Source organism: Prochlorococcus marinus CUG1433 (assembly GCA_017644425.1).
Taxonomy (GTDB): Bacteria; Cyanobacteriota; Cyanobacteriia; order PCC-6307; family Cyanobiaceae; genus Prochlorococcus_A; species Prochlorococcus_A marinus_U.
Window position 1 is genome coordinate 1,257,627 of sequence record JAEPLN010000001.1, and the last position, 115,343, is coordinate 1,372,969.

A 115,343-nucleotide genomic window follows, 5' to 3' on the forward strand; every position below is an offset into this window, starting at 1 on the left:
AAGATGTAACATCACTAATGCGACATGGATTCCAAATGAACTTGTTGAGAATTACCCCAGAGGTGGAATTCAGCTCTTGGAATCATTTAATCGTTTTGCAGCTGGAGATGTATATGATTGGTTTGAGAAAAAAGGGTTAAAATTAAAAATTGAGGAAGATCTAAGAGTATTCCCTGTTTCTAATTGTTCTTCGGATGTTATTGATTGCTTGAGAAAAAGTGCCTTATCAAAAAACGTGGAGATATTAACAAAATTTTTTGTAAAAGAAATTTCAAAAACTCCAGACAATATATTCAATATTTTTAGTCTAAAAAAAACAAAGGTAACTTCAAAAAATATTATTCTTTCAACTGGAGGTAATCCTAGCGGATATAAATTAGCTCAAAACCTTGGGCACAACATTGTTAAACCTGTACCATCGCTTTTTACTTTTTCTACAAAAGAACCAAATTTGGATGAATGTAGTGGGGTATCGATAAAGGGTATAGATATTGAAATTAAATTAAACAATAAGAATTTTCAAAATAGAGGCGATTTACTAATAACTCATTGGGGTTTTAGTGGGCCAGCAGTTTTAAAACTTTCATCAATTGCAGCAAGAGAACTTTATAGCCAAAAATATAAATTTAATCTAATCATTAAATGGTCTACTTTAAATTATAAGGAGTTAAAAGAAAAAGTTAACTATTTGAGATTAAATAAAGGCAAGGTGAATTTAATTAATAGTAGACCGGTGCCACTATTAACAAAAAGATTATGGATTTTTTTATTAAATAAAATAGGTATTGATAAAGAGAAAAAGTGGGCTTATTTACTTGCGGATGAAAGAGAGAAAATGATAAATATTCTTATGAGTGACAAATATATAATTTCGGGCAAAGGACCATTTGGAGAGGAATTTGTTACTTCTGGAGGCGTAAAAATTAATGAAGTAAATTTTAAAACTATGGAGAGCTTAATTTGTCCAGGGTTATTTTTTTCTGGAGAAGTCTTAGATGTTGATGGGATAACAGGTGGATTTAATTTTCAACATTGTTGGACAAGTGGATGGATCGCTGGGATGGCAATCTCAAAGTTAAATCATTAAGGAAAAAATCAATAAGTAACAAATCAATAAGTTTATCTTTTTTTTATTAAGTATTAGAAGGAAAAAGTTTTTTGAAGAAAATTTAATTTTAAAGTTTTAATTATTGGTGAAGATCAATGCAGAATCTTGTATCAAAAAAAGAAGAAGAGGAAAGAAGATTAAAAGCTTTAGCAGAATATAGGATTTTAGGAACCAAGCCAGAATCATGTTATGACGATATTACAAAGATTGCTGCTACAACATGTAATGTGCCTATTTCTTTAATGACTTTGGTAGACAAAGATAAACAATGGTTTAAATCCAAAATAGGACTTCAAATATCAGAAACTAGAAGAGATTGGTCTTTTTGTACCCATGCAATAAGAGAAAATAGTCCGTTAATTATTCATGATGCTTTCCAAGATGAAAGATTTATAAATAATCCATTAGTAACAGGAGATCCCAAGATTCGTTTTTACGCAGGTTTTCCCCTTAGAAATAGTGATGGTAATAAACTTGGAACTCTTTGTGTAATAGACAGAAAGCCAGGAAATCTAACTACAAAACAATTCAATATTATGGAATTATTATCCAAGCAAATAGTTTCATTTTTAGAGCTTAGAAAAAAATCATTGAACTTGCTAGATGCATTATCTAACTTGCACAAACAAGAAGGTATTTTATCTGTATGTTCATATTGCAGAGAAGTAAAAAATAAGGAGGGCGATTGGATGCATTTAGAAAAATACCTTTCGAAAATTAGTGATATTAGATTCAGTCATGGGGTTTGTGATAATTGCATGGAAAAACATTTTCCAGATGTAATCGAAGTATGGAATAAAAAGGATTTTTTTGAAGATGGTCAAAAAAGGTTTTTAGAGTCCTAGATTCAATACCTAGCTTTTTATTGTTTAATCTATTTTCTAAACAAATTCTTTATTTGGTGGTTAGTATTGTATAAATTTTGACTAGAAAATGTTATTAGGAACTTTATTAACAGGTGAAATTGCTAAAAGTGCATTAGTTGCATATGTTCATTATTTAGGAATTATATTATGTTTCGGTTCTCTTTTGTTTGAAAGATTGACTCTCAAAGTAGGTCTTAATAAAAATGAGACAATCTCAATGATAATTGCAGATGTTGTTTATGGTTTAGCAGGAGTTGCAATATTAGTTACTGGTATTTTACGTGTTAAATATTTTGGTCAAGGAGGTGATTTTTATACTAGTAATCCTGTGTTTTGGATAAAGGTTTCTCTTTACATTCTGGTCGGATTACTTTCCTTATACCCAACAACAACCTATATCTTATGGGCCATTCCATTAAGTAAGAATAAATTACCTGAAATTTCAGAAAACCTAGTTAAGAGGTTTAGACTCATCATTACCACCGAATTAGTTGGCTTTGCAACAATACCTTTCTTTGCAACTCTTATGGCTAGAGGTGTAGGTTTAGGTTGAAAAATTTATTTCTAGAAAGAAATTGTTCAATAAGTGCTAACAAACTATATAGATGGAGTTTAAGTTATAAAATTTCTAAATCAACAAAGGAAATTATTTTTATTGGTTTAAACCCATCACTATCCGATGAATTTTTCTTAGATAATACAACAAAAAAGATAATCAAAATTTCGAAAAATAATAATTATGGCAAAGTAAAATTAATCAATCTATTTGCTCTAATTTCAAGCAACCCAGATAAACTTTTAAATCATAAAAACCCTGTGGGTTATCTAAACAATAATAATATTTATAAGAACTTAAAACACTGGTCTGAAAATAAAAATTGTGATTTATGGTTAGGCTGGGGTAATAAAGGGGAATTTCTAAAAAGAAATAAAAGAATATCAAAAAAAATAATGCAATATAACTCAATTAGGAAAAATAATTTTGATAATCCTCTTGGACCGCTTTTAATTAAGAAAACAATCAAAGATAATCCAATACACCCTCTATATTGTTCTGATAATTCCATCCTTCAATCCTATTTTTAGGTAGTAAAGCTCTAATACAAACCAGTATTTTTAGCTATTCTATTAAAAATGTGTTAATTTCTATTTGTTAAGTTAACCTTTTATGAAAATTTCAAAGCAATTGAATAAATTAAAAAACTTGAATGTTGAGGCAGAAAAATGTTCTACAAGAGAAGAAGCAAAAAAAATAATTAATAAAGCAAATAAAGCACAAAGTAAAATTAACAAATAAATAAAAGTAATCTACCTAATTCATAATTTATAATTTCAAAAATATTAAATTTATACAAATACACCTTATTTATTTCTTATTAATTATGTCTTTGAAAATAATTAAGATAAGGAAATCTCACGAAAGATTTAGATCGACTAGAGAATGGCTAAATTCGATGCATTCATTTTCTTTCGCAGAGCATAGAGATCCAAAATGGAATAATTTTGGGAAAATTAGAGTTATAAACGAAGATATTATTTCTCCTAATTCAGGATTTAATACACATTCTCATGCAAATATGGAAATAATTACTGTCGTAACAAAAGGAGCAATAACTCATAGAGACTCGTTAAACAATCTTGGAAAAATTCATAAAGATGAAGTACAAGTGATGTCTGCAGGTACTGGAATCTCACATAGCGAGAAGAATGAAGAAAATGAGACCTGTAAGTTGTTTCAAATTTGGATATACCCTCAAAAAGAAAATATCAAACCTCGATATGATCAAATTTCATTAAATGAAAAGTTGTGGGACAATCTTATTTTTAATTACAAAAACGGTAAAAATAATAAGCTTTTTCTAAACCAAAGTATCTCTTTATGGCGTTGTAAATATAAGTCTATTAAAGAAAAAAAATTGCCATTAAAAATCGATAAATATAATTGGATACAAATAATTGAAGGTAATCTTTTATTAAAAAGTAAAGACTCTAATTCGAATATATGTCTTGAATCTGGAGATGGCTTGGGTTTTGAAGTTAATAATTATGATGATGTATTTATAGATACTGAAAAAGACCTAGATTTCCTCTTGTTTTCGATGCCTTCTTTATAATTTATTCGATACTTTTACCCATCAACTCCTTTATTAAATGCATTTAAAGCTTGTAAAGCCATATTAAGGTGAACTTCCATAGCACCAAGAGCAATTAATGAATTTGGTGATTTATCTTTTAGTAAATTCTCTTTTCTTTTTGATAACTCATTAACTACCTTCTTAGTTGAAGCTTCCCAATTGTTTATTAACTCTTCAAATTCTCTTTTTTCGGGGCTTTCTATTTCTGCTAATTCATCAGTAAAATGAGCATCCTTCTGTGCCTTAAGCATCAAGAAACTTAATTTTTTATGACTTATTGCTTGAGGTAAATTGTTAGATTCACTCATTAGTAGTAATTAGTTTATAGTCAAAATCTAACTAATTAAGTGAATATTCGCTAGAGGGTAAACGGTTGTGATGACCGACCTGAAAATTACGAAATGATACTTGAACAAAAAATGAATTTATTAACCTTTAATTTTTCACTTATTAGTTTCTTGAAATAATCTCCACGCTCTTCATAATTTTTAAATTGATCAAAACTAGAGCATGAAGGTGAGAATAATAATGTTCCAACCCTATTATTTTGTAAATAATCAAAAACAAAATTTAAAAGCTCTTTTAGTTCTGAAAATTCAAAAATATTTTTTTTAAATCCTTCATTGATAAGCGCCATTTTTAGGACTTTTGAGCTTTCTCCAAAAAGGAAAACACATTTAACTTTTTTCTTTAAAACTTTTATCCACTCACTATATTCATTGCCTTTTAATCTACCCCCAGCAATGATTATGATTTGACCTTTAATTGAACTTATCCCCGCAATAGATGAGTCAAAATTTGTAGCTTTACTATCATTAATGATTTCCAGATCATTATTTTTATAAATTGTTTCCATCCTATGGGGTAATTGTTTGTAATTAGATAGAGAATCATTAATCTTCTTACCAGATAATCCAACTTTTCTTGCTGCTGCAATTGCCAATAATAGATTTTGGAGATTATGCATTCCTTTTAAAGAAAAATGTTCAAGTTTGAATAATTTCTTCCCTCTCTCAACAATGTATGCTTGATTATCTATCCAATAATCGCAATGAATAAGATTTGATTTATCGAATCTAGTTGTTATCCAAATCCCTCTTGATAGCGAACTGTAGTGATTTCTTAGGTTTTTATCGTCATAATTATAAATTCTAAAATCAGATTTTTCTAACAAGCTTTTTTTTATGTTGAAATAGTTTTCAAGTGTTTTATGCCTTTCAAGATGATCTTCTGTGAAGGTTGTCCATATTCCAATATTAGGTTTTACTTCTGGAGATATTTCTATTTGATAACTGCTTAATTCAGCTACAACCCAATCAATTTTTTCATGTTTTTTGGAGTGAGCATATTTACACAAAGGTGTACCAATATTTCCAGCAAAAGGAGCATATAATCCAGTATCGCAGAGTATATGGCTTAGTAGATGAGTAACAGTAGTCTTGCCATTAGTGCCAGTAATACCTATCCAATTTGTGTCTTTTAAAATTTCCCATGCAACATTAATTTCTCCAATTACATTAATTCCCTTTTTTTTTAATTTAATAATAGTTATATGGTCATAAGGTATTGATGGACTTACAACAACAGATTCGATCTCTTTCACAAAAGGTTGAATTTCTTCAAATACAAATTCTTTGTTTAGAGAAACTATTATATTAAGCTCTTCTAATGCTGTTTTTCTTTCTACGAATTCTTTCCCATCTTTACTTTCCCAAACAATTACTCTCTTATTGATGCTTCTCAAATACTTGGCAGCCCAAAATCCAGATTTACCTAATCCAATTACAAGATTAATATTTCTTTTACTTGAATGATTATCTATCATTAAATTTATAATTGCATTTATATTAATTGTGTTTAAGGGGTAATTCAATCATGAGATTTTCTTCAGTATTTATAGTATTCGCCCAACAAAAGTTAAATAATGGAAGATAATACTGCAAAATATTGGTTCTCTTGGTTTTATGAAAATTGGGAGAAAAATGCTCCAGGTGAATTAATTGAACAGGGTTTAACCCCGTCTCAGATTGCTGAGCGCTTTGTTAATGAAAACCATGATAGTTTTATTCAATTGTCAAAAAAAATTGATGAAAAAAATTATGATGCCTTAACAGAATTTATGAAACTCTCAGAGAGTGAATTACATATCTTGAAGTATTTTCTAAAGTTAGTAAAAATGAAAAATTTATAAGAAGTTATTAAGTATTTCGAGGCTTTTTTCCCATAAATTTTTTCTTTCTTTTTTATTCATGGCGAAAGGAGAAGTAGGGGATAGTTTTGGATGACCTCTGAAATTAAATCTAGGACCATAATGATCACCGCCTCTTGCGTCTGGTGAAGTGGCTGCAAAAAGTTGAGGTAATGCACCCATCTCAGCAGTTTGAAAAATAGGGCTAAATAATTCCAATGAGAATGTTTCTAATGGCCCAGGGTTAGGTTTTTGAGCAGTAAAGAGATTTGTTTTTGCAATTCCTGGGTGAGCAGCTAAAGACAGTATATTTTTGTGCTTTAAGTTCTCATTTAGTTCCAAAGCAAACATTACATTTGCCAATTTGCTATTGGAGTAAGATTCCCATTTGTTGTAATAGGTCTCGGCTTTCAGATTTTTCCAACCAACTTTGCCAAAAAATTGTGCTCCGGAAGTAACCGTCACTATTCTAGATTCTTCTTTTTTTTCAATAATTGGAAGTAGCTTTAGAGTCAAAAGCATGTGAGCTAGATGATTAACTGCAAATTGTATTTCATATCCCTGGGCACTAAGAGTTTTAGGCGGATGCATAATACCTGCATTATTGATTAATAAATCCAAATTTTCAAAATTATCAAAAATTTTGGACTGAACTTCAACAATATTATTTAAATCTGACAAATCTAATTCTAAAGGTGTAAATAATCCTTCAGGATTAAGACCTTTAAGTTTTTTGATAGTTTGATTAGCTTTTTCAAGCGATCTACAAGCTATAACAACATGAGCATCTTTTTCTGCTAAGGCCTTTGCAGTGTAGTATCCAAGACCACTATTAGCACCAGTAATTAGCGCTGTTTTGCCTGCAAGGTTTGGAATATTAGATGTTTCCCAGTTAGAGATTTTAGGTCTTGAAATAGTGGCAGTCATTTAGTAATCCTGCAAATTGCTTTGGAATTTAACCAAAATTTAATTACTTTTCCACTGTAAATACTGGAAGTCAGTATCGTGAGCTCTTTTTGAAGGTACTATTTAATATTATTTTTGAATTGCATATTGCCATTCTTTATTTTGAGATAAACTTTTCTCTCTATGTAACTGTAATTTCCTACTATTTATTTTTATAACTATCCCATTAGTTGGATATTTCGCAAATATTTTTCTCTCTAACCAATTTTTTTTATATATTTGGATTTCGCTTGTATGATTTGTGAAGTAACTTTCAGGGGTGCTGAAGCCACATTTTTTAAGATAGTTAAGGGTTTCGTATTGATTAAGTCTTCCATTAAGTATTTGGAAACAGCAAAAGCGGAGACTTTCTCTAATCCCTTTCTTATCATTGAGGTATTTTCTTGTAATTCTTTGGGAAATTCCGGCAAGTTGGTTTGTAGCGTATAGTTCACCTCTAATTTGAAGATCTCGTTTGATAGGAATACAATCGGGGACATTTTTAATTTGTTTAATTTTGCTTGAGACATCTAGTCCTTTTTTTGTAATTGCTTTATTAAAATTGCCATCTATATATCTAATTGCAATAGCACAGCCATCAATTTTTGGTTGAATGCTTAATCTTGTTTTGGTTAATAAACTTTTCAAAAATTCTTTATAGTTTTTTTTAGCTAATTTTGGCAAAAGTTTATTATTTTTTTGATTAAAGAAGTCAGGTTCTGGATCAACAGGAATAAAGAGCTTTTCAAGTTGCTCAAATGCACCATCCGAAATTATGCCTTGACCTATTCTGTATTGTTCATCAAGATACTTAACATCTCTCATTAATAAATTATTCATAATAATTTTGATAAATATTTAAAACTTTTTAGAAAAAATCATTTAAATAAAGATTTGAAAATTAAAATTAGATTAAAAAAGTAATTGACCACTAAATATCCTCCTACGCAGAGAGCGATTTAAGAGTATAAAATGAACGAATTAATAGTTTAAATTAAATACTTCAATCAAACATATTTACTTAAAGGTGAAATAGAAAGTTTTGAGGATTAATTTGCAAACAAATTTTTGAAATTTCTATCAATACAAAAAAAAATTTTTTACAGTTATCAGAAAATGTCATTTTTATTAAAAGCTCAAAATACCTGGGAAAATTTTGCGAAATACAAAATTAATGATTATGCAAAATTAAGAAATTTTGATTTTGGGCCAAATAACGAAAGCTCAGTTTCAAAATTATCGCCTTTCATTACACATAGAATTTTATCGGAATATGATCTGATTCATGATATTAAAAGTAAGTATAAAATCAAAAATTCAACTAAATTTGTTGAAGAAATATTTTGGAGAGTTTACTGGAAAGGGTGGATGGAAAATAGACCTAAAGTTTGGAGAAATTTTATTTCAGAAAACAATATCGATTTTGATTATGAGCTATATGAAAGTGCAACTAATGGCAATACAGAATTAGATTTTTTTAATTCTTGGGTCCATGAATTAAAGCAGTACAACTATTTGCATAACCATACAAGAATGTGGTTTGCGAGTACTTGGATATTTAATTTAGGCCTTCCATGGCAATTGGGAGCAAAGTTTTTCTTTAAATATCTTTTTGATGGTGATGCTGCATCTAATCTCCTTAGCTGGAGATGGGTCGGAGGATTGCAAACAAAGGGAAAACAATATCTTTTTTCATCATCAAACCTCAGAAAATTTTCAAATAATAGATTTAATACAGAAAAAATCAGTAATCAACAAATTTTTCTTGAAGAATCTAATCAAATACCATTAGAAGATGAGATTTATAAAAATGATATGCATCCTAAATCAGATAATCTGATTATGTTTGAAAATGATCTGCACCTTGCAACCCTTAAAAATTTACTTACAAGCTATAAAAAAGTATTTATTATCCTTTTAAAAAATGAACAAAGACAAATTAAATTGTCTGAATCTGTTTTGAAATTTAAACAAGATTTGGTCTCTGAATTTGTAGAGGATTTTGATAATGTTGAACAGATTGATACTTATTCACTGAAAAATACTTTTAAAAATACCAACGAAATAGACATTATTTATCCTGGAGTGGGAGAAAATTACGATTTCATAACTGATTTTAAAAATTTACACCATAAAAAAATTTTTAACCTTGTTAGAGATGAAGATTTATTTGCTTGGAAATTCGCCAAAAAAGGGTTTTTTAAATTTAAAGAAAATATTCCGAAAATCAATCATAGAATATTAGAAAATTATTCAAAAAATAATTTTTAACTTAGTTGAATTCCTAATCAGAAAAAGAATTCATTAGACAACTAAGTATAAATACTTAATTAGGCGCAACTTTTGCCGTTTAATCCACGATGGATACTGTGACTAGTTATTTTTACTTAAGGATAATTTTTTTATAGTGCTTTCAACAATTCTTACCAAGTCGTTTAGCAAAGATACTGCTTTATTAATTCTTAGAGTTATAACTGGAACTGTTCTCATTCACCACGGCTATGAAAAATTAGCAAATATAGAAAATTTCGCTGATGCTTTTGTCAGACCTTTACATCTTCCATTCCCAATATTTTTATCATACATTGCGGCATTCTCTGAAATAGGCGGTAGTTGGCTACTAATTATCGGCTTAGCTACAAGATTCGGGGCTTTGGCAATTGTGGGAACAATTTCTGTTGCTATATACCATGCACTTGTTACTTCAGGTTTTAATATTTTCTTACTAGAGCTTTTACTATTGTATTTCGCTTCTGCGACTTCAATTGCACTAACAGGCCCTGGTAATTTTTCCTTAGATGAAGTCATTATTAGAATTTTGAGATCAGAAGATGAAGAGGAAATCATTCCTTCAAAAAAATCAATAAATTCTAAGGAAGTTGAAGTTAAAGATGAAACAAGTAAAGGTGGCTTATTTCAATTTCTTCAAGCGAACATACTTTCAGATACTTCAAGCTAACTTCTTAGGATAAAGATTATTTATAAGTTCTAACCTTTTTCTATAGCTGTTTCTCTTCTCAAGCTTTATCTTAATTGTTGCTTCAGAAAGACTTATAAATAGCCCTATAGCAGTCACCCAAGATAAAAAAATAAAAGGGTTTTCTGGAATTTCTGAGATATTCATATGAATAATACTTCTTTTTTAAAACTGACTGATCACTATATGTTTTTCAACCTAAGTATACAATTTAGAAATATTTAAGGATTAATTTCAACTTTTTCCCATTTCTTTCCCTTTTCCCAAAGATATCTTTTATGAACAGGCTGTTCTAATTTAAGAAGATCTACTGAATCGATTTCAAAATTTAGAACTACAAAATTTTCTGACTTGGGAAAATTGGATGATATTTCATAAGCAGATTGGACTTTTGGTTTTATTTTCTCTCCAGGAGATCCCCAAAACCAAGAAGATTTTGATTTTTCTGATAATAAATCCCAATAATTTTTGTTATCACTTAATTCATGTATTTTTCCTTTGAATCTATATTGTGATTTGGTTTTCAAAAAGAACCATAATATTTCTGCATTAGGGTTGGATTTTAAATGTCCAATTTTTTCACTTCTTCTATCTGTAAAAATAATCATTGAACTATCTTTATGCCATCCTCTGAAAACAACTGTCCTTAATCTTGGCTCATTTTCTTTGCTCACTGTTGCAAGCTGTATCCATCTATTAGAGGGTGATTTGCCCTCTTTTTTTCTAGAAGATTTTAAATCTTGCCTCCAACTGGGTAAATTGTTATCAGGCATTTAATTTGGGCAATATAAGACCACTTTTCTTTTTGTATTCTTCGAATGAATCATATTTTGAGAGCGATTTATCTTTTTTTATCATTCTTGGCAGAAAAACTATAGAGAAAAATATTGCAAGAATTACTAATGGTATGAAACTCATTGAAAGTATGGCGAATGATAGATAAATTAGTATTTCTCCTAAATAATTTGTATTCCTTATATTTTTGAAAAATCCTTCTTTAATTAGATCTTTTTTTAATTTAAGAGAAAAATATTTTTGGGCATCACTAGCAAAGTGTAGAAACACCCCAATTATATTTATAGATACAGATGCAGCTATTACAATATTTGGAACAGATTTCTGAGATGAGATAAGAATGTAGGGAGCTACCCAGTAACTTCCAAGGAAAATAAAACCAGTAACTGAAGTTAAGAAATTGATTTTTTCTTTAAAATAAGGATCTGGGAATATCTTTTCTTTTAGAAGCCAAAGTAATCCATAAGTACCATGCAAAGCTAAATAAACGTAAGGAGCGATCGTAAAGTTATCAAAAAAAATCATAAGACCTATCACTACAAATGCTGTGAGCCCCTTATGTAGATTAATTATTTGATTAAGTTTCATCTTTTTTAATAATCTAAAAAATGAAATTATTTTCTGTGGATATAACCTAGGTCGTCAATAATTTTAATGGGCGATACTGGATTCGAACCAGTGGCCACTACCGTGTCGAGGTAGTGCTCTACCACTGAGCTAATCGCCCCAATTGAGGAATTCTAATCCCCCTAATAAGAAAATAGCAGGTTGCGTTTCATTTTCTAAGTAATTTAACTTTCCATCGTTCTCTTTTGGTTATTTCTAAATTTAGAATTTCGATAAATCCTTTATTTTCAAGTTCTAGTTTGTCGCCAATTTTTAGATTAATTGTTGGCTTATTAACTTTGTTTCCATTTAATCTGAGCATTCCATTTTCTATCCTTTCAATGATTTTGGTTCGTGACACCCTAAAACCAGCTGAAGCTATAGCATCTAATCTAGTTGAAGCTTCTACTGTATTGACAAGTTTTTTTGATCTTCCAGAAGGTATTTGTAATTCATCTAAATCTACTACATTAACTTTTACTTTTACGTCTCTTAAATAAAAAATCTTTTCATCTAGATGCTTAATATTTGAATTATCAATTATCCCTTGTGCTCCCCTATCGCCAATAGTCCATATATCTCCAACTTTTATTTGATTAACCCCATTTTCAATTAAGAGGGATCTAAAGTCGTCTTGTGTAGCATTATCAAATAAAAAATTTCCATTAATTTTTATCCCTTGAGCTGGAAAATTACTTTTTAGCGCACCCTCTTCAGGAATATTATCTCCTCTAAAGCAAGCTATCCTAGATCTTTGAGAAGAGGAGAATCCTCCATAAATAAAAAATTTGAAATCATTTAAATTTTCAAAATCTTTTAAAATCTCTTCGCAAACATAAGTTGAATTAAACCCAGTCCAATAAGTTTCCCAGTGTTTGTAGGCTAAGTTGGCCATATTTATTAATTCCTCAGTTTCTTTTTTGTAGTTTGAATTTATTAAGATCTCTTTTAAGTCAATCATTTAGCCTTCTAAAAAAATTATATCTTTTGCTTCTGATTGTTTTATCAAAGCCCATGGTAATTCAGCCCCAATTTGATTCTCAAGTAGAACAAGCCATTTACCCTCTTTATTAAAATTAATGATTGATCTTAACTCTTTATTTCTATTAATGTTGATACTTGCGGAAGAAACAATGCTTCCTAAATATCCTGAACCCATTCCTAAAAGACCTCCAATTAATGATTCCCCGATGTTATTTAAACCAAGAAAGCTGAAGGTAGATAAATTTGTCATATTAGAAAAAGCTATTCCAGCTATAAACCCAAATGGCATTAGCCATCTACTCATATCTTTTTGTCTGATCTTTCTATCAAGTTTAGGATTTAAGATTCTTATTTCTTCAAAATTTTGAGATTTGAATAAGATATTTGCTTTCGCATTGAACAATTCTGCTTCGACTGATGATATTTTCTCACTTTTTGGTGGGATCAAAATAGCTTCAGAGAGCATTACTGATTTTTCTTTGAAAACATCAAATAGCTGGATACATTTATCAATGTCTTCAAATATCACAATACTTTTAGTCAAATTTCAATCCTCAAATGTTTGTGTGTTATTCAAATTAATAAAATAAGATACATACACTATAGATTAAGTTAAAGTAAAAGATTAAAGAACCAATCTTAAATGACAAAAGTTCTCATTACAGATCCAATTGATCAAACAGGAATCGATATTCTTTCACAAGTTGCTCAGGTTGATCAGAAGATAGGAATCTCAGACTCTGAGTTGGCTTCCATTATTAAAGATTATGATGCTTTAATGATTCGCTCAGGTACTCAAGTGACTGAAGAAATTATTAACTCTTCAAGTAAACTGAGAATAATTGGAAGAGCAGGAGTTGGAGTAGACAATGTAGATGTCAAGGCTGCCACGCAAAAGGGAGTTCTAGTTGTTAATTCTCCAGGAGGTAATACGATAGCTGCTGCTGAACATACAATAGCTATGATGTTGGCCTTATCTAGAAATATTCCAGTTGCTAATAGTAGTACTTTGTTGGGTAAATGGGAAAGAAAGAAATTTGTTGGGAATGAGCTTTATAAGAAAAAATTAGGTGTAGTAGGTTTAGGGAAAATTGGTGCTCATGTAGCGAAAGTTGCTAATGCATTAGGAATGGAAGTTTACGGATATGATCCCTTTGTCTCAACTGAAAGAGCTCAACAAATACAAGTTAAGCTATCTGAACTAGAGGATTTATTTCAACAATCCGATTATGTAACTTTGCATTTACCTAGGACACCAGAGACAGAGAATTTAGTAAATATGAAGGTGCTTAAAAGTATGAAAAGTAGCGCAAAATTAATTAATTGTGCTCGAGGAGGCTTGATTGACGAAGAAGCATTAGCAGAGGCTTTAAATAAATCATTTATTGGAGGGGCTGCAATAGATGTCTTTTCAAAAGAACCTCTGGAATCTAATTCACCACTTTTGAAGGTAGAAAAGAATCTTATTCTTACCCCTCACTTAGGAGCATCTACTCGGGAAGCACAAGAAAATGTAGCTGTTGACGTTGCAGAACAAATCAGAGATGTCTTGCTTGGCTTATCAGCGAGAACTGCAGTAAACATACCAGGTTTGAGCCCTGATATTATGGATAGTCTAAAACCTCATTTGCAATTGGCTGAAACAATGGGTCTACTTATAAGCCAGCTTGCAGGTGGACAGATACAGAAACTAGAAGTAAAGCTTCAAGGTGAATTTGTTCAACACCCTTCACAGCCATTAATTATTGCAAGTCTAAAAGGTCTTCTAAGTAAAGCTTTGGGAGATAGGATCAATTATGTGAATGCTTCTCTAGAAGCAGATTCAAGAGGTATTTCAGTAGTCGAGAGTAAAGATGAGGCAAGGCCTGAATTTGCGAGTGGATCGCTTCAATTAACTACTTATGGTGATAATGGCGACCATAGTGTAGCGGGAAGCATTTTTGCTGATGGGGAATTAAGAATTATTAGTATTGATCAATATCCTGTTAATGTATCGCCCAGTAGATATATGTTGGTTACTAGGCATAGAGATATGCCTGGTATTATTGGCAAGCTTGGTTCTTTATTGGGGAGCAATAATGTAAATATTGCCTCAATGCAAGTTGGGCGCAAAATTGTTAGAGGAGAAGCTGTTATGGTTCTAAGTATTGATGATCCAATCCCTAATAAGTTGCTTGACACAATTGTTGAAGTCGAGGGAATTACTAACGCTAATCCAGTTACTTTATAAAAAGATTGAACCTATATAATGGCAACAAAAGATTGGTATAAACTTACTTTTCAGATAGGAAGTGATTCAGAAGAAATTATTATTTGGAAATTAAACGAGCTGGGAATCTTTAGTTTTTCATTTGAATATTTAGTAAAAAATGAAAACAAAAAAGACGTTAATATATGGCTTCCAATTGATGAATGGGACGATATTTCTAGATCTAGTTTTGAACAAATAATTAGCAAACTTTTAAACATTAATTCCTCTAAGAATCAATTTTTTGAATGGAGTATAATTAAAGAGGAGGATTGGTTGACAAGCTGGAAGAAATATTGGTCCCCTGAATTAGTAGGAAACCATTTTTTAATATTACCTTGTTGGATAAATCTAAATGAAAAATTTAAAGATAAACAAATCATAAAAATTGATCCTGGAGCAGCTTTTGGCACTGGAGGCCACCCTTCGACATATCTATGCTTGGAAAGAATGGAAAATATTTTATTTTCTAATAAAAAGGTTTTAGATATTGGTAGTGGTAGCGGGATTTTGAGCGTTGCCGCAAGATTGCTTGGTGCTAAGGGGGTTTGTGCAGTGGATAATGATTATCTAGCTATAAATTCAACTAACTCTAATTTTCAACTAAATTTCGGTAATTTAAGAAACTTAAATACATATTTGGGATCTTTTAATGAGGTGGTTTTAAAATATCAACTAAAAAATTTTGATTTTGTTTTATGTAATATTCTTGCTGAAGTAATAAAAGAAATGATTCCAAATATCTATAAATGTTTGAGAAACAATGGGGAAGTAATTTTCAGTGGAATTCTAAATTCACAAAAAGATGAAATTATAAAAATATTAATTCAAAATAACTTGAAATTATTGGATGTATCAACTAGAAAAGATTGGGCATGCATTTATGCTCAAAAATCCAGCTAATCAACCCAGACATAAGTTTTTCTTATAAATACTCATTAATACATTTTATTGTGTCATTTTTTACTTCAAAATCTCACATATCGACCCAATCGATGTTAAAAATGTATTTGATAGGTATTAACTACCAACAATTTTTTATTTAAATGGCTTCTTACAAAGTTACACTCATCAACGAAGGTGAAGGTCTTAATTCAACTATCGAAGTACCTGATGACCAGTACATCCTTGATGCTGCTGAAGAGCAAGGTATCGACCTTCCTTATTCCTGCAGAGCTGGAGCATGTTCAACATGTGCTGGAAAAGTTACTTCAGGTAGTGTTGATCAATCAGATCAAAGTTTCTTGGATGATGATCAACTAGAAGCTGGTTTTGTGCTTACATGTGTTGCTTATCCAACATCTGACGTAACAATTACAACTCATGCTGAGGAAGAATTGTATTAATTATAAAAAATTAACTTTTCAAAGTTGATTATTTATTATTTCTCTGCCACCCTCTATAAAGGTGGCTTTTTTTATGGATGAATAATTTTGAATTGTTTAAGACTGGCAGTGTTCAATCAAGTTATGGAGGTCAGTACAGTTATAGGGTAATTGGACCATGTTGCAGATTATATGATAGGGAAGAGTTACCCTGGCCCTGTTCAAGACTTGCTTGGAGAAGTAAGGAGCCTAGTTGGAGAAGAATAGGCTCTAGGTTCGTTGCTGATATGGCTTCACGAAAATGCCCATCTTACTCAGTTCAGATTTTGGAGCCTGGATCAAAACCTGTTGAAACTGTAATTACACTTTTTTCAAAGAAGTTTTCTTCTGATATACAAGAATGGTGGTACAGCAAAAAACCAGACTCAAAAGAGCCTGGTAATATCTTCCCATCTTAAGTTAGTTAGCTTTGAATCTTATGCTTTTGGCTTTGGTGGCATGTAACCTTTTAAGCCAGTACATTCAAGACTATCAATTGTATTAACTCCAGTTTGTGGGTTAGTTCCACTAGCTCTTTCACATAATGATTTTCTCTGAGAAAGATCAAGATTTGCATCTGTAAAATCTGCTCCATCTATAATTGCTCCATCAAAAACACTTTTCATTAGCTCACCATTTGTAAGATTCGCATCAGATAAATCAGCATTATCAAAACGTACAGCATATGCAATAAGATCTTTCATATTGGCGCTTTTGAAACTAGAATTCTTCGCAGTTGTCACGCTCATATAGGCGCCTTGAAGATTAGCCTCTCCTAAATCTTGATAAGATAAATCATATTTTACAAATTCATTATTTTGAAGATCTGCTCCATGAAGATCTTCTTTCAATCCATCCACTGATGAAGGATCACTAGGATAGAGTGCGTTTGCAGATATTGGATTAATAAGTAACCCAATAATTAATGGAAGAAAAATAAATAGTCTTTTGAAAGACTTATGTAGTGATGAAAAAATAGAGACCATTTCGATCAACATCAATATAGAAAACCTATGACTATTATTCCATGGGTTGGTCATTTACGACTCCTCTTCTAACGAACTGTTGCAGTTTATTTTATTTCTGCCGTTAGAAAATCTTTTGCAAGCTGAGTATTTGGAAAAACTTTTTGAGCTTCTTTAAGCAAATCGGTTGGTGTAATTGCGTTTTTTTTGGTATATCTTGGACTTAAATGAGTAATAATTAATTTTTTTGCGTTAGATAATAATGCTGTTTTGGCAGCCATGATTGTTGTGGAATGTAATTTTTCGTATGCCATGCTTTCATCCTCCTCTGAAAAAGTCGATTCATGTACGAGTAAATCGGCATTTTTTGATAGTGAAACAGCTGATTCGCTAAAGATTGTATCTGTGCAATAAACAAAACTTTCACCCTTTCTAGGGGGTCCACAGAATTCTTTCCCATCAAATGTCCTACCATCTGCTAATACGACTTTTTTACCTTGTTGCAGTTCTGAATAAATTGGTCCAGGTGCTATTTTTAGAGACTGTGCTTTTTTGATATCAAATATACCTGGCTTATCTTTTTCACTCACTCTATAACCATAAGCAGGTATTTTATGTTTAAGGCAGGCGCAATTTACTTTTATTTTGTTGTTTTCAAATAGAATTTTATTCTTTGATGCAAAATTTTCAACTTCCACAAAATGCAATGGGAATGATAGTTTACAAAAACTACTTTTAAGTGCTGAATTTATAAAATTCCGTAACTCTGAAGGACCGTAAATTGCAATACCATCACTATTTCCTGATAAACCTAAGGTAGCCAAAAGTCCAGGCAAACCATAAATATGATCCCCATGCATATGTGTAATAAATATTTTCTTGATTTGTGAAGATTTAATATTGCTTTTCATTATTTGATGTTGCGTTCCTTCTCCACAATCAAAAAGCCAAACTTCTGATGACTGTGATAATTTAAGCGCTAGAGAAGAAACATTTCTCGTTAAGGATGGGACTCCTGAGCTTGTTCCTAAGAAGGTGATATTCACTTATTTATGATATTTTTATTTTTATATCTGGATTAAATTTAGACTTTTAGTCAAACTTAGGCAAATTAAGCATTTGTTTTTAAACAAAGTGATACTTAAATTAAAAAATAATTATATTAAATATTGCTTTATTAGTATTTTATTTATTTGCGTTTTTCAGAGTGAGAGAGTTTTTGCTTCTAGAGAGCCAATAATTAGAGTTTTGATATCAAAGAGTAATAATTTAAGGATCAGATCAGATAAATCAATTCCTTTAACTATAGAGGGAGAAATTTTCTCAAATAAAAAAGTAAAAGGTTTAACTTTGAAAAATGAGCAAAATAGAAAAATTATATATTTTGATAAGAATAAAAAAGAACAATATGATTTAAAACATAATCAAAAATTTCAAATCAGATCTTCTGACGGGAGAGGTATTTGGGTAGGTCAGAAAAGATTTTCAGGTAAAATTAACCTCTTCATACTTGATTCTGAAATATTGGTAGTTAATGTTTTAAGAATTGAAAAATATCTTAGTAGTGTGGTTGGGGCAGAGATGCCAACAAAATGGCCTATGGAAGCATTAAAAGCACAAGCAATAGCTTCTAGAACGTATGCTTTAAAGCAAAAGGGAAATAATCTATTTGATATAGACTCAACTCAGAAAAATCAAGTTTATAATGGCTTGGAGTCAAGAACTTACAAAACCACCAGAGCTGTTAGAAGTACACGATCTTTGGTCTTAACACATAAAAATAAATTAATTAATGCTGTCTTTCATAGTAGTTCAGGAGGAATGACAGAAAATAGTCAAGATGTATGGAAGAATGAATATCATTATTTATCAAGTGTTAAAGATTTTGATAAAAAAAATCCGAAATTTAGTTGGCAAAGAAAATTTTCAAGCAAAGAATTAACAAATTTATTCCCCAATATTGGTGGATTGAAAAATATAGAGATTCTAAATATTACAAAGACAGGAAGGGTAAAAAATGTGAGGCTTTCTGGAGCTTATGGATCTTATAAAATGTCTGGGGTTGATTTAAGAAAAAGATTAGGCCTAAAAAGTAATTTGGTGAGATTTAAATTTTTTGAAGAAGATCTAAATAATGAATTATCTACAAAAAAAGGGTTAATAGTTCTTGGGCAGGGATCTGGACATGGAGTAGGAATGAGTCAATGGGGTGCAAAATATATGGCATCAAAAGGTCTAAAAGCTGAAAAAATATTAAAGCATTTTTACAGGGGTGTAGAGATTCAACCCTTCAGGAAAGACTTCCTATAAAATCATTTTGCATTAAGGACTAATTTTGGATTTATATTAGATTGCTCTTCATTTAAGAAACCTATACCAAGTAGTATTTGTTTTTTATCTATTACTTTTATAGGTTTTTTGTAGTCAAAAGATTTGTTTCCCTGGAAGTAATTAACATCAACTCTAATTGCTCTTCCTGTTTGCCAAAAATTGATTTGTTCTTCTGTACTTAAGACAAATGATGAAATGTGATTAAGAGCAGAAATTGTTGGAATAATGAAATTTTTTGAGTTTTTTTTACCTTTTTCGATATCAGATATTTTTATCGAGTTTTGTTCATCAAAGCCACAAGCTGAAATTCTTTTTAGTTGTAGAAGGCAACCCTCGGAATTAAGAATTTCACCTATATCTCTTGCAATTGCTCTTATGTATGTGCCAACTGAACATTTGATTTTTATTTCTATGATTCCGTTTATTTGGTCCCATTTCATTAAATTAAGTTCGTCTATTTTTACTTCTCTTGGGGCTAATTCAAAAACTTCATTCCTGAAGGATTTTTTATAAGCTCTCTCACCATTAACGTGCACACTAGATACTTTCGGCGGAATTTGTTTAATAATTCCTCTAAATCTATTTAAGTATTGATCTAATTTTTCATCACTGATTTTAGGCCAACTTTTTTGATTAATTATTTCTCCGTGAATATCATCAGTGTTAGTTCTTATCCCTAATTTAATTTGTCCTATGTAAGTTTTACCCTGAGGGAGATATTGAATAAATCTTGTTGCACTGCCTATCGCGATTGGTAATATCCCTGTAACTTCTGGGTCAAGAGTTCCTGTGTGACCGACCCTTTTCGTATTAAGTAACTTCCTTATTTGTTTAACACAATCATGTGAAGTACATCCTTTATCTTTATTAATTACTAAGAATCCATCTTTAGTTTCCATTTTTAATATTAAGAATACTTTGAGAAAGATTTATAACCATCCTATGATTTTGATATTGGCAATTTAGAGAAAGAAATTGAAAAACAATAATTTTATTTTAAAAGAGTTTTTAGAAAATGCTTTTAATTTGAAATCACATTTAATGGAATACTTATCTATTAGAGAATGTGATTTAGATGGATTCCTTGCAAATGCAAAGATGAATTTAGCAAATTCACATCCTGGAGATGCTTTGAATGATGTTTCAGATTTTTATACTGAAATAGTTGGAGATCGGCATGTAGCTGATTTAGCTGCTTGGCACATCACAAGCAAGGACTACATCGCTGATACGTTAAAACTTCAGCAGAGATTTTCGAGAGATTTGGTTTTAGATTTTGGAGGAGGTATTGGAACGCATGCCCTAGCTAATGCTATGTCTTCAAAAGTTGAGCATGTTTTTTTTGTAGATATTAATGAGACAAATAGAAACTTTGTTGAATACAGGGCTAAGAAATTAGGAGTCGAAAAAAAACTTACTTTTTGTAAGACAATTAAAGATACACAAATATCTAAATTTGATACGATAATTTGCCTTGATGTTTTGGAACATCTTGCTGATCCAGCTTCTCAAATTGAGATTTTCAATGAGTTTATGGATCCTAATTCTATTGCTTTATTTAATTGGTATTTTTTTAAAGGAGAAAAAAATGAATATCCGTTTCATATCGACGATATTCAAATTGTTGAAAAGTTTTTTGAGACTCTTCAATCAAATTTTTTAGAAGTATTTCATCCTATTCTTATAACTACAAGAGCTTATAAGAAAATTAGATAACTACATTAACTCTTTTTCTATTTCTTAAATTTCTTTTAATGCTTTCGAAACTTACTGTTCCTTCTTTGAGCGCAAAAAGAGTGTCATCTTTACCTTTCCCAACATTATTTCCTGGAAGGAAAGAAGTACCTCTTTGGCGAATCAAGATTGATCCAGCAGTTACTTTTTCTCCTCCATAAGCTTTCACACCAAGTCTTTTGGAATTTGAATCTCTTCCGTTTCTTGTAGAACCTGTTCCTTTTTTATGTGCCATTAGAAGTGTTTAATGTTTAATTGTTTGATTTTTCGGATTTTGGTTTAGTTTCCTTTTTTACAGTTTCCTTTTTTGAAGAAGACTTAGGAGTTGTTTTACCTATTGATATAGATTTTACCATAACTCTTGTCAGTTCTTGCCTGTGTCCCATCTTTCTTCTTGTCTTTTTTTTCGGACGCATTTTGTATACAAGAATTTTCTTATCTCTTTTATGGGAGACCACTTCTAATTCAATTTTTGCGTCTTTCACGTAAGGTTTACCTATAGTTATAGACTCTTTGTCCTTTAAAAGTAAAACTTTTTCCAGTATTATCTTGTCTTTCTCTTTTGCATTTAACCTGTCTATGTCATAGTATCTATCAACTTCGAACCAAAATTGTTGACCTGAAGTTTCTGCTATTGCATACAATTCATTACTTTCAGAAGAATTGTTTGAGGTGTTTTTAGAATTAGTCATATCTTAGAGACACCACTTGGCTCAAATTTTTAATTTGATTAAACCAAATAAGTAATCATAATGGTTTGTTTATTTTCTTATTTTGTAGTGTAATAAGTCAAGGGTTATTTAAAATCTTTTTTATCAATTGAGGAACCATATACTATGGCAGCAAGAAAAACATATATTTTGAAATTATACGTTGCTGGAAATACTCCTAATTCAATGAGAGCTTTAAATACTTTAAGAGAAATATTAGAAAATGAATTTAAAGGGGTTTATGCTTTGAAGGTTATAGATGTACTTAAGCAGCCACAACTTGCAGAGGAAGATAAAATTTTGGCTACCCCTACTTTAGCTAAAATTTTACCTCCCCCGGTACGGAAAATTATTGGTGACCTTTCTGATAGAGAGAAAGTTCTAATTGGTTTAGATCTACTTTTTGATGAATTAACAGAAACTGAATATAGTGGAGATAAATAAATTAAACCAAATCTTAAAAACAAGAAAAATGCATTTTTGTTTTTTTAAGTTTCTTTAGTACATAACTATGAAAGATAAGAAATTTGGCAAATCAAATAAGATGCAAGTACAAAAATTACCTACCGGTATAGAAGGCTTTGATGATGTTTGTAGAGGTGGGTTACCAGTATCTCGTAGTACACTCGTTAGCGGGACATCAGGGACTGGTAAAACTGTATTTTCTCTTCAATACTTACATCATGGTATTTGTAATTTCGATGAACCTGGGATCTTCGTTACATTTGAAGAATCACCTTTAGATATAATAAGAAATGCTGCTAGCTTTGGATGGGATTTACAAGAATTAATTGATCAAAATAAGTTATTTATATTGGATGCTTCTCCTGATCCTGACGGCCAAGATGTGGCGGGCAACTTTGATTTGTCAGGTCTTATTGAGAGAATTAGTTACGCAATAAGAAAATATAAAGCCAAAAGAGTTGCAATAGATTCAATTACTGCTGTTTTTCAACAATATGACGCTATTTACGTTGTTAGAAGAGAAATATTTAGGCTGATAGCAAGATTAAAAGAAATAGGTGTAACTACTGTTATGACTACAGAAAGGGTTGATGATTATGGTCCTATTGCTAGATATGGAGTAGAAGAATTTGTTTCTGATAATGTTGTCTTATTAAGAAACGTTTTAGAGTCCGAGAAGAGAAGAAGAACGTTAGAAGTTTTGAAGTTAAGAGGAACTGTTCATATGAAAGGGGAATATCCATTTACTATGGGTATGGATGGAATAAGTGTGTTTGCTCTTGGAGCAATGAGACTTACGCAAAGATCTTCAAATATTAGGATTAGTTCTGGAGTTAAAGATCTTGATGATATGTGCGGAGGCGGTTATTTTCAAGATTCGATTATCCTCGCCACGGGCGCTACTGGTACAGGTAAAACAATGCTTGTATCAAAATTTGTTGAAGACGCTTATAACAACAATGAAAGAGCAATACTTTTCGCATATGAAGAATCGAGGGCTCAATTGCTTAGAAATGCTACGAGTTGGGGAATAGACTTTGAAAAGATGGAAAGTGATGGTTTATTAAAAATTATTTGTGCATATCCTGAATCAACTGGTTTGGAGGATCACTTGCAAATTATAAAAACGCAAATTAATCAATTTAAACCAAAAAGAATGGCAATAGACTCTCTTTCTGCATTAGCCAGAGGTGTAAGTTTGAACGCATTTAGACAGTTTGTAATTGCAGTGACGGGTTATACAAAACAAGAAGAGATAGCTGGCTTTTTTACTAACACTGCAGAGGAATTTATGGGAAGCCATTCTATTACTGATTCTCATATCTCAACAATTACAGATACCATATTACTGCTCCAATATGTTGAAATAAAAGGAGAGATGGCTAGAGCTTTAAATGTTTTTAAAATGCGAGGATCATGGCATGATAAACGAATAAGAGAATTTATTATTACTAATCAAGGGCCTGAAATAAAGGATTCTTTTTCCAATTTTGAACAGATTTTTAGCGGCGCCCCTCATAGAGTTGTTCCCGATCAAAATGTTCAAAATATTTTTAAAGGATTAGATAATAATTAGATAATTTCGATAATTTATAATCCTGAAAAAGTATCTGTATTATTAATAGTTTGAGTCAATAATTCATCTTTATCAGATTGTGCCAAGGCCAAATCAAACCAAAATGTTGTTCCTACTCCTAATTCACTAGCCATACGAATCTCTCCTCCATGTTTCTCAATTATTCCTCTAACTATAGATAGACCTAAACCCGTTCCCTGCTCAGTATGAACGGAATTTTCGACCCTATAAAAACGATCAAATATCTTTTCTTGGTCCGCCTGAGATATCCCTGAACCAGTGTCAGCAATCTCAATTCTTACTTTTGGTAATGGTGAAACCAACTCACATTGTGGTGCTCCATTGTCGCTATTGCTTGGCGGGAATGCAGGACAGGAATCCGGCCAGGTATAAGCTCTAATCATTAGGTTGCTGTTTTTGGGACTAAATTTCAACCCATTACCAAGCAAATTATCAAAAACTTGCAAAAGTAAATCAAAATTCCCAAGAATTGAAGGGATAGTTTCTTCAATATCATGAGCTAATGAAACATTTTTTTCTATGGCATTAAGTTTGTAATTCCTAAGAGCCTGCTCTATTGCTGGCTTTATATCCATTTCCTCTAGTTGAATTATTTTACCTGACTCCAATCTTGATAAATCTAATACATCGTTAACGAGTCTTGTGAGCCTATCAGTCTCTGAATTTGCAATACCTAGAAATTCGAGTTGTTCTTCATTAGTGAGCTGATCTTTTAAGTCATGCAAAGTTTCTACGTAACTTTTAATATTAAAAAGGGGTGTCCTTAGTTCATGGGAAACGTTGCTAATAAATCTGTTTTGTGCCGCATTTAATTCAACCTCTCTAGTTAAATCCTGAATGGTGACAGCAATTCCCTTTAATTCTACTTTGTTTGTATCTAGAACTGATTGTAAAACAATTCTTAAAGTTCTAGCTGGCTCTCCAAGGCTAAATCTCAAATCATCTTTCTCTTTTTCTCTATTAAAAATAGATTCTATATTTGTATGTAAGTCATTTGATAAAATTTCGGGTATCTCATTTAAAAAATATTTTCCTTCTAAAAATCTTCCTTCCCAACGAAATAATCTTTTTGCTGTTGGATTAGTTAGTACAATCTTTCCCTCAGAGTCTAATAGTATTGCACCATCAGCCATAGTGGCAATTAATGATTGTTGTTTTATTTGAGCTGCTTTGAGTTCTTCGATATTTGCCTCGTCATAATTTTCTAGCTGAGTTGCCATTCTGTTAAATCCATTTAAAAGTTCTCCTAGATCTCCTGTCATAGGTAGAGAAATTCTGGATTTAAAGTTTCCTTTCGAAATTTCCCTAACGCCTCTTACTAATTCTCTTACCGGCCTTGTTATTGTTAGTGCATTAAAGACAGCACCAAGTATTACTAAAACCCAAATAGAAATAAAGACTGCTATTGTAACTTCTCTTGTTAGAGCAGCACTTGCTAAAGCTTTTTTATTTGGAGTAACTCCTAAAGCTAAAGTTCCAAGATATTTCCCTTTCCACAACATTGGTACAAAAACATCTGTTACTTGGCCTTGAGGTGTAACATGCTGCCTGACAAGAGGAAATTGGGGTCTTTTTTTTAATTCTGATGGTAATTTCAGCCTTCTAGTTAGCTGGAACTGATTATCAGAACTTGTTGGAGTAGCACTGATTGGTATACCAAGTTGAACTATGTCTTCAGCATCAGTAAAAAATATGTATCGTAGATTTCGACTTGATCTCCAAAACTTTTCAGCTACATTTGCAATCTCCTTTTTTTGGTTATTTGCAACTAATTCTGTGACATTGCCTGATAATAACAAACCAAGATCTCGAGCATATCTAGTATCGTTCATTCCTGCATCTCTCTGAATACTATTTAATGCAAAAAAAGTTATCCCTGTCATTAGTAGGCTTACGACGAGAGTTGCTATGGCTAACAATTTTGTTCTTAAGCTAAACCCACTCCACCAAGCAAGTAATCTATTAGTCCAATTGTTATTATCAAGATCTTCAGAATCAGTGATGCTATATTGTCTACCTTCTTGATTATTTGTATCTACCATATGATTAATTCCCCATAGACAAGTTTTTTCTCACTTGGTGGCCAATATCATTCCTAAAATAAATACCATCAAAATTTATTTCTTTTAAATTCTTGTAAGCTTTCTCAAAAACCATATCGAAATCTTTGTCTTGACAGACAATACTTAAGACTCTCCCTCCATCAGTTAGTAATTCCCCAGTTTTACTTAAAGAAGTACCTGAATCAAAAATTTGACAATCACTCGTGTCAATATTTCCTATTGTAATTGGTAATCCAGTTTTATATTCATGAGGATACCCTTTTGAGGTAGCTATCACACAACCACTAACTTTATTAGAAGTATCAATTCTTTCGTTGCCACTTAAATTTCCCATTGAACATTTATCTAAAAGAAATACAAAATTTTTGTCCATCAAAGGCATTATCGTCTGACATTCTGGATCACCAAATCTACAGTTATATTCTATTACTTTGGGACCGGATTTTGTGATCATTAATCCAAAATAAATTACACCTTTATAGTCAATATTTTTTTTATTTAGTTCATTTATTGTTGGTTCAATTATCTCTTTAATAATTCTATTAAGATAATCTTCTGATATTAGCGGGGCAGGTGAATAAGCCCCCATCCCACCTGTATTTGGGCCTTTATCTTTCTCATTAAGACGTTTGTGATCCTGCGCGGTTGGAAGTAATACATATCTTTCCCCATCACATAAAGCGAAAACTGATACTTCTGGGCCCTCAATCTTTTCTTCTAAAACTACTATATTCCCTGAATCTCCAAACTTGCCACTGAAGATTGTTTCTGTGGCTCTTAAACATTCATCTTTTGAATCAGGAATAAAAACACCTTTACCCGAAGCTAGACCATCCGCTTTCACTACTAGTGGAGTAGTTGATAAATCAATAATTTTTTTGGCTTGTTCTAGAGAATTTACTTTCCAAAATTTTGCGGTTGGAATATTTGCGTCTTGCATAAATTCTTTTGCCCAAGACTTGCTATATTCTAATTTGGCTCCATTTTTACAGGGTCCAAATACTTTAAATTCTTTTTTGCGAAGAAAATCTGCTAATCCATCTGCTAAAGGTATTTCTGGACCTATGACAATTAAATCTATTTTATAAATTTGAAGCTTTTTTACTAAATCTTTTTTATTGTTCACATCAATTTTTATTTTTTCACATTTATTTATTCTTGCTGATCCAGCGTTGCCTGGCATTAAATAAACTTTTTTAACTAATTCATTTTTTTGAATGGCCCAAGCCAACGAATTTTCTCTCCCACCATTACCAATAATTAAAATATTTTCTAATTTACTGAGTTTCTTAGAACTTGTTGAATTTATATTCATAAATTTATTTCATGAAGGTCATTAGGTTTCGATGAATAATCAGTTAAAATAGAACTAATTGTTTGAAAGCAGTTCTCTAATTAATATGTTAATTAAAAATAATACTTTTAGTAATTAAATGGGGTCTTAAATTTATGAATAATAAATATAAATTGATCTATGAAGGTAAAGCAAAAAAAGTTTTTTCTCATGAAGATGAAGATAAAGTAATTATTGAATTTAAAGACGATGCTACAGCTTTTAATGCTTTAAAAAAAGCTAAATTTTTGGGGAAAGGCAAATTAAATTGCCTCATAAGTGCAAGAATTTTTGAACTGCTTATAAAGAATAATATTCCAACTCATTTTCTTGAACTTAAAAGTGAAAATACAATAATTGCACAAAAAATGAAAGTAATTCCCTTGGAAATTGTTCTAAGGAATACTGCTTATGGCTCTTTGTGTAAACAAACTACTATTAAACCGGGAACGGTCTTGGCTAAACCATTAATTGATATTTATCTTAAAAATGATGAACTTAATGACCCACTAATTACAAAAGATAGAATTGAATTAATGAACATACTAAGCTCTAAAGATTTAGACCTGATAATAGATTTAACTTTAAAAGTTAATGATATTCTTAAAAGCTTCTTTAAAAAAAATCAGCTAAACCTTGTAGATTTCAAGCTGGAGTTTGGTTATGATATGAAAAATAATATTCTTTTAGGGGACGAAATAAGTCCTGATAATTGTAGATTATGGGATATGAATCAGAAAAATGATATGATAGTAAGCTTAGACAAAGATAGATTTCGAAATGATTTGGGTGGTTTAATTGAAGCTTATAGTGAAATCAACCGGAGAATAAATGATTCCAATTAACTCTGTCAATAAATAATGTTTTATTTACCTTAATACGAAATACTATGAAAAAACATTTTTTAAAATTTAGCAAGGTTTTAACAAATATTGCTTTTTCTCCTTTGATTTTGATATCTAATAATTCAGAATTAGCTGCTAAGTATTTGCAGAAAAACGTAGATCAATCATTCACAGATTTAGATTTAAAGAGTTTTAAAAAAGGTTTTTTTCAAGAGTCAGATATCAAACTGGAACAGAATATATTTGTTGTAGAAAATAAAAAAGATATTGACCAAGAAAGAGTCCTCATCTCAGAAATAATAATCGAAGGTTGGGAAAATCATCCTGAGGGTAGAAAGCTTGAATTGGCTGCATATGATTCTATGAGTATCAAGCCTGGAAGTATTGTTGACAATCAAATTTTAAATAAAGATCTAAATGCTATATACGCTAGTGGTTGGTTTTCAGGAGTTAAAATAAAGTCTCAAGATGGCCCATTAGGAGTAAGACTAATAGTGAATGTAGTACCTAATCCAATATTAAAGAAAGTTGAGCTCAAACCAAATGATTCTGTCATTTCAAGTGCATATGTGGATGAAATTTTTAGCAATTTTTATGGCACAACACTTAACTTAAATGAATTGCAAAATAAAATTGAAATTATAAAAAAGCGCTATGAAAATGAAGGTTATTCTCTTGCCAGAATAAATGGTCCAGATAGAATCTCAGAAAACGGGATAGTAACATTAAATGTTTCTGAAGGTATTATATCTGAGATAAAGTTAAGGTTTTTAGGCTCTGATGGTGAATCTATTGTCGATGGAAAACCTAGAAAAGGGAAAACAAAAGACTGGGTCATTAAAAGGGAGTTAAAAACACAACCTGGGACCATCTTTAATAGGAAAATTTTAGAAGCTGATATAAGTAGATTATATGGTACATCATTATTTGATGATGTTAAGGTATCTCTTGGACCTGATAATTCAAATCCTGGCCAAGTCATTATTTTTCTTGATTTAAGCGAGCAAAGAACAGGATCATTAACAGGTGGAATTGGTTACAGTAATAGCTCAGGTATTTTTGCCACTATTGGCTTGCAGGAAACCAATGCACTAGGGAGAGCATGGTCTACAAATATAAATCTAAATTTTGGGGAATATTCTACAACCTATAATTTTTCTTTAACAGATCCATGGATTAAGGGAGATAAACATAAAACTTCTTTTAGAACAAATGTTTTTCTAAGTAGAGATTATCCACAAGAATTTAGAAGTGAAAATAATGGTCGCATATACGCTGTAGATGATACAACTACTTCAACAACTGATACTTTTTCATCAATAGTTTTAGAAAAAACTGGTGGTGGGTTTTCTTTCTCGAGGCCTCTAAATGGTGGTGATCCATTTAAGTTGGCTAAATGGAGAGTTCTCGCAGGTATGAATTTTAAGAAGGTAAAAATGATTGATGGAAGTGGCAATAAAAAACCTTATGGCGATATGACCCCATCCACAGGCAATATTAGCGATATTATTTGCATTGGATTCACCGCAAATGATGGTTCATGTCCTGTGGAAAATACTTTAGTAAGTTTTATTGCGAGTACATCTAGAAATAATTTGAACAATTCTGTAAACCCAACTTCAGGAAATAAATTAACCTTTGGCACAGAACAGTTTGTTTCGGTAGGGAAAAACTCTCCAACTTTCAATAGAATGCGAGCTTCGTATTCATACTTTTTGCCAACAAAATTCATAAATTTAACCAAAGATTGTAAGTCTAGTAAGTCTTCAAGTGAAGACTGTCCTCAAGCCATTGGTTTTCAATTTAAGGCGGGAACTATTCTTGGGGAACTGCCTCCTTATGAAGCCTTTTGTATGGGAGGTACATCATCTGTTAGAGGTTGGGCATCCTGTGATTTAGCCGTGAGTAAAAGTTTTGTTGAGGGTACAGTAGAGTATAGATTTCCTATTTGGAGAATGTTATCGGGAGCTTTATTCGTAGATGCGGGTAGCGATCTAGGGTCACAAAAAGATGTCCCAGGAAAACCTGGTAAGTTATTGAAGAAATCTGGTTCAGGGTATTCGCTGGGAGGAGGAGTTGGAATTAAAACACCAATTGGTCCACTAAGGTTAGATGTTGCCACTAAAGAACTTAGTGGAGACTGGAGATATACACTTGGAGTTGGATGGAAGTTTTAAGTGTTTTCTTGGCCTACTAATTATGATTCTTGTTATACCTTGGCTGGGGCCTTCTCCAGAGAAGGTATAGGTCTTCATAGTGGAGAGAAAACGAGAGTTACAATTTCTTCATATGAAAAAGAAGGATATTATGTTTCTTTCAAGGATAAACCCAATGAGGTTTTTAAACTGACTCAAGATTTAATTGGAAGTACAATGCTTTGTACGGCAGTTAAATTAGGAGGGAGAAATTTATATACCATTGAGCATTTATTATCTTCAATGGCTGGGTGTGGATTAAATTATATACATATTGAAGTCGATGGTAAGGAGATTCCGCTTTTAGATGGTTCGGCAATTCATTGGGTTAAAGCTTTTGAAGAAGTAGGGATAAAAAAGGCACCTACACCAGATAATTTTTTTCGTGAGATTAATAAACCAATAATTTTAAATAAAGATGACTCAGTTATTGCATTAACTCCCTCTGATAAGACCTCAATTATATCCACTATAAGTTTTTCATATAAAGCAATTGGAAATCAAACTTTTGTGATTGATTTAAATCCAAAAAGTTTCGTTGAAATGATTGCTCCGGCACGAACATTTGGTTTTAAGGATCAATTCCAAGAATTAAGTGAACTTGGATTAATAAAAGGAGGAAGTTTGGAAAATGCTCTTGTTTGCGATGGTGATGAATGGGTTAATCCACCATTAAGATTTGATAATGAACCAATAAGACATAAAATTTTAGACCTGATTGGGGACTTGTCTTTGGTAGGGTTACCTAAGGCCCAAATTTTAGTTTATAAAGGATCACATGCTTTAAATGCTTTATTGGCCTCATCTTTGAAAAATTAACTTTATCTCTAATTGTTTTGGAAAAGAAATTATCCATTGAAAATAATCAATTGTCCTCTGAGAACATCCTTGGTTTGTTACCCCATAGATATCCTTTTGCTCTAGTTGATAAAGTCATAGAGAATATTCCTGGGGAACGTGCTATTGCAGTTAAAAATGTAACTATAAATGAACCTCAATTTCAAGGACACTTCCCTGAGAGGCCCTTAATGCCAGGAGTTCTTATAGTCGAATCAATGGCTCAAGTTGGGGGAATAATTGTAACTCAAATGCCCAATCTTCCTAAAGGACTTTTTGTCTTTGCAGGAATAAATAATGTTAAATTCAGAAAACCTGTTGTACCTGGAGATCAATTAATAATTACTTGTGAATTGCTAAGTATTAAAAGACAAAGATTTGGCAAGGTTAAAGGTGAGGCACATGTTGATGGGAATTTGGTTTGTGCTGGAGAGTTGATGTTTTCATTAGTTGATTAGAGATATGGAAAATAAAAATACTGAATTTAATTCAAGCCTTATTGGTGTAAGAGTTCACCCAAACGCTTTTGTTGATCCTAACGCTGATTTAGATGATGGGGTGCTCGTTTCTCAAGGAGCTATTGTGGGACCTAATGTAACTATCGGGAAAGGAACTGAAATAGGACCTAATGCTGTTATTACTGGAAGAACTCGAATTGGTAATAATAATAAAGTTTTTCCAAATGTTTTTATAGGTCTTGATCCCCAAGATCTTAAATATAAAGGTGCTTCTACTGAAGTGATTATTGGAGATAATAATACTTTTAGAGAATGTGTAACTATTAACAAGGCAACTGATGAAGGAGAAAAAACTATTATTGGAAATAATAATTTGTTAATGGCTTATACTCATATAGGTCATAATTGTGAACTTGGTAGTGGAATTGTTTTGTCAAATAGTGTCCAAGTCGCGGGGCATGTAAAAGTAGAAGATAAAGCAATTATTGGTGGCTGCTTAGGTATCCATCAATTTGTGCACATTGGTTATCTAGCGATGATTGGAGGAATGACTAGAGTAGATAGGGACGTTCCTCCTTTTTGTTTGGCTGAGGGACATCCAGGCAGATTGAGAGGTTTGAATCGGATTGGAATTAAAAGAAGTGGTTTGATGGAAAACAAAGATTTTGACTTAAAGATACTTCAAAATACTTGGAATCTTCTTTTTAAATCTAATGATCCGATTTCAAATTCATTAGAAAAAGCAATGAGAGGAGAATTAGATCTTTCATCTTCAAAATTATGCAGTTTCTTAAAAGAATCAATTTCTAAGCAAAGAAGAGGCCCAATGCCTTTAATTAATTTATGAATAAAAAGATATTTATAAGTACTGGAGAAGTCTCTGGGGATTTGCACGGTAGTCTTTTATCAAAAGCCTTATTTGATGAAGCCAAAAAAAAATCTATAGATTTAGAAATTTGTGGATTAGGTGGGGAAAGTATGAAGAAAGAAGGTGTAAAAATTCTTCAAGATACAACTTCAATTAGTGCAATAGGAATTTGGGAGGCTTTACCTCTTATTTTTCCGACAATTAGAATTCAAAATAGATTTTACAAGTTACTGAGAAAATATCCCCCAGATTGCTTAATTTTGATTGATTACATGGGTCCCAATATCAAAATTGGAATAAAATTAAAAAGATCCAAGATTAAAATTCCAATTTTTTACTATATTGCTCCACAAGAATGGGCATGGAGGATTGGGAATAATACCACGACAAATTTAATAAATTTTTCTGATAAAATTTTTGCGATTTTTAAGAAAGAGGCAGCTTTTTATAAAAAGAGGGGTGGAAATGTTATGTGGGTTGGACATCCAATGATTGACTTAATAAAAAATCTGCCTTTAAAGAAAGATGCTCGTAATATTCTAAGTCTTCGCCCAGATCAAAATATTCTTCTTTTAATGCCCGCATCAAGATCTCAAGAATTGAAATATATATTACCAACTTTTCTGTTGGCGGCTAGAAAATTACAGCACAAATATCCAAATTTAGTTGTTTTTATCCCTTCCTGTAGGAAAGTTTTTGATGAAAGATTAAAAAAGGCCCTCAGAAAATATCAAGTCAAAGGTCAAGTGATTTCTCAAAAAGATAATGCAAGATTAAAGCCTTATATTTATTCACTTTCAAAAATAGCTCTTTGCAAATCTGGAACAGTTAATATGGAACTAGCTTTATATGGAATCCCTCAGATTGTTGGTTATCGAGTAAGTAGAGTTACAGCTTTTATTGCTAAAAAAATTCTAAATTTCAAAGTAAGATTTATCTCCCCAGTAAATTTGTTAGTTAACAAATTAATAATCCCTGAGTATGTACAGAGAGAGTTTGACGAAAAGAAAATCTTTTATAAATCTTGTAGGATTCTTGATGGAAAGTCAGAAAAAATAAAAATAAAAAAAGGTTATGCTTTTTTAAAAAAAGAATTAGGTGAGGAGGGCGTAGTAAAGAGAGCTGCTAAAGAGATAATTAATTTTATTATTTGAACTTTATAATAAAAAGATGAAATATTTCTTACCTCTAATAATTGCTCTTTCAATATTTTTTAACCCTCTAAACACTTTTGCCGAGGAATTGATTCTTGCAGGAGGTTGTTTTTGGTGTTTAGAACATGATCTAGAGTCACTAAAGGGGGTGAATTTTGTGCAAAGTGGCTATTCTGGGGGAGATTTGCAAAATCCTAGCTACGAAAATCATGAAGGACATCAGGAAGTTGTTTTGGTGGACTATGATTCCCAACTCGTAACTTTACCCGATATACTCAGACTCTATTTCAGAAATATTGATCCTTTGGACGCCAAGGGTCAATTTTGTGATCGTGGAGATTCTTATAGGCCAGTGATTTTTTTCAAAGATGAAACTGAGGAAAGTGTTGCAAAAAATGCAATTATTTCGGCCTCTAATGAGTTACGAGTGCCGTTAGAAAAAATATCTGTAGAACTAAAACCAAAAGGTCAATTTTGGTTAGCTGAAGAATATCATCAGGATTTTGCTGAGAGAAATGAATTAAAATATAAGTTCTATAGATTCTCATGTGGGAGAGATCAGAGGTTGGATAAATTATGGGAGGATAATGCTAGATCAACAAATCTTTGGGCTGAATAATCTTAGACTAATTAATTATTTATTTTTAATCCACTCTACAAGGGTTTTAACTCCAAAACCGGTTGCACCTGCAGGATTAATCCCCTTATTCTTATCAGTCCAACAAGTTCCAGCAATATCAATATGTGCCCATTTAATTTCTTTATCAAAGAACTCTTCTAAAAACAAAGCAGCGGTTATTGACCCACCTGCTCTTGGACCGGTATTTTTCATGTCAGCTATATGAGACTTCAACCCGTCTTTATAAGATTTTTGTAAAGGCATTTGCCATAATTCTTCTCCAGCCTGAGATGATGCAGCTTTTAGATCATTTGCCAGATCGTTATTATTGCTCCAGAATCCAGCTACATCATTCCCTAATGCAACAACAATAGCTCCTGTTAAAGTGGCGAGATCTATTATTGAATCTGGTTTTAAATTGGATGCGTAAGTTAAAGCATCAGCTAATGTGAGTCTGCCTTCTGCATCAGTGTTATTTATTTCAATTGTCTTACCATTAGATGCCTTAACTACATCTCCAGGATGTACTGCAGATCCATTGATCATGTTTTCGCAAGCTGCAACAATAAAATGTATTTCTAGCCCTTTTGGTTTTATTGCTCCAAGTGCTTTTGCTGCACCTAAAACTGCAGCGCTTCCTCCCATATCATATTTCATCATTTCAATTTGAGAGGCTCCTACTTTCAGATTGTATCCTCCAGAATCAAAGGTTAAACCCTTTCCAACAAGCGCAATTTTTTCTTTTATAGGCCCCTCTGACTTCAAAGTAAGATGTATAAATTTAGGATCTAAATCTGAACCTTTTGCTACAGCTAAATATGCACCCATTCCTAAATCTTCACATTCTTTTGCCTCTAAAATTTTTACTTCCAAATCATGTTCTTTAGCTATTTGAGAAGCTTGCATAGACATTTCCTTTGGCGTAAGACTATTTGGAGGGGCAGCTACCAGTCTTCTGGCTAGTTCTACGCCTTCACATATTTTTGCTGCCTCTTCAAAACTAATATTTTCAAATTTCTTTAAATTCAAAAACTCTATTTCTTTGAGAACTTTCTCTTCACTTTTTTTCTTGTTGAATCTATTGTCCTTATAGGCAGATAATCTGACTGATTCCGCTAATTGATTTATTTCTAGTTTTGAATTTATTAATTCCCAAGGTAGCAAGAAGCTGATTTTTTCATTTTTATCAACAGTTTTCCTAATTAGATTTCCTATGGAGTTTTCTATATCAATTTTATTTAGATCTTTCGATTTACCAAGACCAATTATGATTAAATTTTCTAATTTTTGATCTAAAAATTCAAAGCTTAAAGTTTCCCCTTTTTCTCCTTTGAATTTTTTTTGATTAACTTTTTTTAGTAATAATTTTGGGTCAACAACAAATTTTATGTTTTCAAGTTGACTTGCAATTTCTTCCTCAAAAACTCCAAAAATTAACGAACTACCTTGCCAGTTATCTAGATTTTTTTGGAATGTGGAAAATTGCATTTGTAAAGTGGATTTAATTAACTTTTAGTTGTTTGTGAAAGTAGTTGCCCACCTTTCTCGGGTTTCTTTATTAAAAGGTGGTAACCATAAATATATCAGTTGCTGTTCTAATTTACGTCTTAACTTTACTTCTTTAGGTACATCTAAGAAGAAACGAATATCTTGGTTACTTGAGAGGTTGTTATGGTTTAGGGCTTCTTTGTAGTTCATGAGATAATTTTTACAGTCATGTTCTCCCTTCCATCTTTTGTTTGCTAAGTTTGTTTCTCCAATATAAAGAATGATTTTAGAACTCTCCATCGAGTCAATTACAAAATACATTGCTGGACCATTGTGTATATATTGATTGGTTCTCCAAAAGTTCAATGATAATGGCTGCAGGGAAAAGGGATCAATTTTTTTTTCTTTGGAAATTGTATTTATAGGAAGACTTGTTTGGTGCAAAGTTTTATTTTTTGCATCTTTTGAAATTTTTAATTGGTGATTATGTATTCTATTTCTCCATTCAGTTAGGATGTCCCCTTTGATTTTTAGATTGTTTGAGTGTTGAAAATTAATTGATGTATTTACATTTGAACCAAATAATTCAAATTGTCTATTTTGGCTTGAAATATTATTTACATTGAATTTTTCCAATATTTAATCTATGAAATATATTTACTAAATCTAATTCTGAAAAAATATAAATCAAAGAATTATTTATAAACTAAAATTTATTAATGTTCTAATCAATTTAAAAGATTCTTGTTATCTTGTAGTTAAGCCTCAATCTTGCGAAGTAAAAATAGAAATGGGATTCTTTGAGTCAGACATAGTTCAAGAAGAAGCTAAAAAGCTTTTTACAGATTACCAAGAACTTATGAAACTTGGTTCTGATTATGGAAAATTTGACAGAGAGGGAAAAAAGATGTTTATAAAAAGAATGGAATCTCTTATGGATCGTTATAAGGTTTTTATGAAGAGATTTGAATTGTCTGAAGATTTTCAAGCCAAAATGACAGTAGAACAATTAAAGACACAGTTAAGTCAATTTGGAATTACTCCTGATCAAATGTTCGATCAGATGAATAAAACCTTAATAAGAATGAAGGATGAACTTGATAAAACTTCTTAAATTTAACGGTTAAAGCTTCATGTCAGATAATTTAATATTGCCATCATGGCTCTCAAGAGGAATAGAAGAATATTTCCCAATTAAGGGAACAGATCAGACTTTTTCGGAGATAATTGATAATGCGAAAATAAAAAATAAAAAATTAAGGGTTAAACTCGGAATCGATCCAACTGGAACAGATATTCATCTTGGGCACAGCATATTGTTCAAAAAACTTAGGGCATTTCAAGATAATGGACATGTTGCTGTTTTAATTATTGGAGATTTTACAGCTCAAATTGGAGATCCAACTGGAAAAAACAAAACAAGAGTGCAGTTGTCGGAAAGACAAGTTAAGGAAAATGCAAAAACATACCTAACCCAGCTAGGAATGGGTAAACCAGCTAATGAATCAATTTTAGATTTTGATTCAAAAGATAGAATAGAAATTAGATATAACAGTGAATGGTTAAAAGGACTAGATCTTAATTCGATAATTGAATTAATGGGGAGTGCAACAGTTAGTCAAATGCTTGCTAAGGAGGAATTTAATAAAAGGTACACTTCACAAGTTCCAATTGCTTTGCATGAATTCTTATATCCACTATTGCAAGGTTACGATTCGGTGATTGTCCAATCAGATATTGAGCTTGGAGGGACAGATCAGAAATTTAATATTGCAATAGGAAGAGATCTTCAAAGGCATTTTAAACAAAAACCTCAATATGGTGTTCTGTTGCCAATATTGACAGGTTTAGATGGCATAAAGAAGATGAGTAAATCTGAATTTAACACCGTCGGTTTGACTGATGATCCACTTTCAATGTATTCAAAATTAGAAAAAGTACCCGACGATATAATACCTACCTATTTTGAATTACTTACTGAATTAGATTTAAGTTCTCTTGGAAACTCAAATCCTCGTCAATTACAGAGAAGAATGGCTTTAGAAGTTACTACTTTATTCCACGGGGCTGAAGAAGCATTAAAAGCGCAATCAAACTGCGAAAAATTATTTCTTGGACACAAAGAAAAAGTTGGAGAAATACCAGAGATTTCATTAAAAGAAATAGTTTTTCCAGTAAAGTTTTTTTATTTGCTAAGTGCCCTAAAACTTTTCAAATCAAGCAGCGAATCCAAAAGATCTATTAAAGGTGGGGGCGTAAAAATTGATAGCCTGAAAGTATTAAATCCTGATTTAGTTTTTGATTCAAAAAATGAATTAGAAGGTAAAATTTTACAGATTGGAAAAAAAATAATTAAGAGGTTTGAAAACTAAAAATTGATGAATTACGGATTTAACTCAGAAGATAAAATAATATTGGCAATTGATGGACTAGATGTAAACCAAGCAAAATTACTTCTAGAAAAATGTCCAGATATTAAGTGGGTAAAAGTTGGTTTAGAGCTTTTTGTTAGGGAAGGTCCAAGAGTTATTGAAATTTTAAAAAGTTTAAATAAAAAAGTTTTTTTAGACTTAAAATTCCATGATATTCCAAATACCATGAGTGCAGCATGTTTCCAAGTTTCAAAATTAGGTGTTGATATTATTTCTATTCATGCTTCAGCAGGTTTAAAAGCTCTTAAGGATTCGAAAAAAGCATCTTTAGAGGGAGCCTCCTCAGTCAGAGGAAAACCTCCATTTGTTGTTGGAATAACTGTTTTAACAAGCTTTTCTCTTAAAGATTTTCAAACTGATCTTGATAGAAATAATTCAATTGAAGAAAATGTATTGAGACTTGCAAAGTTGTCTTTTGATGCTGGATTAGATGGATGTGTCTGTTCCCCTTGGGAGGTAAAAATGTTGAGATCCATTTATAAGGACAATTTTGAACTAATTACACCAGGTATCAGGTTAAAGATTGAGAATAAAGATGATCAAAATAGAATTATGACTCCCCATGAAGCTATTGATAATGGCGCTTCTAAATTAGTCATTGGTAGATCAATATCAAAAGCTATAGATCCTAATAAAGCTCTAAAAGAAATATTTGAATCTATTAATTCTGGTTGATTTTGGATTCTTCTCCCTTGAGTAATCTTGTTATGTTTGATCTATGTTTCCAGATTACTAATAATGCCACAATTAAACTTATAAAAAAGTATGAGTGCATAAAATTGCCGAGGTAAAAAAACATAAAGATAGGAAGTAAAAATGCAGCGGAAATACTGGATAAAGAAACGAATTTAGTTTTTGTTAGGACAATTAAAAAAATCCCAAGAGACGCTAGTCCAACTTTCCAGGAAAGAGCTAAAAACATACCTAATCCAGTCGCAACAGCTTTCCCTCCTTTACCTCTGAGCCATATTGGCCAAATATGTCCTGAGATAGCTGATATGCCTGCTATAACCTCTATTAATCCTTGAGCTGTGTAATATTGTGCAATTTTTACTGCAATAAGGCCTTTCCCAACGTCAACGATAAATACAAAAAGTGCCGGCCATTTCCCAACATTTCTTAAGACATTGGTGGCACCTGTAGATCCAGAACCTATAGTCCTTAGATCTATATTTTTAAGATATTTTCCAATTAAAAAACCTGTAGGAAGTGAACCTAAAAGATAACTTGTAAAAATTATTAAGATATTCATAAAGATTAGTTTAATTCAAGATCATCGTAAATTTCACTATCTGAACCAGCAAATGCAACCCATAATGGGAACTGAAGTATTGGTATTTCAACAGAGGTTTCTGATGCATCAATGATAATAAATGGCAATTCTTCATTGGCTTCTAATCTATCAGCTCTTTCGATGACACCTTCAGGCCTTTCAAAAAGAACAATCCCACTATTAGGTCCAAAGTCATCCCTTGTTAGACCAAGTGAATCTTGAAGAATTCTTCTCCATTCACCTAATCGTTCAGGCTGTGAAGCTAAAATAAGAGTCTGAAACTGATCTCCATATAATTCGCCAAGAATAGATATTAACCCCGCTGATAGCAAAGCATTTTTTTGTCGAGATCCTCTACTTTCAAGAGAACCTCTTCCGCCCATGTTAAAGAACCAATCATCCATAATTTCTATATCTGATGAATCAAGACTCCTTCTTAATTTCCAAGGTTCAGCATAAAAATCAGGTTGTTCTGTGAAACTTGAAAAGCAACCTTTTATAAGGTTCTCATCTGGCTTAAATGTTTCAGAAAGAGCAGGGACATTAACCACATTATTTGTGCTATTGTTTTGCTTTTTCTCATCAAGGGGAGATGGTTTTACGATTATTGGTTGAGAAACTAATTCAAGTTTCTCAACGTTTTGTGAAAGATTCTGCAAAGCTCCAGTTAAGTACTCTTGAAAGCCTTTAACTCTTTTAGCAATATTATCTGACTGTCCTTTGAAATTTGAATCAATATCTTTTTCTAATTCATCTTTTTTTGTTTCTAATTCTTTTATATCTTTAACTAAAGAGTCTTTTTTTGAAACGAGTTCTCTAAAAATTTCATTAGAAATTTCATCAAAAGATTTAGTTGATTTGTCATTTTTTGACGTAATTTTTTTATTTTGCGTTGTATTTTTCTTACTAATTTGTTTGGTTTTATCATCTGAAATTGACTTGTCTATGATTAATTCCTTCTCAGGATTATTGTTAGAAATTTCTTTATTGTCCATTTAAATAGTTTTGATAATTAAGCAAATACTGAATTTTAGGAATTTTTAATTTCCAGTGAGTCAACTTTTTTTATGAGCTCATCTTTTAATTGCTTTGGATTAAATAATATCGGTAATAAATGAGGACTTGACTTTTCTCTAAAATAAAAAATACCTGGAATTATAGGGAAAAAGAATTTCCATGATATCCAGTTCTTGAATGGAAAAGTTCTAATCTCCTTTCCTAATTGTAAAACGATAAAATCATCATTTGTTATTTTTATTCTTAAGGTAAAAGACTGAAGTAATAAAAAAAAGCTAAAAGAGGCAAAAATTATTGTGGGCAAAGAACCAATATTTAAAAATAAAAGCATAAAACTTAAAATTATTAGAATGATTGGTAATTGAAAAGATGGTGATATTATGACTGGTTCCTCTTTTTTTGGTTTAGTGTTGAACATAGAATCATCCAAATAAAACTTGTGTTAGTAATACATCCATTAAAGATACAGTAACGAGAGTCATTACAACTGCACCTGTTGTACTTGTTCCAACTTCTTTTGGACCACCTTTAGTGGTGAGTCCATATCCACAAGCAATAATTGAAATAAGTAATCCAAATACTACAGCTTTTATTAACATTGAAGTTAAGTCTGTACTGGTTAAACTCACATTACCTGATCTTACAGATGTCCAAAAAACTATTGGAGGAACTTTATAAAAAATTGTGCTCCAAATTTGCCCACTCCATAAAGCAACAGATAAAAACAAAAGACACTGTATTGGAGACATTATTACCATCGCTAGTAACCTTGGGACTACCAAATATTGGACTGGTTCGGTCCTTAACATGGTTATTGCCTCAATTTGTTCTGTAACTTTCATAGTACCCAGTTGAGCAGCATAGGCAGTAGCAACCTTTCCAGTCATTAATGTAGCAGTTAGAAGAGGAGCCATTTCTCTTGCCATACCAACTGCTAATAAACCTCCAATTTCACTAGAAACACCCATACTTGTAAGTTGTGATGCAACTTGAATATTAAAAACTGTACCTGCGGCAATTCCTGTAATTAATACAATTAACAAACTTCCAGGTCCCGACTCCATCAGTTGGTCAAAGAGATCGTTTTTGGAAATTTTACCTCTAAAGATAAAATTAATTGCTTGCCCGCCAATTATTAAGCAACTGAGAAGTCTTTTTAAAAAATTAGGGTAATACATATTTTTATATTAGTTTGTAATTAATTTTCTATCCCAATTTCGCATGATTAACAGACCAATTATTACCAATATTGAGGGAATAAAACCAATACAAAATCTAATAGTTAATTGTGCTGAGTAGCATTTTTCTATAATATTAAGGCCATTTTTATCAACAAAGCATGTTTGATAACCAGATAAATACAACAAAAATCCTAATAATTGAACACTAAATGCGATGCCAATCTTCTGAATAAGTACCATCCAAGCAGTATATAGTCCTGCGGGTTTTTCTGGATCTTCGTCTATTGCATCAGGAAGCAGTGACCAAGGGATAAGAAAGGCGGTTGAAGCTCCAATGCCAATAAGACAGATTATGAAAATTAAAAGAATAAACAGAAATAAGTTGCCAGCATTTTGGAATAAACTTTCTCCTAATCCTGAAACTTTTGATAATGAAGGTAAAAATAAAGCTGCGGTACATGAAATAATCCACATAATCGCTCCATAGTTTAAAGCTGAAATCCTGTTCAATTTATTTGATACTCTGGTCCATATTTGTAACCCCACTAAAGCGCTAATTTGGAAAGGTATTGGGATCCACTTTGCAATATATGTTGGCACATTAAGTACATCCTCTACATAGATTAAAGCTACTGTTTGCATCAATTGTAAGGCGCACCAGAGAAGAATATAAAGCGTAATAACTTTTAGAAATTTTTTATTTCTGAAGATCCTTTTGAATTGAAGTGTTATGGCTTCAACTTTTCCTGAAGGCCTTCTTGCTTTTTTTGCAAATGGGGCTAATCCCCAACAAGAAATTAATGTTGCAGCAACTGCAATACAACCACTTATTTTACCCATTAAAAAATATTCATTATTTGCTGATCCTTCAGAACCTAATACAACTCCAGCAATTATTAAACCAGTTAGCCCTGCAATTATTGAGCCTGTAAATCTTGATGCGTTAAGTCTTGTTCTTATTGCCGTTTTTTCAGAAATTTCAGTAGATAGAGCTGCGAAAGGAAGATTAATACTTGTATAAGCAGTCATTACGACTATAGAAATTATGGCATAGTAAATAGTCTTGGTTAGCAGGGAACCAGTGGGTGTCCACCATATCGCAGCTAAAGAAAAACCAAGAGGAACCGATGCTGCTACCATCCAAGGGATTCTGGGCCCCCATTTTGATTTGGTACGATCACTTAACCATCCAATTAATGGATCATTTACTGCATCCCATATCTTGATCAACATTAATAATGAACCTGCAATTATTACTGGTAAACCAGCAGAAATAAAGAATTTGAACAGAAAAAAACCGAATTGCGTCGCGACTAAACCTGTGCCGGCATCTCCTAGCCCATAAGAGAACATTAATCTTGTTGTTGATCTAGTAATATTTTTTTTCGAGTGTGAATTTTCCAATCTTTTTACTTTGTTGATTGTTTGATAATGTATTATTGCAATGGTAATTCTATTACTTAATGCGGGCGTGGTTTAGTGGTAAAACCTCAGCCTTCCAAGCTGAAGATGCGGGTTCGATTCCCGCCGCCCGCTTTTAGGATTTATTATTTTTTGCCTCAAATACTTCCTCTGAAATGATTAATAAAGAGCTTCTACTCTTTATTGAAACAAATTTTTCATTAATAAGTAAGGGTTCAAAAATTTCTGGCTTGCTAGTGTCAATAACTTTTAACCAATTAAATTGACATTTCGGCAAGGGGAAATCGATACTTTTTGAATATGCATTTAAACCTATCCAGACCAGTGGATTAGTATTGCCTTTGTTAATGCTGAAGGAAACTGTGTGAGACCAACTACTCCAGTCTGGATTATCTAACTTTGTTCCATGCCAATGATATGTTGGAATATTTTCATTGGTTTGATTGTAAGGGAAGGATGATGGATTAAAAATATTTATTAGTTTTTTTCGGATTTTTATAACGTATTTAAAAAATTCTAATAATTCCAAATCTTGTTGACCATTTCCCCAATTCATCCATCCTAATAAATTATTTTGGCACCAAGAATTATTGTTACCGCCTTGTGACCTTCCTATCTCATCACCCATAAGTATCATTGGAACACCCTTAGAGATAAGTAGACTAAGAATAAGATTTTTTTGTTGTCTTTTTCTTAAATCATTGATTAATAAGTTTGTAGTTGGTCCCTCTGTACCATGATTCCAAGAATTGTTATGGTTTTCACCATCTCTATTTTGTTCTCTATTGGCAAAATTATGTTTTCTATTGAAAGTTACTAAATCTCTTAGAGTGAATCCATCATGTGAAGTAATAAAATTTATTGACTTTGGGAAAATATTATCTTCTTTATAAATCGATGGAGTACCTTTTATTTTATCGCTCATATTCCAAGCTGTATCTTTATCACCCTTCCAAAATCTCCTCAAGTCATCTCTAAAATGACCATTCCAAGTGAAAGTATTCTTGGATGGGAAATCACCTAATTTATATAAACCACCACAATCCCATGGTTCGCTTATAAACTTTATGTCAGCAAGTTCTGGTTCACATTCCATATCTTCAAAAATTGGAGGATTATCGAGTGGCAACAGATTTTCTCCTCTTGATAAGGCAATACCTAAGTCAAATCTAAAACCATCTACTCCAAATTCACTCGCCCAACACTTCAATGATTCAATTATTAGTTTTCTAACTAATCCTCTGTTGGCTGCAATAGTATTCCCACATCCAGTTACGTCCTGATAATTTTTATCTTTCCCAATAAAGTAATATAGACTTTCATCTATACCTTTCCAAGATATCGCTGGTCCTTTAGTGTCTCCTTCAGAAGTATGATTGTATACGACATCTAAAATTACTTCAATGTCTGCCTTATGACATTCCTCTACTAATTTTCTAAATTCCTCTCTGTTCTTTTCTGCTGATTCATTCGAAAGATATTCAAAATGAGGTGTAAACCAATTTATTGGACTATAACCCCAAAAATTCTCTAAACCATTTGGTGCATCAGTTGGATCAAAACAAAAAATTGGAAGTAATTCAATTGTTGTAATACCAAGTTCTTTGAGATACGGAATTTTCTTTAAAAATTTCTTGAAACAACTTTCATTTTTATCAGTTGACTCAGTGAAGGATTTGATATGGAGTTCATAAATAATTGTTTTTTCCCAAGAATGGTTAGGTCTTGGATAATCCTTAAAATTAAATAATTTTCTATCGCAAACAACGCTTTTAAGACAAGAATTAGTATTTTCTTGGGTTTTTAATGCATTTTCTCTTTTATAAATTTCCCATCCAGTAATGCCCCTTGAACATGGATCAAGTAATACTTTTTTTTCATAGTTATTATTAATTTCATTATTTTTCTGTTTTACTCTAAAAGCATAAAGACAACCTTCATTTAGATTTTTTATTTCCACATGCCAGTAGGGACCAGTATTATGATGCTGGTCTAATTTCAATATACTTTTTGGGGAAATAGAGTCCTCTTTCTCAAACAATAAGATTTCTACATATTCTGCATTTGTGGCTATTAGTGAAAAATTAACTCCTTGTGAAGTTAGAGAACTTCCTAAAGGAAATGGGTTGCCTTTATTGATATGAGTCACTTTCTTTTAAGCATTGATTACTTAAATATTGGAATAATTTATTCAAAATGCTGATATTTGAATATTAGATGCAAAATAAAAAAAAAACTCTAATTTAAGGTTTTACTAATCAACTTTCTTAAACTTTGGAGATTATTGATTTTCAATTAATCGTAAAAAATTCATCCATCTACTCAGTACATAGAACGATTTAGAGAGAAAGTTTAATAATGGGGAAACCAGGTTTTTCTTGATTTCAAAATACAAATTATGCTTTTCCATGTGATGAGAAGGAAATATATCTGAAAATTAATAAAACATAATAAATAGTTCAAATTCTTAACTTCATGACCCTTTTACATTTTTACCGTTGATTTGTTTAGTTAGATTTTTTAAGAGTAAATCTAGTGTTACCAATGGGTTTAGCTGTTTTCTAATTAAAGAGGCTGTTTTTTAAATAAGAAAAATCTGCTGTTATAAAAACAAATAATGAAGCTAAAAATGTCCCTAAGATTTGTATAAAGCTTTGCGCTGCCAGCATTTTCGGTTGCCGTATTTGTATTTGCTCCATATGATATGCAAGTTCGAGGTTTTTAGGCTTGATTAAAATTCTTGTCTCTGAATCTCTGCTTTACAAACAATTCAATGAACAAAGCTGATTTAGTAAATCTTGTTGCTGCTCGTACAGAGCTCACAAAAACGGATGTTTCTTTAGTTGTTGATGCAGCTATTGAAACTATTGTTGATTCAGTAGTGGAAGGCAAAAAAGTCTCCATACTAGGATTTGGTTCTTTTGAACCAAGAGATCGTTCTGCAAGACAGGGATTAAACCCTAAGACAGGCGAAAAAATAGCAATACCTGCTAAAAGAGTTCCGACATTTTCTGCAGGTAAACTTTTTAAGGATAGGGTTCAAGGTTAGACTTTTTAAGCCTATTTCTTCCCTTAGTATCAAGGTGCTCTTTTTGAGCATCTTTTTTTTTAATTTAAATAAATGCTATTAGCTAAATAACCAAAACTCTCAAAAAGGGATCCCTAATTTTGATGTCTTAAAAAGTAATGAAATGTTTAATTATTTTATTCCTAAAATTTTTGTTGTTATCTCATTCTGTTATTGCAGAAACGATACCAACAAAATCCAAGATTTTAAAACAAACTAGTTATTGCGCTAAAGATCATCAACCTCAAGTATGTAAAGAGCTGGTTTCTGAAATAGAAAAAATTCAATTAGTTGTATATGACCAAAATAGATTCAAATGTCAATCAAGTTTATTAGGGATGCAGTCGGCAATTATTGAAGCTTATTTCTTGAAAAATTTCTCAAATGAGAGAATTTCATTTATGATCCCATATGTGATTAAAAATTGTTAATTATCAAGAAATTTTATTTTTTTGGAATATTATAAAAATTTGGATTTTAAGTTTTAATGGTAAAAGGTTTCTCTGATAATGAATTTAAAAATGATCCTGAAATAAAAGATTTAGAAAAAGAAAAAAAAGGTTTAGCAGCTTTTCTTAAAGGAAAGAAATTTACTTACACTTTGCCAGGTAAAAAACAAATAAATATTTTTGGATCAATTGTACTAGGCTTAAATATGATTTTAATATTGCTAGTCATACTCTATTTAAAGAATCAAGAATTCCATGACTTTGTTTTTAATATGGGTCGCTAAATGTTTTTAGATCGAAAAATTTTTTTAAGTGATATATTTAAATTTTAGAAATTATTATGAAGGTAGTAAATTTAGTTTTTCAATTATTTTTTTTGTTAGTAATCCTTCTATTTTTAATATATTATCTAACAGGTTACGACTCCGCTTTTGAGGCCGACCAGAATTGTCATTCATATCTTGCAAGTTACGATAACCTATCTGGAAATTATGGTTGTGATCATGATACTGAGACTCATCAGTGGATACTTTACGAGTCAAATGAAAACAATGAACCAGCTAAAATTATTAAGAAATTTAGGTATAAATTTTTATAACTCAAATTTTTTATAAAAGAACTTTGCACTTATTACGGATATTATTGCTGTAACTATGAAAGTAAGATACTGGTATATGCTTCCTTCTATGTAAATTTTATTTTTATAAAGAGGATAATCTATAAAAGAACCTATTGTCCCCCAAATAATTACCCAAACAGAAATGTACAGGACAACTTTTATTGGTTTAGATTTTTTTTCTTCCATTTTTAATTTATACCAAAAATTGAGGAAGTCACAGGTCTGCCGCTAAAAACTAACTCGGTTAATATGAGCATTAAGAATCCAATCATAGCTGCTCTACCATTAACAAGCTCAGCGCTGCTATTAAATCCAAAAACATTTTTTACTTCATCCCCTTGATTGTCTACCCATTTTGAGTATTCACTATCAGTTGATGATGTATTAGTAAAACCGTCATTTTGATTTTCCGTTGGGGAGCCCTTTTCTTGCATAGATTTTTAAGTTTATTTTAATAACTTTAAAACTAATTTATTATTAAGTGAGACTTTAGATTATAAAAAAAATTAAAACAAAAATTATTATCCACAATAATTGTAATTTCAAAATTAATTGACAAATTAATTTGATTTTCTCTTCAGTGCAATTATCTCCAGTCGCATTTATGATTGGTTTTTCAATAATTTCATTTTTATATTTACTTTTCCCTCCCAATTTGACATCTGAAATATAGGCAAATATAGCTTCTGAAATCCCAGCATTAGGCGAATCATATTTTTTTCCATCAAGATAGCTTTTTTTTATGATTGATCCATAATCATTAACTTTGGAGCTAACTAAAGGTAATGTGATTAAAACTAATCTTGAAGGGACAAAGGTAAAAATATCTTCGATTTTTGCACTGAAAAAACCCAAATATCTAAAATAATCATATTTGTAACCAATCATTGAATCTAAAGTACTTATGGCTTTATAAGAAAAACCAAGTGATAAAGGCCCTGGTAGAAAAATTGAAATCTTTATAAAAACAATTCCTATAAAAATCCAAAATAACGGTCCAAAAATTCCGTCAACAGAATTTTCGGTAAGGCTCTCGGTACTAGATCTCAAGAGATGTTTTATAGAAGATGACCTTACATCCCTACTTACTAATCTTTGTACCTTCTCATTTATTATATTTTTGGAAATATTTTCTTTGCGTTCTATTAGCTCTGCAATTTCTTTCACACTTGAAATAAGTCCCTTTGTCGCAATACAACTTGAAAGTCCAAAGAAAATTAAAAATCCACCAAAAACATGATTTCTTGATTGAACATAAGTGAGTTCTATCAATTTTCCTAGACTAAAACTTATTCCAATAGTGGAAATAGCAACGATAAAACCGCCCCAAAACAATATGTTGTTATTTTCTCCAAAATTATTTATGAGGTAATCAGATATTTTTTTTATGTAAAAGCCAATTACTTGAACAGGGTGGATTAAGAATGTTGGATCGCCGATCAATAAATCAAAACCAATTGATCCAAGAAAAATTAAAAATAAATTTATTTCAGCCAACTGAACATCGAGCGCAGACCTTTTCCTACTTTTTCAATTTCATGTTTTGAGTTCTCTTCTCTTAATTTTGTCATTAAGGGTTTGTTTTTATTACATTCTTCCACAAAATTTCTAGCAAAAGTTCCATCTTGAATATCTTTTAGAATTTTTTGCATTTCTTTCTTTGTATCATTATTGATAAGTCTTTTGCCACTGACATAATCTCCATATTCTGCAGTATTTGAAATGGAATCTCTCATTTGAGATAAGCCTCCCTTTACCATTAAATCAACGATAAGTTTTACTTCATGTAAGCATTCGAAGTAAGCAAGTTCGGGCTGATATCCAGCCTCTACAAGAGTTTCGAAGCCCGATTTAACAAGTTCTGACAAGCCACCGCATAAAACCGCTTGCTCGCCAAATAAATCAGTTTCCGTTTCTTCTTTAAAGTTTGTTTCAAGAATCCCAGCTCGCGTTCCTCCAATTCCTTTGGCGTAAGCCATCGCTAATGATCTTGCATTCCCAGAAGAATCCTGCTCAACAGCGAATAATGCAGGAACACCTTGACCGTTCTGATATTCCCAACGAACAGTGTGTCCCGGTCCTTTTGGGGCGATCATAACGACATCCACAAAACTTGGAGGTTTGATAAGCCCGAATCTAATATTAAAGCCATGAGCAAAACTTAAAATTTTTCCTTCACTTAAGTTTGGTTCTATTTCTTTAAAGTAAACATCTTTCTGAAACTCATCTGGTAGGAGAATCATAATCCAGTCTGCTTTTGCGCAGGCTTCAGAAACACTAAACACTTGTAGGCCATCACTAATAGCTTTACTTTCAGACTTACTCCCTTTATATAATCCGACGATTACGTCCATGCCGCTGTCTTTAAGATTTAGGGCATGTGCATGACCTTGTGAACCATATCCAATAATCGCTATTGTTTTATTGTTTAAAAGACTCAGATCTGCGTCGGTGTCGTAAAAGAGTTGGGTCATTAGTTGTAGCTTCTTTGCATTTAATAATTAACATTTTAGACATTAAAGGTGTAAATAAAACAAAAAATTATTAATTTAAAAATGAAAATTAAAATATTTATTTAGAAAATTCAAGACTGATTTGCTTCACTTGGATGTGTTATTACTCTATCAATCAAACCATAGTTTTTTGCCTCCTCAGCACTTAGAAAATAATCTCTATCTGTATCCTTTTCAATTTTCTCAAATGATTGACCAGTCATATCAGCCATAGACATGTTTAACATATCTTTAATTCTTAAGATTTCTTTAGCTTCTATTTCAATGTCACTAGCTTGGCGTTGAGATGTCCCTCCAAGAGGTTGATGAATCATTATCCTGCTATGTGGCAAAGCTACTCTTTTGCCTTTTGTTCCCGCGGCCAATAGAAATGCGCCCATTGAGGCTGCGAGGCCAACACATATGGTCACTACATCACTTTTTACGTATTTAATAGTATCGTATATTGCCAAGCCTGCTGTTACTGATCCGCCTGGGCTATTTATGTATAGGTAGATAGGCTTGGAATTGTCATCAGAATCAAGATAAAGCATCTGTGCAACTAGGCTATTAGCAATTCCATCATTCACTTCTTGTCCAAGAAAAAGAATTCTTTCAACACCTAGTCTTGTATATATGTCAACCCATCGTTCGTATTGACTTCCTGGAAGTCTGTAGGGCACGCTTGGAGTTCCTATTGGCATGATTTTAAAATAATTGTTGGTGAAAGTTAAATTTTATTTGGTAAATCTTTTTGACTTGTGAGTATTCTATCTATAACTCCGTAATCTAGAGCTTCTTGAGGGTTGAGATAACTCATCCTATCTGAGTCTTTAGAAAGTTCTTCGATAGTCTTTCCAGTATTCTTGGATAAAATCTTTAGCATTGATTTTTTATTTTTCAAGACTTCCTCAGCTCTTATTTGAATATCAGTTGCTTGACCTCTCGCACCACTTATAGGTTGATGTAAAACGATAGAAGCGTGCGGAAGGGCCGCTCTTTGCCCTTTTGTCCCAGAGGAAAGAATAACTGCAGCAGTTCCCATTGCTTGTCCGATGCAGATTGTATGTACTGGGGGTTTAATGTAGCTTATGGTATCGCAGATAGCAAAAGCTTCTGTTTCAAAACCAACAGCATCACCCGTGTACCAACTTGTCCCTGTTGAATTAATGTAAAAATAAATAGGTTTTTCTGGATCTTCAAACTCTAGATAAAGAAGCTGAGCAATGATTAGCTCTGTAACATCCATTCCTAGCTGTCTTTTCGCATCATCATCTGAAAATAATGGTAAGCCGAGGTAAACAATTCTCTCTTTCAGTAAAAGAGAAGGAAGATCAGGGGGAGGAGTCCTCATAACGGTGTTTTCGCCGTAATAAGGAGCAGATACAGTCATTTGTATCATAAATAATAAAGTTGATTTGATTCTAGCTAGATTTAGCCCTGTGTCGCTGGTGATTTAAAAGATTTGTTTGACTCAGGATTATTTATAAGTTTCCCAAAGACCATTCTTCCAGTAGGAGTTTGTAGTGCTCCAGTGATAATAATATCTAGTCTACTTCCAACAAAATTCTTTGCTTCATCAATAACTACCATTGTACCGTCATCTAAATATCCAATTCCTTGCATTTTTTCTTTACCCTCTCTTACGATTTTTATATTAAGTGATTCTCCTGGTTGTACTTCTGGTCTTAAAGCAATAACTAGATCACTTAAATTCATAACTTTTAATTCTTTAACTTCAGCAATCTGAGAGAGATTATAATCTGCTGTAATTAACGTTCCTGTCATATCCTCAGTAATTTTCAGGAGTTTTTCGTCTACTCCATTACCTTCATACTTTGTTGGGTTTATTACCAGCCTTCTTCCGTAAAGATCTCTTAATTCTTTCAATAATTTTAAACCTCTTCTGCCCTTAGACCTTTTTTCATTACTGCTAGAGTCAGCTAAAGTTTGTAGTTCATCAATAACACTTTGAGCAACAATTAATTGCCCTTCCAACAATCCACAATTTAATAGCCCATTAATTCTGCCATCAATAATTACACTTGTATCTAGAATTTTTGGACTTGCAGCAGGTAGTATGCCTTCGTTAACTAGGTATGCATCAGTATTGTTCGGATTAAATAATCTCAATAATGTTCTTCCATGTGTGTCCGCTAACTTGTAACCGAGTGCACCAAAGAAGATGTTACTTAAAATAGCCGCTAATGGTTTTGCAAAAAAGACTTCTCTAGGAAAGGGAATTAGTAGAATTGGGGCAAGAAGGAGATTCGCGACTAATAATCCTAAAATTAAGCCAACTGACCTACTTAATAGTAAATCTGTAGGCATTGTCCTTATTTGATCAAGAAATGTCTTTCTAAGTTGAAGGAATACGAAACCGGCAGCTAACCCTATAAATAAACCTATTATCGCTAAAACAATTCTAAAACCCTCTACATTAGAAACCTCTTTTAGAATATCTACTGGCAATAAATCAACCCCAAGCCATCCCGAAGCGGCCCCTGACAATACAAATAAAATTAATACTAAGATATCGGTCATACCTATAATCTACTAGGATTTATTAATTGAGTAAATAAGGATTTTATTTTTTTGATCCTTAATACTTATTTGGAGCTTAAAAAATGTATTTAGATTATGAATAAGTTTCCAAGAAGTGCTTATGTCCATATCCCTTTTTGTCACAGAAGGTGTTTTTATTGTGATTTTGCTGTTGTACCAATGGGAGACAACGTAGAAACTTTACATGGTTACGGAAGTAAAACTATTAATGAATATTTGCAATTTCTATACAAAGAAATATTGTCAATTGATCATAAATCACCTCTTTCAACAATTTATATTGGTGGAGGTACACCATCGATTTTGGATCCCAAACAAATCAGAGAGATAATTGATCATTTTAAGGAAAATTACGGAGTTGACAATGGTGCAGAAATCACAATGGAAGTGGACCCAGCAAGTTTTAATCTAGATGATCTTCATGGATTCATAAATGCTGGGATAAATAGATTTAGTCTTGGAGTGCAAAGTTTTAATGATCAGATACTTCAAAAGTCTGGAAGAAGACATTCGAGACTTGATGCTGAAAATTCATGTTCATGGTTGAAGAAGGTATATAATTCTGGATTGATACACAGTTGGAGCTTAGATTTAATTCAAAACTTGCCACTTAGTGGATTTAAAGAATGGCAAGAGGATTTAAAAAAAACAATTACTTTTTCTCCACCGCATATATCTATTTACGATTTAAATATTGAAAATGGGACTGTTTTTAAAAGATTAGTTAATTTGGGGAAATTACAACTTCCAAGTGATGAAGAGGCCTTTAAAAATAGTGAATTAACTCACTCAATTTTAAAGAGCTCAGGATACTCAAGATATGAAATTTCTAACTATTGTCTTCCCAGGCATCAATCGAGACATAATAGAGTTTATTGGACCGGTTCAGGCTGGTGGAGTTTTGGTCAAGGTTCTACCAGTTCACCATGGGGAGAAAAGCTAACTAGACCAAGAATTAGCAAAGAATACAAGGACTGGGTAATTAAGCAATACGACTTAAATCTGGATTCATCTCTCATTAACAAAAATTTTGTCTATCAAGAATTGGATGAGAAAATAATGTTGGGATTGAGACTTAAAGAGGGCATAGATATTTATAAAGTTTTTAGAGGACAAAACTGGGAAAATAAAAAATTTAAAAGTAATTTGAGAAAATTGCTAAATAAGTGGGAAATATTTCTTGAAAGCGGTTTATTAGTGAGGAAAGGGAATAGATTCTTCTTAAGTGATCCAAAAGGTATGGAGCTAAGCAATCAAATTCTTATTTCCATGTTTAAGTGGTGGGATGAAATTAATTAAGTCTTTGAGAAGTTACCCATTCTTTTAGCTTATCCTTAAATATTTTTTTCCCTTGAATAATCGGTTGGCAAAATGGTGGTTGATCATCGTTAAGACCTAATAAATCTGCAGTAACTCTTACTTGCCCATCGCAATAATTACCTGCACCAATACCTATTGTTGGAATAGTTAAGTTGTTTTGTATTTCTTTAGCAAGCAACTCAGGGATATGTTCAAGAACTATTGAAAAACATCCCAATTCTTCGAGGATAGATGCTTCTCTTTTGATTTTTTCTCGGCTGTGCATGCTTTCTCCTTGTTTTTTTAATCCAAGATTCAAATAGCTTTGTGGTGTAAGCCCTATATGACCCATCACAGGGATTCCCATTCTTATTAATCTAGAAATCACTTTTTGAATTTCTGGTTCAGCTCCCTCGATCTTTACGGCTTTTGCATAAGTGGTTTGAATAATTTTTCCTGCATACTCCACTGCTTTATCCTCTCCGCATTGATAAGTCAGAAAAGGCATGTCAGCAACTAACAAAGGTTGTTCTTCGATTTTCTTTTTGAACCCTCTGGAAACAGCATTAGTATGATAAATAATGTTTTCTAAAGTTAACGGTAAAGTGGATTTGTATCCCAAACATACCATTGCTAAAGAATCTCCTACCAAGACGAGATCAACATCAGCCTGTTCTGCTATTGAACCGGATATGGAGTCCCATGCAGTTAATGCAATGATTTGCTGAGAATTTTCTTTATGTTTAATGAGTTCTGAAGGTAACATAAGAGATTTATGTATCTTTTTTAATCAAGAATTGCTATTATATTTCTGACTCGGCCTTTCGCGGTTTTAACGCCTAAACCTGGTCAGGACCGGAAGGTAGCAGCCACAAGGGATGCTTGAGGCAGGCGAGATAACCGAGTCACTCTATTTTACCTATTAATTTATATCTTTTTTATTTTGTCTCAATCTTAGGAATTCAGGGATATTTGCTCCTGGTTCTTTATTATCAGAAAGGTTATAAAGAGGTTGATTTGACAATCTATTTTTTATTCTTTGTTGGTTTAATGGTTGATTCGTTTCAAATCCGGTGGCAATTACAGTGACTTGTATTTCACCTTCCATTGCTTCATCAACAACTGCACCAACAATAATATTAGCTTCTTGATCAACAACATCATATATAATTTCGGATGCGGAGGTCATGTCTTCTAAAGTCATATCTTTGCCGCCAGTTATATTTATAACGCATCCTTTAGCTCCATCAATTCTAGCTGCCTCTAGCAGAGGACTAGCCATAGCTGCCTGTGCTGCCTCTAAAGCTCTCGATCTTCCTGAACCTATACCTATTCCAAGAAGAGCAGTACCTGCCTCTGTCATAACTGATCTAACATCAGCGAAATCAACATTAACTAAACCTGGACAAGTAATTATGTCGCTTATCCCTTTGACGCCCATTCTTAAAACATCATCAGCGTTCCTAAATGCTTCCTGAAGAGGAGCGCCTGCGATAACGTCTTTTAATCTGTCATTTGGAATAACAATAAGAGTGTCTACATTTTCAGCAAGTCTTGCGATACCTTCTTCTGCTTGACGCATTCTTCGCTTCCCTTCAAAGGAGAATGGTTTAGTGACTATACCGACTGTTAAAGCACCACTTTGTTTAGCAACTTCTGCGACTACTGGAGCTGCGCCAGTTCCTGTTCCACCACCCATTCCAGCGGCTATGAAAACCAAATCAGATCCCTCTAAAGCCTGTTGAAGTTCTTCTCTAGATTCTTCTGCCGCTTTTTGACCAATACTTGGATTCCCTCCTGCACCTAAACCTCGGGTAAGGTTTTGTCCAAGTTGAACTCTGCTCTCCGCAGATGACTGTAATAGCGCTTGTGCATCAGTATTGAGGACTCGAAATGAAACTCCCTCTAAATCACTATTTATCATTCTATTTACTGCGTTACTTCCACCACCTCCAACGCCAATAACTTCTATTTTGGCGTTTTGACTTGGGAGGATTTCTCCCGATTGATCAAAGTTTGGATTGTTACCGTAGCTCATCTCTAAATAGGAATCTAATACTAGTATTGGGTGCATTATGAACTTACTAAGCTCATATGTAGGAATTTGTTGAGGAAAATCCTAAAAATATTTATTTAATAAATATTTTGAATTTAATAAAAAACCCTCATCAACACTACATTAATTAAAAAATAATTTTTAAAATCTTTTCCGAAATATTAGGGTTTGAACACTTTTATTTTTGGTTTTTTTGGATCTGTAAGATCAATATTATCTATTTTTTGAAAAAAGTTTTTTTCCTTAAATTCAATTTTTAGGTTATTGATTATTTTCAATTGAGAGTTTATTAAATTTGGATTAAATCCAAGTAATATTTTTTTTAAATCTTTTTCTTCAACAGTTAAAAATCCATTTGGTGAAAAAGTTATTTTAACTATCTCAAATTCATAATTATCGTGGGCTATTAAAATTTCAGAGATTATTTTTTTAAATTTTTCTTTCCATCCAAAAACCTTTATTTTAATTTTGGTGAAATTTTTTAAGTCTGCATATGGTTTATTGATAAAAATTCCATCTTTATCAATAAAACCTAATATTTTTTTGTTATCTAATATTCTCTCACCGTAAGCTAAAGGAGTTCTTGTATGAATAAAAACTTTCAAACCAAAAGGGGATAATTGTCTATTAACAGAAATATTCTTTAGAGATAAATTTTTTTTTAACTCTTTTTCTAAAAAATAAGTATTAATAAAAATTAATCGAATTGGTAATATTAACGATGAATTATTTAGCAAATCATTCTTCGAAAAAAATGTACTTCCAGAAATTCTAATATCTTCAATATTGACTTTTTTTAGAGTTTTAAGGCTTATTAAGCTTGTTGACAATAAAAATAAAATTAGAAAAAAGAATCTTAAGTGATAAATTTTTTTTTGGTTTTTCACAAATCACATCGAGCTCTTTCCATCAGTTGGTCCATCCATTCTCTCGCTTTCTCTGCATCTGAAAAGGGCACATCCATCTCTTTCCCATCTCCTACAAGTCTAAGTCTACACTTTCCTTGTGATTCATTTGTTAAAGGAGCCTCTCCTGAAGTTAGAGCCATTAATTCAACTAACTCTAGTTTCTTGATTGTGAAACTATCTTTATCTTCAAATGTTCCAGCTTCAAATGCACTCCATCTTAATTCCCCATCTTTCAAGGATGCAGCACCTGAACTATCTAACTTACAAAGTTCAGAACCATTTGCCCAACTCCTAAAAAGATTTTGCCTCCTTCTTTCTAACCATCCTAATGCAGTTAGCAGAACGAAGATTAATAGTAATGGTAACCAAAGAAGTCCATGCAACATTTGATTTGAATTATAAATCTATAGAGATATCTACTAGTTTAGCCACAAGTTGTTCAATATTTAAACCTGATTCTTTCCATAGCATTGGAAACATACTGTTTTTTGTGAAACCAGGTATTGTATTTATTTCATTTAACAAAATTTGATTTGAAGATCTTTCTAAAAAGAAATCTACTCTTGCAAAACCAAAAATATTTAGTGCTCTACAACTTTCAATGGCAATTTCTTTAATTTCTTTGGTGATTTTTGAATCTAGTTCCGCGGGGATAGTTAACTCATTATTTAAGTGATATTTCGAATCGTAATCATACCAATCACTTTTGTACTTAACTTCTCCTAGCTCAGAGGTCAAGAGTTTTGAATTTCCAATTATTCCGCATTCAATCTCTCTTACCTCTAAACCTTCCTCTATTAAAATCCTTGGATCTATTTCCCAAGCTTTTTCAAGTGCTTGAAAAATTTCTGATTCATTTTTGACTTTTGAGATCCCAATAGATGATCCTGAGTTTGAAGGTTTTACAAAAATTGGAAAATTTAATTTTTTTAAAATCTTATTAATTAATCTATTTTTTACTTCCACATCATTGAGATCTTCATTTTGAAAAACTAGATAATTAACTTGTGGAAGTTGAAAATGTGAAAAAATTGTTTTCATCATTATTTTATCCATTCCTAAAGCAGAGCCTACAATTCCACAGCCAACCAAGGGTTTTTTAGTAAATTTCAATAAGCCATGAATTGATCCGTCTTCACCATTTAATCCATGCAGGAGAGGAAACCAGACATCAATATTTTGAAAGTTAATTCCGTCTAGGAAGTTAATTTTTTTTTGATTAAAGATTTCTTCTTTTTTTGTGGTGATGTTTTTAATTTCGCCATTTAGGATTTCTTCTGAAAGATCACTATCAAGCCAATCTCCATATTTGTTTATGTAAAAGGCTTTTACTGTGAAGCTTTCTTGATTTATTTCTGAATTAAATGCTTGATAGACTGTTTTCGCAGAGTATATCGATACTTCATGTTCATTGGAATTTCCGCCAAATATTAACCCAATACATTTTCTTTTACCCCCAATCATTTAGAAAAAAATCATAAATAAAGTTTTCCTGTTAAAGAAAAAGGTCTTGCTTCATTTATTCTCACATCTATCTCATCTCCTAATGAAAAATTAAAGTTAATGTTTTTGGGAATCTCTACGAAGGTTAATCTATTTGTTCTTGTTCTACCCATAATTTGCGAGGAATTTTTTGGATTTAAACCCTCAATTAAAACGCTTTCGATATTATTGATATATCTTTGGTTTCTAATCCTTGCAGTTTTTTCGACCAAATCATTGATTTCCTGCAATCTGGCTTTTTTCACCTCTTCCGAAAGCTGATTCGACCAAACTGCTGCAGGCGTGTTTGGTCTTGGAGAGTACGCTGCTGTATTCACTTGATCAAAGCCAATATCTGATATTAGTCTCAATGTATCTTGAAATTGTTGTTCGGTTTCTCCTGGAAAAGCAACTATAGCGTCAGCTGTGATTGAGGCATCTGGCATTAATAATCTTATATTCTCGATAATATTTTTATATTTTTTGATAGTGTATCCTCTGGACATTTGCTTTAAAATTTCATCATTTCCACTTTGGAAGGGAATATGGAAATGTTCACATACTTTATTAAGTTCATAACAAGCTTGAATCAACCTTTTTGAAAAATATCTTGGATGACTAGTAGCAAATCTTATTCTGCGAATTCCTTTAACATCATGAATATAATATAAAAGATCAGTAAGAGTATTCTCTTTTCTACCCTCTTTTGTAGTTCCTGGAAGGTCTCTACCATAAGCATCAATGTTCTGACCCAAAAGAGTAATTTCTTTAAAATTATCATCAGCTAATTTTTGGATTTCACTTTTTATCGCATTTGGATATCTTGATTGCTCTTTCCCTCTGACAGAAGGAACTACGCAATATGAACATTTTTCATTACATCCATAAATGATATTAACCCAGCCACAAATAGAGCTTTCTCTTCTGGCACTAGTTATGTCTTCAGATATGTAGGTTTCTTCTGTGGCAGCAACTTGATTTCCTAAATCAACTTTCCCCAGAAGATTCTCAAGATTATTTACGTGTTGAGGCCCCATAACTAGATCAAGTTCTGGGACTCTTCTTAATAAGGACTCTCCCTCTTGCTGAGCAAGGCAACCTGCTACAACAAGTTTTAAGCTGGGTGTTTTGTGCTTTCTTTTTGCTTGTCTTCCTAGAAAGCTATAAACTTTTTGCTCCGCATTATCTCTGATAGTACATGTATTATACAAGACCAAATCAGCATTTAATTCATTATCTGCTTTGGAATAACCCATTTTCTCTAATGTCCCAGCCATTCTCTCAGAATCAGCTTTGTTCATTTGGCATCCAAATGTGGTTATCCAATAACTGCCAGTAGTTGAATTCTTTTGAAAAATTTTTTCGTCTGGTTTTGTTTTTGTTAGCACTTTGCTAGGAATTTTCTATGATTCTTTAATTCAAAATTACAAGTTAAATAATTTTGCTGCAATTTTTTTGAGGGGCGAGCGAGGGGATTCGAACCCCCGAATAGCGGCGCCACAAGCCGCTGCCTTAACCACTTGGCGACGCCCGCCGCACATTTATAAATTTAACAACTCATGGGTAATTTTTCATAGTTAATTTTATCTTTTAGCGAAATTTGAATTATTTTCTAATTCAGTAAAATTTTTCTTATGGTTTAAAATAAAAGAAAATTTAAAAATTTGAATAATTCTGGCACGGCTGAGGTTCTTATTCCTAGAAGCCTTTGTTTAATAGAAGATATTGATAACCTCATTATAGATGTAGAGGATTTATGTTCAGTTTCCATTAGTTGGGAGGATGGATTTGTTTCTGAGTTAAAACCTTCAGAAAATAAAGTTACAAAACCAAAAAATATTTTATTCCCAAGATTTGTTGAGACGCATTCGCATTTTGATAAATCATTTACATGGGCAGACTTTCCTAATCTGGACTCAAACTATAGAGGGGCATTATCAGTAAATCTTGAAGAACATAAAACTAGAACTACAGATAAGGTTCTTGAAAGAGTTGAAAAATCATTAAAACTTGCCATACAAAATGGATACCGAGCTATTAGAAGTCATATAGATACATACAAAAGTCAATCGATTGATATTTGGATTGATCTTTTTAAATTACAAAAAAAATTTGCATCTGAGTTGACTTTACAATTCGTTGCTCTAGCTCCATTGGAATTTTGGGATACTTCTAATGGAGAAGAATTGGCAAAAGTATTTTCCTCTAAGGGAGGCATTTTAGGAGGTGTTATTGTACCCCCTTTCAACAAAAAAAATACAAGCAAATTTCTCGCAAAGATGCTTCTTCTTGCGAGTAAATACAAATTAGAAATTGATCTGCATATAGACGAGTCAATTATTGAGCCTGGAGCAGGAATAAAGGTCTTATTAGAAACAATCGAAAATTTAAAAATTAATAGTATTCCAATCACTTGCAGTCATTTGAGTAGTCTTATTTTTTTAAGTCATAGAGAGATTTTAAATTTAGGAGAAAAAATGGCTGAGAAAAATATTAAGGTTATTGCTTTACCACTAACAAATTTTTGGCTGCTCAATCGAAGTAATAAAATTACATCATTAAAAAGACCAGTTGCGCCATTAAAGCAATTACAAAAATCACATGTGGATGTATCTCTGGGTAGTGATAATGTTCAAGACCCTTGGTACCCATTTGGTAATTTTGACCCTTTTTATATGTTGTCTTGCGCGATACCTATGCTTCAACTAAATCCCTGGGAGAGAATGACTCTATCTTCTATTTTTTTAGCTCCAAGCAGATTATTAAATTTAAAATGGGATGGTTTAATTAAAAAGGGTTGCCCTGCTGACTTTGTAATTTTAGATGCACAAAGATGGGCAGATGTTTTTTCGACAACTTTAAAGAGAAAAGTATATATAAAAGGCGATTTATATTGCTAATGGATTAATTTATATATAAAACACAAGAAATTTTTATTAATGACATCAAAAAGTCTTAAATTTTTAGACAAATTTAGGGAAGTCAAAAACTTAGATATTATTGAAAGCCAATCCGACTTAAAAAGACTTTCAAAAGATTTTTATAACTATTCTCCAATCCTTACTGAAAAATTAGACGAATGTATCGCTGATTTGGTGGTAAGACCTAGAGATCTTAACGCAGTGAAGAAAGTAGCAAAAATTTGTTGGGAATTTTCTATCCCTCTTACTTTACGGGGTTCAGGAACAGGCAATTATGGACAAGCTGTTCCATTGTTTAAAGGAGTTGTAATGCAGATGAGCCACTTTAATAAGTTAGAAGAATTTGATCCAGATACAGGTTTTGTGAAAGCACAGTCTGGATGTGTCATGGGAGATTTGAATAAACAATTAGAAAAATATGGAAGGGAATTAAGGTTGATTCCTAGTACTTGGAAAACTGCTACGATTGGAGGCTTTATTGCAGGCGGGTCAGGAGGTATTGGGTCCATTAGGTGGGGATTTTTAAGAGATCCAGGCAATCTTATTGGTTTAGAGGCAGTGACTATGAATGAAAAACCTGATTTATTAAAATTTGATGCTGAAGAATCCGAACCTCTTAATCATGCTTATGGGACTAATGGAATAATTACTTCTTTATTACTTGCTACAGATATCAAACGCAAGTGGTATTCAATAGTTATCGACTGTATTCAATTTGAAAAAACAATAGAAATATTAAAAACTCTTACAAGCGCCGCAATTGATCTGAAACTAGGAACAATCCTTGAAGATGAAATTGTGGATCAAATGCCAACATGGTTTAAAAGTAAATCTAGAAGTCACAAGATATTAATTCAATCTACTCTTGGGGGAACAAAAACGATCGAGTTGATTTGTAAAAAATTCAAAGTTGAATTTACCCTCCTTGGGGAAGAAGAAAAACTCGTTAATGGAATTTCTGAAGTCGTATGGAATCATACAACTCTACATATGAGGTCTAGGGATAAAAATTGGACTTATTTACAGATGCTTTTGCCACTTAACAATGAATTAGGATTGATTAATTTTTTGAGAAAAAAATGGGGTAGAAAAGTTCTTTGGCATTTAGAGGCAGTTTCTCAACAAGGATCACCGCGATTAGCGGCATTGCCTGTATTAAGATGGAATGGGATAGATGAATTAAATGAAATAATGGAAGATTGTAAGAAACTAGGGGCGTTTATTTTTAATCCCCATGTTTTAACAGTTGAAGGCGGAGGTCTTGGAGTTGTGGATGCAGATCAAGTGAAAGCGAAATTAAAATTTGATCCTAAAGGGCTATTAAATCCAGGAAAGTTGGAAGGTTGGGAAGTAAAAGAACAATTCAAAATTTAACATTTTTCTTTATTCGCAAATTTAATAAATTCAGCAACTAAAAAAATAGAACCTGTTAGAACAGGATGATTAGGTGGCCATTGTTCTAGGGAAAATAAATACTCAATGGCAAGTTCAAATGTTTTAAATTCAATTGTTTTTTGAAAGTCAATTTCTTTAATCTGAGAGAGATCATTTAATTGCCAACTAGGTTGGTTTGGGACAGGCACAAGTAATAAGCGATCATTTTTCTTTATAAGTGTTTTTAATATTGCGTAAATATCTTTTTGTCTTTGGACACCTAAAATCCAATAAATTCCTTTATCTTCATTTTCCCATCTGCTTCGCTCATTAGAGAGTGCCTTTGCAGCAGGATAATTATGCGCACAATCTACAAGAATTTCTTTATTGAAATAATTTATTATTTCAAGCCTTCCGTTCCAAGTTGTCTTTTTAAGACCTTCAGATATGTGTTTTTCTTTTATATTAAATCCTAAATAATTAAGCGCTTCAATTGCTCCAACTGCTACCGAAGCATTTTGCTTTTGAAAAATTCCTTTTAATCCAAGCTCATAGCTGTTTGAAATTGAATCTTTCCAAATAATTTTTGCTCCAACCTCTTTAACTTTTTTGGTTATTAAATTTTCAACTTGACTATTTTGATTGCATGAAATGACAATTGAGTTTTTTTCAATAACTGCTAATTTTTCTTCGGCAATTTTTTCAATCGTATCTCCAAGAAATTCTTTATGGTCTAAGCCAATATTCCCAATAGCAATGATTGGTCTACATTTATGGGCTGTTGTCGCGTCTAATCGTCCCCCTAAGCCAGCTTCAAGAATGAGTAATTCAACTTTTTTATAGTCAAAAAAATTTAGTGCGCAGCAAATGATTTTTTCAAAAGGAGTTAATTCAAATGTTGAAAAATTTTTTTCTATTAATCTATAGATTTTTTCAAAATCAGTTTCATTAATATTTTTTTTATTAACTCTAATCCTCTCGCATACATCAAAAAGATGAGGAGATGTTGTTACACCGAAATTCCTTTTAGCTTCAAAAAGTATACTTTCTAAATATGCTGCGATTGATCCTTTTCCATTTGTTCCAATAATCTGTATCGCAGGGATATTCTTGCAAGGATTACCAAGTTCTTGAAGTGCTTTTTTAATACGTGATAAACCTAAATTGATATTATCCCTTTCATATTTAGGAGATAATAATTCAAAAATTTTTAAATTTGCATTTTTCAAAATGTTAATTGCTATAACTCTTCAAAAATTGAATTTAGCTTATCCAAAAGAATATTAATTTCTCTTCGAGATATAACTAATGGTGGGACAATCCTTACAACATTTCCTCCTGCAGGAACTACAAGTAATCCTTTATCAAAAGCTTTTAATGTAATTTTTTTTGCATCAGCATAATCATCATTGATCACAAGACCTTGTATTAAACCTAAACCTCTTTTCCCGCTAATAATATTTGGAAATTTTTTTGACAATTTTTCAAACCCAGCACTTAATTGTTCCCCTCTTAAATAAACATTATTGATAATATTTCTTCTATTTACCTCTTCTAATACTGTTAGGGCAGCTTTACAGGCGAATGGGTTACCTCCAAAAGTGCTTGCATGATCTCCTGGAGAAAAAATGTTGGCTTTTTCTTTTACCAATAATGCTCCAATTGCATGACCTCCCCCTAAACCTTTAGCAACGGTGAATCCATCAGGTTCAATTCCTAAATTCTCATAACCCCACATTTTCCCAGTTCGACCTACTCCACTTTGAACCTCATCTAAAATGAGAAGAGAATTATATTTATCACATATTTCTCGCAGGCTTTTAAAAAATATTTTACTTCCAGGAATTACGCCGCCTTCTCCTTGTATTGGTTCAACTAAAACGCCGGAAATTTTTTGATCATTATTTTCACACTCTTCAAATAATTTTTTTACCGAATCAAAATTGTTAAATTTAAAAAATTTGAACCCTTGAATCATTGGTTCGAAACCTTTTTGATATTTGGGCTGTCCAGTGGCACTCAAGGCTGCAAGGGTCCTTCCATGAAAGCTGGATTCTGCTGCGAGAATAATTGATTCTTTACCTTTATCTGTTGTATTACCATATTTTTTAATTAATTTAATTGCTGATTCATTTGCTTCCGCACCACTATTGCAGAAGAAGACGCTTTCAGCACAACTCATATTCGTTAAAGTTCTGCTTAATTGTTCTTGTTCTTCAATGTTGTAGAGATTTGAAATGTGCTGAATCTTTTTTAGTTGAGTTGATAATCTTCTTCTTAAAACTCTGTCGCTATGTCCGAGACTACAAGTTGCTATGCCAGCTACTGCATCAAGATACTTTTTACCTGCTTTGTCCCATAGCCAACAACCTTTTCCTTTTTTGAAAGATATATCGAATCGACTATAGGTATTCATCAAAGTGGGAGCGGTCGGACTTGAACCGACATACCCGAAGGTGCCGCATTTTGAGTGCGGTGCGTCTACCAATTCCACCACGCTCCCAAGGCTTTTGAAAAAATGAACTTTTTTATTATAACAAAAATCAACTTGTTGACTATTGTTTTGTTCAATGAACAGTGATCGAGATAATGTTTGTTAATACTTAATCTTTTCTATAAAAACATAGAATTATTTATTGCATTTGCTGACAAGAAATAAGGAAAAAAAGAATATTTAAGCATTTATGATACATTTTTGTGATAAAAAAAGCTTAATTGTCCTTTTTAAAAGGAAATAGCTTCATGATTAGTAATATTGTGTTATATTTAAAGAAAAATCAAATGTCTAAAACTCAAGCAAAAAAATTATCCTTTAAATTTGTTCCTTATCTCTTTATTGCAGTGACGATTCTGACAACATTCGGATCTCATAGCGGAATTTGGGCATGAACGAATTCGAATTCAATGGTTTAAATAAAATTTGGTCGAATCGCTTTTTAGTTTTATTTTTATTATTTTTGGGTTGTATTTCTTTAATCAATATTGCTTACGTTTGAAACAACTCTCTTTAAAAATATTTTTGTAACATACTAAGCTACTTCGAGCTTTGAGAAATTCTTAGATTTAGACTTGATTTTATATCCATTTTCATCAAAAGTTTTTTTACTGTTCTCTCTAATTATTTTTACACCTAAATTTTTTAGTTTTAATTCAAAATTTTCATAACCTCTATCTAAATGTTCTAATCCATAGATCTTACTACTACCTTTTGCGATGATTCCTGCAATTATTAATGCAGCTGATGACCTTAAATCTGAGCCAACTAGATTCATCCCATTAATTGTTTTAACCCCTTTGATGTGAGCTATATTTTTGTTGAGTTTTATACGGGCGCCCATTTCATTAAGTAAATAAACATGATTCATTCTGTTTTCGAAAATTGTTTCAGTTATTTTTGATTCACCGTTTGCGATGGTCATTAGAGCTGTAAATGGTGCCTGCAAATCAGTAGGAAAGCCTGGGAAAGGAGCTGTTTCAACATCTACTCCTTTAATCTCTTTACTCTTGATAGAAATCGAATTACCTTTAATCGTAATTTTACTCCCACTCTCTTGAAGCTTGTTAGTAACAGCTTCAAGATGATGAGGGATTACTGGAGAAATTGTTATTGAAGAGGAAGTTGCAGCAGCAGCTATTAGAAAAGTTCCAGCTTCTATTCGGTCTGGAATTACTTTATGGGTACATCCGCCAAGCTTATTAACACCATCAATAATAATTGTTTCTTTACCTGAGTCATAAATTTTTGCCCCCATTTTATTAAGCATTTGGCATAAATCTTGAACCTCAGGCTCTCTAGCAGCATTTTCAATAGTAGTTCTTCCTTTGGCTAAAGATGCTGCCATTATTAAAGTTTCAGTCGCACCTACACTTGGACAATTTAATTTAATATGAGTGCCATGAAGTCTATTTTTGTTCCCCCTTGTTTTTGCCTTGACAATTCCTTCTTCAATAATAATGTCTGCACCTAATGCGATTAGTCCATTAATGTGCTCGTCTATTGGCCTTGAACCAATATTGCATCCACCTGGTAAGGGTACTTGAGCTTCTCCAAATTTAGTTAATAGTGCACCTATACAAAAGAAACTAGCTCTTAATCCTTTAACAAGTTCATATGGAAGTTCTTTAATCGAAATATTTGTTGGATCTATTTCTAGTTGGTTGTTTTTACGAACTAAATTCACTCCTAAATTCTTTAAGATATTCCCCATCTTTTCAATATCAGTTAGAAAAGGTACATTTTCAAGAAATATTTTTTCATTAGTTAGCAATGATGAGGCTAATAAAACTAAGGCGGAATTCTTCGCACCACTTATTTCAACTATTCCATTTAACTTGCCTTGGCCAAGAATCTTTAAATTTTGCGATTTAAGATATGACTTCGTTTTGCTTCCGCAAATCATTAAGACTTAATTTATTAGATTCATCATGACAAACTAATAATATTAAGTCCACCCTATGTAACGTCATGAATATTAATAAAAAGTGAAAATATATTTTTTGATTTCTTGGGAAATAAAAATTTAATAAATAATTGATCAAAATATTTATGTAATTAAAATATAGTTGATAACAATTTTTTAAATTACTCATAGAAAATACTTTTTTAAAAATAACTAGTAAAAAAAATAATCTAGTTAAAAGATTTAGATCATTTAAAAGAGGATCATCTCCAAAAGATCAAGACTTTTTTTGCATAGAAGGCACACATCTCATTGAAGAATTGCTGAAGTCTGGAAAAAATCCCTCTAAGATTTTAGTTACCGAAAAATGGCTAAGAAAGAATCAAAATCTAAGCAAAAAATTTCATGAGTCATTAATGAATATTGTCTCAGAGGAAGTCTTTGCATCTGCGATTTCAACAATTAATCCAGATGGGATAGCAGCTTTAGTAGAGATTTCTGCAATACCTAATTATCAATTTAATAGGAAAGATGATTTTGTTCTTGTTCTCGACAGAATTCAAGATCCTGGGAATATGGGTAATCTATTTAGAACCGCTTTAGCTGCGGGTGTTAATGCAATTTTTTTAGCTGGAGGTGCGCACCCATTAGGCCAAAAGGTATTAAGAGCATCTTCAGGTGCAGTTTTTCATCTGCCATTTTTAAGATTTGATGGAATTGAAGAAGAAATATTAAATTCTTTACTTAAGTCTTTGTCTGAATTATCAAATGTAGGATTTAGGATTCTCTCTACTAGTAGCCATAATGAGAGTTCAAAAAAACCACCAAAACCTTACTGGGAAGTTGATTGGTCTAGACGTACCGCATTAATTTTGGGTAATGAAGGACAAGGCATTCATAAAAAAATTCAAGAAGCTTTTAATGAAACAATTACAATTCCGCATAGTGAGATTGTAGAATCATTGAATGTGGCTTGTGTTGCAGTTCCGTTATTACTAGAACGAAAAAGAGTCGCATACACCTCTAAATAAATAAATAAAAAGTGACTAATTCAAGTTTTGATTTTGATTTAATAGTAATAGGAGCAGGATATGGAGGTTTTGATGCCGCTAAACATGCTGCTGGTAAGGGACTGAAAGTCGCAATAGTAGAATCTTCTGATATGGGAGGTACTTGTGTTAACAAGGGTTGTGTTCCATCTAAAGCTCTTTTGGCTGCAAGTGGAAAAGTTAGAGAAATAGCTAATTATGAACATTTAGCTAAATTTGGTATACATGCTTCACCAGTAAGGTTCGAGAGATCAAAAATTGCAGATCATGCAAATAATTTAGTTTTAAATGTTAGAGAAAATTTAACAAAAACTCTTAAAAGGAGTGGAGTTGAAATTATTTTGGGCATTGGAAGAATTGAAGGAAATCAAAAAGTAGGTGTAAGAGATAAAAACGGAATTGATAAAATTTTCACATGTAAGAATATTGTTATAGCAACAGGCTCTTCTCCTTTTGTGCCTCGTGGAATAACTTTGGATAATAGGACTGTATTTACTAGCGATGATGCGGTTAAGCTTGAGTGGCTTCCAAGATGGATTGCAATTATTGGAAGCGGATATATAGGACTAGAATTTGCTGATGTCTATACCGCACTTGGTTGTGAAGTTACCATGATCGAGGCTTTGGAGAATATCATGCCAACATTTGATCCAGACATCACTAAAATTGCTAAGAAGAACCTTATTCAAGCAAGAGATATAGACACAAAATCAAATGTCTTTGCGACAAAAATAACACCTGGCTGCCCTGTAAAAATAGAACTGACGGATGCAAAATCTAAGGAAGTTGTAGAAACTTTAGAAGTTGACGCTGTACTAGTTGCAACTGGCAGAAGTCCAAATAGTAATAACTTAAATCTTGAGTCGGTTGGTATCGAAACAGTAAAAGGGTTCATTCCTGTAGATGAACAAATGAGAGTTAAAAATGGTGATGAAATAATACCTAATATTTGGGCTGTTGGAGATGTAACGGGCAAACTAATGCTTGCCCACACAGCTGCAGCGCAGGGTACTATTGCTGTTGATAATATTTGCGGTAGTAATGTCGAAATTAACTATAAAAGTATCCCTGCAGCAACCTTTACTCACCCTGAGATAAGTTCAGTTGGCCTCTCTGAAGCTGAAGCTAAAGAGATATCTGCAAAAGAAAATTTTACTTTGGGAGTTGTCAAAAGTTTCTTTAAGGCTAACTCAAAAGCATTGGCTGAATTGGAGAGTGATGGATTGCTAAAGTTGATTTTCAATAAAGATAATGGGAAAGTATTAGGTGCTCATATTTTTGGGTTACATGCAGCTGATTTAATTCAAGAAATTTCGAACGCTATTTCAAGAAACCAAGATGTAATTGAATTATCTAAAGAAGTTCATACTCATCCTACTCTTAGTGAAGTAGTTGAGGTCGCATATAAACAAGCGGCTTCTCAAATAAAATAATATCTAAAATTAATGGAGATAAGACGCAGGCCACCAAATCCAACTGTAAGGGTAGAAAATCTAGAATATGCTGTACCTCATAGAGAAGCACAAGCAAAAAATATTTTGGAAGAAATTGTATGGCACAAGGATATTGAAATTAAGAACTTTAAAAAAAAAGTCTCTTTAGAAGATCTCATCAAAAAGATTGAAAATCTTCCTACTCCCAAAGATTTTTATAAAAATATTTTGGAGTCAAAAATAAAACCAGGAGTTATTGCTGAAATAAAAAAAGCTAGTCCAAGTAAAGGAGTTATTAGAAAAGATTTTAACCCTGAAAAAATAGCAATTTGTTACGAAAGATTAGGCGCATCATGTATCTCAGTACTTACCGATAAAAGGTTTTTTCAAGGTAGTTATGAAATACTCGAAACTGTAAGGAGATCAACTAATCTTCCTCTACTTTGCAAAGATTTTATTATTTCTGCTTATCAGATTTATAAAGCAAGGGTATCTGGTGCTGATGCAATATTATTAATCGCTGCAATTTTAAGTGATGACGATTTAATTTATTTAAAGAAAATAGCTGATAATTTAAAGATGAGTGTTCTTGTTGAAGTCCATAACTCTCATGAATTAGAAAGGATTCTAAATTTAAAATCTTTTAATTTGATTGGCATAAATAATAGGGACTTAAAGACTTTTAAAACGGATTTAAAAACATCAATAGAATTGATGCATACATATAGAGATATATTTTTAAAACAAAATATTATTCCCATAAGTGAATCTGGAATTAATTGTGCCGAAGATTTAGAATCGCTTAGATCTATTGGAATCAAGGGAGTATTAATTGGCGAAACTTTTATGAGAGAAACTGATATTGAAAAATCGTTCAAGAAATTATTTAACTCAATTTAATATTGACTTCAAATCGTGCTATAAAATTGAATAAATAAAGTTGTACTGAATATATATGCAGGCTGTAATTTTAACAGGTATAGTTGCAGGATTTGTGCATGTAGTTAGTGGCGCTGATCATCTAATTGCGATGGCACCAGCAGCGATTAATAATCCCCAAAAAGCTCTTAAAAATAGTCTTTCATGGGGCTTAGGACACTCTTCAGGTATCCTCTTGTTAGCTTTTCTAGCGATTTTTATTAAGGATATTACGCCATTAAACAAATTTTCTAATATTGCCGAATTCCTAGTTGGAATTTCTCTTCTAATTGTTGGGGTATTTGCTATTAAAAATTCTTTTCAATTAAGTATCCACTCGCATTCCCATAAGCATGAGAATGGAATTGCTCATCGTCACTTTCACTTTCATGTCAAGGAACAAAATAATAATGATAAGCACTCACATGCTCTAACTGGTTTAGGCTTGCTACACGGTATAGCTGGAGGTTCACATTTTCTTGCAGTTCTTCCTGCCTTAGCACTACCTTTAACAAGCGCTTGCTTATATTTGATTTCATATTTGATTGGTTCACTAATAAGTATGAATCTTTTTACTTGTTTAATATCTTTTACCACCTTTCAAGCAAGTCAAAAATTTATTAAAAGATTAATAGCTTTAGCAGGAGGCATTTCCTTTGCTTTGGGATTATTTTGGATTCAAAGAAGTGCTTCTGTTTTTTTGAATTAAAAAATTTTTTAATTTAGGAATAATTAATCTGGAGGTGACAATCCCAATTATTTTTTCGTTATTGATTAATCCAAATTTATTACTATCTTCGCTAAATTCAATATTGTCACCAATAACCTCAATATTATTTTGATTTACTGAATTTATCCTTTTTATTAGGTTTTTATTTTTAAGTGGATGATTAAAAATAACTATTTGTCGATTTTTTAGTATTGATTTATTTTTTACATATTTTTTAAAAAATACAATATCACCATCTTTAAGGTAAGGAAACATCGATTCACCACTTATTATGGCGGTTTTTCTTAAACCTAAAAAAAATAAAATAAAATCAAAAAAATTTTTGAAGATAATACTGATTAACTTGCTTTTACAAAAGCGTCTGATCTTCCTTTTGAAGCCCAGAAAATATTATGAATTTTTTCTACATAACTCATGAGTTCTTCAGCTTGAGCTAAGTCAATACCAACTTTGCATGCACTGCATAATTTAGCCGCCTTCCAAATGGTTTCATGTAAGTCTGGATAAGTTTCTAAGTGAACTGGTTTAAAGTAATCTGTCCACAAAATTAGAATCTCTTTCTTTGTTTCTTTTGCTTGCTCTTCTTTAACTGCAACATATCTAGAAAATGTATTACTGTATGTAGCCCACTCTGCTGAATTAGTGCTAGAAGGAGCTTCTAAAGCAATAAGTTTTTTTGTCATTGATAAAACTGCTTCAGCTGCAACTCTCGTAGATGCTGGGTCGTAAACACCACAAGGACCATCGCAGTGAGCATCGACTGTCATTGGGGATTTTTTATCTAGAAAAGAATTGAGGAATTTACTTAACATTTCAAATATTTGGTGTTGTATATATATTACTTGGAGATTAACTAAATTGAAAAGCCTTAGATATTTTTCTTACCTAATTTAATTGACTTTTAATAATTCAACTTCAAATATTAAAGTCGCATTAGCAGGTATTACATTTCCAGCTCCTCTTGATCCGTATCCAAGTTCAGGAGGTATCGTTAATTTTCTCTTGCCTCCAACTTTCATGCCTGCTACACCTTCATCCCAACCTTTTATTACTCGTCCAGCACCCAAGGGAAAGCTGAATGGAGCTCTTCCGATACTGGTATCAAATTGTGTCCCGTCTTCTAAAGTCCCTGTGTAATTTACAGTAACTGTTTGCCCTGCACTAGCCTCATCACCTTCCCCGTTTACCATATCTGCAATAATTAGACCACTTTCTGTAGTCCTTGAATTGTTTTCTGATGTTGTTTCTTCTGCCATAGCGAAAAGTATAGGATTTGGATCTGATGGGTCTAGTTCAAATAAATTATTATTTGAGAGATTTGATGATTTTGCAACAGGTGTTTTTTGAACTGACTGAGTTTCTGATTCAGCAGCATTAACAACTTGTGGTGAATTAAATTGACTGAAAAGAGTTAATGAAACACAAAAAACAAAAACTGCAAAACTAATAAAGACTTCTTTCACTTAAATTTTTGAAAGTTACTAAAAATTAGTTTACAGAATAAAGGTACAATAAATGGGTGATTATAAATTTAATTTCGTAATTTTAGATTGCTAATCCCAACTCAAATAAAAAGTCTAAGACAATATTTTTACCCTTGTTTAGGAGGGATTTTAGGAGGAATTTCTGTTTCAACTCATTTTTGGCTGTTTTTTATGCCGATATCTTTATTTATTTTATGGGAGGGAAGTGAGAGAAAAATAGCAAATTTTTGGTGGGGGTTTTTTTTCGTTTTGATAAGTCATTCATGGTTATATGATCTTCATCCATTGACATGGCTTGGGTTTTCATGGCTTGTAAGTTTAATTATTGCCATTTCAATATTATTATTTTGCGCTTTTTTGGGTGGGATATTAGTTTATTTATGGGGATTGTTAGTTGAAATTATTCTCTGGAAAGAGGATGTTTTCAAAATGAAAATATTATCTTTAACAGTAAAAGTATTTTTTTTATCTTTAACTTGGGGGATTGGTGAATTGATACTTTCTCAAACACCATTTTTTTGGATAGGTTTAGGAGAGAGTCTTATCCCAGGTGATCTTTATCTTGCTGGTTTAGCAAGATGGATTGGTGCAAGCGGTTTATGCGTATTACAAATATTGATTGGATTTTGGATTTTTTATATTCACGGTAAATGGAGAAGAAAACATCATTTTAAAAAAACATTTATTTTCGGACTTTTTATTATTTTTTTATTACATCTATTGGGGGGGTTAACAACTCAAATTAAAAGAAATTATGAATACCCAGTAGCTATTTGGCAAACTAATATACCAACTAGAGAAAAATTAAAAATAGATGATGAATTTATTAAAGAAAAACAATCTATCGCTCAAAAATATGCTTTAGCTAATCAAGCAAAACTTCTCGTCGCTCCTGAAGGGACCCTATATAATAATTTTTATTTTTCTAAAGGCTTTAAGATTAATACCTTAGCAGGAGGTTTCAGAAACTCTAATAATGAGTTAAGAAGTTCTTTACTCGGATTTCAAGTTGGAGATAAATCTTTTACCTCATTTATAGATAAAAACAGACTTGTTCCATTAGGTGAAAAAATACCTAGATTTCTAGAAAGTTTTTCAAGAGGATTATCTGCAGTAGGAGGAATTCAACCAGGCTCTGATTCAAGATTTTTTGATCCTAAATTTACTCAACCTCTAGCAGTGGCTATTTGTTATGAAATTAGTGATGGATTAAAAATAAGAAAGGCAATTAATAACGGTGCAAAACTAATAATAACCACAGCAAATTTAGATCCCTATCCAACTAAGCTTTATAATCAATTCCTGTCTTTGGCAAGATTGAGAAGTATTGAAAATAAAAAAGATAATTTACTTGCATCAAACACTGGTCCTTCAGGTTTAGTTAAAGATGATGGAAAAATAATTCAACTTCTAGATTTAAATGTTGAGCAAAACAAAGTAGTTTTCCCAAATTTTTCATCCGACAAGACCTTTTATACAAAATTTGGAGATAAACCTATTTTGTTATTATTTATATTTTTTTTGGGATTAAATTTCTTTTGGAAAATTAATTAATTAATCCGCCACCTAATAAAATTTCTCCTTTATAAAAAACTGCAGCTTGTCCAGGCGTTACCGAACTTTGACTTTCTTCAAAAATTAATTTAAATGTTGTAGTTGGATTTTCAAGATTTTTCAAAGGAATTAAAGTTCCTTTTACTGGATGACTTCTATATCTGATTTGTGCTTCTACTTCTATCTCTTGTTTAGGCTCTTCTATTGAAACCCAGTTAACCTCACTAATTATTGCTTCATTATTAAATAAATCACTTTTATCTGCTACATAAACAATGTTTTTTACCATATCCAAACTTTTAACATATAATGGCTCCGGCCAAGCGATGCCCAAACCTTTTCTTTGACCTACTGTAAAGTGCTGAATACCATTGTGCATGCCAAGGATTTTCCCATTTACATGAACAATTTCACCTTCTTTGGGTTCAATGTGTTTGTCGATGAATCTCTGCATTGATCCATAATGCTCAACTAAACATAAATCTTGACTTTCTGGTTTTTGAGCAGTTCTAAGGCCTAATCTCAGAGCTTCCTTTCTTGTTTCTTCTTTTTTCATTTCACCAAGAGGAAATTCTAATCTGCTTAGTACTTCTTGTGAAAGGGAATAAAGAAAATAACTTTGGTCTTTGTTTTCATCAGCACCTCTGAGAAGAAGAAAGTCTTTAAATACAAAGCTTTTGCAATCAAGTGTTTCAGCATAAGATGATTTTTTTATCCTTGCGTAATGTCCAGTCGCAATATTAGTAAAGTCTTTTTTGTTCAATGCGTAATTAAGCATCTCTTCAAACTTCACATTCTTGTTGCACATCGAACATGGAAGTGGAGTAAATCCTTTCTCATAGCTATCAGTAGTTTTCTTGATTACCTCTCTTTCGAAAATTTCTCTTGAGTCTATTATTTTATGATTAATTCCTAAATCTTCACAAAGGCCAGCAGCATCTACTAATCCTTCAGAACAACAGGAGCCTTGTCCTTTCATTAGCCAAAGAGTTAGTCCCTCAACATTCCAACCTCTTTCTACAAGAAGAGCAGCTGAGAGGGAACTATCTACGCCACCAGAAAGACCTACAATAATATTTTTCTTCTTCTTAGTTTTATTATTAGAAAAACAGTTCTCTAATTTTTTATCCTTTTGTGTCTTTAACATAGAAGTTTAAATTTTGAACAGTACCTTAATTGCTTTGTACTAATTATGAACGAAATTGTATGGCCAACAATTGACTCAAAACATTTAATTATTGATTCAAAGCAAATGCTTAAATTAGAGAAAGAAATGTTTTCTGATGGAATGCCGCAAGAAGCATTGATGGAAAAAGCAGGTATCCAAATTAGTAGATGGCTCTTAAAAAAGAAACCTCTTCTAAAGCATGGAATAACTGTTTTTATAGGCCCTGGGCATAATGGTGGTGATGGTGCCGTAATAGCTAGAGAGCTTTTTTTGAAAGGTTTTAATGTCCAGGTATGGTGTCCATTCCCGATAAAAAAAACATTAACAAATAACCACCTTAATTATCTTACCTCTATTGGTGTCACAAAATTAGTAGAGGCCCCTAATGCAAATGGGAAAGAACTTTGGATTGATGCAGTTTTTGGTAATAATCAAACAAGAAAAGTAGATAATATATTAATTAAACTTTTTAATCAAAAATTTTATAACAAATATGGCAAGGTAATAAGTATTGATATTCCAACAGGATTATGTCCTGATAAAGGGGAGCCTTTTTTAGATAGCGCTGTAAAGGCAGACTATACCTTGGTTATTGGTCTTCATAAGATTGGGTTGACCCAAGATTCTGCTTTGCCTTTTATTGGAGAATTGCACCACATAGATATTGGGGTGCCTACTAATAAATTATCCAAAGTCGAGAAAAAGATTTTGAAGATTACTTATAGTGATTTAAAAAATATTGATTTACCTTCTTTACCAAAAAATTCCAATAAATACAAAAGAGGTAGAACATTACTAATAGCCGGAAGTGAAAAATATCCTGGTGCTGCATACTTAGCATTAAAAGGGGCCATATCTAGTGGAGCAGGCTTTATCTCTGCGGTCCTGCCTGGGATAGTTGGTGAATCTATTTGGCAAGTTGCTCCTGAAATAGTTTTAAAGGGAACTATGAAATGTAATCAAAATGGTAATGCATCATTATTCAGTGCATTAAAGAATATTGATTTAAGTGTATTTGACTCATTAGCTGTCGGCCCAGGAATAGGAATTGATAATGATGATTGGCAAAAATCAATAGACTTCTTTATTGATTTTGAAGGATTATTGATTTTGGATGCAGATGCACTCAATAGGATTTCGGGATCTAAATTAGGATCAAAATTTTTTTTAGAGAGAAAATTTAAAACATGGATAACACCTCATAGCAAAGAATTCTCAAGGTTATTCCCGCAAATAAAATGTGAGACAAATATTGAACGAGCTTTTCAAGCTGCAGAAGAATATAAAATTAGTGTTTTGTTAAAAGGGGCTAACAGCATAGTTGCTGATAATAAAAAAGCATGGCAAATTTGTGGGACTGATTCTCAGACAGCTAGAGCTGGATTGGGTGATCTTTTATCTGGATTTTTAGCTGGCTCTTCTGCGATTGATTTGACATGCTGTAGAAACATAACGACAGATTTTTTTGCAAAATATATACTCATACATTCATTCGCTGCATCAAAGTGTGAAAGTGGATCTAATGCATCTGCAATTGGTGATGAATTGTCGAAAATAATGAGATTTAGGAAAATGAGACAAATATCTTGAAAGAAACAATTAAGTAGAGTTATTTATAGTTTTAAACACATAAATATACAAATATTACGTGAAATCTGAAGCGCGCATTAAATATTCGGCACTTTTCATAAAAGTGTAGGAGAGTTTTAATACCTTATCAGGTCAAAAAAAATGGTTTCATCTATACCAGCGCAAGCAGAGCCACAAAAAAGAAGAGGTAACGATCCAATAAGTTGGTACTTGCAGAACATTGGTAGAGTCCCATTGTTAACACCTGCTGAAGAGATCGAACTTGGTAATCAAGTCCAGAAAATGATGATTCTTACAGATGATGGTCAATTGAATGAAAAGAATAAAGAATTCACACCCCAGCAAAAAAGAACAATAAAAATTGGAAGAAGAGCTAAAGAAAGAATGATGAAAGCAAATTTAAGATTAGTTGTTAGTGTTGCAAAAAAGTACCAAGGAAAAGGACTTGAACTTCTTGATTTAGTTCAAGAAGGCTCTCTTGGTTTGGAAAGGGCTGTTGAAAAATTTGATCCTACAAGGGGATATAAATTTTCTACTTACGCTTTTTGGTGGATCAGACAAAGCATGACAAGAGCAATTGCTTGTCAGTCACGAACGATTCGGTTACCAGTTCACTTAAGCGAAAGATTAGCATCTATAAGAAAAGTTAGTAGAGATTTGGCACATAAACTTGGTGCTATGCCAAGCAGAATTGAAATTGCAGAAGCAATGGAAATTGATGTAGAGGAGTTAGATTCTGTTTTAAGACAAGCTTTATCTACAAGTAGTCTAGATGCTCCAGTTAATGGTGATGACGGCAGGAGTTTTTTAGGTGATTTAATAGCAGATAGTAATAATGAAGAGCCTTTAGATCAAGTTGAACAGAAAATGCATCAAGAACAACTTGGGAAGTGGTTAAGTCATTTAAGCGAACAGGAACAACATGTTCTTAAGTTAAGATTTGGACTAGATGGAAATGAAAGACATACACTTGCAGAAATAGGGAGGTTATTAGAAGTATCTAGGGAAAGAGTTAGACAGGTTGAGTTAAAAGCATTAAGAAAATTAAGAAATTTAACCAGAAAATTACCCAGTGGCATCTAATCTTCGGCCCAAATATATTTAGTTAGTTCTTCAGAAGGGGGTTCGGGAGCCTCTAATGCATTTTTAACGGATTCAGAGATCTCACTATCTATTTTCTTTTCAATACTTTTTAATTCTTCTTTAGTTGCAAACTTCCCGTCAATAATTTCTTGCGCTAATTTTTTAATAGGATCCCTTTTACCCCAAAACTCCTTCTCTTTCTCTGATCTTAATTCATCTGGATCTGCAAGAGAATGTCCTCTGTATCTATACGTCAAACATTCTAAAAGTGTGGGCCCTTCCCCAGCTCTAGCACGCTCAATTGCTCTTTGTGCCGCTCCTCTTACTGCTAATACATCCATTCCATCAACTTCCTCTCCATGCATCCCAAAAGAGGAGGCTTTTCTCCATATTTCAGGATTACTAGTTGCTCTATCGTGAGCCATACCAATAGCCCATTTATTATTTTCAACAACAAAAATTATAGGTAATTTCCATAGTTGGGCCATATTTAAACATTCAAAAAACTGCCCATTATTGCAAGTCCCATCTCCAAAGAATGCTGCAGTAACTGCATCACTACTATTATTACCAGCAACTTCTTTTTTGTATTTACTTGAAAAGGCTGCTCCTAAAGCCACAGGAATTCCTTCCCCAATAAATGCATATCCTCCGAGTAAGTGATGTTCTTTTGAAAATAGGTGCATGGACCCCCCTCGGCCCTTACTACAACCTGTAGCTTTTCCAAAAAGTTCACTCATTACTTCAAAAGATGGAACACCTGCGCTAAGTGCATGCACATGATCGCGGTAAGTACTACAAAACCAATCATGTTTCTTTTTCATGGCACCAATTACTCCGGTACTAATTGCTTCTTGTCCGTTATATAAATGAACAAAACCAAACATTTTTCCCCTGTAGTACATTTCAGCACACTTATCTTCGAATCTTCGACCAAGTGTCATGTCTTCATATAGCAATAACCCTGTTTCTCGATTTAATTCGGCTTTTTTTGTGTCTTGAAGATTTGAGATTCTCTCTACGTGTGTTTCCAAGAAAAATACCTTAATGAAGTTTTGATTTGTTAACATTCTAAGCCGTGAAGGGCAATTTTAATGATTTTTTTTAATAACTCTGTAAGACCTTATGAAAAAAATTTTTAACTTGATAAAATTTGTCTAAGAATTTTCAATAGGATAATTGCTTGGAACTTCCTTTAGACCATTTTCGTTTAATTGGCGTAAGCCCCTCTGCAACACCTGAGGAAGTATTAAGGGCTTTTCAATTGCGTTTGGATAAAACTCCTGATGAAGGTTTTACTTATGAAGTTTTAACCCAAAGATCTGAGTTACTTCGCCTCACAGCTGATTTGCTTTCAGATCCAGAAAGGAGGAGAGAGTATGAAAATTTGCTTCTAAATGGAGCATCTGGACTTGAGTTCCCTTCAAATAGAGAAGTTGCTGCATTAATACTTCTTTGGGAATCTGGTTCCCCAAAAGAAGCTTTTAAAATCACGAGAATAGCTTTACAGCCACCACAAACTCCAGCTTTAGGAAGTAGTAGAGAGGCTGATTTAACTTTATTGGCTGCCTTATCAGCTAGAGATTCTGCAATTCAAGAACAACAGCTTAGATCCTATTCAAACGCAGCAGATTTTTTAAATGAAGGCATACAACTTCTCCAAAGAATGGGAAAGCTTAGTGAAATAAGGAAAGATCTTGAAGAGGACTTGATTTCCCTACTTCCCTACAGAATTCTTGATCTACTTAGTAGGGATTTAAATGATCAGGAATCTCATAAAAAAGGTCTAAGTATGTTGGAAAATTTAATAATCAAAAGAGGCGGTTTGGAAGGTAATAATAAATCTGAATATGAGAATTATTTAAACCAGCCAGAATTTGAAGCTTTTTTTCAACAAATAAAGCCATATTTGACAGTTCAAGAACAGATAGATTTGTTTATTGAATTACAAAAAAGAGGATCCTCAGAAGCAGGATTTCTAGCATTTTTGTCATTGACTGCAATTGGCTTCTCAAGAAGAAAGCCTGAGAAATTATATGAGGCGAGGAAAATTTTAAAGAAACTAAATGTATCAGGTCTTGATTCAATGCCCCTTTTGGGTTGTTTAGACTTACTTTTAGCAGATGTTGATCAGGCCTCAGCAAGATTCTCTAGCAGTTCTGATGAGAACCTAAAAGATTGGCTTAATAATTATCAGGGAAATAAGTTAGAGGCAATATGTATTTTCTGTAAAAATTGGTTAGAGAATGATGTTTTAGTTGGTTATAGAGATATTAATTCAAAGGAGGTGGATTTAGATGCTTGGTTTGAAGATAATGAAATTCAAGAATTTATTGAAAAATTAGAGATAAAATCAAATAAAACCTCTTTCAAATCAAACCTTCAAAATCAACTGATTAAAAAGGATCCTATGACAAAAGTTATAGAGGGTTTTGATAATACATTAGACAATTGTAATGAAGGAAAATTGCCTTGGCCTGGTGGTATAAAAGAAGGATATGAAAAGCTTGATTTTCAAGAAAATAAATTTAATGATGAAATTCTTAACGATAAACCAATAGTCATTTATAGATATTTAATTGAAAAAATTGCTGAATTTAAATTTAGTCTTGGCGAATTTTTTACACATAAAGACTTTCTTAGTCGATCACCTTATTTGATTTATTTATATGCGTTTTTGATCTTATTTACTTTTGGCATTGGGATTGGATTCCTCAGAAATAATCTTAAAAAATCAATTCAAAATGAAACTTTATCAGAAAAATCCATAATAGCTTTGGATAAAAATCAAAAGCCTGGAGGAAAAGATTTTATTGATGAAATTAAAAAGAAACCTTTAAATGAACTGAATTCTATTAATCAAAAACCTACTTCAATAAATTCCCTTAAATATGAAGAACTTACTAAACCTTCTCCATCTTTGGAAGAGATAAGAAATTTATTAAATGTATGGCTTTTAAGTAAAAGTAATTACTTAGCTGGAAAAAGTGAAATTAATCTTTCCAAAATTGTTAGTAGTGGTTTAATTGATAGAACAATCGAAGAAAGACAAAAAGATACTAAAAAAGCAATTTTTAAAAAAATTGATACTCAAATACTGAAGATAGATTTTGAATCACAAACCTCTTCTCGGATAGTCGTTTTAGCAGAATTAGATTATTCAGAGAAAATCGTAAAGAATTCCGGAGAATTTGTTAATGAAACCTCTTTTAATCCTCTAAAAGTTAAATATATTCTGGGATTTTCTAATAAATCATGGAAATTGGTTGATTTCGTTAGTGGCTTGTAATTACAAATAATTACAAACTTCAAGATCATCTATAATAGTTAAAATTCCTTTTTAAAAATGTTTGATGAACTCTCGTCACGCTTTGAAGACGCAGTAAAGGGTTTAAGAGGCGAAGCAAAAATTAGTGAAAATAATATCAATGATGCCTTGAAAGAGGTAAAAAGAGCACTACTTGATGCGGATGTTAGTTTGTCTGTAGTCAAAGAGTTTATATCAGATGTCAAAGATAAAGCTATTGGAGAAGAAGTAGTCAGGGGTGTAAACCCAGGTCAAAAATTTATAGAAGTTGTAAATAAGGAATTGATAAACATTATGGGGAATGAAAATTCTCCGTTAAACGAAAATGAAAATAGTTCTACAGTAATTTTAATGGCTGGACTTCAGGGTGCGGGTAAAACAACTGCAACAGGAAAATTAGGACTTTATTTGAAGGAAAAAGGTAAAAAAGTTCTTTTGGTTGCTGCAGATATTTATCGACCAGCAGCTGTAGAGCAGCTTAAAACATTGGGAAGTCAATATGATTTGGAAGTTTTTTCAGCTAAAGAAAAAAAAAGAAAACCAGAAGAGATAGCAAAGGATGCATTGAATTTTGCCAGTGAAAATGACTTTAATTCGATAATTATTGACACCGCAGGAAGATTGCAAATTGATGATTCCATGATGAGTGAAATGGTTCGAATAAAAGAAGTTTCTAACCCTGATGAAGTTTTACTTGTTGTTGATTCTATGATTGGGCAAGAAGCTGCTGACTTGACAAAATCATTTCATGAAAAAGTAGGAATTTCAGGAGCAATATTAACTAAGTTAGATGGAGACTCAAGAGGTGGGGCTGCTTTATCAATAAGAAAAATAAGTGGTAAACCAATCAAATTTATAGGTGTAGGAGAAAAAATAGAGGCATTGCAACCATTTCATCCAGAGAGAATGGCTAGCAGAATTTTGGGTATGGGTGATGTATTAACACTTGTTGAAAAAGCCCAAAAAGAAGTTGAACTCGCTGATGCTGAAGCAATGCAAAAGAAACTTCAAGAAGCGACTTTTGATTTTAATGATTTTGTGAAGCAAATGAGATTAATTAAAAGGATGGGATCACTAGGTGGATTGATTAAATTAATTCCTGGAATGAATAAAATCGATGATGGGATGATAAAAGATGGAGAAGATCAACTTAAGAAAATAGAATCTATGATCTCTTCAATGACTCTTGAGGAGAAGCAAAAACCGGAAGTTCTTGCCGCTCAGCCCTCAAGAAGACAAAGAATCGCTAGGGGTAGCGGTTATGAAGCAAAAGATGTAGATAAAGTCTTAGCTGATTTTCAAAGAATGAGAGGGTTCATGAAACAAATGTCTAACGGAGGAATGCCAGGAATGGGAGGAATGCCAGGAATGGGAGGCATGCCAGGAATGGGAGGAATGCCAGGAATGGGAGGCATGCCAGGAATGGGAGGAATGCCAGGAATGGGAGGAATGAGTGGTAATAAACCAATAAAAAAACAAAAAAATAATAAGAAGAAAAAAGGTTTTGCTGATTTATAATTTCTAAATTTTTCCCTTTGAGTGATATTATTATAAAAACTGATTAATTTAAGATGATTAAACTGCGCCTTAAGCGCTTTGGGAAGAAAAAAGAGGCAAGTTTCAGAATTGTTGCGTGCAATAGTACTTCCAGAAGAGATGGTAGACCTTTAGAGGAACTAGGTTTTTATAACCCAAGAACTAAGGAAACGAGGCTTGACACAGAAGCTTTAAGAACAAGACTTACTCAGGGTGCTCAGCCAACTGATGTTGTGAGAACTTTATTAGAAAAGGGAGGGTTATTAGAAAAAACAGAAAGGCCCTCTATCGCAATTGGTAAAGCAAAGTTAGAGAAGGAAAAATTAGCTAAGACTAAAACTAAAGAGGAAGAAAATGATAGTACTAAAGCTGAAAGCAAGAGTAATGAAGCTGAAAGCTAGTGATTTGATAAATTTTTATTCTTATTTAATAACTAGATGAAGGAAGTTTCCGAAACTGGTCACTTCACAATAGATTTGCCAAGCTCTGATGCTGCTACAGCATTATCAGGACCTGGTAATTCTTTCTTAAAAAAATTTGAATCTCTTACAGGAGTTTCTTTAACTATAAGAGGCTTACAACTAGAGATGAACGGGGTCATATCTAAAATTGAGAGAGCCTCAGCATTAGTAGAACTAACAAGACCAATTTGGGAACAAGGGTTAGAAGTCCCAGAGGTAGATCTTAAAGCGGCTTTAAGTTCTTTAAATATGGGCGAATCGTCTTCACATGCTGAACTTGGAAAAAAAATTCTAGCGCGTTCCAAAGAAGGAAGATATTTAAGACCAAGAACTATAAGGCAAAAAGAATATGTTGAATCAATTGAAAACTTTGATCTTACATTCGCAATAGGCCCAGCTGGAACTGGTAAGACATTTTTAGCAACTGTTTGTGCGGCACGACTATTGAACGAAAAAAAAATTGAAAAAATTGTTCTAACCAGACCAGCTGTAGAAGCTGGGGAAAGTTTGGGATTTCTACCTGGTGATTTGCAACAAAAAGTAGATCCATATTTAAGACCTCTATTTGATTCTTTACATAGTATTTTTGGTTCTGAGAGAACAAATTCGTTAATTGATAAGGGAATTATTGAAGTTGCTCCTTTAGCATTTATGAGAGGCAGAACCTTAGATAACTCAATGGTTATCCTAGATGAAGCACAAAATACAACTTGTTCTCAAATGAGAATGTTTTTGACCAGATTAGGAGAGAGATCAAAAATGGTTGTAAACGGAGATATTACACAAATTGATTTAAAAAAAGATCAGGAAAGTGGACTCATCGAAGCATCGAGAATTTTTTCTGAAACTGAAGGTATTAAATTTTGTTATTTAACTATTGAAGATGTAGTTCGTCATCCTTTAGTTCAGAAAATTATTGAGGCTTATCAATAAATTTGTAACTCTGGTGATCCGTACCCTGAAATTTTAAAAATCGAGTAGAATAAGATCATATTTAATAAAGAAAATGCCAGCAAGTAGTAATTTCAATCAAGCTATTCGTGAAGCACAAACTAGTTCAATTGTTGGACCTAATGTTGTTCAAAAAGCTTTACCTTATGTAGGTGGAGGTATGGTCCTAACCTCTTTAGGCGTTTTAGCAGGTGTCTCCCTCATAGCAACAAATCCTGGGCTTTTCCAGCCTCTTTCAATAGTTGCATTAATTGCAGAATTGATCTTGTTTTTTATAGCTACAAATGCTGCAAATAATGCAAATAATGGTAAGGCTTTACCTTTATTAACAGGCTTTAGCTTGTTAACTGGATTCACATTAAGTGGAATAGTTGCTTTAGCAATAGGAACAATTGGTATTGGTTCTGTTGGAACAGCTGCCTTAGCTACAGGTATAACTTTCGTTATTGCCTCTTACACTGGCCAAAGAATGAGTGATAGTGTTGGTCAAGCACTAAGTGGTGTAGTTGGTCTTGGGTTGATAGGACTGCTTATAGCAATGTTTGTTCAATTAATTGGAGGATTCTTTGCTCCAGGAGTTTTTGGAGGTTCAGGACTCGAATTGATAATTGCAGGATTTGGAACTGTCTTGTTTGTTGCAATGTCTTTCGTTGATTTTTACACAATGCCAAGAAGATATAACGATGATCAATACCTTGCAGGGGCTTTAGGTATGTATCTAACTTATATAAATCTTTTTGTTTTCATATTGAGACTAATGATTGCACTTCAAGGCGGTGGAAGAAGAGATTAGACAAATAATTTAAATGTCTAATTAGAAAGCGTAGATTTGTTTCTACGCTTTTTTATTGTGCGATATCAAGAATTTGTTTTTTTATAAATTCCTTTTGTTCTGAATCATATTTTAATGAATTATCAAAACTATTTCCCATATTATCTAAGTCTCTTAGGACTAGATTGACAGACTTCGTAACTGACTTACTTTCTAGTAGTCTCAAAATAGCCTTACATCTATCTGAAATATTTCCTGATATTATCTCATATTCATGATTATTATCTCTTCGATGAATAATAATTTGAGCGGAACTCATTATTAAATTTTTTACTATTACGTCTGTTACAGTATCACCACCTTCGTTCAGTTTGTAAATTAGTGAAAAAGGAAGTTTATCTAACAAATAACAATCTTTGTCTGATAAAGCGTAGGCGAAAAATCCTCGGAGTCCATTTCTTGTTTTAATTAACTCTGCGATTCTATCTGCTAAAACTTCTTCGCTGAGTAAATCTTCACCCCACTCTTTGCACCATTGTGCGGATATGTTTATTGCTTGCGTGAATGAAGCTTCTTTTAAATTTATGGTTTTTTTCTCCATTTTTGATCAGAATTTTATTATTGATGCATTAAAAGTCTTTGGCCAATTATAGATCTGGGTTTGTAACTTTACTAGGGAGGCCAAATGTCGGTAAATCTACTTTGATAAATAAATTGATTGGAGAAAAAATAACAATTACTTCTCCAGTAGCACAAACTACTAGAAATAAATTAAAAGGAATACTTACTACAAAAAATGGGCAAATAATTTTTGTTGATACTCCAGGTGTTCATAAACCACGGCACAAACTTGGAGAGATACTTGTAAAAAACGCAAAATACGCAATTAATGGTGTTGATATGGTAATTTTTGTACTTGATTCAAGTGAAGAACCTGGTAGAGGTGATGAATATATTTTGAACTTTCTGATTGCAAATAAAACAGAGTTTATTGTTGCATTAAATAAGTGGGATTTGGTTAATAAAGAATTTAGGAATTTGCGATTAGATCAATATAGAAGATTTTTTGGAATTAATAGAAACTTTCAAATTGTAAGTGCTTCTCAAGGAGAAGGATGTTCTGAACTAGTCGATATGGCACTTAATTTGCTTCCAGAGGGACCAAAACTTTATAGCGAAGAGACAATTTGCGACCAACCATTAGATAACTTATTATCTGATTTAGTAAGAGAACAGGTATTAATAAATACAAGAGAAGAAGTTCCTCATAGTGTTGCAGTAAAGATAGAGAAGAAAGAGGAAATAAAAAGAAAAAATGGCAAAAATTTTACAGCTATTTTGGCTAACATTATTGTTGAAAGAACTACTCAAAAAGGAATTCTTATTGGAAAAAAAGGTTCAATGTTGAAAATCATTGGTCAGTCAGCAAGAATAAATATGTCTAAATTGATTGGTTCTCCAGTTCACCTAGAGTTATTTGTTAAAGTTGTGCCAAATTGGAGAAAAAAAGAATCAAGGTTAATTGAGTTTGGCTATGAGGAAGATTTCTAGATGAGTAGTTTTAATTTTGATGTAATTACATTGTTCCCAAAAGCTTTTGAATTAATAAATAATTTAGGGGTCATAACAAGAGCTCTAGATAAAAATTTGATAGATGTAAATTTACATGATTTAAGAAAATATGGTGAAGGTTCTTACAGACAAGTAGATGATAAGCCTTATGGAGGAGGAGCAGGTATGGTACTCAAACCTGAACCTATCTATAAAGCATATGGATCAATTAGAAAATTACCTAATAGTAAAACTTTGTTGATGACGCCACAGGGTAAAGTCTTAAAGCAAAAGGATCTTGCAAGATGGTCAACTTTGAATCAAATAATAATTATTTGTGGTCAATATGAAGGGTTTGATGAGAGAATTAGATGCTTGGCAGATGAAGAGGTTTCATTGGGCGATTTTGTATTGACAGGTGGAGAAATTCCAGCGATTTCAATAATTAATGGCTTAACTAGACTTCTCCCAGGAACTCTTGGAGACCCAGATTCTTTGCTTAATGAGAGTCACAACTCTGACTTAATTGAATATCCTCAATATACTCGACCATCACTTTTTAACGGAATGAAAGTACCTGATATTTTACTTAGTGGTAATCATGAGGAAATAAAATTATGGCGTAAAGAGCAAATGATAATAAGAACAGAAAAAAGAAGAAGAGACCTAATTGATAAAGATTAAATAATTTTCTAAAAAATTAAATAAAAATTATTTATGAAGAATGTCATTATCAAGCAAACCTTTTACTAATTGATTGTTTAAAACATATAAAAAATATTGAATTTCCCTACATGAACAATCTTTAAAAAGGTTTATTAGAATCTGGTTACTAAATTTTATTATTAAAATTATCAATTTATATGAAAAAACTTCTTAGATTAAAGTTTTTAATTCTTTTTGCTAGTTTGCTAACCGTATCAAGTTATTTCATATTAAAGCAAAATAATGTAGAGAATATATATAGAATAACTTTAAGAAACTTTATAAAAAATAATTTTGTAAAATATGTCACTCCATTTTTATTTGAAAAAGAAATAAATAAAAAAGAAAGTCTCACAGATACTACCTTAAAGAAAAAAACTGTAGAGTTATCTAATAATAAAATTCTTAAAAAGTATAAGTTAACTTCTGGATTCTACACAGGCATAAGTAAACTTTTCGCTGGAAGTGGCTATATAGATTTTGAAAAAAATAACCTATTCGTCCTCTCTTCAAGAGGTCTTTTAGCTTTTAATTCGAATTTGGATAATAATAACTTTAAGCAAATAAAAAATAATATTGATGATTATATAGGTTTGAAACAATTTGAAAAATCTTACAAATTCTCAATTAAAGATTTACTTATTAATAATGGTAAAATTTATGTTTCTTATACCGAGGAAATAAAGGAAGATTGTTGGAATACAAGTCTTCTATATGCAGATGTTAATTATAAAAAAATTAAATTTGAAAGATTATTTTCGCCAAAAGAATGTGTACATAGCTCTAGAAATTTAGATCAAGAGTTTGAAGCTCGTCAATCTGGTGGAAGAATTTTTCCAATGAGTGATAATCAAATTTTACTTACTATAGGAGACTATAGGGCAAGGCATCTAGCGCAAAATAAAGAAAGCATAAATGGTAAAGTTTTACTGATTAACAATGTTGATAAAACATACAAGATAATATCGATGGGCCATCGTAATCCTCAAGGATTATTTTTTGATAAACAAAATAATTTTATTCTTGAAACTGAACATGGACCTCAGGGCGGTGATGAAATTAATTTAATAGAAGTTTCAAAAATAAAAAAAGGAACGATTCAGAATTATGGATGGCCAATCGCATCAGCTGGGGAACATTATGGAGGTAAGGTTGATAAAAACTTAGATAAATATAAAAAGTATCCATTACATAAATCACATCTTAATTATGGTTTTATTGAACCATTAAAATCATTTGTCCCATCAATTGGAATCTCGGAGATAGTAAAATTAAAACAAAATAAATATGTTGTTAGTTCATTAAAAGCCAATAAATTATATTTTTTCGAATTGGATAAAAATAAAATGATAAAGAATTTAAACGAGTTTGCTGTTAATGAAAGAATAAGGGATTTAAAATATAAAAATAATATCTTGTATATGTTTATGGAGAATTCTGCCTCTATAGGTACTATAGTTCTTAATAATAAATAAATTAATTTGTTTTAAAGAATATTCTATATTGATTCTTTAGTAATAATAAGCTAAGTAAAAATATCTCAGAATATTTATTTTCTAAAATTCTTTAAGTCATCACAAAATTTGACTAACTTAAATTTTCTATGACACAATTCTCATCAAATTTTTCATTTTTCGAAATTAACTTAATGCCTATCAAGACTGGTAAAATGACAAGTTATCTATGATAAGGTTAGAATTGCAAAGTAGTTATATATTGTTATTAGGTGGTTGTAAACCTTTGCTATGACTAAATCTTCTCCAAAATTTCGTATTGGTAATGGATATGATATACATAGACTAGTAGAGGGTAGAGATTTAATTATTGGAGGTGTAAAATTGCATCATCCTAAAAATCTAGGATTGGATGGTCATAGTGATGCTGATGTTTTAAGCCACTCAATAATGGATGCATTATTAGGAGCACTTTCGCTGGGCGACATAGGAAAGTATTTCCCCCCATCTGATGAAAAATGGAAAAATGCTGATAGCTTGTTTTTGTTATCAAAAGTAATTGACATGATAAGAAAAGATGGTTGGGAAATAAATAATATTGATAGTGTTCTTGTTGCTGAAAGGCCAAAAATTATGCCATATATAAAATTAATGAAAAAAAATATTTCTGAGATCTTAAATATTGATGAAAATTTAATTGGGATTAAAGCAACCACGAATGAAAAATTGGGTCCAGAAGGGAGAGAAGAGGGTATAAGTTGCCATTCAGTAGTTCTACTTGAGAAAAAATGAGATTTAATTTAAATTTGAAAAAAAAATTTCAAAGATTTTGTTTATTATTAATTTGCTTAGTAGTTTTAATTTTTCAAACTGATATGCCCAATTTAAAAGCTCTTACAATGGATAATTATCAAAGTGAAATGGTCATAGAGGAATTAAGAATTAAAGTACCTGCCGATATAAAAACAGCTTGGTTAAACGCTGAAAAAGAAATATGGGAGCCATGGTTATCTTCTCAAGATGGTTTTTGGGGAAGACAATTATTTTGGGACAAAGATAAAGAAGAAGCTTTAATATTGGTAACTTGGAAAAGTAAGAAATTATGGAAAAGCATACCAATGTCAGAAGTAAATGTAGTTCAACAAAAATTTGAAGATAATGTTAAGGCTGCTCTAAATGTAGGCGAAAACCCTTTTGAATTAATTTATGAGGGAGAATTAGATAAGCAAGGATGAATTTTGATATAAAGTTTGATTTCCAAAGAAGGGATAGGCTTGGACTCATTGAAGCAATTTGGGGTCAAGACAAAAGTATCGACCAATTAAAAAGATTATCTGAGATTGTATTAAGTAAAAATGAGGTTGTTTTTATAACTAGGATTAATAGTGAAAAAGCTAAATATCTTTTGGATTTGTATGATGATGCACGATTCTATGAAGAAGCAAAATGCCTAATTATTGGGAAAAATCAGAATAAACTAAATACAGATAAAAAAGTTGCCTTGATTTCAGGAGGTTCGAGTGATTTGCCAATAACTCTTGAAGCTCAATTAGCTCTAGAAATTTATGGAATTAATTGTCAATCTTTTATAGATGTTGGAGTAGCAGGACTTCACAGATTAATCAGTCAGTTAGAAGAAATTAATAAATATGATGTTTTGATAGTTTTTGCTGGAATGGAAGGTGCTTTGGCAACTGTTATTGGAGGATTGTTGGCGCAACCGATAATCGCAGTACCTGTATCTGTCGGATATGGAGTTAGCAAGAATGGAGAAAGTGCTTTAAATAGTATGTTATCGAGTTGTTCTCCAGGTATAACGGTTATGAACATAGATAATGGTTACGGTGCAGCAATGGCAGCCATAAGAATTATTAGTAGTTTTTCCTAAATACTTACTTTTTTTCGATTTCTAATAGGTTTTCTATCCATAAATTAAGTTGTTTTGAAAGCATTCCTTCCTCTCTCATTTTGATTGCTTTAATTACCACCTCTGTGTTTACCCACTCAGGAAATCTTTTTGACATTTATTTCATATTCTGTAATTCTAATTTGGTACAAATTTTTATAAAAACAAGATCTAAGTTACAAATTTAATCTTTTATGTTTGATTTTGTACCTAATCGAGATAACTCAGAAGATGTATGCTCACTCTCCACATTCTTTAACCTTTCTATTAGTTCCGATAAATCTTTATGGGCTAATTCCCCATTTTGTTCCCATTTTAAGGACCTTGAATTATTATCAGTTTTATCTTTCATTGTTTTGAATGAGTATTTAAAATATATAACGAAAACAAAAAAAATTTGGTTATTGTTTCAAGCTTAAACTTAAAAAATTATGAAGATTCTTAATTAATTAAGTTTTTATCTTTTAACCCCCTCCAACTATTGCAACTATTTCCAAATTATCTCCATCTTTAAGTTTTATTTTCTCCCATTTCAAAGAATTAATAATTAAATTATTTAGCTCTACAACAATTGTGTTGGGTTTATATCCCATGGAAATAAGTACTGTTGATAGCAGAGCATTTTCTTGATCGAGATCTATTTTTTTTTCCTTTCCATTCACCTTAATTTTCATTAGATAACTCTTTTAGAATCATAATAGCGTCTTCTTTCGGATCTTCAGAATTCATTAGTTGCGAAACTAAGGCAACTTTTTTAATACCATTGCTTTTTAAATATGAAATATTGTTTTTTTTAACTCCTCCTATAGCAAACCAAGGAATATTTAAATCTTTTGTTAATGTTTTGATCTTTTCAATACCTATTGGTTTTTTGCCCTTTTTTGTTGCAGTTTCAAATACTGGTCCTATTCCAATGTAATCACAACCCTCTTTGAGAGCATTGGAAATGTCAATTTTATTACTTGCGCTTATACCAATTATTTTTGAATAGCCTAATAATTGTCTCGCTTTTTTTAATTCTAAATCTTCTTGTCCAAGATGTATGCCATCAGCATTTGATGCTAAAGCTATATCTACTCTATCGTTAACGATAAATAATGAATTATATTTTTTACATAGATTTTTAATCTGAATTGCTTCCTGAAGATGATCTTTATCTGTTCCCTTTTTAAATCTATGTTGGATGATTTTTACTCCCGCAATTAAAATCTCCTCAATAATTTCTAATAAGTTTTCCTTTTTATCTGTTATTACATATAAATCATTTTCTTTTAATATTTCCTCCGACTTCCTAAACTTGCTTAATCTTAATAATTCAATCTCTAAGGTATAAATTTCATATCTAATTTCCGAAGCAATTTTTGAAAGCTCATGATTATGTAGTCTTGAGAATTCTTCTACGACTCTTAATGCTTCTTGGACTCTTCCTGCATTGGAGCTTATTAATTGCTCAGGGGTTGTTCTCTTAAATTGTTCTAAATGGGCAAGTCCTTTGCTTTCGTCCTTAATTAGATTCCTGGCATGTTTATAAATTTCTAAATGATTTTTTCCTAAAATTTGTCTAAAGTTTTTAATCTTGATTACGCAATCATTTCTCCCTAACCCAAACCTGGCCCAATCTTCAAGAACTCTTAAGCCTTCTCTCGCCCTATCAAGATTTGCGTCGATAATTTGATAAATTCTTAAATCTTCAAAATCTTTAAAATTTGAATTCTTCATTTTTAATTTATTTCATGTAGTTTTTTAATGTTCTTAGTGCATTTTCTCTATCTTTTTTTATTTGATAAGATAATTGATCTATATTCTCGAACTGGATTTGAGATCGAAGCTTTTCAACTGGTTCTACGGATAGATTTAAACCATATAGATTGATATCTTTATTAATTAAATGAACTTCAACTGCTGATGGTAATAGAGGATTAATTGTTGGTTGAGTGCCAAGATTCATAACTGATTCAATTTTTTGGTTGAAATTCTCTATATTTGTCCAAGCTGCGTAGACTCCTTCTCCAGGTAAAAATTTTCTGCCATCTATTTCAAGATTCGCAGTGGGCCAACCTATACTTTTCCCAATCCCTTTACCTTTGACAACCTTTCCATTAAAACTATAGGGCCTTTTGAGAATTTTGAAAGCATTCTTCAGATCACTTTTCTCTAATAAATCTCTTATTCTACTGCTGCTGATTCTACCTTCTATATCTTCTAAAATTGGAGTAATTTTTAGTTTTATATCCGTATCTTTAATAGTATTTTTTATAGTATTTATGTCTCCACTTCTTTTAAAACCAAATTTAAAATTAGCGCCTACAGAAATGCTTTTGGCTTGTAATTGATTTATCAAAATATCTCTAACAAATCTTTCTGCACTTAGTTTAGATAGTCCCTTATCAAAAGGAATAAGAACTAATTGTTCAATGCCTAGATCTTCAAGGATAGGTAGTTTCTCATCAGGGAGATCGAGTCTAAGACGCGTTTCTTTGTATAAAACTTCTCTGGGATGAGGCCAGAAGCTGGCAATTGTTGGAGTATATTGATTTTCTTCAACTACACTTTTTATTAATTTTCTATGGCCAGCATGTAAGCCATCAAAACTACCAATAGCTATTGAAGTAGGATTCTTAACTTCAGATGGCGATATTAAAGAGATCAAAAGATTACGTGCAATTTTATGATTTTGATGGCAAATTTGAATAGATTATAGTTTATTCAATCAAATGAATGTCAGACAAAATTGATTTTCAGTCCCTTTCATTTGTAATGCGGCGCATTGGATGGATACGCTTTTGGGTTCAATCCATTTTAGGTGTTGTTGTTGCAGCTGTTTTGCTTTTTTCAAATGTTGTTAATAATAGCGAAGGGCAGCTTGGCTTGGCACCTGGTCTATCACTTACGACAATATCATTAATTTTACTACTATTTAGTCTTTGGCAAGGTTGGTTAATTGTAAGAACAGGAAGAGCAATATCAAGCAATGCAAGACCCTCAAGAGGACAAACCAGTAAATTAATAAAAAGAGGACTAATAGTTGATTTATTAGGAATTTTGTTTGGATTAATTGGTTATCAAGCACTTATGGGTGCCCTATTTATACAGGCATCCTCCCAAACAACTGGACAATTGATAACAGCAACATCTGATATCCCAATTACTGGACTTGAAATTTTATCAGTTCTCAGTAATACGCAAGTTATTGCTGCTCATTTTTTTGGACTTTGCTTTTCTTTATGGCTTTTAAGAAGGATTTACAAATGAATTATTAATTTTAGGTAAGTCTTCTAAATTACCTCTCCAAAATAAATCTGGTTCTACAGGTGTAAGCGATATTTTATTTTCTTGTATTTGAGATACATCACTTGGCCAGTTTTTTGGCCCACAACCTTTTGATTTGAGATCTAAAACTACCTCACCTGCTAACCAGTAATAATCGTCACCCCTTGGGTCTTCTCTTTTTGAAAATTGATTTTTGTATTTTCTTACTGATAATCTAGTCCAGGATAATTCTTTTATGTTACTTTTCTCGCAAGGGGGTATATTCAAGTTTAAAAGAAGGGAAGCTGGCCAACTATCGTTAATTGCTTGTTCGGCAATATTCATAGCAATTTCTCCGGCAAATTCAAAATTCTTCCATTTAAAACTAGCAACACTTATTGCCATTGATGGAACATTTTCTAAAGTTCCTTCCATAGCAGCAGCAACTGTACCTGAACAAAAAATATCTGTTCCTAAATTAGGCCCGTGATTTATTCCAGATAGAACTAGATCTGGTTTATTATCCAAGAGTTCAGATAGTGCTAATTTAACGCAATCAGCAGGTGTGCCAGAACATCCCCAAGCTTCAATTCCTTCCTCAAATAATTCGTCCGCTCTTTCCACTCTTAATGGAGATTGTAAAGTAAGACCATGGCCAGTGGCTGATCTTTCTTGGTCTGGACACACTACTTTAACCTTATGCCCTCTTTTTTGAGCAGATTTTGCTAAAGCTCTTATTCCTGCTGCAAAAACTCCATCATCATTGCTAATTAGTATATTTAACGGTTTCATTAATCAATACATTTTATTTATGGACGATATTTAAGTAAGATAAAGCTATACTTATTTTTACTATATCAGTGAGTCAAATTGAATTATTAAGTCAAATTGAGGAAAAACTAAATAATCTTTCTCTAACAGCAAAAAATAATATAAGTAATTCTAAAACTCATGAAGAACTAGATCAATTGAGGGTTTCCTTGCTAGGAAAAAAAGGTGATTTATCAATTGTCTTGAAAAAAATGGGTCAATTATCTGCCACTGATAGACCAATTGTTGGCCAGAAGGCAAATTTAATAAAGATAAATTTGCAAGAATTAATAACTGAAAGAAAAAATCAACTAAATAGTGAAGCCCTAGATAAAAAGATTAAAACAGAAAAAATTGATGTAACTATCCCTTCAATTGGTACACCCTCGGGGAATAAGCACCCCTTGATTTCAACTCAAGATGAAATAATAGATATTTTTTGTGGTTTAGGATACTCAGTTGAAAGTGGCCCTGAAATAGAAACTGATTTTTATAATTTTGAGTCTCTCAACATACCTAAAAATCATCCTGCAAGAGATATGCAGGATACTTTTTATTTAGATGACAATAGACTCTTGAGGACCCATACTTCGCCTGTTCAAATAAGATACCTAGAGAAAAATCCCCCTCCAGTAAGAATTATTGCTCCAGGAAGAGTTTATAGGAGAGATGCTGTAGATGCTACTCATTCCCCTGTATTCAATCAGGTTGAGGTTTTATGTATCGATCAAGATATTAATTTTAGTCATTTAAGAGGTACTGTTCTTACATTTTTAAAGACCTTTTTTGGAGACATTCCTGTAAGATTTAGGGCTAGTTATTTTCCGTTTACTGAACCTTCGGCAGAAGTAGACGTTCAATGGAAAGGTAAATGGTTAGAGGTGATGGGCTGCGGAATGGTAGATCCTAAGGTTTTAGAAAAATTAGGAATAGATCCTGAAAAATGGACCGGATTCGCAGCTGGATTAGGAGTTGAAAGATTTTGTATGGTGAGACATCAGATTGACGATATCAGGAAATTTTATACAAATGATCTTAGATTTTTGGAACAGTTCTAGTTAAATAGAATTTCAAATTAGAATTGTAAAACATCTTAGTTTAAGATAAAGGTAGTTTTAGTAGTTTGATTGGTACGTAAAGCAGGACTAATTGTTAATGATGGCAAAGAACTTGCTGTTCAAACTGCAAGTTCCGTTCAAGAAAAATTGGAAAAATCCAATTATGAAGTGGTAAGAGTTAGTAGCTCTGGTGGTATGGTTGGATTTGCCAATCCTGATCAACATGTTCGCCCTTTGGGATATACCAATTGTGTTCCAGAGGGATTTGATTCGTCCATGGAATTTGCCATTGTTCTTGGGGGGGATGGAACGGTGCTTTCTGCGGCAAGGCAAACCGCTCCTGCAAAAATTCCAATCCTTACAATAAATACTGGGCATCTAGGATTTCTAGCCGAAGCTTATTTGTCTAACCTAGATGAAGCTTTAGATCAAATCATTGCTGGGAATTGGGAAATTGAAGAAAGAACTTGTTTTATTATTAGCGTGATGAGGAATGATCAGAGAAGATGGGAGTCTCTCTGCCTTAATGAGATGGCGCTTCATAGAGAACCTCTTACAAGTATGTGTCATTTTGAGATTTCGATAGGGCGACATGCTCCTGTAGATATTTCAGCTGATGGAGTGATTTTATCTACTCCAACTGGTTCTACTGCATATTCACTGAGTGCTGGGGGGCCAGTTATTACCCCCGATTGCCCAGTGGTGCAATTAACTCCAATTGCTCCTCACTCATTAGCATCAAGGGCATTAGTTTTTAATGATTCAGAGCCAGTAACTGTTTTCCCAGCAACTCCTGAAAGATTAGTAATGGTTGTTGATGGAAATGCTGGTTGTTATGTTTGGCCTGAAGATAGAGTTCTAATAAGAAAAAGCAAACACTCAGTGAAATTTATTAGGCTTGAAGAGCATGAATTTTTTCAAGTTTTGAGAAATAAATTAGGCTGGGGATTACCCCATGTAGCTAAACCTAATAAGTAACAATTATTTAAATTAATTTTTTCCCTTTTAATAAAAAAACAGGATTATTTGGCTCTAATCGCATCCCCTCTGAAATACTCAAGCTTTTGTAAGTCTGAATCAAATTTAAATTAGTTTTAAAATTATTTTCTTCTAATTTCTCTTTTAATTCCTCAATAGTTTGTATGTCTATTATTGGAATAACTATAATATCTCCAATTCTCATGTCTTGAGCAAGATAATTAATAATTTTAAGTTTAGTCTTTTTGTCACATCCTCCTATTACTAATCTATTGGGTTTTTCATGCGAACTAAAATTTATCTTGTTCAAGGTGTTTTTTATTTCTTCTTCAAAAATAGATTTTGGTTTAACGCCTAGTCTTTTTGAGTTTTCCAATATTAATGCTTTTGAACCAATTCTTTGATCGAAACAAAATAAGTTTAAATTAGGCCTCAATTTTAATGCCTCTAAACCAATTGATCCACAACCTGCACCTATATCCCAAATGACACCATTTTTTGGAAGTTCCAGATCAGCTAAGATTTGTATGCGAATCTCTTTTTTTGTTAATAAATTTGGTCTGTCTTCATAAGTTTTGAAAATGATGTCATTAATTCCAAAAAGAGGAAGATCATTATTCAAATAGTTTTTCTTTGTTTTTGTAAGAACAGAAATATTCAAGCAAGATATGTTGGAAGGTAATGCCTCTCTAAGATTCAACTTTCTTATACTTTCATTAGCCAAACCTAATTCTTCACAAAGCCAAAAATCATAAAAATCAATCAGATTTAATTCTGAAAGGTTTTTTTGGATTATTTCTAAGCTTTTGTTTTTTGAATCCGTAATTATTACTAAACTTGCAGGCTTAGATTTAAGAGCCTTAATTAACTTTGTTGAATCTCTTCCATGAATACTTACGTAAATGGTATCTTGCCATGGGATCTTTAACTTGCTAAATGCCAATTGAAGGCAAGTATTTGAAGGATAGAAAATTAACTCATCTTTTGAAAAATTTTCCAGAAGTATTCTTCCAATTCCAAACCACAATGGATCTCCTCTCGAAATTAAAATAGCATCATTTTTTTGAGATTTAAGCCAGTTAACAAGTTCGTTGTTACTTTTGCTTGAAAAAAATGATTTCTTTTTTTCAAAACCATTTTCTATCCATAATTTAATTTCTTCAAAATATGAATTAGGAACTGCAATATTTTCTGTTTCAAAAAATAGATTTTGTAATTTGATAGATAGATCTTCAAATTTATAAGAATTAATTCCAATTACATGGATTTTTCTATTAACTTCAGTCATCAATATTTAATGAAATGGAACTAAATTGTTTGAATGTTTTATTAAATTATCTTATTATTATTTGAGCTATCATAGTAAGTTAATTGTCTGAAAGGAGAAAGAGATTACATGATTTATTGTTAACTCTAGTAAATAAAGATAATGAATTTGAGTTTATTGAAGAAGACTCTAGTGATTTAACATCTAGTTATTCTGAAAAAGACACTTTGAATTTATCTCGAGTTATAGAAAAAAATCGTAAAATAATCAAAAGATATCAAGCTATTGTAAGAACAGCTGTAACTCTTGATGCCCTGATGGATTCTGAAAATGAAGAAAATTACAAAATCAAATAAAAATATTTTTTTAAAAGGAATTCTACCTTTACTTTTACTATTATCCTTTATTTTTAACCCATTGAAAGTATCTGCAGAAGTTGCAGAAACAGAAATAAATGGGGAATTAATAAATGCTAGCAGTGAGTTTTTAAGGGACTTGGACTTTGAAACTTGGCAATTAGTAGCTTATAAATCATCTCTTTTTGAGGATAAATTGATCTTGAGAGTAATAGGATATCCAGGAAATCTTAGGATTGATCATCCCACTGACTTAAGGGTTGAATCGGGGAGAAAAAAGTGGTTTTTAGATGATAAAACTTTACTTAATGTGGAATTAGCAAATGATGGAAGACAAGCTGCAGCAGAATTTGATCTTGATGAATTAATTAAAAATTTAGATAAAAATAGACCATTAAGATTATCTTTGCAGGGAGTTTTTTCTGAGTTACCTATCCCCCCCTTTGTTGTTAAAGAGTGGAGATCAATAAACTGAATTTGATTTTTGGGGATGTCTGAAAAAAATGTAAGCCATACAAAATGGATGAGAAGAGCAATTTTTTTGGCTTCTTTAGGCAAAAATACAACGAGTCCAAACCCTAGGGTGGGAGCGGTAATACTTGATAAAAATGGAAACCTTATTTCAGAAGGGTTTCATTTCAAGGCAGGGATGCCTCATGCTGAGGCTATGGCTTTTAATAATTTAAAAAAGGATGCTAAAGGTGGAACAATGTATGTAAATCTTGAACCTTGTTGCCATCAAGGTAAAACACCTCCATGTGTTGATAAGGTGATAGCCTCTGGGATAAAAAAGGTATATATATCTATTAAAGACCCTGATAAAAGAGTCTCTGGCAAAGGTATTAAGCTTCTAAAAGAAGCTGGAATACAAGTTCACTTAGGATTATGTAAAAAAGAATCTTTAGATCTAAATAAGGCTTTCATTCATAGAAATATTACTAAAAGGGCATTTGGTGTTCTTAAATGGGCAATGAGTATTGATGGAAGAATTGCTTTAAAAAATGGAAAAAGTAAATGGATTACTAATGATGAATCAAGGTCATTAGTTCATTCTTTTAGAGCAGAATTTGATGCAATAATCATTGGTGGAAACACATTAAGAAGAGACAACCCACTTTTGACTACTAGAGGTTCCAAAAATCCTGAGCCTTTGCGAGTTGTTTTCACAAAAAGTTTAAATCTCCCCTCAAAATCTAATCTTTGGGATTGTAGTAAGGCAAAAACTTTAGTTATTTATGATTCTTCTTCAGCAAATGAAAGCTATCTCTCAAGGATTCCGAAATGTGTTGAGGTTGAAAAAGTATCATCAGATAATCCAAAGTTAATTTCAAAAATACTTGCAAAAAGAGGATGTAATAAAGTTCTTTGGGAATGTGGCCCCGAATTGGCTACTGCAGCTATTCAATCTAATTGTATTCAAGAACTTATTACTTTTATTGCTCCAAAAATTTTAGGTGGAGAAAATAGTATGAATCCCTTAAGTGATTTTGAATTTAATGAAATGCACGAAATTATTAAATTAAGTGATTCTCAGTTTAGTTTGATTGAGAATGATATATGTGTTAAGAGTTCATTCAAAAATTAATTTTTACATTAATTTATATGGGTTAAAGTACCGTACGGTTCTTACCCAAAAAAAACAATACAGATACGGAAACTCTTCGTTTAGTTTATAATAAGTTCAAAATTGATCATAACTATGCCTATAAGACAAGATGATAATCAACCTAATAGAAGATTTGGAATTGTAAATATCATTTTGATTGGAGTTGGAGCATTACTTCTATTTAGTAGCCTTTTCCCTAATCAAAATATGCAAATCCCCAGGGTCCCTTATTCTTTATTTATTGATCAGGTTAATGATGGTGAAGTTAAACGTGCATATATCACTCAAGAACAGATTAGATATGAGTTGAATGGAGCTGAAGAAGGGGCACCCTCTGTTTTAGCAACAACCCCAATTTTTGATATGGACCTTCCACAAAGGTTAGAAAGTAAAGGGGTCGAGTTTGCTGCCGCTCCTCCCAAAAAACCAAATTTTTTCTCAACCATACTAAGCTGGGTTGTTCCTCCTTTAATTTTTATCCTTGTTTTGCAATTCTTCGCTAGAAGAAGTATGGGTGGCGGAGGTGCACAGGGAGCTCTTAGTTTTACCAAAAGTAAAGCAAAAGTTTACGTCCCCGATGATGAATCAAAAGTAACTTTTGCTGATGTGGCTGGTGTTGATGAAGCTAAGGACGAATTAACGGAAATAGTTGATTTTCTAAAAAAACCTGAAAGATATACAGATATCGGTGCGCGAATACCAAAAGGTGTACTTCTTGTGGGACCTCCAGGAACAGGAAAAACTCTTCTTTCAAAAGCTGTCGCTGGAGAAGCAGAAGTTCCTTTCTTTATAATTTCAGGTTCTGAATTTGTTGAGCTTTTTGTTGGTGCAGGTGCCGCAAGAGTAAGAGATCTATTTGAACAAGCTAAGAAAAAAGCCCCATGTATTATTTTTATTGATGAATTGGATGCTATTGGCAAAAGTCGTTCTGGATCTATGGGTGTCGTCGGCGGCAATGATGAAAGAGAACAAACATTAAATCAGCTCCTTACAGAGATGGATGGCTTTGCTTCAACAGATAAACCGGTCATTGTATTAGCGGCTACAAACCAGCCAGAAGTCCTCGACGCAGCACTTTTAAGGCCAGGAAGGTTTGACAGGCAAGTTTTAGTCGATAGACCAGATTTATCTGGCAGAAAAACTATATTAGAGATCTACACAAAAAAAGTTAAACTTGCAGATTCAATTGATTTAGATTCTATAGCTCAAGCTACTAGCGGATTCGCAGGAGCTGATCTTGCTAACATGGTAAATGAAGCTGCGTTACTTGCTGCTAGAGCAAAGAGGAAAAGTGTAGAACAACAAGACTTAAGCGAAGCGATAGAAAGAGTTGTTGCTGGATTGGAAAAGAAGAGTCGTGTTTTGCAAGATGATGAAAAGAAAGTTGTCGCTTATCATGAAGTTGGTCATGCTATTGTTGGCCATCTTATGCCTGGAGGTTCTAAAGTCGCAAAGATTTCAATTGTCCCAAGAGGCATGAGTGCACTTGGTTATACTCTCCAATTGCCAACTGAAGAAAGATTCTTAAATTCCAAAGAAGAATTAAAAGGACAAATAGCTACACTTCTTGGAGGGAGATCTGCTGAAGAAGTTGTTTTTGGAAAGATTACAACAGGAGCTTCCAATGATTTACAAAGAGCAACTGATATAGCCGAACAAATGGTTGGTACATTTGGAATGAGTGATATTCTTGGCCCGCTTGCTTACGATAAACAAGGTGGCGGTCAGTTTCTAGGTAATGGTAATAATCCTAGGAGATCTGTTAGTGATGCTACTGCTCAAGCAATAGATAAAGAGGTTAGAGATTTAGTTGATGATGCGCATGAAACTGCACTTAATATTTTGAGGAATAATTTACCTCTTCTGGAATCTATTTCTCAAAAAATTCTCCAAGAAGAAGTAATTGAAGGTGAAGATTTAAAGAAATTACTTTCAGAAACTAAAATGCCTGCATAGTACAATTTAATATTCATTAAAAATTTTTATGCTTATACCTAACAAGCTTGCTAGAACTAATTTTTTATCAAGCTTGGATTTATCAACTGAAGAAGTTAACTATATACTTGAACTCGCTGAAAATTTTAAAAATAGAGATTTGAGTATTAAATATAAGGATAAAGTCTTAGGGTTAATTTTTGATAAGTCCTCAACTCGAACGAGAGTTAGTTTTGAAGTCGCAATGTCAAGGCTTGGGGGAACCACTATTGATCTAAATCCGACTACTTCACAAATAGGAAGAGGTGAGCCAATAAAAGACACTGCCAGAGTTTTAAGTAAATATTGTGATGTTATTGCTATTAGAACTTTCAAACACGCAGACTTAGAGGAGTACGAAAAGTGGTCTTCAAAACCAGTAATTAATGCGCTCACAGACTTAGAACATCCGTGCCAAGCTTTAGCTGATTTTTTAACGATTAAAGAGGAATTCTATGATTTTAAAAATGTAGTTTTAGCATTTATTGGTGATGGAAATAACGTGGCAAACTCACTTATTTTATGCGGGGCCTTATTAGGAGTAGAAGTAAGAATTGCATGTCCTCATGGATATGAACCTGATATCTCTGTGGTCAAAAAAGCAAATGAAATATATAAAAATAAAAATTTACTGAAAATCACTAATGACCCATATGCCGCAGTTATCGGAGCGAATGTTCTTTATACAGATGTGTGGTCCTCTATGGGGGAAGAAAATCAAAAGGAAGTGAAAGATAAAGACTTTAATGGATTCACAATTGATAGTAATCTAGTTAAAAATGCTGATAAGGATGCAATAATTCTTCATTGCCTTCCAGCATATAGATCTAAAGAGATTTCAGATGAAGTAATGGAAAGCAAGAAAAGTAGGATTTTCAATCAAGCAGAAAATAGATTATTTGTTCAGCAAGCTCTTTTAGCAGCTATTCTTTCTTAAAATTAACTTAAAGTGCCTACGACATTAAGTTGATCTATGCAAAAATATTAATACTTTTTGATTATCATAATTCAATATCTAAAAGAATAAACTTGTTTAATTAGTTTTTCTACCGTAAACATCTTGTAACCTTATAATATCATCTTCTCCAAGGTAAGAGCCGCTTTGAACCTCAATTATAACTAAAAGAGATTCTCCTGGATTAGATAATCTATGCTTAGATCCTATTGGCACAAAACAGCTTTGATTCTCTCTTAAGGTGATTACTTTATCATTAATTTCCACCTTGGCAATTCCCTCTACAACAACCCAATGTTCAGCTCTTTTTTTATGAAGTTGAAGGGACAAAGATGCCCCAGGGTTCACCTCTATACGCTTTATCTTCCAATTTTTAGCACTACAAACGTTAAGAAAGTTACCCCAAGGTCTAAAAGTTTTACTGTTATGCTCACTTTCTTTTCTATTTCTTAATTTCAATTCATCGACTAATAATTTAATATCATCTGAATGTTCTTTCTTTGTTACAAGTAAAGCATCATCAGTTTCTACTATTATTAAGTCATTAATTCCAAATCCAATAGTTAGGCGACTATAACTACTAATAAGATTATTTTTAGAAGATAATTGAATGCTATCTCCAATCAATACGTTACCATTTGGATCTTTTTTTGATTGTTCCCAAAAAGATTTCCAACCCCCAATATCACTCCATTTTGCGTTGAGAGGCAAAACGAAACCTAAATCTGTTTTCTCCATTAAAGCTTTATCAAAGGAAATATTAGGACACTTTTTAAATGAATTTTCTTCCAATCTTGTAAAATCTAAGTCATTTATTTTTTTTCTGAGTGCTTCTCTGCAATTAAAAATTATATCTGGAGAATATTTTTCAAGCTCATTTACTATTGTACTTGCTCTACTTATGAATATCCCGCTATTCCAGCTGTAAAGATCATCTTGATAAATATTTTCAGCTAAAGTTTTATTGGGTTTTTCTAAAAATTTTTCAATTTTTAAAGGAAATATTTCTTTTTCGCTTTTAGACTTTTTAGACTTTATATAACCATAAGCAGTAGAAGGCGAATGAGGGTTTACACCAAAAGTTAATATTTTTTTATCTAAATTTAGATCATTTACCCTCGTTATTGTTTTAAGAAATTCTTCATTATCCTTGATTTGATGGTCTGAAGGAAGAATTAATAAAATTGGATCATCACCATTTTTCATTGATTCTAATGCGGCTATAGCAATAGCTGGAGCGGTATTCCTACTCAATGGTTCCAAGATTATTGATTTTGGTTTGATTTCAATTTTTCTTATTTGCTCAGCGGTTATAAATCTATGTTCTTGGTTACAAATAATTATTGGATTTTCTAAATACTTTAACTTTTTTATTCTGTTTAAAGTGTTTTGTAGAAATGAAAAATCATCATTTATATCAATTGATAAATATTGCTTTGGAAAGCTTTTTCTGGATAAAGGCCATAACCTTGATCCACTGCCTCCGCATAAAATTACTGGTAAGATAGGTATTTTTTTATTCAAATTTTTAATTTTAAACTAAAAATATCTTAATTAGTATTTAATATCAATTTTGTTTTTCCAAATATTAAATAAAATTTAGAATTTCTAATTTATAGGAAATCATTGCATCTTCCGGGGTTTCTAGGTACAAATGTATTAGAGTACAAATGTTTTAGTTGAAGGATTATGAGTGTTGATCTAACCCAAGCCCAAAGTGAATTATTTGAGTGGATAAAAAAATATATGAGAGAGTTTAAACATAGTCCCTCTATTAGGCAAATGATGAAGGCGATGGATTTAAAATCTCCTGCCCCAATTCAAAGTCGCCTTAAGCACTTGCAAGAAAAAGGATATATCTCTTGGCAAGAGGGTAGAGCCAGAACACTTCAATTAATTGATGAAATATCTAACGATATCCCTGTTTTAGGAGCGGTTGCTGCAGGAGGATTAATCGAATCATTTTCTGATGTTGATGAAAGTTTGGATATGTCCGAAGTTTTAGATAAAGATGGCGTTTTTGCTTTAACTGTTAATGGAGATTCTATGGTTGATGCATTTATTGCAGACGGTGATATGGTTCTCATGGAGCCAGTTAAAGAATTATCTTATTTAAGAAATGGCACTATTGTAAGTGCAATGGTTCCAGGCTCAGGAACAACTCTAAAGTATTTTTATAAAAAGAATAATAAAATTGTTTTAGAGGCAGCTAATTCAAATTATGAACCAATTACTCTTGATATAGATCAAGTCACTATTCAAGGGAAACTATTAGCTGTTTGGAGAAAAGTATAATTTTTATATTGTAGAGAAATTGTCATGAAGTATTCTAAAATTTCTTATGAATTTTTTATATAAGAAAAAAATTTATAAGAAATTTTTTAAGCTTTTACCTTGATCAGAAAGATCATTTAATGAGCTATCTATATTTTTTATTACTTGTGTGAGACCATTTGTAAGAGATATTTTTGGAGTCCAACCAATTGATTTGATTCTTGAAATTTCTAAATTTTTTTTATAAGTTCCATCAGGTTTATCATGATCCCAAATAATATCTCCATTATAGTTTGTAATTAAACATATCTTTTTTGCTAGATCTTTTATTGAGATTTCTTCTCCTGATCCTACATTCAAATAATATAGTTTTTTGTTATTAATATCTCTGGGTGCATTATTAAAATCAGGGTTCCATTTCTCTAAAGCCTGTATACATGCTTCTGCTAAATCATCAACGTGTAAAAATTCTCTAAGAGGTTTTCCAGTTCCCCAACATTTTACATATTTATGGCCAAATTTTTTTGCGAGAATAATTTTTTTTACTAATGATGCAATAACATGACTACTCTCTGAATCATAGTTATCGCCAGGACCATAAAGGTTTGTAGGCATTAGTGATATGGCGTCAAAATTATTTTGTAACCTAATTGCTTGGCACAATTTTATTCCAGCTATTTTGGCAATTGCGTAAGATTCATTTGTAATTTCTAGTGGAGCGGATAAAAGTTCTTCTTCTTTTATAGGAACGGTTGAATTTTTTGGATAAATGCAACTGCTACCTAAAAATAATAATCTTTTGGCTTTGTTTAACCAAGCTGCTTCTATTAAATTTTGTTCAATTCTAAGATTCTCCGAAATAAAATCAAATGGATACTTATAGTTAGCATAAATACCTCCAACTCTCGCTGCGGCGATAATAACAACATTAGGTCTATGTTTCTTGAACCATGAATTCACACTATCCCAGCAACAGAGATCAAGTTCCTTTTTTGTTTGAACATATAATTTACCTCCTTCATTTATATTTCCATAACCTTTTTTGTGAAGTGCCCTTACTATCGCGCTTCCTACCATCCCTAAATGTCCAGCGACAAAAAAACTATCCTGCTTCGTAATAAGGTTTTGAAGCATTATTCTTTGGGTTGTGTAAAATTAAATCCTTTTTTTATTAAAAATGATTCTTTTTTTGCGATTTCCATATCACTATTAATCATATCAGTAACTAATTCTTCTAAAGTTGTTTTGGGCGCCCAGCCAAGTTTTTTATTAGCTTTTGTTGAATCTCCTATCAATGAATTAACTTCACAAGGCCTGAAATATTTTTTATCTATCTTAATTACAGTCTGTTTATTATCGGCTCTTTTACCAACTTCATCTAAACCGCTACCTTCCCAAATAATACCCCCCCAGCCAAGTTCTTTTGCTGCCAACTCGATAAATTTCCTTACGCTTATTTGTCTTCCTGTTGCTATTACAAAGTCTTCAGGTGACTTATGTTGAAGTATCTTCCATTGAATCTCTACATAATCTTTTGCGTGTCCCCAATCCCTTACAGCATCAATATTTCCTAGATATAAGTACTTTTCTAAACCCTGATCGATTTGAGTTAAACCCCTAGTGATTTTTCTAGTTACAAAAGTTTCCCCCCTTCTTGGGCTTTCATGATTAAAAAGAATTCCATTGCATGCAAACATGCCATAAGCTTCTCTGTAGTTAATAGTAATCCAATAAGAATAAAGCTTTGCAACGGCATAAGGACTTCTAGGATAGAAAGGTGTATTTTCAGTTTGGGGAGTTTCCTGAACTAACCCATATAATTCTGAGGTGCTAGCTTGATAAAATTTTGCCTTATCAATCATTTTTAAATTTCTTATTGCTTCTAATATTCTTAAAGTTCCAAGTGCATCACTATTAGCCGTATATTCTGGAGTCTCAAAACTAACCGCTACATGACTTTGAGCTCCTAAATTATATATCTCATCAGGCTTTACTTCTTGAATGATGTTTATAAGATTTAAGCTATCAGTAAGATCTCCATAATGCAGAAAAAAATTCGGGTCCTCAGAATGGGGATCTTGATATAAATGGTCAATTCGTTCAGTATTAAATGAACTTGCTCTTCTTTTTATTCCATGAACTTCATAATTTTTTTTAAGAAGAAATTCTGCCAGATAACTTCCATCTTGACCTGTGATCCCTGTTATTAATGCTATCTTTTTCATGAAAAAAACTTAAATAAACAAATTAAAAGGTTTAAAATATAATCTACATTTATGAATAGTAATCATGTCCACAATTTCAATCTCATTCATTCATATACATATTACTGTAAATAATGAAAAATTTATTAAGGGATAATTCATTAGAAAATTTTACAAATAACTTTATTAAATTTTCTTTATGTTCATAATTAAATATAATTAACAAATATTCAACAGTATATCCACAATAAAAAGTCACTTATTTAAAAAATAATAATATTATGAAAATTATTGATTGTACTTTAAGGGATGGTGGCTATCATACAAAATGGAATTTTGATAAAGATTTTTTAGATTCCTATTTTAATCTTTTAAAATTAAATCCATATTTAGAATCAGAAATTGGATATAAAAGGCATTCTTTGTCAGTAGATGATTCAAGTTTGGGTAAATTGGCATTCTGCAATTCAAGTTTTTTAAATTATTTAGAGAAATTTAATTTGAAAAATAAATTGTGGATAATGATAGATGTTAAAGAATTAAAGGAATTAGGTTTAAGTTCATCAGACTATCTTGATAATTTATCAATCTTCAAAGACTCTTTGATGCCTCTCAAGTCTATTAGGCTAGCGGTAAGTTTAGAAAATTTGACTTACGCCATTTCTCTATCTAAAGAATTAATAAAAAGAAATTACGAAGTTGCTATCAACATAATGAATATTTTTAACAGAGATATTAATGATATAAAATTGGGCTTAAAGCAAATTCAGAATTTATCAATATCAAGAATCTATTTTGCTGATTCAGAGGGAATTGGAACCCCTTTTAAACTTACAAATTTAATAACAAATATTCAACCTCTTCTGAATGAAGAAATTGATTTGGGATTTCATGCTCATAATAACAATGGCATGGCAATTGCTTGGTGTTTAGAGCCCATAGCGAAAAATATATCAGCCTGTGATGGTTCATTTCTTGGATTTGGAAGGGGAGCGGGCAATGCATCCACAGAATCTTTAATTGCTTTTTTTAAAGAATTAACCCCTTTACAATGTTCTCGCATTATGGACTTTATAGAAAAATTTATAAAGCCTCTTCAAAATAAATATAATTGGGGCTCAAAACTTGAAACTATAATAGGTTCAAAATTTAAATTAAACCAAACACAACTTATTAATTTCTTAGAACCTCAACAATTTACTAATCTTGAAAAAGTATCTGCTATCTATAAATATGATTCTTTTAGAAATAAAATCATTAAAGAAGAAAAATCTTTTTTATCAGTTAAAAACAATATTGAAAATCAGACAGTTTTAATTATTGCTCCTGGTAAAACTATGCAAGATAGGAGTTTTTCTGATTCAGTACTTACTTATATTAGAGAATTTAAACCTGTAGTTATTGAGATAAATGTAGTTAATTGTCTTGACAATTTTGAACCAAGGATAACTTGTGTAAATTCTATTGAGAGATTATGTCAGATATTATCTAGAGAGAGGATAGAACCAAACTTCTTCCTAACATCAAAAAAAAGAATTAAATCGTTAATAATAGAAAACAAAGAGAAATCTAAAGTTGATTTTTTTGATATGAATTTATTTAACAATAGATTTGATGACGAACAATTATCTCATTCTGTTTGTGTTGCTTTAGGTTATTCAGAAATTAAAAAAGCTAAAAATATTATTATCGCAGGTGTTGATGGAGAGGAATCTTTGGCCTCAAGATTCTCTTTGGTTCAAAGAGCTATTGATAATATTTCTAAAAATGTACCACTCTATAGCTTCACTCCTACAAGACATACTGTTCCTTTGAAATTAATACATTCTATTATCTAATGACTAAGATTATTATTCCTGCAAGAATAAAATCAACGCGTTTGCCAGAAAAGGTATTGAGAGATGTAGAGGGACTGCCTCTTTTTGTGGAGACAGCAAACAAAGCTATTGAAATAATTGGAAGAAAGTCTGTTATTGTTGCAACTGATTCAATAAAAGTTTTAGAAGCTTCTAAAAGATTTAACATTTCATGTGAAATGACTTCAGACAAATGTTTAACTGGATCTGATAGGGTTGTTTCTTTAGCGAAAGAAAAAGGTTTTAAAAAAGTTATTAATCTACAGGCCGACGAGCCATTATTTCCATTAAGTTCTATAAAAGAAATGATCAATTATGTTGAAAATAATTATGTAAAAGGAGTTTTAGCTGGATATGAATTTACTAATGATAATGAGAAATATATGTCATTAAAAGTTCCTAAAATGATTATTTCTTCTGAAAAGAATTTAATATATACCTCTAGGCATCCACTACCTGCTTCAAAAAAATCAAATTCTTCAAAATTTGGAAATATTCAAGTTTGTATATATGCTTATAACATCGACAATGTTTTCTGCTATCACGAAAAAAGAAAAAAGGGTTTTTTAGAACAGTCAGAGGATTTAGAACTTCTCGCATGTATAGAAAATAATGTAGAAGTTAAGTGTATCGAATTAGAAAATTCTCCTTTTTCAATAGATACCGAAGAAGATTATAGTAATTTAAAAAATTATTATAAAAAGAAAAATTTTTAATTTTTCTAAAAGTTATTCTAAATTTATTAAATTACAGAATTCGTAGTAATTTGATAATTTACTTTTTAGATATTGAATTTATTATTTTTTTGAAAGTTCTTGAAGAACATTCTTCCCAAGTAAATTTTCTTGATTTTTTTGAAGCTTCTAAAACAACCATATTCCTCCTCTCCACTGAATAAATACAATTTAAAATAGAGTTATAAATATCATTAACATCCGTTTCATTAAAATAGATAGCTCCTTTACCCAAAATTTCTTGATAAACTGTTGAACTAGATGCTAGTACAGGCTGGCCACTTAATATTGATTCGACGCCTGCCATTCCAAAACTTTCACAACTAGATGCATTTATTATTAAATTACTATTTTTATAGACATTGGGTAACAATTCATGGCTTATTTCAGGGATGTAAGAAAACCAAGATCTGACATCTTTATTTTGAGAAATTTGATAAAGTAGATTTTTTGCAAATTTTGAATTAGAGGAACCAATAAACTGTAGATGTAATGGTAAATTTTTTTTGTCAATAATCTCTTTAACGGCTTTAAAGACATTTAAGTGATTTTTGTAGACATCTATAATTGATATATAGCTGATAATAAAAGGTTTATTTTGTGAGAAATGTTTGATACTTTTTTGAGGAGAGGGTGTGAAGCAGAAATTTTGATCTACTCCATGATAAATAGTAGATAATGGTACTTTTGAATTAAAAAAAAACGAACTTGATATTACGTTTAAAGAGAATTTAGACGGAAAAATGATTGAGCAGGCAAAATGACTAGAAATTATTTGAAATATTCTTATTAAAATTAGGCGGAAAAAAGTTATTGAAAATTTGTATTTTTTTAAGTTAAACCATTGGAAGGGTATTAAATTCTGAAAAAAAAGAATTATTGGTAAAGGACTAAATAAACAAATTCCAGAGGGAACATAAAAAGCATGACATTGTTTTAGAAAATTATTCTTTGGTAATAAGAATAATTGCCAAAAGAACCTAAGAAAAATGTTTTTAAAAATTTTTGGTAATTCGTGATGAACAATATAATTAGATTTTGGAAATCTTTCAAGGGACTCAGAAAAGCCCCAGATATTTATTTTATAAACATATTTATTCGGTAATTTTTGAGAAGACAAGATACCTTTTAAATGTAATAACCCTCCCTCTGAATGAATATTTGAAGCATCTATTGCTAAATTAATAGGCTTTCTCATTTATGTTTAATTTCTTTCTTTTTTAAATTCATCAATTAGTATTTTTAATTCATCTTTAGATAAAAAATTTTCATTTGTATCTGATGAATAGGCATTTACTCTTTTAGATATAAAAATTTCCTCACTATTATTATTTATCCATTTGGATTTATATTGCTCTCTTGGAATTCCATTAGATATTACATACGTATTTGATGTTTCGAGAAGCTCATAACAATCTTGAGAATGAAATAATTCTTCATGATCTTTTTCTCCTGGTCGTCTACCAATTATTTCTATATTTATATTCTCATCTATTGCTTCTGCTAATGTATTGAGCTTATAACTAGGCATTTTAGGTATGAATATTTCTCCACCTAATGATTTGAGCATAGAATATTTAACAAAATTAATTGCCTGTTTTAGAGTTATATTGAATCGGGACATATTGGGATCTGTTAATTTTAGGGCACCATTATTTAGTTGTTTCAGAAATACTGGAATTACTGATCCTCTAGAACCCATTACATTTCCATATCTCACTACACTACATTTTAATTTGTGACCTGAATATCTATTCGCAGCTATAAATAGTTTATCTGAACATAGTTTAGTTGCACCATATAAATTTATAGGTGATGAGGCTTTATCAGTACTTAAAGAGATTATATTTTTAACTCCACAATCTGATGCTGCCTCTATTACATTCTGGGAACCATGTATGTTTGTATTTATGAATTCTGTCGGGTTGTATTCAGCTGCAGGAACTTGTTTTAAAGCAGCTGCGTGTATTATTGTATGGACTCCTTCGAAAGCTCTTCTTAATCTCTTGTAATCCCTTATGTCTCCAAGAAAATATCTAAGTTTTTTGAATCTTTCTTGAGGAAATTTTTCTTGCATTTCCCATTGCTTTAACTCGTCTCTAGAAAAAACAATTATTTTATCCCATTCATTTTCTTCTGAAATCAGACTTGAAATAAACTTTCTTCCAAAACTACCTGTACCTCCTGTAATGAGAATTGATTTGGTCATTTTTAAATTAATTTAATTTTGTAAAGAAAAGAAATCCCTTTCTAAATTAAATTCCCATTCTTCATCTATACCAAAAGCTTCAATATTTTCAAGCTGAAAAGATTTACAATTTTCATAAATCATATTCTTTCTTTTTTTCATTTCTTTATCCTTTTGTATTAAAACTGGAAACATTTAACATTCGTATTCCTTTTTTAGTGATTCCAATAATTACTGCAATCAGAAACAAATTTTCTAAGAATGCATTTTTGTTCTTGAATTTAATATTAAATCATAAACCTTGAATATTTATATTATGTAAAAATTTTTGCGTTAGTATAAAAAAAATTTATTTTTTTATGGAATCTAAATTACATATTTTTGATTGTGATGGGGTATTGATATTGTCAAATAGACTTAAAACTGAATCTTTTAATGAAATTGCTTCTAAATTTGTACCGAAAAAGCTTGTTAATAAATTTATTGATTTTCACAAAGCAAATGGCGGGGTTTCAAGATGGGAAAAATTTTCTTATTTAAGAAATATTGCCTTAGATTATCAACTACCCAGTGTTGATGATTTATGTGATCAATTCGCATCATTAGTAGATTCAAAATTCAATAAAATTTCTCCAGTTCCGGGCGCATTAGATTATATTGAACAACTTGTTAAAGAAAGTGCAATCATTTATGTTGTATCAGGTGGAGAACAATCTCAAGTTAGGCGAATTCTTATGAATCTTAAATTCAATATAGATCCTGAGAGGATTTTTGGTTCCCCAATTAGTAAAGATATTCATTTTGGAAATATTAGAAATATGCATAAATTTTTAGATACTATGACTTATGGCGACTCATTACTTGATGCAAAATGTGCAGAATCTATAAATTCCAAATTTACTTTTGTATCACAAGATAGTGAGACCACAAAAAAGGATATTAAAGACAATTTGCTAATAAACTTCTTAAGTATTAAAAATTTTAATTGTTTAAATTAATCTATGAAACAGTTAAATCCAGATATTTTTTTATGGGCATCTCCACTATTCTGTAAAGATCCAGAGAAATCTTCATATGAGTATTCTTTGTTAAACCCTTTAATTCAAAAAAGAAAAATAATTTATTCTTTTATTTTTTTTACTAGGTCTTTTTATAGTGGTTTAAAAAAAATAAGTAAAAGAAAAATTTTTAAATGTAATTTTTTTAATAGTGGTCCTAGAAAAAATATTGTTTATTTGCCGGGGTCTTTTATTAATAATAAAGAAAAAAATTGTCCATATTTTCCTTCAGCGACAAATGAAACTTCATTTCTCATAATAGATAATGAAAGTAAATTATCAAGAAATTTCTTAAAAATATGCTTTAAATTATTTTTATTTATATTACCTGAATTCATTAGGTTTAATAAAAAAAATAATATTTTAGATAGATTCGTAAATTGGATTTTGCTTCTTTCCTATTTTGTTTCTTTAGATGCTTTGACTCATTATTACTTTGCTCTTTATATTTATGACTTGTCAATTTCTTATCCAAAGGCTAATCATATTTGCTTGCATGAGATGCATTCATATTCAAGGATAGTTTATGGTGTCACAAGTATTACAAGATCAAATTCTACAACCCTACAGCATGCTTTTATACATCCAACCAGACTTATGTTTGATTTGAGGAATATAAAGATTAAACCTTATCTTCCTGTAACCATATTTGTTTGGTCAGAAGAGTCAAGAAATGTTCTTTTTAAGTTTGGATGGCCGGCAGCAAAAATTAAATTTTGTGCGACAGAAAGGTTTTTAAGATATAAAGAACTTTCTATGAATTCAGATTTAAAAGAAAGTTCTTTATTCTTAAACTATTTAAAGAACCCCGAAAAAGAAGAAATTTTCCTTTTCATCCCATCTTTATTAAAAGATGATTTTAAATTGTGTATTATTTCTGCCCTAATATTGAGATCTATCTATAAAGATATAAAAATAATGATTAAGATACATCCATCCTATAAATTATCTTTCATAGAAAGTCTAATAACTTTATATTTGTCTTTAAAATCAATAAAATATACAAAATCTAATCTTAATGATCTGTTTAAAAAAAGACCTTTGACATTTACGTATTCTTCAACAGCAATTTTTGAAGCGGCATTAAACAAATGCCCTTCGTATTTCATCCCAACTAGTTTAAAATATAATGGTAATGAGTTAGTCTTAAGAAACATTCTTTTAAAAATTGCTGATCAATATAAAAAAGGGAAAATACTTGAACAAAGCTCAAATCCTTTGTATATTTCAGCAGAACGATCAAATTCTTTCTTTGGTCTAGATAGGAACAATTTTTTTACTATTATTGATCGATAATGAAGAGGATAATAAAAAGAGCATTAGCATTACCCTATTCACTTAGAAGGATTAAAAATAGTTTTAACGAAATTGAAGTGGAAACAATTTCATTTTGTAATAGAAAATGCAGCTATTGCCCTAATGTTTCTCTTGATAGATTTAATTCTGAGGGATCTGTTTTAATGGATAATAATCTATTAGATGAAATATTTAACCAATTAAAAGATATAAAATTCAATGGAGTATTTTCTCCACATATGTATGGGGAACCTTTGCTAGATCCAAGAATTGTAAATATTGTTGAAAGAATAAATAATTTAGGAGCAAAATCTAAGATCGTTACAAATGGTGATTATTTAACTATTAATCTTTTGGATCAATTATTAGAAGCTGGTTTAAAAATATTATATATATCAAAGCATTCTCCTAAATTAGGTTCTGCAGCAAGAAAAAGTATTGAATATTTAAAAAGTAAATCTAATTTAAATTTAGAGTTTCAAGTCTTGGATTTTTATACTGACTTTAATACAGATAGAAACATGGTTGGGAACAGAGGTGGGAATCTAGACATTGAAACAAAAAAAAAGCCACCAATAATGTGCCCCTATGTTCTGTATCCCGTGATTGATGTTAATGGAACATTAGTTGTTTGTTGTCAAGATTTTAATAGCGATTATCAGCTCGGTAATATATCAGAAAGACATATCTCTGAGATATGGAATGATCCAATGAATGTTTCAATAAGAAGGAATATTTTTTTAGGGAAGTTTGATTTGTCTATATGCAAGCAATGTCTAATGGATTGATTAATGGATTACAATTGTAGAAAATTTCTAATTTTTATTAAATTTTATACAAAAATGGGACATTATCTTTTTTTTATAAGAATCCCCTTTTATTTCATTTATATTTCTTCATTCCCTACCATTAGGAAAAAGAGATTTAATATATGTAATTATCAAATATATAAATCTTCCATAGATTATTGGCAAAGATCTGTTAAAAAACCAA

At 31.7% G+C, this 115,343-nt stretch carries 123 protein-coding genes, 4 tRNA genes and 1 other RNA gene (1 of these 128 only partly in view); 67 read left to right on the top strand and 61 right to left on the bottom strand.

The window, feature by feature from the left end; translation table 11 throughout:
* From JJ842_07135 to JJ842_07155, 5 genes are all read left to right on the top strand, one after another.
* A protein-coding gene (locus JJ842_07135; protein ID MBO6971685.1) for an NAD(P)/FAD-dependent oxidoreductase crosses the window boundary here: on the top strand, positions 1-1,087 show its 3' portion. It extends 146 nt beyond the left edge of the window; only the last 1,087 of its 1,233 coding nucleotides appear in the window; its start codon lies beyond the left edge, outside the window; its stop codon occupies positions 1,085-1,087.
* 116 nt (positions 1,088-1,203) lie between these two features.
* A complete protein-coding gene (locus tag JJ842_07140) occupies positions 1,204-1,953 on the top strand; it encodes a GAF domain-containing protein (GenBank protein MBO6971686.1) in 750 nt (249 codons plus the stop codon).
* Between the two features lie 88 nt (positions 1,954-2,041).
* Entirely contained in the window at positions 2,042-2,527 is a 486-nt protein-coding gene (locus tag JJ842_07145; protein ID MBO6971687.1) for a DUF2214 family protein, read from the top strand.
* Positions 2,524-3,060, top strand: a complete 537-nt coding sequence (locus JJ842_07150; protein ID MBO6971688.1) for a DUF1643 domain-containing protein — start codon at positions 2,524-2,526, stop codon at positions 3,058-3,060. Before JJ842_07145 ends, JJ842_07150 begins: the two co-directional genes overlap by 4 nt.
* 296 nt (positions 3,061-3,356) lie before the next feature.
* Positions 3,357-4,088 carry a pirin family protein gene (locus JJ842_07155; GenBank protein MBO6971689.1) on the top strand — a complete coding sequence of 244 codons (732 nt, stop codon included), beginning with the start codon at positions 3,357-3,359 and terminating at the stop codon, positions 4,086-4,088.
* A gap of 14 nt (positions 4,089-4,102) precedes the next feature.
* On the opposite strand, the gene JJ842_07160 is transcribed toward JJ842_07155, so the two are convergent.
* Both JJ842_07160 and JJ842_07165 read right to left on the bottom strand, forming a co-directional pair.
* A complete protein-coding gene (locus JJ842_07160) occupies positions 4,103-4,417 on the bottom strand; it encodes an MATH domain-containing protein (GenBank protein MBO6971690.1) in 315 nt (104 codons plus the stop codon).
* Between the two features lie 86 nt (positions 4,418-4,503).
* Entirely contained in the window at positions 4,504-5,934 is a 1,431-nt protein-coding gene (locus tag JJ842_07165; GenBank protein ID MBO6971691.1) for a UDP-N-acetylmuramoyl-L-alanine--D-glutamate ligase, read from the bottom strand.
* 99 nt (positions 5,935-6,033) lie between these two features.
* On the opposite strand from JJ842_07165, the gene JJ842_07170 reads away from it, so the two are divergent.
* Positions 6,034-6,300 (top strand): hypothetical protein, encoded by a 267-nt coding sequence (locus JJ842_07170; protein ID MBO6971692.1) that lies wholly within the window; start codon positions 6,034-6,036, stop codon positions 6,298-6,300.
* Here the strand turns inward: JJ842_07170 and JJ842_07175 are convergent.
* Together JJ842_07175 and JJ842_07180 are read right to left on the bottom strand one after the other, a co-directional pair.
* Entirely contained in the window at positions 6,295-7,224 is a 930-nt protein-coding gene (locus tag JJ842_07175; GenBank protein MBO6971693.1) for an SDR family NAD(P)-dependent oxidoreductase, read from the bottom strand. The genes JJ842_07170 and JJ842_07175 overlap by 6 nt on opposite strands.
* A gap of 108 nt (positions 7,225-7,332) precedes the next feature.
* Positions 7,333-8,082 carry an NAD-dependent DNA ligase gene (locus tag JJ842_07180; protein ID MBO6971694.1) on the bottom strand — a complete coding sequence of 250 codons (750 nt, stop codon included), beginning with the start codon at positions 8,080-8,082 and terminating at the stop codon, positions 7,333-7,335.
* A 276-nt stretch (positions 8,083-8,358) separates the two neighbouring features.
* Here JJ842_07180 and JJ842_07185 point away from each other — a divergent pair, with 276 nt between their 5' ends.
* Complete coding sequence (locus JJ842_07185) at positions 8,359-9,513, top strand: DNA photolyase (protein ID MBO6971695.1); 1,155 nt, start codon at positions 8,359-8,361, stop codon at positions 9,511-9,513.
* A gap of 136 nt (positions 9,514-9,649) precedes the next feature.
* Complete coding sequence (locus JJ842_07190; GenBank protein MBO6971696.1) at positions 9,650-10,201, top strand: DoxX family protein; 552 nt, start codon at positions 9,650-9,652, stop codon at positions 10,199-10,201.
* Here JJ842_07190 and JJ842_07195 read toward each other — a convergent pair.
* The 6 genes from JJ842_07195 to JJ842_07220 all read right to left on the bottom strand — a co-directional run bounded on the left by JJ842_07195 (position 10,193) and on the right by JJ842_07220 (position 13,148).
* Positions 10,193-10,366, bottom strand: a complete 174-nt coding sequence (locus JJ842_07195) for a hypothetical protein (GenBank protein ID MBO6971697.1) — start codon at positions 10,364-10,366, stop codon at positions 10,193-10,195. The genes JJ842_07190 and JJ842_07195 overlap by 9 nt on opposite strands.
* A 74-nt stretch (positions 10,367-10,440) precedes the next feature.
* A complete protein-coding gene (locus JJ842_07200) occupies positions 10,441-10,992 on the bottom strand; it encodes a pyridoxamine 5'-phosphate oxidase family protein (protein MBO6971698.1) in 552 nt (183 codons plus the stop codon).
* Positions 10,985-11,602: a DUF1295 domain-containing protein gene (locus tag JJ842_07205; protein ID MBO6971699.1), complete on the bottom strand. Its 618-nt coding sequence runs from the start codon at positions 11,600-11,602 to the stop codon at positions 10,985-10,987. Before JJ842_07205 ends, JJ842_07200 begins: the two co-directional genes overlap by 8 nt.
* Before the next feature lie 67 nt (positions 11,603-11,669).
* Positions 11,670-11,741 (bottom strand) — tRNA-Val (locus tag JJ842_07210).
* A gap of 48 nt (positions 11,742-11,789) precedes the next feature.
* Positions 11,790-12,581 carry a photosystem II S4 domain protein gene (locus tag JJ842_07215; protein MBO6971700.1) on the bottom strand — a complete coding sequence of 264 codons (792 nt, stop codon included), beginning with the start codon at positions 12,579-12,581 and terminating at the stop codon, positions 11,790-11,792.
* On the bottom strand, positions 12,582-13,148 hold the full coding sequence (locus JJ842_07220) for a hypothetical protein (protein ID MBO6971701.1): 567 nt from the start codon (positions 13,146-13,148) through the stop codon (positions 12,582-12,584).
* Between the two features lie 99 nt (positions 13,149-13,247).
* Here JJ842_07220 and JJ842_07225 point away from each other — a divergent pair, with 99 nt between their 5' ends.
* From JJ842_07225 to JJ842_07240, 4 genes are all read left to right on the top strand, one after another.
* Positions 13,248-14,834 (top strand): phosphoglycerate dehydrogenase, encoded by a 1,587-nt coding sequence (locus tag JJ842_07225; GenBank protein MBO6971702.1) that lies wholly within the window; start codon positions 13,248-13,250, stop codon positions 14,832-14,834.
* Between the two features lie 18 nt (positions 14,835-14,852).
* Positions 14,853-15,755, top strand: a complete 903-nt coding sequence (locus JJ842_07230; protein MBO6971703.1) for a 50S ribosomal protein L11 methyltransferase — start codon at positions 14,853-14,855, stop codon at positions 15,753-15,755.
* A 143-nt stretch (positions 15,756-15,898) separates the two neighbouring features.
* The gene (locus JJ842_07235) at positions 15,899-16,198 is read left to right on the top strand and encodes a 2Fe-2S iron-sulfur cluster binding domain-containing protein (GenBank protein MBO6971704.1); all 300 of its coding nucleotides are present in this window, start codon (positions 15,899-15,901) and stop codon (positions 16,196-16,198) included.
* 77 nt (positions 16,199-16,275) lie between these two features.
* A complete protein-coding gene (locus tag JJ842_07240; GenBank protein MBO6971705.1) occupies positions 16,276-16,635 on the top strand; it encodes a hypothetical protein in 360 nt (119 codons plus the stop codon).
* Positions 16,636-16,653: 18 nt separating this feature from the next.
* Here JJ842_07240 and JJ842_07245 read toward each other — a convergent pair whose 3' ends face one another.
* Positions 16,654-17,214 (bottom strand): pentapeptide repeat-containing protein, encoded by a 561-nt coding sequence (locus JJ842_07245; GenBank protein MBO6971706.1) that lies wholly within the window; start codon positions 17,212-17,214, stop codon positions 16,654-16,656.
* Positions 17,215-17,288: 74 nt separating this feature from the next.
* A complete protein-coding gene (rnz, locus tag JJ842_07250) occupies positions 17,289-18,227 on the bottom strand; it encodes a ribonuclease Z (GenBank protein ID MBO6971707.1) in 939 nt (312 codons plus the stop codon).
* Between the two features lie 88 nt (positions 18,228-18,315).
* On the opposite strand from rnz, the gene JJ842_07255 reads away from it, so the two are divergent.
* The gene (locus JJ842_07255; protein ID MBO6971708.1) at positions 18,316-19,491 is read left to right on the top strand and encodes a SpoIID/LytB domain-containing protein; all 1,176 of its coding nucleotides are present in this window, start codon (positions 18,316-18,318) and stop codon (positions 19,489-19,491) included.
* Between the two features lie 2 nt (positions 19,492-19,493).
* Here JJ842_07255 and truB read toward each other — a convergent pair whose 3' ends face one another.
* Complete coding sequence (truB, locus tag JJ842_07260; GenBank protein MBO6971709.1) at positions 19,494-20,411, bottom strand: tRNA pseudouridine(55) synthase TruB; 918 nt, start codon at positions 20,409-20,411, stop codon at positions 19,494-19,496.
* Between the two features lie 142 nt (positions 20,412-20,553).
* On the opposite strand from truB, the gene JJ842_07265 reads away from it, so the two are divergent.
* Positions 20,554-21,228 (top strand): methyltransferase domain-containing protein, encoded by a 675-nt coding sequence (locus JJ842_07265; GenBank protein ID MBO6971710.1) that lies wholly within the window; start codon positions 20,554-20,556, stop codon positions 21,226-21,228.
* On the opposite strand, the gene rpmA is transcribed toward JJ842_07265, so the two are convergent.
* Both rpmA and rplU read right to left on the bottom strand, forming a co-directional pair.
* On the bottom strand, positions 21,221-21,481 hold the full coding sequence (gene rpmA, locus JJ842_07270) for a 50S ribosomal protein L27 (GenBank protein MBO6971711.1): 261 nt from the start codon (positions 21,479-21,481) through the stop codon (positions 21,221-21,223). The two genes, JJ842_07265 and rpmA, sit on opposite strands and share 8 nt — an antisense overlap.
* A 16-nt stretch (positions 21,482-21,497) precedes the next feature.
* Positions 21,498-21,938, bottom strand: a complete 441-nt coding sequence (rplU, locus tag JJ842_07275) for a 50S ribosomal protein L21 (GenBank protein ID MBO6971712.1) — start codon at positions 21,936-21,938, stop codon at positions 21,498-21,500.
* A 144-nt stretch (positions 21,939-22,082) separates the two neighbouring features.
* Between rplU and kaiB the strand changes: the two genes are divergently transcribed.
* Together kaiB and kaiC are read left to right on the top strand one after the other, a co-directional pair.
* Complete coding sequence (kaiB, locus tag JJ842_07280; GenBank protein ID MBO6971713.1) at positions 22,083-22,400, top strand: circadian clock protein KaiB; 318 nt, start codon at positions 22,083-22,085, stop codon at positions 22,398-22,400.
* Between the two features lie 67 nt (positions 22,401-22,467).
* Positions 22,468-23,997: a circadian clock protein KaiC gene (gene kaiC, locus JJ842_07285; protein MBO6971714.1), complete on the top strand. Its 1,530-nt coding sequence runs from the start codon at positions 22,468-22,470 to the stop codon at positions 23,995-23,997.
* Positions 23,998-24,011: 14 nt separating this feature from the next.
* On the opposite strand, the gene JJ842_07290 is transcribed toward kaiC, so the two are convergent.
* Together JJ842_07290 and purD are read right to left on the bottom strand one after the other, a co-directional pair.
* The gene (locus JJ842_07290) at positions 24,012-26,060 is read right to left on the bottom strand and encodes a HAMP domain-containing protein (protein MBO6971715.1); all 2,049 of its coding nucleotides are present in this window, start codon (positions 26,058-26,060) and stop codon (positions 24,012-24,014) included.
* Between the two features lie 4 nt (positions 26,061-26,064).
* Positions 26,065-27,396 carry a phosphoribosylamine--glycine ligase gene (gene purD / locus JJ842_07295; protein ID MBO6971716.1) on the bottom strand — a complete coding sequence of 444 codons (1,332 nt, stop codon included), beginning with the start codon at positions 27,394-27,396 and terminating at the stop codon, positions 26,065-26,067.
* Positions 27,397-27,530: 134 nt separating this feature from the next.
* Here purD and JJ842_07300 point away from each other — a divergent pair, with 134 nt between their 5' ends.
* The 7 genes from JJ842_07300 to msrA are packed head-to-tail and all read left to right on the top strand — an operon-like array spanning position 27,531 to position 34,390.
* Entirely contained in the window at positions 27,531-28,259 is a 729-nt protein-coding gene (locus JJ842_07300; GenBank protein MBO6971717.1) for a phosphoribosylaminoimidazolesuccinocarboxamide synthase, read from the top strand.
* Positions 28,260-28,303: 44 nt separating this feature from the next.
* Complete coding sequence (locus tag JJ842_07305; protein MBO6971718.1) at positions 28,304-30,436, top strand: BamA/TamA family outer membrane protein; 2,133 nt, start codon at positions 28,304-28,306, stop codon at positions 30,434-30,436.
* Positions 30,437-31,273 (top strand): UDP-3-O-acyl-N-acetylglucosamine deacetylase, encoded by an 837-nt coding sequence (locus JJ842_07310; protein ID MBO6971719.1) that lies wholly within the window; start codon positions 30,437-30,439, stop codon positions 31,271-31,273. It begins immediately after the preceding gene.
* 17 nt (positions 31,274-31,290) lie between these two features.
* Positions 31,291-31,749, top strand: coding sequence for a 3-hydroxyacyl-ACP dehydratase FabZ (fabZ, locus tag JJ842_07315; protein MBO6971720.1), 459 nt, complete (start codon positions 31,291-31,293; stop codon positions 31,747-31,749).
* 4 nt (positions 31,750-31,753) lie between these two features.
* Positions 31,754-32,596 carry an acyl-ACP--UDP-N-acetylglucosamine O-acyltransferase gene (gene lpxA / locus JJ842_07320; protein ID MBO6971721.1) on the top strand — a complete coding sequence of 281 codons (843 nt, stop codon included), beginning with the start codon at positions 31,754-31,756 and terminating at the stop codon, positions 32,594-32,596.
* Complete coding sequence (lpxB, locus tag JJ842_07325) at positions 32,593-33,771, top strand: lipid-A-disaccharide synthase (protein ID MBO6971722.1); 1,179 nt, start codon at positions 32,593-32,595, stop codon at positions 33,769-33,771. The genes lpxA and lpxB overlap by 4 nt, the downstream gene beginning before the upstream one ends.
* A gap of 16 nt (positions 33,772-33,787) precedes the next feature.
* Positions 33,788-34,390, top strand: coding sequence for a peptide-methionine (S)-S-oxide reductase MsrA (gene msrA / locus JJ842_07330; GenBank protein ID MBO6971723.1), 603 nt, complete (start codon positions 33,788-33,790; stop codon positions 34,388-34,390).
* A 15-nt stretch (positions 34,391-34,405) separates the two neighbouring features.
* Here msrA and JJ842_07335 read toward each other — a convergent pair whose 3' ends face one another.
* Together JJ842_07335 and JJ842_07340 are read right to left on the bottom strand one after the other, a co-directional pair.
* A complete protein-coding gene (locus tag JJ842_07335; GenBank protein ID MBO6971724.1) occupies positions 34,406-35,878 on the bottom strand; it encodes a leucyl aminopeptidase in 1,473 nt (490 codons plus the stop codon).
* Between the two features lie 24 nt (positions 35,879-35,902).
* Positions 35,903-36,514 (bottom strand): hypothetical protein, encoded by a 612-nt coding sequence (locus JJ842_07340; protein MBO6971725.1) that lies wholly within the window; start codon positions 36,512-36,514, stop codon positions 35,903-35,905.
* Positions 36,515-36,668: 154 nt separating this feature from the next.
* Here JJ842_07340 and JJ842_07345 point away from each other — a divergent pair, with 154 nt between their 5' ends.
* From JJ842_07345 to pyrF, 3 genes are read left to right on the top strand one after another with little or no spacing between them, the layout of a single operon-like run.
* Positions 36,669-36,992 (top strand): DUF1825 family protein, encoded by a 324-nt coding sequence (locus JJ842_07345; GenBank protein ID MBO6971726.1) that lies wholly within the window; start codon positions 36,669-36,671, stop codon positions 36,990-36,992.
* Between the two features lie 19 nt (positions 36,993-37,011).
* Positions 37,012-38,250: a tyrosine--tRNA ligase gene (locus JJ842_07350; protein MBO6971727.1), complete on the top strand. Its 1,239-nt coding sequence runs from the start codon at positions 37,012-37,014 to the stop codon at positions 38,248-38,250.
* 6 nt (positions 38,251-38,256) lie between these two features.
* Positions 38,257-38,985, top strand: a complete 729-nt coding sequence (gene pyrF / locus JJ842_07355) for an orotidine-5'-phosphate decarboxylase (GenBank protein MBO6971728.1) — start codon at positions 38,257-38,259, stop codon at positions 38,983-38,985.
* On the opposite strand, the gene plsY is transcribed toward pyrF, so the two are convergent.
* Genes plsY through JJ842_07380 form a run of 5 tightly spaced genes read right to left on the bottom strand, consistent with a single transcriptional unit; the run spans position 38,972 to position 43,134 of the window.
* Positions 38,972-39,562 (bottom strand): glycerol-3-phosphate 1-O-acyltransferase PlsY, encoded by a 591-nt coding sequence (gene plsY, locus JJ842_07360; protein ID MBO6971729.1) that lies wholly within the window; start codon positions 39,560-39,562, stop codon positions 38,972-38,974. The genes pyrF and plsY overlap by 14 nt on opposite strands.
* Before the next feature lie 5 nt (positions 39,563-39,567).
* A complete protein-coding gene (locus tag JJ842_07365; GenBank protein MBO6971730.1) occupies positions 39,568-40,578 on the bottom strand; it encodes a DUF3086 domain-containing protein in 1,011 nt (336 codons plus the stop codon).
* 35 nt (positions 40,579-40,613) lie between these two features.
* A complete protein-coding gene (locus tag JJ842_07370) occupies positions 40,614-41,018 on the bottom strand; it encodes a DUF3119 family protein (protein ID MBO6971731.1) in 405 nt (134 codons plus the stop codon).
* Positions 41,019-41,022: 4 nt separating this feature from the next.
* Complete coding sequence (locus JJ842_07375) at positions 41,023-41,778, bottom strand: ABC transporter permease (GenBank protein ID MBO6971732.1); 756 nt, start codon at positions 41,776-41,778, stop codon at positions 41,023-41,025.
* Between the two features lie 9 nt (positions 41,779-41,787).
* On the bottom strand, positions 41,788-43,134 hold the full coding sequence (locus JJ842_07380) for an MFS transporter (GenBank protein MBO6971733.1): 1,347 nt from the start codon (positions 43,132-43,134) through the stop codon (positions 41,788-41,790).
* Between the two features lie 112 nt (positions 43,135-43,246).
* Here JJ842_07380 and JJ842_07385 point away from each other — a divergent pair.
* Positions 43,247-43,317, top strand: a tRNA-Gly gene (locus JJ842_07385).
* A 1-nt stretch (position 43,318) separates the two neighbouring features.
* Here the strand turns inward: JJ842_07385 and JJ842_07390 are convergent.
* A complete protein-coding gene (locus tag JJ842_07390; protein ID MBO6971734.1) occupies positions 43,319-45,352 on the bottom strand; it encodes a glycogen-debranching protein in 2,034 nt (677 codons plus the stop codon).
* 624 nt (positions 45,353-45,976) lie between these two features.
* On the opposite strand from JJ842_07390, the gene JJ842_07395 reads away from it, so the two are divergent.
* The 4 genes from JJ842_07395 to JJ842_07410 all read left to right on the top strand — a co-directional run bounded on the left by JJ842_07395 (position 45,977) and on the right by JJ842_07410 (position 47,317).
* On the top strand, positions 45,977-46,252 hold the full coding sequence (locus tag JJ842_07395) for an HU family DNA-binding protein (protein ID MBO6971735.1): 276 nt from the start codon (positions 45,977-45,979) through the stop codon (positions 46,250-46,252).
* A gap of 137 nt (positions 46,253-46,389) precedes the next feature.
* Positions 46,390-46,701 (top strand): hypothetical protein, encoded by a 312-nt coding sequence (locus JJ842_07400; GenBank protein ID MBO6971736.1) that lies wholly within the window; start codon positions 46,390-46,392, stop codon positions 46,699-46,701.
* A gap of 56 nt (positions 46,702-46,757) precedes the next feature.
* Positions 46,758-47,003, top strand: a complete 246-nt coding sequence (locus JJ842_07405) for a hypothetical protein (GenBank protein ID MBO6971737.1) — start codon at positions 46,758-46,760, stop codon at positions 47,001-47,003.
* Between the two features lie 56 nt (positions 47,004-47,059).
* Positions 47,060-47,317 carry a hypothetical protein gene (locus tag JJ842_07410; protein MBO6971738.1) on the top strand — a complete coding sequence of 86 codons (258 nt, stop codon included), beginning with the start codon at positions 47,060-47,062 and terminating at the stop codon, positions 47,315-47,317.
* Here the strand turns inward: JJ842_07410 and JJ842_07415 are convergent.
* The 7 genes from JJ842_07415 to JJ842_07445 form a co-directional block, all read right to left on the bottom strand.
* A complete protein-coding gene (locus JJ842_07415; GenBank protein ID MBO6971739.1) occupies positions 47,312-47,524 on the bottom strand; it encodes a hypothetical protein in 213 nt (70 codons plus the stop codon). The genes JJ842_07410 and JJ842_07415 overlap by 6 nt on opposite strands.
* A gap of 2 nt (positions 47,525-47,526) precedes the next feature.
* The gene (locus tag JJ842_07420; GenBank protein ID MBO6971740.1) at positions 47,527-47,772 is read right to left on the bottom strand and encodes a high light inducible protein; all 246 of its coding nucleotides are present in this window, start codon (positions 47,770-47,772) and stop codon (positions 47,527-47,529) included.
* A 55-nt stretch (positions 47,773-47,827) separates the two neighbouring features.
* Positions 47,828-48,835, bottom strand: coding sequence for a cobalamin biosynthesis protein CobD (cobD, locus tag JJ842_07425; protein MBO6971741.1), 1,008 nt, complete (start codon positions 48,833-48,835; stop codon positions 47,828-47,830).
* Complete coding sequence (gene ilvC, locus JJ842_07430; protein MBO6971742.1) at positions 48,823-49,812, bottom strand: ketol-acid reductoisomerase; 990 nt, start codon at positions 49,810-49,812, stop codon at positions 48,823-48,825. The genes cobD and ilvC overlap by 13 nt, the downstream gene beginning before the upstream one ends.
* 110 nt (positions 49,813-49,922) lie before the next feature.
* Positions 49,923-50,534, bottom strand: coding sequence for an ATP-dependent Clp protease proteolytic subunit (locus tag JJ842_07435; GenBank protein MBO6971743.1), 612 nt, complete (start codon positions 50,532-50,534; stop codon positions 49,923-49,925).
* Positions 50,535-50,560: 26 nt separating this feature from the next.
* Positions 50,561-51,223 carry an ATP-dependent Clp protease proteolytic subunit gene (locus JJ842_07440; GenBank protein ID MBO6971744.1) on the bottom strand — a complete coding sequence of 221 codons (663 nt, stop codon included), beginning with the start codon at positions 51,221-51,223 and terminating at the stop codon, positions 50,561-50,563.
* A 41-nt stretch (positions 51,224-51,264) separates the two neighbouring features.
* Positions 51,265-52,374, bottom strand: a complete 1,110-nt coding sequence (locus JJ842_07445; GenBank protein ID MBO6971745.1) for a TRAM domain-containing protein — start codon at positions 52,372-52,374, stop codon at positions 51,265-51,267.
* Positions 52,375-52,470: 96 nt separating this feature from the next.
* On the opposite strand from JJ842_07445, the gene hemW reads away from it, so the two are divergent.
* Positions 52,471-53,694, top strand: a complete 1,224-nt coding sequence (hemW, locus tag JJ842_07450; GenBank protein ID MBO6971746.1) for a radical SAM family heme chaperone HemW — start codon at positions 52,471-52,473, stop codon at positions 53,692-53,694.
* On the opposite strand, the gene panB is transcribed toward hemW, so the two are convergent.
* Positions 53,687-54,460, bottom strand: a complete 774-nt coding sequence (gene panB / locus JJ842_07455; GenBank protein MBO6971747.1) for a 3-methyl-2-oxobutanoate hydroxymethyltransferase — start codon at positions 54,458-54,460, stop codon at positions 53,687-53,689. The genes hemW and panB overlap by 8 nt on opposite strands.
* A gap of 47 nt (positions 54,461-54,507) precedes the next feature.
* Here panB and ffs point away from each other — a divergent pair.
* Positions 54,508-54,604: signal recognition particle sRNA small type (ffs, locus tag JJ842_07460), an RNA gene on the top strand.
* A 12-nt stretch (positions 54,605-54,616) separates the two neighbouring features.
* On the opposite strand, the gene ftsZ is transcribed toward ffs, so the two are convergent.
* The 6 genes from ftsZ to JJ842_07490 form a co-directional block, all read right to left on the bottom strand.
* Positions 54,617-55,732 carry a cell division protein FtsZ gene (gene ftsZ / locus JJ842_07465; GenBank protein ID MBO6971748.1) on the bottom strand — a complete coding sequence of 372 codons (1,116 nt, stop codon included), beginning with the start codon at positions 55,730-55,732 and terminating at the stop codon, positions 54,617-54,619.
* Positions 55,733-55,911: 179 nt separating this feature from the next.
* Positions 55,912-56,637 carry an FtsQ-type POTRA domain-containing protein gene (locus JJ842_07470; protein MBO6971749.1) on the bottom strand — a complete coding sequence of 242 codons (726 nt, stop codon included), beginning with the start codon at positions 56,635-56,637 and terminating at the stop codon, positions 55,912-55,914.
* Positions 56,634-57,044, bottom strand: a complete 411-nt coding sequence (locus JJ842_07475) for a hypothetical protein (protein ID MBO6971750.1) — start codon at positions 57,042-57,044, stop codon at positions 56,634-56,636. Before JJ842_07475 ends, JJ842_07470 begins: the two co-directional genes overlap by 4 nt.
* Positions 57,045-57,054: 10 nt before the next feature.
* Positions 57,055-58,122 carry a D-alanine--D-alanine ligase gene (locus JJ842_07480; protein ID MBO6971751.1) on the bottom strand — a complete coding sequence of 356 codons (1,068 nt, stop codon included), beginning with the start codon at positions 58,120-58,122 and terminating at the stop codon, positions 57,055-57,057.
* An 11-nt stretch (positions 58,123-58,133) separates the two neighbouring features.
* The gene (gene miaB / locus JJ842_07485; GenBank protein MBO6971752.1) at positions 58,134-59,528 is read right to left on the bottom strand and encodes a tRNA (N6-isopentenyl adenosine(37)-C2)-methylthiotransferase MiaB; all 1,395 of its coding nucleotides are present in this window, start codon (positions 59,526-59,528) and stop codon (positions 58,134-58,136) included.
* A 73-nt stretch (positions 59,529-59,601) separates the two neighbouring features.
* Positions 59,602-59,674 (bottom strand) — tRNA-His (locus JJ842_07490).
* A gap of 130 nt (positions 59,675-59,804) precedes the next feature.
* Here JJ842_07490 and JJ842_07495 point away from each other — a divergent pair.
* Positions 59,805-61,040 (top strand): amidohydrolase family protein, encoded by a 1,236-nt coding sequence (locus JJ842_07495; protein ID MBO6971753.1) that lies wholly within the window; start codon positions 59,805-59,807, stop codon positions 61,038-61,040.
* A 39-nt stretch (positions 61,041-61,079) separates the two neighbouring features.
* Entirely contained in the window at positions 61,080-62,435 is a 1,356-nt protein-coding gene (locus JJ842_07500) for an FAD-binding oxidoreductase (protein MBO6971754.1), read from the top strand.
* On the opposite strand, the gene JJ842_07505 is transcribed toward JJ842_07500, so the two are convergent.
* The 4 genes from JJ842_07505 to murA all read right to left on the bottom strand — a co-directional run bounded on the left by JJ842_07505 (position 62,432) and on the right by murA (position 66,835).
* Positions 62,432-63,664 carry a bifunctional folylpolyglutamate synthase/ dihydrofolate synthase gene (locus JJ842_07505; GenBank protein ID MBO6971755.1) on the bottom strand — a complete coding sequence of 411 codons (1,233 nt, stop codon included), beginning with the start codon at positions 63,662-63,664 and terminating at the stop codon, positions 62,432-62,434. The genes JJ842_07500 and JJ842_07505 overlap by 4 nt on opposite strands.
* A gap of 11 nt (positions 63,665-63,675) precedes the next feature.
* Entirely contained in the window at positions 63,676-64,851 is a 1,176-nt protein-coding gene (locus JJ842_07510; protein MBO6971756.1) for an aspartate aminotransferase family protein, read from the bottom strand.
* Between the two features lie 5 nt (positions 64,852-64,856).
* Positions 64,857-64,938 (bottom strand) — tRNA-Leu (locus tag JJ842_07515).
* 526 nt (positions 64,939-65,464) lie between these two features.
* On the bottom strand, positions 65,465-66,835 hold the full coding sequence (gene murA / locus JJ842_07520) for a UDP-N-acetylglucosamine 1-carboxyvinyltransferase (protein ID MBO6971757.1): 1,371 nt from the start codon (positions 66,833-66,835) through the stop codon (positions 65,465-65,467).
* A 293-nt stretch (positions 66,836-67,128) separates the two neighbouring features.
* On the opposite strand from murA, the gene JJ842_07525 reads away from it, so the two are divergent.
* Genes JJ842_07525 through JJ842_07540 form a run of 4 tightly spaced genes read left to right on the top strand, consistent with a single transcriptional unit; the run spans position 67,129 to position 70,944 of the window.
* Entirely contained in the window at positions 67,129-67,866 is a 738-nt protein-coding gene (locus JJ842_07525; GenBank protein MBO6971758.1) for an RNA methyltransferase, read from the top strand.
* An 11-nt stretch (positions 67,867-67,877) separates the two neighbouring features.
* Positions 67,878-69,317, top strand: a complete 1,440-nt coding sequence (gene lpdA, locus JJ842_07530) for a dihydrolipoyl dehydrogenase (GenBank protein ID MBO6971759.1) — start codon at positions 67,878-67,880, stop codon at positions 69,315-69,317.
* Between the two features lie 12 nt (positions 69,318-69,329).
* Entirely contained in the window at positions 69,330-70,217 is an 888-nt protein-coding gene (trpC, locus tag JJ842_07535) for an indole-3-glycerol phosphate synthase TrpC (GenBank protein MBO6971760.1), read from the top strand.
* Positions 70,218-70,272: 55 nt separating this feature from the next.
* Entirely contained in the window at positions 70,273-70,944 is a 672-nt protein-coding gene (locus JJ842_07540) for a hydantoin utilization protein A (GenBank protein MBO6971761.1), read from the top strand.
* Here the strand turns inward: JJ842_07540 and sodX are convergent.
* The 3 genes from sodX to JJ842_07555 form a co-directional block, all read right to left on the bottom strand.
* Positions 70,903-71,295: a nickel-type superoxide dismutase maturation protease gene (sodX, locus tag JJ842_07545; protein ID MBO6971762.1), complete on the bottom strand. Its 393-nt coding sequence runs from the start codon at positions 71,293-71,295 to the stop codon at positions 70,903-70,905. The genes JJ842_07540 and sodX overlap by 42 nt on opposite strands.
* Before the next feature lie 8 nt (positions 71,296-71,303).
* Entirely contained in the window at positions 71,304-71,777 is a 474-nt protein-coding gene (sodN, locus tag JJ842_07550) for a superoxide dismutase, Ni (protein ID MBO6971763.1), read from the bottom strand.
* A gap of 78 nt (positions 71,778-71,855) precedes the next feature.
* Positions 71,856-72,428, bottom strand: a complete 573-nt coding sequence (locus tag JJ842_07555; GenBank protein ID MBO6971764.1) for an FKBP-type peptidyl-prolyl cis-trans isomerase — start codon at positions 72,426-72,428, stop codon at positions 71,856-71,858.
* Between the two features lie 87 nt (positions 72,429-72,515).
* Here JJ842_07555 and JJ842_07560 point away from each other — a divergent pair, with 87 nt between their 5' ends.
* Positions 72,516-74,003: an acyltransferase gene (locus JJ842_07560; GenBank protein ID MBO6971765.1), complete on the top strand. Its 1,488-nt coding sequence runs from the start codon at positions 72,516-72,518 to the stop codon at positions 74,001-74,003.
* Here the strand turns inward: JJ842_07560 and mnmA are convergent.
* Positions 73,996-75,150: a tRNA 2-thiouridine(34) synthase MnmA gene (gene mnmA, locus JJ842_07565; protein MBO6971766.1), complete on the bottom strand. Its 1,155-nt coding sequence runs from the start codon at positions 75,148-75,150 to the stop codon at positions 73,996-73,998. The genes JJ842_07560 and mnmA overlap by 8 nt on opposite strands.
* 45 nt (positions 75,151-75,195) lie before the next feature.
* On the opposite strand from mnmA, the gene JJ842_07570 reads away from it, so the two are divergent.
* Positions 75,196-76,761, top strand: a complete 1,566-nt coding sequence (locus JJ842_07570) for an NAD(P)H-hydrate dehydratase (protein MBO6971767.1) — start codon at positions 75,196-75,198, stop codon at positions 76,759-76,761.
* Between the two features lie 141 nt (positions 76,762-76,902).
* Positions 76,903-77,844, top strand: coding sequence for an RpoD/SigA family RNA polymerase sigma factor (locus JJ842_07575; protein MBO6971768.1), 942 nt, complete (start codon positions 76,903-76,905; stop codon positions 77,842-77,844).
* Here the strand turns inward: JJ842_07575 and pdhA are convergent.
* Positions 77,841-78,914 (bottom strand): pyruvate dehydrogenase (acetyl-transferring) E1 component subunit alpha, encoded by a 1,074-nt coding sequence (gene pdhA / locus JJ842_07580; GenBank protein MBO6971769.1) that lies wholly within the window; start codon positions 78,912-78,914, stop codon positions 77,841-77,843. The two genes, JJ842_07575 and pdhA, sit on opposite strands and share 4 nt — an antisense overlap.
* A gap of 113 nt (positions 78,915-79,027) precedes the next feature.
* On the opposite strand from pdhA, the gene JJ842_07585 reads away from it, so the two are divergent.
* The 5 genes from JJ842_07585 (at position 79,028) to JJ842_07605 (ending at position 84,892) form a co-directional block, all read left to right on the top strand.
* Complete coding sequence (locus JJ842_07585; protein ID MBO6971770.1) at positions 79,028-81,133, top strand: DUF4101 domain-containing protein; 2,106 nt, start codon at positions 79,028-79,030, stop codon at positions 81,131-81,133.
* Between the two features lie 57 nt (positions 81,134-81,190).
* On the top strand, positions 81,191-82,669 hold the full coding sequence (gene ffh / locus JJ842_07590; protein ID MBO6971771.1) for a signal recognition particle protein: 1,479 nt from the start codon (positions 81,191-81,193) through the stop codon (positions 82,667-82,669).
* Between the two features lie 53 nt (positions 82,670-82,722).
* Complete coding sequence (rpsP, locus tag JJ842_07595; protein ID MBO6971772.1) at positions 82,723-83,088, top strand: 30S ribosomal protein S16; 366 nt, start codon at positions 82,723-82,725, stop codon at positions 83,086-83,088.
* 36 nt (positions 83,089-83,124) lie between these two features.
* A complete protein-coding gene (locus tag JJ842_07600) occupies positions 83,125-84,081 on the top strand; it encodes a PhoH family protein (protein ID MBO6971773.1) in 957 nt (318 codons plus the stop codon).
* Positions 84,082-84,154: 73 nt separating this feature from the next.
* The gene (locus JJ842_07605) at positions 84,155-84,892 is read left to right on the top strand and encodes a US12 family protein (GenBank protein MBO6971774.1); all 738 of its coding nucleotides are present in this window, start codon (positions 84,155-84,157) and stop codon (positions 84,890-84,892) included.
* Positions 84,893-84,944: 52 nt separating this feature from the next.
* Here the strand turns inward: JJ842_07605 and JJ842_07610 are convergent, their stop codons facing one another.
* Positions 84,945-85,472, bottom strand: a complete 528-nt coding sequence (locus JJ842_07610; protein MBO6971775.1) for a hypothetical protein — start codon at positions 85,470-85,472, stop codon at positions 84,945-84,947.
* Positions 85,473-85,510: 38 nt separating this feature from the next.
* On the opposite strand from JJ842_07610, the gene era reads away from it, so the two are divergent.
* The 6 genes from era (at position 85,511) to larB (ending at position 90,469) form a co-directional block, all read left to right on the top strand.
* Complete coding sequence (era, locus tag JJ842_07615) at positions 85,511-86,422, top strand: GTPase Era (GenBank protein ID MBO6971776.1); 912 nt, start codon at positions 85,511-85,513, stop codon at positions 86,420-86,422.
* Positions 86,423-87,106: a tRNA (guanosine(37)-N1)-methyltransferase TrmD gene (gene trmD / locus JJ842_07620; protein MBO6971777.1), complete on the top strand. Its 684-nt coding sequence runs from the start codon at positions 86,423-86,425 to the stop codon at positions 87,104-87,106.
* Positions 87,107-87,285: 179 nt separating this feature from the next.
* Entirely contained in the window at positions 87,286-88,602 is a 1,317-nt protein-coding gene (locus tag JJ842_07625) for a PQQ-dependent sugar dehydrogenase (protein ID MBO6971778.1), read from the top strand.
* A gap of 270 nt (positions 88,603-88,872) precedes the next feature.
* Entirely contained in the window at positions 88,873-89,373 is a 501-nt protein-coding gene (locus JJ842_07630) for a 2-C-methyl-D-erythritol 2,4-cyclodiphosphate synthase (GenBank protein ID MBO6971779.1), read from the top strand.
* Positions 89,370-89,816, top strand: a complete 447-nt coding sequence (locus JJ842_07635) for a TIGR03792 family protein (protein MBO6971780.1) — start codon at positions 89,370-89,372, stop codon at positions 89,814-89,816. Before JJ842_07630 ends, JJ842_07635 begins: the two co-directional genes overlap by 4 nt.
* Positions 89,813-90,469, top strand: a complete 657-nt coding sequence (larB, locus tag JJ842_07640) for a nickel pincer cofactor biosynthesis protein LarB (GenBank protein MBO6971781.1) — start codon at positions 89,813-89,815, stop codon at positions 90,467-90,469. Before JJ842_07635 ends, larB begins: the two co-directional genes overlap by 4 nt.
* Positions 90,470-90,671: 202 nt before the next feature.
* On the opposite strand, the gene JJ842_07645 is transcribed toward larB, so the two are convergent.
* From JJ842_07645 to JJ842_07660, 4 genes are all read right to left on the bottom strand, one after another.
* Positions 90,672-90,839, bottom strand: a complete 168-nt coding sequence (locus JJ842_07645; protein MBO6971782.1) for a hypothetical protein — start codon at positions 90,837-90,839, stop codon at positions 90,672-90,674.
* A 112-nt stretch (positions 90,840-90,951) separates the two neighbouring features.
* Positions 90,952-91,161, bottom strand: coding sequence for a sulfur carrier protein ThiS (gene thiS, locus JJ842_07650; protein MBO6971783.1), 210 nt, complete (start codon positions 91,159-91,161; stop codon positions 90,952-90,954).
* Entirely contained in the window at positions 91,151-92,206 is a 1,056-nt protein-coding gene (locus JJ842_07655; protein ID MBO6971784.1) for a thiamine phosphate synthase, read from the bottom strand. Before JJ842_07655 ends, thiS begins: the two co-directional genes overlap by 11 nt.
* Positions 92,207-92,213: 7 nt before the next feature.
* On the bottom strand, positions 92,214-93,137 hold the full coding sequence (locus tag JJ842_07660) for a bifunctional riboflavin kinase/FAD synthetase (GenBank protein ID MBO6971785.1): 924 nt from the start codon (positions 93,135-93,137) through the stop codon (positions 92,214-92,216).
* A 68-nt stretch (positions 93,138-93,205) separates the two neighbouring features.
* Here JJ842_07660 and JJ842_07665 point away from each other — a divergent pair, with 68 nt between their 5' ends.
* Entirely contained in the window at positions 93,206-93,739 is a 534-nt protein-coding gene (locus tag JJ842_07665; protein ID MBO6971786.1) for a DUF3611 family protein, read from the top strand.
* On the opposite strand, the gene surE is transcribed toward JJ842_07665, so the two are convergent.
* Positions 93,719-94,528 (bottom strand): 5'/3'-nucleotidase SurE, encoded by an 810-nt coding sequence (gene surE / locus JJ842_07670; protein ID MBO6971787.1) that lies wholly within the window; start codon positions 94,526-94,528, stop codon positions 93,719-93,721. The genes JJ842_07665 and surE overlap by 21 nt on opposite strands.
* Before the next feature lie 68 nt (positions 94,529-94,596).
* Here surE and pheS point away from each other — a divergent pair, with 68 nt between their 5' ends.
* Together pheS and JJ842_07680 are read left to right on the top strand one after the other, a co-directional pair.
* Positions 94,597-95,604 carry a phenylalanine--tRNA ligase subunit alpha gene (pheS, locus tag JJ842_07675; protein MBO6971788.1) on the top strand — a complete coding sequence of 336 codons (1,008 nt, stop codon included), beginning with the start codon at positions 94,597-94,599 and terminating at the stop codon, positions 95,602-95,604.
* A 69-nt stretch (positions 95,605-95,673) separates the two neighbouring features.
* On the top strand, positions 95,674-96,582 hold the full coding sequence (locus JJ842_07680; GenBank protein ID MBO6971789.1) for an NAD(+) kinase: 909 nt from the start codon (positions 95,674-95,676) through the stop codon (positions 96,580-96,582).
* A gap of 7 nt (positions 96,583-96,589) precedes the next feature.
* Here the strand turns inward: JJ842_07680 and cbiT are convergent, their stop codons facing one another.
* Positions 96,590-97,870 carry a precorrin-6Y C5,15-methyltransferase (decarboxylating) subunit CbiT gene (gene cbiT / locus JJ842_07685; protein ID MBO6971790.1) on the bottom strand — a complete coding sequence of 427 codons (1,281 nt, stop codon included), beginning with the start codon at positions 97,868-97,870 and terminating at the stop codon, positions 96,590-96,592.
* Between the two features lie 83 nt (positions 97,871-97,953).
* Here cbiT and JJ842_07690 point away from each other — a divergent pair, with 83 nt between their 5' ends.
* From JJ842_07690 to argF, 5 genes are all read left to right on the top strand, one after another.
* Entirely contained in the window at positions 97,954-98,205 is a 252-nt protein-coding gene (locus JJ842_07690; protein ID MBO6971791.1) for a hypothetical protein, read from the top strand.
* A complete protein-coding gene (locus tag JJ842_07695; protein ID MBO6971792.1) occupies positions 98,180-98,680 on the top strand; it encodes a DUF3122 domain-containing protein in 501 nt (166 codons plus the stop codon). The genes JJ842_07690 and JJ842_07695 overlap by 26 nt, the downstream gene beginning before the upstream one ends.
* Before the next feature lie 15 nt (positions 98,681-98,695).
* Positions 98,696-99,790, top strand: a complete 1,095-nt coding sequence (gene ribD, locus JJ842_07700) for a bifunctional diaminohydroxyphosphoribosylaminopyrimidine deaminase/5-amino-6-(5-phosphoribosylamino)uracil reductase RibD (protein ID MBO6971793.1) — start codon at positions 98,696-98,698, stop codon at positions 99,788-99,790.
* Between the two features lie 114 nt (positions 99,791-99,904).
* Positions 99,905-101,767 carry an ATP-dependent zinc metalloprotease FtsH gene (gene ftsH / locus JJ842_07705; protein MBO6971794.1) on the top strand — a complete coding sequence of 621 codons (1,863 nt, stop codon included), beginning with the start codon at positions 99,905-99,907 and terminating at the stop codon, positions 101,765-101,767.
* A 28-nt stretch (positions 101,768-101,795) separates the two neighbouring features.
* On the top strand, positions 101,796-102,722 hold the full coding sequence (gene argF / locus JJ842_07710) for an ornithine carbamoyltransferase (protein MBO6971795.1): 927 nt from the start codon (positions 101,796-101,798) through the stop codon (positions 102,720-102,722).
* A gap of 96 nt (positions 102,723-102,818) precedes the next feature.
* Here the strand turns inward: argF and JJ842_07715 are convergent, their stop codons facing one another.
* Positions 102,819-104,264: a mannose-1-phosphate guanylyltransferase/mannose-6-phosphate isomerase gene (locus JJ842_07715; protein MBO6971796.1), complete on the bottom strand. Its 1,446-nt coding sequence runs from the start codon at positions 104,262-104,264 to the stop codon at positions 102,819-102,821.
* A gap of 165 nt (positions 104,265-104,429) precedes the next feature.
* Here JJ842_07715 and lexA point away from each other — a divergent pair, with 165 nt between their 5' ends.
* Positions 104,430-105,035, top strand: a complete 606-nt coding sequence (gene lexA / locus JJ842_07720; protein MBO6971797.1) for a repressor LexA — start codon at positions 104,430-104,432, stop codon at positions 105,033-105,035.
* Between the two features lie 72 nt (positions 105,036-105,107).
* On the opposite strand, the gene JJ842_07725 is transcribed toward lexA, so the two are convergent.
* Entirely contained in the window at positions 105,108-106,148 is a 1,041-nt protein-coding gene (locus tag JJ842_07725) for a GDP-L-fucose synthase (protein ID MBO6971798.1), read from the bottom strand.
* Entirely contained in the window at positions 106,148-107,239 is a 1,092-nt protein-coding gene (gene gmd / locus JJ842_07730) for a GDP-mannose 4,6-dehydratase (GenBank protein ID MBO6971799.1), read from the bottom strand. The genes JJ842_07725 and gmd overlap by 1 nt, the downstream gene beginning before the upstream one ends.
* Before the next feature lie 260 nt (positions 107,240-107,499).
* Between gmd and JJ842_07735 the strand changes: the two genes are divergently transcribed.
* Complete coding sequence (locus JJ842_07735; GenBank protein ID MBO6971800.1) at positions 107,500-109,056, top strand: hypothetical protein; 1,557 nt, start codon at positions 107,500-107,502, stop codon at positions 109,054-109,056.
* Complete coding sequence (locus JJ842_07740) at positions 109,056-109,790, top strand: hypothetical protein (GenBank protein MBO6971801.1); 735 nt, start codon at positions 109,056-109,058, stop codon at positions 109,788-109,790. Before JJ842_07735 ends, JJ842_07740 begins: the two co-directional genes overlap by 1 nt.
* A 58-nt stretch (positions 109,791-109,848) precedes the next feature.
* On the opposite strand, the gene JJ842_07745 is transcribed toward JJ842_07740, so the two are convergent.
* Genes JJ842_07745 through JJ842_07755 form a run of 3 tightly spaced genes read right to left on the bottom strand, consistent with a single transcriptional unit; the run spans position 109,849 to position 112,191 of the window.
* Positions 109,849-111,006, bottom strand: a complete 1,158-nt coding sequence (locus JJ842_07745; GenBank protein ID MBO6971802.1) for a glycosyltransferase — start codon at positions 111,004-111,006, stop codon at positions 109,849-109,851.
* A gap of 6 nt (positions 111,007-111,012) precedes the next feature.
* Complete coding sequence (pseB, locus tag JJ842_07750) at positions 111,013-112,017, bottom strand: UDP-N-acetylglucosamine 4,6-dehydratase (inverting) (GenBank protein MBO6971803.1); 1,005 nt, start codon at positions 112,015-112,017, stop codon at positions 111,013-111,015.
* 12 nt (positions 112,018-112,029) lie between these two features.
* Positions 112,030-112,191 (bottom strand): hypothetical protein, encoded by a 162-nt coding sequence (locus JJ842_07755; protein MBO6971804.1) that lies wholly within the window; start codon positions 112,189-112,191, stop codon positions 112,030-112,032.
* A 164-nt stretch (positions 112,192-112,355) separates the two neighbouring features.
* On the opposite strand from JJ842_07755, the gene JJ842_07760 reads away from it, so the two are divergent.
* The 3 genes from JJ842_07760 to JJ842_07770 are packed head-to-tail and all read left to right on the top strand — an operon-like array spanning position 112,356 to position 115,138.
* Positions 112,356-112,994, top strand: a complete 639-nt coding sequence (locus JJ842_07760; GenBank protein ID MBO6971805.1) for an HAD family phosphatase — start codon at positions 112,356-112,358, stop codon at positions 112,992-112,994.
* Positions 112,995-112,997: 3 nt separating this feature from the next.
* Complete coding sequence (locus JJ842_07765) at positions 112,998-114,350, top strand: hypothetical protein (protein ID MBO6971806.1); 1,353 nt, start codon at positions 112,998-113,000, stop codon at positions 114,348-114,350.
* Positions 114,350-115,138 carry an SPASM domain-containing protein gene (locus JJ842_07770; protein ID MBO6971807.1) on the top strand — a complete coding sequence of 263 codons (789 nt, stop codon included), beginning with the start codon at positions 114,350-114,352 and terminating at the stop codon, positions 115,136-115,138. The genes JJ842_07765 and JJ842_07770 overlap by 1 nt, the downstream gene beginning before the upstream one ends.
* Positions 115,139-115,343 lie beyond the last annotated feature (205 nt).

Excerpts from the sequence above, each read along its gene's own strand:
- JJ842_07140 (MBO6971686.1), top strand. The coding sequence starts at position 1,204 with ATGCAGAATCTTGTATCAAAAAAAGAAGAAGAGGAAAGAAGATTAAAA.
- JJ842_07145 (MBO6971687.1), top strand. The coding sequence starts at position 2,042 with ATGTTATTAGGAACTTTATTAACAGGTGAAATTGCTAAAAGTGCATTA.
- JJ842_07155 (MBO6971689.1), top strand. The coding sequence starts at position 3,357 with ATGTCTTTGAAAATAATTAAGATAAGGAAATCTCACGAAAGATTTAGA.
- JJ842_07160 (MBO6971690.1), bottom strand. The coding sequence starts at position 4,417 with ATGAGTGAATCTAACAATTTACCTCAAGCAATAAGTCATAAAAAATTA.
- JJ842_07165 (MBO6971691.1), bottom strand. The coding sequence starts at position 5,934 with ATGATAGATAATCATTCAAGTAAAAGAAATATTAATCTTGTAATTGGA.
- JJ842_07170 (MBO6971692.1), top strand. The coding sequence starts at position 6,034 with ATGGAAGATAATACTGCAAAATATTGGTTCTCTTGGTTTTATGAAAAT.
- JJ842_07175 (MBO6971693.1), bottom strand. The coding sequence starts at position 7,224 with ATGACTGCCACTATTTCAAGACCTAAAATCTCTAACTGGGAAACATCT.
- JJ842_07180 (MBO6971694.1), bottom strand. The coding sequence starts at position 8,082 with ATGAATAATTTATTAATGAGAGATGTTAAGTATCTTGATGAACAATAC.
- JJ842_07185 (MBO6971695.1), top strand. The coding sequence starts at position 8,359 with ATGTCATTTTTATTAAAAGCTCAAAATACCTGGGAAAATTTTGCGAAA.
- JJ842_07195 (MBO6971697.1), bottom strand. The coding sequence starts at position 10,366 with ATGAATATCTCAGAAATTCCAGAAAACCCTTTTATTTTTTTATCTTGG.
- JJ842_07200 (MBO6971698.1), bottom strand. The coding sequence starts at position 10,992 with ATGCCTGATAACAATTTACCCAGTTGGAGGCAAGATTTAAAATCTTCT.
- JJ842_07205 (MBO6971699.1), bottom strand. The coding sequence starts at position 11,602 with ATGAAACTTAATCAAATAATTAATCTACATAAGGGGCTCACAGCATTT.
- JJ842_07215 (MBO6971700.1), bottom strand. The coding sequence starts at position 12,581 with ATGATTGACTTAAAAGAGATCTTAATAAATTCAAACTACAAAAAAGAA.
- JJ842_07225 (MBO6971702.1), top strand. The coding sequence starts at position 13,248 with ATGACAAAAGTTCTCATTACAGATCCAATTGATCAAACAGGAATCGAT.
- JJ842_07230 (MBO6971703.1), top strand. The coding sequence starts at position 14,853 with ATGGCAACAAAAGATTGGTATAAACTTACTTTTCAGATAGGAAGTGAT.
- JJ842_07235 (MBO6971704.1), top strand. The coding sequence starts at position 15,899 with ATGGCTTCTTACAAAGTTACACTCATCAACGAAGGTGAAGGTCTTAAT.
- JJ842_07240 (MBO6971705.1), top strand. The coding sequence starts at position 16,276 with ATGAATAATTTTGAATTGTTTAAGACTGGCAGTGTTCAATCAAGTTAT.
- JJ842_07245 (MBO6971706.1), bottom strand. The coding sequence starts at position 17,214 with ATGTTGATCGAAATGGTCTCTATTTTTTCATCACTACATAAGTCTTTC.
- truB (MBO6971709.1), bottom strand. The coding sequence starts at position 20,411 with ATGGAAACTAAAGATGGATTCTTAGTAATTAATAAAGATAAAGGATGT.
- JJ842_07265 (MBO6971710.1), top strand. The coding sequence starts at position 20,554 with ATGGAATACTTATCTATTAGAGAATGTGATTTAGATGGATTCCTTGCA.
- rpmA (MBO6971711.1), bottom strand. The coding sequence starts at position 21,481 with ATGGCACATAAAAAAGGAACAGGTTCTACAAGAAACGGAAGAGATTCA.
- rplU (MBO6971712.1), bottom strand. The coding sequence starts at position 21,938 with ATGACTAATTCTAAAAACACCTCAAACAATTCTTCTGAAAGTAATGAA.
- kaiB (MBO6971713.1), top strand. The coding sequence starts at position 22,083 with ATGGCAGCAAGAAAAACATATATTTTGAAATTATACGTTGCTGGAAAT.
- kaiC (MBO6971714.1), top strand. The coding sequence starts at position 22,468 with ATGAAAGATAAGAAATTTGGCAAATCAAATAAGATGCAAGTACAAAAA.
- JJ842_07290 (MBO6971715.1), bottom strand. The coding sequence starts at position 26,060 with ATGGTAGATACAAATAATCAAGAAGGTAGACAATATAGCATCACTGAT.
- purD (MBO6971716.1), bottom strand. The coding sequence starts at position 27,396 with ATGAATATAAATTCAACAAGTTCTAAGAAACTCAGTAAATTAGAAAAT.
- JJ842_07300 (MBO6971717.1), top strand. The coding sequence starts at position 27,531 with ATGAATAATAAATATAAATTGATCTATGAAGGTAAAGCAAAAAAAGTT.
- JJ842_07305 (MBO6971718.1), top strand. The coding sequence starts at position 28,304 with ATGAAAAAACATTTTTTAAAATTTAGCAAGGTTTTAACAAATATTGCT.
- lpxA (MBO6971721.1), top strand. The coding sequence starts at position 31,754 with ATGGAAAATAAAAATACTGAATTTAATTCAAGCCTTATTGGTGTAAGA.
- lpxB (MBO6971722.1), top strand. The coding sequence starts at position 32,593 with ATGAATAAAAAGATATTTATAAGTACTGGAGAAGTCTCTGGGGATTTG.
- msrA (MBO6971723.1), top strand. The coding sequence starts at position 33,788 with ATGAAATATTTCTTACCTCTAATAATTGCTCTTTCAATATTTTTTAAC.
- JJ842_07335 (MBO6971724.1), bottom strand. The coding sequence starts at position 35,878 with ATGCAATTTTCCACATTCCAAAAAAATCTAGATAACTGGCAAGGTAGT.
- JJ842_07345 (MBO6971726.1), top strand. The coding sequence starts at position 36,669 with ATGGGATTCTTTGAGTCAGACATAGTTCAAGAAGAAGCTAAAAAGCTT.
- JJ842_07350 (MBO6971727.1), top strand. The coding sequence starts at position 37,012 with ATGTCAGATAATTTAATATTGCCATCATGGCTCTCAAGAGGAATAGAA.
- pyrF (MBO6971728.1), top strand. The coding sequence starts at position 38,257 with ATGAATTACGGATTTAACTCAGAAGATAAAATAATATTGGCAATTGAT.
- plsY (MBO6971729.1), bottom strand. The coding sequence starts at position 39,562 with ATGAATATCTTAATAATTTTTACAAGTTATCTTTTAGGTTCACTTCCT.
- JJ842_07365 (MBO6971730.1), bottom strand. The coding sequence starts at position 40,578 with ATGGACAATAAAGAAATTTCTAACAATAATCCTGAGAAGGAATTAATC.
- JJ842_07370 (MBO6971731.1), bottom strand. The coding sequence starts at position 41,018 with ATGTTCAACACTAAACCAAAAAAAGAGGAACCAGTCATAATATCACCA.
- JJ842_07375 (MBO6971732.1), bottom strand. The coding sequence starts at position 41,778 with ATGTATTACCCTAATTTTTTAAAAAGACTTCTCAGTTGCTTAATAATT.
- JJ842_07380 (MBO6971733.1), bottom strand. The coding sequence starts at position 43,134 with ATGTTCTCTTATGGGCTAGGAGATGCCGGCACAGGTTTAGTCGCGACG.
- JJ842_07395 (MBO6971735.1), top strand. The coding sequence starts at position 45,977 with ATGAACAAAGCTGATTTAGTAAATCTTGTTGCTGCTCGTACAGAGCTC.
- JJ842_07400 (MBO6971736.1), top strand. The coding sequence starts at position 46,390 with ATGAAATGTTTAATTATTTTATTCCTAAAATTTTTGTTGTTATCTCAT.
- JJ842_07405 (MBO6971737.1), top strand. The coding sequence starts at position 46,758 with ATGGTAAAAGGTTTCTCTGATAATGAATTTAAAAATGATCCTGAAATA.
- JJ842_07410 (MBO6971738.1), top strand. The coding sequence starts at position 47,060 with ATGAAGGTAGTAAATTTAGTTTTTCAATTATTTTTTTTGTTAGTAATC.
- JJ842_07415 (MBO6971739.1), bottom strand. The coding sequence starts at position 47,524 with ATGGAAGAAAAAAAATCTAAACCAATAAAAGTTGTCCTGTACATTTCT.
- JJ842_07420 (MBO6971740.1), bottom strand. The coding sequence starts at position 47,772 with ATGCAAGAAAAGGGCTCCCCAACGGAAAATCAAAATGACGGTTTTACT.
- ilvC (MBO6971742.1), bottom strand. The coding sequence starts at position 49,812 with ATGACCCAACTCTTTTACGACACCGACGCAGATCTGAGTCTTTTAAAC.
- JJ842_07435 (MBO6971743.1), bottom strand. The coding sequence starts at position 50,534 with ATGCCAATAGGAACTCCAAGCGTGCCCTACAGACTTCCAGGAAGTCAA.
- JJ842_07440 (MBO6971744.1), bottom strand. The coding sequence starts at position 51,223 with ATGACTGTATCTGCTCCTTATTACGGCGAAAACACCGTTATGAGGACT.
- JJ842_07445 (MBO6971745.1), bottom strand. The coding sequence starts at position 52,374 with ATGACCGATATCTTAGTATTAATTTTATTTGTATTGTCAGGGGCCGCT.
- hemW (MBO6971746.1), top strand. The coding sequence starts at position 52,471 with ATGAATAAGTTTCCAAGAAGTGCTTATGTCCATATCCCTTTTTGTCAC.
- panB (MBO6971747.1), bottom strand. The coding sequence starts at position 54,460 with ATGTTACCTTCAGAACTCATTAAACATAAAGAAAATTCTCAGCAAATC.
- ftsZ (MBO6971748.1), bottom strand. The coding sequence starts at position 55,732 with ATGAGCTACGGTAACAATCCAAACTTTGATCAATCGGGAGAAATCCTC.
- JJ842_07475 (MBO6971750.1), bottom strand. The coding sequence starts at position 57,044 with ATGTTGCATGGACTTCTTTGGTTACCATTACTATTAATCTTCGTTCTG.
- JJ842_07480 (MBO6971751.1), bottom strand. The coding sequence starts at position 58,122 with ATGATTGGGGGTAAAAGAAAATGTATTGGGTTAATATTTGGCGGAAAT.
- JJ842_07500 (MBO6971754.1), top strand. The coding sequence starts at position 61,080 with ATGACATCAAAAAGTCTTAAATTTTTAGACAAATTTAGGGAAGTCAAA.
- JJ842_07510 (MBO6971756.1), bottom strand. The coding sequence starts at position 64,851 with ATGAATACCTATAGTCGATTCGATATATCTTTCAAAAAAGGAAAAGGT.
- murA (MBO6971757.1), bottom strand. The coding sequence starts at position 66,835 with ATGATTTGCGGAAGCAAAACGAAGTCATATCTTAAATCGCAAAATTTA.
- trpC (MBO6971760.1), top strand. The coding sequence starts at position 69,330 with ATGGAGATAAGACGCAGGCCACCAAATCCAACTGTAAGGGTAGAAAAT.
- JJ842_07540 (MBO6971761.1), top strand. The coding sequence starts at position 70,273 with ATGCAGGCTGTAATTTTAACAGGTATAGTTGCAGGATTTGTGCATGTA.
- sodN (MBO6971763.1), bottom strand. The coding sequence starts at position 71,777 with ATGTTAAGTAAATTCCTCAATTCTTTTCTAGATAAAAAATCCCCAATG.
- mnmA (MBO6971766.1), bottom strand. The coding sequence starts at position 75,150 with ATGTTAAAGACACAAAAGGATAAAAAATTAGAGAACTGTTTTTCTAAT.
- JJ842_07570 (MBO6971767.1), top strand. The coding sequence starts at position 75,196 with ATGAACGAAATTGTATGGCCAACAATTGACTCAAAACATTTAATTATT.
- JJ842_07575 (MBO6971768.1), top strand. The coding sequence starts at position 76,903 with ATGGTTTCATCTATACCAGCGCAAGCAGAGCCACAAAAAAGAAGAGGT.
- pdhA (MBO6971769.1), bottom strand. The coding sequence starts at position 78,914 with ATGTTAACAAATCAAAACTTCATTAAGGTATTTTTCTTGGAAACACAC.
- ffh (MBO6971771.1), top strand. The coding sequence starts at position 81,191 with ATGTTTGATGAACTCTCGTCACGCTTTGAAGACGCAGTAAAGGGTTTA.
- rpsP (MBO6971772.1), top strand. The coding sequence starts at position 82,723 with ATGATTAAACTGCGCCTTAAGCGCTTTGGGAAGAAAAAAGAGGCAAGT.
- JJ842_07600 (MBO6971773.1), top strand. The coding sequence starts at position 83,125 with ATGAAGGAAGTTTCCGAAACTGGTCACTTCACAATAGATTTGCCAAGC.
- JJ842_07605 (MBO6971774.1), top strand. The coding sequence starts at position 84,155 with ATGCCAGCAAGTAGTAATTTCAATCAAGCTATTCGTGAAGCACAAACT.
- JJ842_07610 (MBO6971775.1), bottom strand. The coding sequence starts at position 85,472 with ATGGAGAAAAAAACCATAAATTTAAAAGAAGCTTCATTCACGCAAGCA.
- trmD (MBO6971777.1), top strand. The coding sequence starts at position 86,423 with ATGAGTAGTTTTAATTTTGATGTAATTACATTGTTCCCAAAAGCTTTT.
- JJ842_07625 (MBO6971778.1), top strand. The coding sequence starts at position 87,286 with ATGAAAAAACTTCTTAGATTAAAGTTTTTAATTCTTTTTGCTAGTTTG.
- JJ842_07630 (MBO6971779.1), top strand. The coding sequence starts at position 88,873 with ATGACTAAATCTTCTCCAAAATTTCGTATTGGTAATGGATATGATATA.
- JJ842_07635 (MBO6971780.1), top strand. The coding sequence starts at position 89,370 with ATGAGATTTAATTTAAATTTGAAAAAAAAATTTCAAAGATTTTGTTTA.
- larB (MBO6971781.1), top strand. The coding sequence starts at position 89,813 with ATGAATTTTGATATAAAGTTTGATTTCCAAAGAAGGGATAGGCTTGGA.
- JJ842_07645 (MBO6971782.1), bottom strand. The coding sequence starts at position 90,839 with ATGAAAGATAAAACTGATAATAATTCAAGGTCCTTAAAATGGGAACAA.
- thiS (MBO6971783.1), bottom strand. The coding sequence starts at position 91,161 with ATGAAAATTAAGGTGAATGGAAAGGAAAAAAAAATAGATCTCGATCAA.
- JJ842_07655 (MBO6971784.1), bottom strand. The coding sequence starts at position 92,206 with ATGAAGAATTCAAATTTTAAAGATTTTGAAGATTTAAGAATTTATCAA.
- JJ842_07665 (MBO6971786.1), top strand. The coding sequence starts at position 93,206 with ATGTCAGACAAAATTGATTTTCAGTCCCTTTCATTTGTAATGCGGCGC.
- surE (MBO6971787.1), bottom strand. The coding sequence starts at position 94,528 with ATGAAACCGTTAAATATACTAATTAGCAATGATGATGGAGTTTTTGCA.
- cbiT (MBO6971790.1), bottom strand. The coding sequence starts at position 97,870 with ATGACTGAAGTTAATAGAAAAATCCATGTAATTGGAATTAATTCTTAT.
- JJ842_07695 (MBO6971792.1), top strand. The coding sequence starts at position 98,180 with ATGAAGAAAATTACAAAATCAAATAAAAATATTTTTTTAAAAGGAATT.
- ribD (MBO6971793.1), top strand. The coding sequence starts at position 98,696 with ATGTCTGAAAAAAATGTAAGCCATACAAAATGGATGAGAAGAGCAATT.
- ftsH (MBO6971794.1), top strand. The coding sequence starts at position 99,905 with ATGCCTATAAGACAAGATGATAATCAACCTAATAGAAGATTTGGAATT.
- argF (MBO6971795.1), top strand. The coding sequence starts at position 101,796 with ATGCTTATACCTAACAAGCTTGCTAGAACTAATTTTTTATCAAGCTTG.
- lexA (MBO6971797.1), top strand. The coding sequence starts at position 104,430 with ATGAGTGTTGATCTAACCCAAGCCCAAAGTGAATTATTTGAGTGGATA.
- JJ842_07725 (MBO6971798.1), bottom strand. The coding sequence starts at position 106,148 with ATGCTTCAAAACCTTATTACGAAGCAGGATAGTTTTTTTGTCGCTGGA.
- gmd (MBO6971799.1), bottom strand. The coding sequence starts at position 107,239 with ATGAAAAAGATAGCATTAATAACAGGGATCACAGGTCAAGATGGAAGT.
- JJ842_07735 (MBO6971800.1), top strand. The coding sequence starts at position 107,500 with ATGAAAATTATTGATTGTACTTTAAGGGATGGTGGCTATCATACAAAA.
- JJ842_07740 (MBO6971801.1), top strand. The coding sequence starts at position 109,056 with ATGACTAAGATTATTATTCCTGCAAGAATAAAATCAACGCGTTTGCCA.
- JJ842_07745 (MBO6971802.1), bottom strand. The coding sequence starts at position 111,006 with ATGAGAAAGCCTATTAATTTAGCAATAGATGCTTCAAATATTCATTCA.
- pseB (MBO6971803.1), bottom strand. The coding sequence starts at position 112,017 with ATGACCAAATCAATTCTCATTACAGGAGGTACAGGTAGTTTTGGAAGA.
- JJ842_07755 (MBO6971804.1), bottom strand. The coding sequence starts at position 112,191 with ATGTTTCCAGTTTTAATACAAAAGGATAAAGAAATGAAAAAAAGAAAG.
- JJ842_07760 (MBO6971805.1), top strand. The coding sequence starts at position 112,356 with ATGGAATCTAAATTACATATTTTTGATTGTGATGGGGTATTGATATTG.
- JJ842_07765 (MBO6971806.1), top strand. The coding sequence starts at position 112,998 with ATGAAACAGTTAAATCCAGATATTTTTTTATGGGCATCTCCACTATTC.
- JJ842_07770 (MBO6971807.1), top strand. The coding sequence starts at position 114,350 with ATGAAGAGGATAATAAAAAGAGCATTAGCATTACCCTATTCACTTAGA.